This is a genomic window from Paenibacillus sp. FSL R5-0475 (genome assembly GCF_038004585.1).
Classification (GTDB): domain Bacteria; phylum Bacillota; class Bacilli; order Paenibacillales; family Paenibacillaceae; genus Paenibacillus_AQ.
In genome coordinates this window covers 5,246,243-5,361,585 of the sequence record NZ_JBBORK010000001.1, presented here as the reverse complement: position 1 = coordinate 5,361,585, position 115,343 = coordinate 5,246,243, and the positions used below count along the sequence as shown (strand labels likewise).

Here is a 115,343-nt window from a genome sequence, read left to right as displayed (position 1 = left end):
GTAGAGGCCGCTGGAACAGTAACGAAATTACCTAGCCCCCAATGGAGTCAGCTGAATGTTGTGGGAGCATTAGAAAGCATAGAAGGGGGTCCCGTGGAACTTCCATCATTAAATACAGTCTATCTCCACACTAAGGAAGAGCATGCTACCCAAACTAAGGTATGGTTGGTTGATACGCTGAAATCTTATGATACACAGACAGGGAAGCTAAAGTGGTCAGTTAATTTTGCAGACCCGGGCACAGCGATGTTTCGTGAATCGAAAGATTATTTAGTGGCGCCAGATGGAACGGTATACATAACCTTTACAGATAATCTTTCACCTGACGCAACTCAGATCTATGCGGTGGGACCAGACGGAAAACGGAAATGGAAAGTGAATTTGTCTCAGACAGAGGGATACTTATATAGACTTGATAACGGGAGTTTAGTCTTTGCATCCCAAGGTAATTTTGATAACAATGGGAATTATAACGGGTCACTAACTTTAATTAATAAAAGTGGTACCAAAGTAAAAAATATTTCTTATAAAGGAACGGTATTGGCGCAAGGAAATCGTGTCTTAATTCAAACGAATTACGGTGGTGGGAAAGGCTCACGTATCCAGGCACTCGATTCTTCCTTGAATTCAGTTTTTACATATCAAATGCCAGCCGATTCGTACACTGAAGTGTCTTACAATCAGGTGCTTCCCGATGGAACAGTATTAATCCGTACTAATATACCAAAGACAGGGAATCGGTTATTCGGATTCAACTCTAAAGGTAATCTACTGTGGGGAAGAGATATCGCAGGTGATGCTGTCGTATCCTCACTTGGTGAAGTTTATGGGGTTTATGCCAATGGCAAGCTGTCTCTATATAATGTCAAAGGATTAGTTAAGTCGGTAGCGCTTAAAGATGAGACAGAATTTTTTGTATCGTTGGGCCGATTACAGGATGGTAATATTGAGCTTGGCTTCCCGGGTTCCACCACATATGTTTTAAATCCTAAAACGCTCGCAGTAGATTATACTTTTAAGCTGAAGGATGATTTTAATTTCAACTATGTAGGCAATCGCGTGGGGTATGTAATGACAGACAATGGATTTTCACGAATTAAGTTTTAATTCCAGAAATCGATTAGGATTGATCAAGGGATGCTGCCCCTAAAGGGATGGTATCTTTTTTTCTATTCTGTAATTACACTCCTAGCATAAATGTCATCCCATCTCATGACCTTTTGTAACTAGTAAGGCCTCAGGGGGTTACACTATAATAAGGGTCTAGTCAGCAGAATTTATAGGGGGCAATATCTTGTTTAATCTGGTCAAACAGTGGTTCTGGTACGATTGGCTCGTCCTCCTGTTTCGGATTTGTTTTTCTACTTCTTTTATAGTTACGATGTGTTACCTCTCGGAGGACTTTACGATTCCTTTCTGGATCGTGTTTGTTTGGGGTGTGATCTCTTTTTCAGTGCCTTGGTTTTGTTTGCAGCTGCATTATAAGTATTATCTGATGGCGGAGATCCTTCTTTCAGGTGGTCTATGCTTATATTTGGCTGCTCTGTTTCCTGATTCGTATGTAACTTTTCTGCCAATTGCTTTTATGATTGCCAGCAATAGTGCACAGAAGTCCTATCGTTGGTCAGCTCCGATCACGGTGATCTTGATTCCAATAATGTTATCTGAATTGTCACAACAAATGGATGCTATATCGATGATTGTGAACTTTGGCTTGGTGTATACGATTGGCTTCGCTTTTCACTTGCTGGTGGTGAATCATAAGCAGAACGGGATTATTAAGAACCAGAATGCTGTCCTGGAGCAGTATATTTCACAAGTCGAGCGTATGACCCTTCTGGAGGAAAGAGATCGATTGTCCAAAGATTTGCATGACACTGTAGGGCATTCTTATACTTCAATTCTTATGGGGCTGGAGACTTTACGTACGGAGGTGAATACCTCTGAAGGAGAGCAAAAGATAGATTCCTTATTAAAGCTAACTCGCAATGGCTTGGATGATGTGCGTAAATATTTGCACCATGTGGGCTCTTCGCAGGATTCATTGACGCTTATGCAGTCCTTGCAGAAATTAGTGGATGATTTCCAGACCTTTTCGAAGGTTAAGGTTCGTCTAAGAACGTTCGGAGAGGCTTATACAATATCCAAGCAGGCTAAAATGACCTTATATAGATGTTTGCAAGAGTCGATAACCAACGCTGTTCGTCATGGTCAAGCCAGTGAAATTGTCATCACCCTGCATTACGAAGAGAAGTTAATTCGACTGGAAGTGCAGGATAATGGATTAGGCACTGAAGATTTAAAAGCAGGATTTGGTGTGAACGCGATGAAGGAACGTGCTTCCAACCTGCAAGGCCAAGTGTATCTCTACTCTAAGCCAGGGGAAGGAACCTTAGTGACCTGTAGTTTACCAAGGCTTGAAGAGATACAGGAGGAAATGATTCGCTTATTGCTGGTCGATGATCAACCTTATATTCGGGATAGTCTGCGAATTATTTTAGAGCAGCAGCCCGATTTTGAGATCATTGGGTTAGCTGAGAATGGTGAGCAAGCAGTAGGCTTCTGTGAGCAGGAACAGCCTCATGTGGTGCTGATGGACTTAAATATGCCTGACATGGACGGTGCGGAAGCAACGAAGCTTATTAAGCAAAAGTGGCCAGGGGTACGAGTGCTGATCCTGACTACTTTTCAAGAAACGGATTTGGCAGTCGAAGCACTGCAAAACGGGGCAGATGGCTACTTGTTAAAGTCTACTGAACCGCAGGAGCTATTCGAAGGGATACGTCTCGTACATCGGGGTGTGAAGATGATAACACCAGCTATTACGAATGTATTAATTGATCATTATGAGATGCATCCAACTTCTGAAGCGCAGACTGAGCAGAGTAATGAGTATGGGCTGACCCCGCGCGAGCTGGAAATTCTAGAATGCCTGTCAAAGGGCATGCGTTATAAATCCATTGCAGCTAAATTGTATTTGTCTGATGGAACGGTGAGAAATTACGCTTCTACCATCTATGCTAAGCTGGGTGTACGGAATCGCGAAGAGGCTGTTGAGAAAGCCTTTGGCACATTGGAATAACTAAAACCGAATGATCTGAAATTGTAGAGCGAGCACCTTGTTGTCTATTTTCCCTTGTGGGAGTAGGCGAAAGGTGCTTTTTTGTATGAAATAACTGTCATATGACATTATGGCACTGGTCGATTTTACATCAGGAGCTCTAACATAGGATTTACAAAGATGAACAAATTTTTAGTGCAGAGAGGAAGAGGAGAATATGAGTCAAATGATCCGGAAGCATGTGAGGAATTTCTGTTTCTTATTAATTACTTTTGCCACAGGGCTATTTTACTTTTGCTTTTATTTGGTAGGCATCACTTTTGGGGTCGCGATGTCCTTCACCATAGTAGGGATTCCGATCCTTTATTATGTTTTGCGTTCTACCGAAACCTTTTTACAACATGAGCGAATTCGAACGAAAGTCTATACGGATATCTCCGTTCGGACGCTTCCAACTCGATCTCAAGAACAAGGAAACATATGGGAAAAGGTTAAGGCGGAGTTGTCTGATGAGCATAACTGGAGAGCAATTATAGGGTTGATGCTGCAATTTGGAATTGGAATGCTCAGTCTCATATGTGCAACTCTTTTTTATTTGTCCCCTATTATTCTCTTGTTGTCCCCTATCTTGTATTTCATCGATATCTCTTCTATATCGTTATTCGGGATTGAAAATAAAACACTCAACACCTCACTTCTGTTCATGCTGTTAGGCGCGGTATCTCTTTGGATAGGTGCTTATCTTGGCAACAGTTTAGTAAAGATGATCGGCAGGTATACGCGGCGTTTAGTGAAAGATTTTGCTAGAAGATAAACTTTTACACGAAAGAAGGAAGATTAATGGTAGCCTCAGTTTCATTTATAAAAGTATTCTCGCAATCTCTTTGGATGATGTGGGAGAATCTATTTGCTATTGTCACCAAATTCCGCAGCCAGTCTGTGTGGAGATACGGGATATGTAAATTGGTCGTGTTAAAGTATCACGGTGAAAGTATAGTTTGCCAAGATGGACATCAGATTCTTCCCGGAGATTGGGTGGGTGAACTTCATCTGGATAATCGTCAGGTAGTGCAGCTTACGCGTACCCTGGGCGCTGATCGGGCCGGAATTCGAACTGCACGTATGCTTCGCGAGGCCATGAAGGAGATTAGTCGTGAATTAGATAGCAATCCAGAACTAAGCAAAGTGCAGGCGCTAACGGGGATTACGCTACTTCACCGGGGGATCATTCATGGAATAGGGTTTGAGCAGCATCCTATCAAGTCCAAATGGCAGCGGCGATGGTTCGGAATCTATCTTCGGTTCTTACTTCGGATGCTGCATCCGGAGGGGAAACATCGCGTTGAGGACAGCACGGAGAAGTTGTCTCCTAAGATGCTCGTGCTTAGTAAGCAGTCTTTGAAAGCGCGGTTTGCTCCTCGAAGGAAAGAGGCGGTTTCCTAGTGTGGACGCTCCTTATTTTAGCTATAGATGCGATTATTCTTTATATGATTGTTCCGTTTGTGATTACTCGAATATTGGGATGGGGTGTTGTATCCAGAGGAAATGCCGCGAAGGAAGTTGCCTTTACTTTCGATGACGGACCAGATCCATGCTATACCCCTGAATTATTGGACTTGCTGCATGAACATGACGTTAAAGCAACTTTTTTCGTATTAGGCAAAAGGGCTGAGCAATTCCCGGATTTAATCCAGCGAATGCACCGTGAAGGACATCAGATCGGCATTCATAATTATACACATACGCCTAACTGGATTTACTCTCCATGGACGAATAGACGGAAGCAAGTAGATCGAACAGCTGATATTGTCGAGCGGATTACAGGAGAGCGGCCTATCTTGTATCGACCACCATGGGGGCTCCTTAATTTAGGCGATCTTGTCTTTCTTAGACGTTCTTATCGGGTAGTGTTGTGGTCTGTAATGGTGGGAGACTGGAAGGCGTCTGTTAGCGCAGCCCAAATAAAGCATGACTTATTGAAAAAGATAAAACCCGGTTCTATCATCGTTCTGCACGACAATGGTGATACACCGGGGGCAGATCGAGAAGCACCGCTGAACATGATCACCGGACTGGAAGAGGTCTTAAAGGAGATTTCTAGAAGGGGGCTGAAGAGCCATCGAGTGGAGGAGCTACTGAACAAGGAAGCTAGTCGCATTGGAGAAGCTAGGTCCAGCGTCAAACATCACGGTCAGATTAATCTGTAGCTATGGATGACATGATGTCACTAGATTGGAAGGGAATTCAGACATTGAAGAAGAAAACCGTTCGAACCATCGTTATGACCGTTTCTGTAGTATACATGGTGTTGATTTTTGCAGGTCTATGTATGTACACATTTTCTAAGTTTAATGAAATTCTCAGTCATGAAGTTGAACAAAAGCTTAACTATAAGGTGGAGCTTACTTCTACTAAACTGAATAGTCGATTGTCGAATGATTTTCAGAAGAGCTTGGCTGAAATGAGTGAGGAGGATGCAGGTTATTATTTTGTCATAGATAAAGCTGGTCGATATGTAGCAAGCCAGAACCCTAAGCAAGATATAGGTAAAGCTATATTTGATGAACCGGACATACAGTTGCAAAAGGTTGGTCAGGTCATAGCACAATCTACGGGAACTAGTGGTACGGAAGACTCGAAGAATGTTTATGCTTTTACAAGGATCGGCGATACAGATTACAAGCTAGTGCTGGTGATGCCTGTAAAACAGATCTTGGAGCCAATGATGAACAACCAATATTTAATTATTGGCGGTTTTGTTATCGCTTTGATTATTTTTATTGTCTTACTCTTCATTATCTTAACCCGACTTATTGTACGACCGCTGCGAAGAATCAATGAGCATGTAATGGAGCTTGTTGAACACGGAGGCGATCTGACTAAGAAGCTGGACATGAAGCGTAATGATGAGATTGGGATGTTGGCGTATTCCATGAATCAGTTTCTGGATAACATTCGGGCCATCGTCGGGAATGTCACTTCACAGGCCAATCATCTGAATGAAAATGCAGAAATACTTCAAGTTTCAGCAGAGCAGACAAATGAGACATCCAAGCAAATTACCACGATTATTACGGATATGGCTGTGAGGTCGACGGAGCAAGCAGAACATGTGCGGCAAGTACTCACGATGATGGAACGGACAGGGGAAATCTCTGAGGAAATTATTCAGGAAACGGTAAAGACAGTTCACGATTCCAATCATTTAATAAAAGCGGTGCAAACTGGCCAGCGTGCAAACCGGGCATCTGTAGATCACTTGGAAACTATGGTTAGTTCCATTGAGCGTTCAACAGAAACCATTGCACAGCTGAACAGCCGATCCAGCCAAATCGGTGAGATCATTAACGTGATTTCCGAATTGGCTAGTCAGACGAATCTACTCGCGCTAAATGCAGCCATTGAAGCGGCCCGCGCTGGAGAGCAAGGGAAAGGTTTTGCAGTAGTTGCAGGAGAGATCCGTAAGCTTGCTGAAGGTTCCGAAAGAGCAGCCGAGCAGATTGCCGAGCTTGTTGGCGCAATTCAAGCGGATACGAATGCAGCGGTCAAAACGATGGAATCGAGTCAACAAGTGGTCAATCAACAGAATGATTTAGTATTACAAGGGCAACAATCTCTGGAGGAAATCGTTCAGAAGGTTGATCTAACAACCCAAAGCACGCTGCGAATTCAAGGCATATTTGGTGAGTTGTCTACAATGTCACATCAATCATTGAAGGCTCTAGTGCAATCTTCGCAACTCATTGATCAGTCGGCATCGTCCTCACAGGAAGTAGCGGCTTCCACGGAGGAGCAACTTGCGACTATCGATGAGATGACGACCAAACTTAGAGAACTCAGCGAGTTATCTGTATTTTTAAAGTTAGAAGTTGGGATATTTACGATATAGTCTTATGCTAAAAACCTTTCAAACATTTTTTATATAGGAAGGGCTATGGTACCATTTAGGATAAAGTGGTTCGCACCTATATTAAATCGTTGAGAAAAGGATGGGGTAGCATGTTGAATGCTTCTTACTGGTTAACCAATATAAGATTAGAGCAGGGTTATGTTATTGAGGATGGACAAGTGGTTGGTACAGATACGAAGGTTTGTCATATCCGAATTGACGGGGATAACATTTCGGAAGTGGTTGGAGCGGACGTAGAGCTTCAGAGTCATCTACCTAAATATGACTGCAAAGGGTTATTGATGCTTCCTTCCTTTGAGGAGGCACATATCCATTTAGATAAAACATATTTCGCTGGACCATGGAAAGCGGTAAAGCCTGCAGCCGGTGTCTTCGAACGCATTGAGGAAGAGAAGGTATTATTGCCTAAGCTGCTGCCTATGGCGAGACAACAAGCGGAGAGCATCTTGACGCTTATACAGCGTTTCGGTGCCACATATGTGCGTAGTCATTGTAATATTGAGCCTGTCAGCGGTCTGAAGCGTTTAGAGGCAACCCTGCAAGCATTGGATACCTTCTCCGGCAAAATTTCATCTGAAATTGTAGCCTTTCCGCAGCATGGTCTGCTTCGCTCTAATTCTGTTGAATTAGTAAAGCAATCCCTGGCAGAGGGGGCAACCTATGTAGGTGGTGTCGATCCATACTCAGTGGATGGAGATATCGAGAAGTCACTCCAGACCATGGTCGAGCTAGCGGTAATGAATAATGCTGGCATTGATCTTCACTTACATGATGGAAAAGAAGCAGGAAAGCAGACGCTATCGCGTTTGGCTGATCTCACAGAAGAAGCTGGCTTACAGGGCAAGGTGACCGTTAGTCACGCATTCTGGTTCGCAGGTGCATCGCAGCAGGAAGCAGAGGAAATGGCTGCACGGATGGCATCACTTAGTATGGGTATTGCATCCACAGTACCTATTGGAAGAATGATGATGCCACTACCGATGCTGCACAGCCAAGGTGTACAAGTGAAACTGGCAACAGACAGCCTTACGGATCACTGGTCTCCTTTTGGAAATGGAGATCAATTGGAGAAGGCGGGACGGTACGCAGAGTTATATGGGTGTAGTGATGAAGGGTCATTATCGCAATCCCTTAGATTCATAACAGGAGGGATAACGCCTCTTAATCTAAAAGGTGAACAGGTGTGGCCAAAGGTAGGAGACACTGCAAGCTTTGTGCTGCTGCATGCGAGCTGTTCGGCTGAAGCTGTAGCACGAAGAGCGGATCGTCAAGCCGTATGGTACGAAGGGCGTCTCGTGAGTGGATCATTATAGGGACATGAGAGGTGGATGACATGCTCATCTCTAACCATTTGCAACAATATAAAGCAGCGATGCTTTCACTTCCGAAGGGGACCGCGCTAACGAAAGAGGATCTGCAGGTAGATAAGCTTCTAATGAAGCGTAGCGGCAAGCTTGAAATGTACTATGCACCGCACAATGAGTACCTGAATCCTACTGCAAAGGTGATCATTATCGGACTAACACCCGGTTTTACACAAATGAGAATAGCCATACAAGAAGCAGTCATTGGGTTGAAAGCCGGGCTTTTAGATGAAGAGGTATGCAGAAAAGCAAAAGAAGCGGCGAGATTCGCAGGCTCCATGAGGAGTACGTTAATTCACATGCTAGATACACTTGGGCTGCATCAGTACTTGAACCTTAACTCTTGTGACCAATTGTTTCAGGAGCAGCAAACGAACCTACATACCACCTCTTTATTGCGTTTTCCTGTGTTCGTAGAGAAGAAAAATTATAATGGGGCACATCCTAAGCTACGTTCAGATCCGTTCCTTAGAGAATGTGCGCTATTGTCGTTAGAGCAGGAGCTGGGCATCCTGAGCCAAGCTTTAATTATTCCTTTAGGAAAAACGGTCGAGGAAATGCTCCAGCTTTTGGTATCTGAGGGTAAGCTCGATGATCACCGCTGTTTATGGGGATTTCCTCATCCTTCTGGAGCGAACGGACATAGATTTAAGCAGTTTTCCAGCCAGCAAGAGAACATGACTAAGACGCTCCAAGATCATTTATGGAACGGCTGAGTGATCAATCTTATCGCAACATTTTTCCTGGACCTCACGTTAAGAATGATAGAGTAGCACAATTTCATTCATCTCAGGAGGTATAATTCACTATGAAAACATTCAAAGTAATCGGAGCGGTCCTCGCTGGCACGCTCATAGCATCGAACGTCATCTCTGCTGCTCCAATCCAGCCAGCTCCAGTCAAACCAGCGACTAATTCCTCAGTACCGCAGGATTCTTATGGTGGTCTAAAATATGTGCTAGTCATTGATGGTAACGGCTACTCCCCAGTCGATGTTCCGCTATACGTAGGTTCAAGCAAGGAAGTTATGATCCCAATCCGTACAGCAGCTGAAGCGCTTGGATACAAGCTAACATGGACTCAAAGCCTTCAATCGCTAGGTCTTGAGAAAGATAGCCAGTCGATGTCCTTTCAAATTGCAAAAGATGCTTACCGTAATGGTACAACAATTCTTTCGCTGGGTGCTGTACCAGAGCTAAAGAATGGCAAAACCTACGTTCCATTATCATTCTTCGAAAAAGTATTGAAGCTTGAAGTAGTCGCAGGCCCAACTGGAACCATATCGATTAATTCCAAGGAACAAGGCAATGGAGAGACCGCTTCAGACACGATCAAACAAGGATCAATCACTAGTATTTATAAGGGCGAAAAAAATGCTGAAATCGGCCTCAACGGCTATGGTCATGGCATTCGCCTAGGCATTTCTGATGAAACGGAGATCGTATCTGTTGATAATAAGAAGCTAACCTTTGCTGATCTGCAGCTAGGCATGTCCATCGAGGTCGAGCACAGTATGGTCATGGCTATGAGCATGCCTCCATTGGCGGGCGCGATCAAGATTGTTGTGAAAGAACAAGCTCCCGATCAGCAGACCTTGGGAACGGTTGGCGTGATCGAAGAGGCTACTCCTTCAGATAATGGCACGACCCGCGTTGTAATCAAAGGCGATAAGCTCAGTGATTCTTCCTTCGAGACGATTGTTCTAAATACTTCAGATACTACGACTATTCTCGGCACGAAAGACAATCAGAAGATTGCCATAAGTGAGCTGAAAAAAGGTGACAAAGTGTATGCGTTCTACGGTCCAATGTTGACCAAAAGCTTGCCACCTATCGGCCAAGCGATCAAAATCGTTGTAGAAAACTAATTTACATGAAATCGAAGAAATAACGGATGACATGGAAAAAGACCGGCGAGGTGTAGGTCAAGCTATCCACACGGCTTAAATAGCTTTCTTTTAAAGCTACGAATTTATCGCCATCACCGATGAGCAAATCTCGCTTCAGCACGGAAACCGTTAAGCTACCCAAGAAGCCGCTCAAACTGATTAGCATGCCTGACAGGAAACCGAAGATCGGGTTGAGCGGCGTCAGGTAGGGATAGATCAAATAGGAGACCCCGGTTGTTACGACAAACGCACAGGCAAAACCTTCCCAGGTCAAATACGGGTTGGCGGTTGGGACCACTTTGCGCTTTCCCATATAAAGGGATGCGAGATAGTGGACCACATCATTCAGCTGTGTCAGCACTACTAGGAATAATACAAGCCCCGCTCCATACTCCGGTGTAGCAAATTGAAAATAAGCTAAGTGACTAAGTCCGAAGACCATCAGCATTAATCCCCACTGGGTTGAACTAACACTACGCAGGAAGCCAACTGTCCCTTTATTAATGAGCCTAGGTAGCGGTAGGAGTAAGAATACATAGACTGGAATAAACACAATGAACATCCCGTACCATTCGATATAAATCCAGTAGAACTGTAGAGGAATGGATAAGTACGCCCACAGAAATAGTCTGCGGTCGGATTTTCGTGACTTTATCATGGAAAAATATTCTTTGAGTGCGAAGAAGGTCAGCACCATGAGTGCCAATAGTGAGACGACTGGATTAAAGAGAGTAGCCAAACAAAAGATAAAAAGCATTCCCCACCAGGTTTTGATGCGGAAGCCGATCCCTGTATAATCTTTACTGGGCTGTAATTTGCCTATAACTACATACATCAAGTGAATGGCCGATAAGGCCGCAAAAATCAGGATTACCGTTAATAGAGAGCGGTCGATAGCTAATCACCAACTTGTCGTAGAGTAGATTCCATTAATGGGTTCATATGTTATTATGAAGGAAACGTTCAATCTTGATAAGGGGAAAATTGTAAATGGCAGATGATCCATCGGTCTTTATCTTGCTTACGAATACCGGAACGCTCTTTACGAAGCTTATTCAAGGCTACACGAGAGCTCCTTATAATCATGCCTCGATCTCCTTTAATCGGGAGCTTTCCGAGTTATATAGCTTTGGCAGAAAGCACCCGAGCAACCCTCTAAACGGAGGATTCGTGAAGGAAGATATTAAGACAGGCACGTTCAGCAAATATCCAAATACGACGTGTGTTCTATATGAACTTCAAGTTACAGCCCGTGAAGTGGAGAAGATGGAGCGGGTACTCAAAGTCTTTATCCGAAGCCGGCAAAAGTATCTCTATAATATTCTCGGCGTGATTGGTATCGCTTTGAAGGAACCTGTTGAATTCAGCAACTCTTATTTCTGCTCACAATTTGTAGCGGAAATTCTGGAGAGGTCCGGCATTAAGCTATGGAACAAGCTGCCTGCGCTCGTAACGCCGGATGACTTTCGGCAAAGCGATCGGCTGAAGCTGATCTATCAAGGCAAATTAAGTGAGTACGAACCTAAAAGCTAAGGGAGAGTATTGGGATGAATAACAAAGAACGGTTCTCAAATCGGGTAGATTCGTATGTGAAATACCGCCCGAGTTATCCTAAAGAAGCCATTGATTATTTATACAATACGATTGGGCTAAAATCGAATTGTGATATTGCGGATATTGGCGCAGGAACAGGAATATTCTCAGCACTGCTTCTGGAGCGCGGGTGTCGCGTGACTGCCGTTGAACCAAATCCGGAAATGCGTACAGCTGCGGAGGAGAAGTTCGCAAAGGATAACCATTTCCGCGCATTGCCTGGCTCTGCCGAGAAGACAGAATTGCCAGACCAGTCTGTAGACTTTATCGTGTGTGCCCAGGCGTTTCACTGGTTTGATAGGGATGCAGCGCAATTGGAATTCAAGCGGATTCTTAAACCGGGTGGAAAGGCAGTTCTGATATGGAATTCCCGGCGTACTTACGGTACCCCATTTCTGGAGGAATATGAGCAGCTCGTGCAAACCTTCGGCACCGACTACACTCAAGTTAATCATAAGAATATTACCCCTGAAATCCTTAGCTCCTTTTTTAAGGCAGGGCAGATGCAAGTAGCGCACTTTAGCAATCAGCAGGTGTTTGATTTCGAGGGATTAAGCGGACGGGCGAGATCATCTTCCTACATTCCGGCCCCCGGAGATCCACGTTACGAGAATATGATGACGGAGCTGAGGAACCTATTTGAACGAAATAAACAGGATGATAAAGTGTTTTTTGAATATGAGACCGAGGTCTATTGGGGCGAAGTATAGTCAATGAAATCAGCATATTAAAAAGACTCAAATCCTAGTGATAACAGGGATTGAGTCTTTTTTTACTTTTAGTTACGAAAGATGAACGTAAAAGGTGGTGGATTCGCCCACCGTGCTTTTGGCGTAAATTTTTCCTTTATGTTGTTCAACGATGGATTTGGCAATCGCCAGCCCCAGGCCATAACCCCCTTGTTTACGCGCTCGGGAAGCATTCGTACGGTAGAATCGGTCAAAGATTCTTGCTAAGTGCTCCGGTGCAATGCCCTCACCCGTATTGGTGACCGATAACACCATATCATTATGTTGTTTTTTAAGGGATAAAGTGACTGAGCCTTTAGAATTCGTATATTTTACAGCGTTGTCCAAAAGGATCATAATCACTTGTTTAATCTGTTCACTATTCCCCATCACAGTCAGGTTAGGCTCAATGTCATATTCAAGCGAGATACGTTTCTCGAAGATAATAGCTTCCATTGTTAAAATAATATTCTCAACCGCTTCGCTCAAATTGAACTTCGAATAGATCATGGTCGATCTGGAGTCGTCCATCTCGGTTAGGTATAGCAGATCATTGGTCAGACTGGTCATTCTCTCTGTTTCCGATTTGATATAGTGCAGCCACTTCGACTGATTGTGAATAGTATCATCACTGTTGGAGAGAAGAACATCCGCATTGGTGTTAATAATGGTCAACGGTGTCTTCAATTCATGGGAAGCATCGGCAATAAACTGCTTCTGTTTATCAAAAGCCTCCTTCACCGGTGCGATGGACCGATTAGCGAAAAAACGGCTTGTGAAGTATAAGATAATTAGCATCACCGAGCCAACTACAGAGAAGGTATAGATTAGATTGGTGAGGATTTTCTGCTGGGCAGTGATGTCCAGAAATACAAGCATTGCCCCATCATTCGTATGCTGGATGTTGAAGATCCATTTGCTGCTGTCCAAGGTGAACCTTCCGGTATCTTTATCAGCACTTAGAGCCTCTTGCAGAGCCGTATCATAAAATTCATCGTCCATCGTAAATTTGGAATCTTTCCCGATGAGGTTCGACGCTGTATCTATCTTCAGCATAAATGAGACGGACCGTTCCGGAGGTGGAGTTCCGTTATCCATACGTTTATTATCAGCATGGGGTAACTGGGAACCTCCCTTAGTTGAGCCCATTCGTCCTGTATCACCGCCGGGAGACTTGTAGTTCTCCATAATTCTGTGAAGATCCATCTGAATATTGTTTTGGACATCTTGGTACGTAATGACATAAATCGAGATGAAAGCCACCAGCATTATTACGGATATAGTTACTAGGTTAACAATAAGAAATCGATTTCTGAGCTTCGTGAACATTAGGCCGTCACCTCTAGTACATACCCTACATTTCTAATCGTACTAATGCGTACAGTAGAATTTAAGAAGGTCAATTTTTTTCTCAAAAAAGAAATGTACACCTCCACATTGTTGTGCTCTGCCTCCGAATCGAACCCCCATAACTTCTCAATAATTTGTTCCTTGGAGGTTACGGCTTGTTTCCTAAGAATCAGAAGCTCCAATAATTCACTTTCCTTAAGGTTCAGCTTGATCTCTTTGCCACCCACGGTAAGCTTCAGAGTCGATGTATTCAATTCAATATCCCCGAACTTTAAAGCATCATCTGGAATAACCTCGTTTTTACGTCTTAGTACAGCCCTTATTCGTGCCAGTAAGATCTCCGAGGAAAAAGGTTTGGCGATATAATCATCAGCCCCATAGTCTAGTCCAGTGACCATATCTGTTATCTCCCCCTTTGCGGTAAGCAGGATAACGGGAGTGGATTCCCCTTTCTTGCGCAGCGTCTTGAGGACGCTAACCCCATCCATCTCAGGTAGCATAATGTCGAGCAGCAGCAAATCATAAATTCCGCTCAGTGCGTAATCCAGACCCGATCTACCGTCATGGACTGCATCCACCGAATAATTATGTTTTTTTAATATTTGAGTTAAGGCTTCAGCGAGATGAAGCTCATCTTCTACGATTAATATTCTCATGGTTTTGCATCCCCTACATAAAACGAGTATTTGTTATTGAGGTCATTATATCAGTATTACCTTTACTGAACCTTAATGAAGAGAGACATTGATATGTTTTAAAAACGGACAAATAAGGTGGCAAGTAACGGAGGGGGATTTTGGAACTTTAGGAGCGATAGCGTCCACCTTTGTCTGCGGATTTCCACTGCGAACAGCAGTTTAAATCAAGAAATTTGCAGACAACAGCGGCCGGAAGTCCAACATTCACCGGAGTTACGATTTACACCTGTAGTGGGGTAGTTTGTAAAACCATTTAAGATTCATTAAAGGTTTAGGATCTAAGATACATTCATAAGCACACGAGACAACGATAAACAGAAAGGGATGATCCCATATGGCGATTGAGGTATTCAACCGTTATGAGAACAAATATTTACTGGATAACGAAGCTTACTATAAATTTTATAACCAATTACTCGAATACATGGAACTAGACGATTTCAACAAGCAGCATGAGTTTTATTCCATCACCAACTTATATTATGATACTGCGCACAATACCCTGATTCGTAATAGTCTTGCGAAGCCCAAGTACAAAGAGAAGCTGCGTTTGCGAGCTTACGGTGTTCCGAATCAAGATACAAAGGTGTATCTGGAAATTAAGAAGAAGGTGTTCGGGCTGGTGAATAAAAGAAGAACGTCGCTCAAATTAGACGAGGCTTATGCTTTTGTTGCCACTGGCAGGGAGCCAGAATTTAAGGATTATATGAACAAACAGGTGATTGAAGAGATTAAATACTTTTTAACGCGGTATGAATTGCAGCCAAAGGTGTATCTGTCTTATGACCGCAAAGCGTTGTTTTGTAAAAAAAATCGTGATTTAAGAATCACGTTCGATACGAATATCCGAAGTCGGCGGTACGATCTCAAGATGGAGCATGGCGTTTATGGCGAACCATTACTAGAGCCAGGTCAGTGGCTTATGGAAGTAAAGGCTGAAAATACGATTCCGGTTTGGTTAGCAAAAATGCTCTCAGAGCATCAAATGTACCGTACAAGCTTCTCCAAGTACGGTAATGAATATAAAAAAATGCTGAAGAACAGTAAAACAGAACGGGGGAGTGCTCTTTATGCTTGATTCATTATTTACCGCAGCAACGAGTACAGAGCTAACGTTTACCAACGCAATCCTAACTATTGTTATAGCTATCGCCCTTGGCGGGATCATTAGCTACACCTATATGAAGACAAATTCCGGCGGTTATTCGCAAAGCTTCACACTCACAATGGTACTGCTGCCCGTAATTGTAGCCATCATCATCCTGCTCATTGGCAGTAATGTTGCCAGAGCCTTCAGTCTTGCCGGAGCATTCTCCATCATTCGGTTCAGAAGTGCACCTGGTGATCCGAAGGATATCACATTTGTATTGTTTACCATGGCATCAGGACTGGCCTGCGGGGTAGGTTCATTCGGATACGCAGTCTTGTTCACTCTTATCTTGTGCGCACTTATGTTTATTCTTAATCGGACTAATTTCGGGGTAAAAACAACGTTGCAAAAGACACTCAAGGTAACTATTCCAGAGAGTCTGGGGTATGAGGAAGCCTTCGCTGAAGTTTTCAATAAATTTAATGTGGGGTATGATCTTAAGAAGATTAGAACGACTGAGCTTGGTAGTTTATATGAACTCGTCTACGCCGTTACGCTGGGTGAGACTGTGAACCAGAAGGAATTTCTAGATGCGATTCGCACTCGTAACGGGAATCTAGATCTCTCGTTAACTATGACTCCCTCTGCAAATGACTATTAAAATGATCGAAAGGATGGATGAGATATGAAGAATTATATAACAGTCAGTAAAATAGGCGTCTTGTTACTGTGTGCGGGACTCATGTCGGCTTGCAGCAATAATAATAAGACAGTACAGTCTGAAACCACGTCGAGTGAATTAACGTCGAGCCAGAGTGGAGCTGATAGTGGAGTGCAACTTGCAAGTGCTAAGCTATCGGACTTGGTAACGTTCGATGAAGACGATTCTAATACAAGTTGGACGGCGGACCAATCGACGGAAATTGCTTTGGCTGGAACAAGTGCGCTTGTTGACGGCACCGGGGCTGAGTCTAAGGATGGATCAGTGACAATTACTGCAGCGGGAACTTATGTGCTGTCTGGTAAGCTGAGTGATGGACAGATTGTAGTTAATAATCAGGATGAAGGTATTGTGCATTTGGTACTGAACGGTGTGAACATCACGAACAGCGATAGTGCTGCAATTGATATTAAAGAAGCAGGTAAAGTGATCATTACCTTGGAGGACGGAACAGAGAACTCCGTATCGGATGGAGCAACTTATGTCTATGCTGATGACACTACAGATGAGCCTAGTGCAGCTATCTTTAGTAAAGCAGACTTAACAATCAATGGCACAGGGAAGCTGTCCGTTTCTGCTAATTATAATGATGGGATTACAAGCAAGGACGATCTCAAAATAATGAATGGCACACTTGAAATTCAGGCTGCCGATGACGGGATTGTCGGTAAAGATCTAGTCACTGTGCAGGATGGAAGTATCAGCATTACAGCTGAAGGTGACGGAATGAAATCAACGAACGATACCGAAACGGACAAAGGCTTCCTTGCTATAGCAGCAGGAACATTTGATATTAAGGCTGGCAATGACGGAATTCAGGCGGAAACTGCACTTGTAATTGATGGCGGAACGTATACCGTGGTTACAGGCGGAGGCAGCGAGAATGGCGAAGTGAAGACAGGTGATCAAGGGGCAGGCATGGGCATGAGAGGTGACCGAGGTCAAGGAACAGGTGGCCAAGCACCGGGAACATCAGAAACATCGACACCAGCAACAAAACCAGAAGCAAAGCCAGAGATAACAACAACGGAAGCACCAACAACGACAACAACAACAGAATCGGAAATACCAAGTACTAAAGGCTTGAAGGCTGGAGGAGATATTAGCGTAAACAACGGAACATTTAACATTGATTCTGCTGATGATGCAGTGCACAGCAACAGTAACGTTGCGATAGCCGATGGAGAATTCAACATCAAAACTGGCGACGATGGAATCCATGCGGATGCCTTGGTGGCGATATCCGGTGGCAAAATTGATATTACGAAGAGCTACGAAGGGATTGAAGGAGCAAACATCGAGATTTCCGGTGGTGAAGCTCATGTGGTTGCTTCTGATGATGGAGTGAATGTTGCAGGAGGTAATGATGAAGCGACTGTAGGGGGTGGCCCTCAGGAGCAGGATCAATTCAGCGATGCTGCGGCTAATGTGCTCACGATTAGCGGGGGAACATTAACAGTCGATGCCACAGGTGACGGATTGGATTCGAACGGCTCTATCGTGATGTCAGGTGGTACAGTAATTGTTAATGGACCTACTAATGGTGGAAACGGTGCTCTCGATTACGATGGCAGCTTTGAACAGAGTGGCGGTACTCTAATAGCCGCGGGAAGCTCGGGTATGGCTCAGGCAACGTCTGACACCTCCAGCCAACATGCAGTCAGCATGACGTTTCCTCAGATCCAGAAGGCCGGAACATTGGTCCATCTGGAGGATAGCGAAGGAAACACGATCCTAACCTTTGCTCCATCGAAGGATTATCAGTCGTTGGTGATGAGCTCCCCTGATTTGAAAGACGGTGGATCATACACCCTCTACTCGGGAGGTACCTCGACTGGCAGTGAAGCAAATGGATTGTATACGGATGGCGAATATACTGGAGGAACGAAAGTAGTAGCGTTTGAAATCACAAGTAGTGTAACTTGGCTGAATGAATCTGGAGTAACCACCGCGAACACCAATCAAGGTCCAGGTGGCGGCGGTGGCGGTGGAAAAGGAAGACCATAATCTATAAATTGCATAATAAAAGCCACTCCAGCACATTGGAGTGGCTTTTTGGTGGTACAGATAATTAGTCGCTTTTAATAGAGATTAAATTCTGCTTAATGGGTTGATTTGAAGTCTTTATGATCACATTGTGTGAATTAAAAGACAGAATTTGAATCAGCTGCTCTGCCATATGGTTCGCAGTATATTTGAACCCTCCCTTTACCCATTCCATGATTAATCCAAATAGAGCATAGGCCGTATAGCTAGAAAATAATTCGATATTTATATTGTTATTAGTATTATTAACCTCGACTAAGTCCTGCTTGGTTAGCTCCTTTAAGATGTCACAAATCTTATTTTGAAACCCAGGCAGAACATTGGAATTTACAATGATGGTATAAAAATTAGAGTAGGAAACGACATGCTCGAAAATTTTGATGCTAGAGGTAGTAAGCTCACTCACCATGAATTTATCGGTATGGAGATAGGGATCTTTATAAGCCTTAATTAAATCCTCCAGCACATCATCAATTAGCTCATTCAGAAGTTCTTCTTTGGTTTGATAATGCTTATAGAAGGTTCCACGGTTTAAATCGGCTAGGGTCACAATATCGGTTATCGTAATGGTGCGGAAATTCTTTTTTTCCATGAGTAATATCAATGCATTTTTTAGTTCTTTCTTCGATTTACTCGTTCTTCGATTTTTAAGCAACAGAAGACCACCTAACTGTCTATTTTCTATTCCTATTTCAACACAATTCCAAGTTATATATATTTATGAACATTTGATGTCTCATCTGTATATTGATAGTTAAATTGCAGAAGATTAAACTTGAGTAGAATAAATTTTAAGTGATTTAGAGATTTTATAAAATATAAGGAAGTATAAGTTTCACGCTATACTTTATCCTTATATTTCTCGCATATACGCTTACCGTCCCATTAAGGACGCCGAAGGCGTTTTTGCTTGTATTGATACTTACATTATAGATAAACGTAAAGGAGACTTCCAACATGAAACTTCAAGACAGAGTTGCAGTTGTTACCGGAGCAGCCTCGGGTATGGGGAAATCTATCGCAGAGTTGTACGCTAAAGAAGGTGCTAAAGTAATAGTAGCCGATCTTAACCTCGAAGGTGCGGAACAAGTCGCAGCAGGAATCGTTAGTAATGGTGGAGTAGCTAAGGCGTTGAAAGTAAATGTTGCTCTAGTCGAAGATATCAATAACATGATTGATACCGCAGTAAATGAATATGGAACGCTAGATATACTAGTGAATAATGCGGGTATTATGGACGGCTTTGAGCCAGCTGGTGATATTAATGATGAGAGATGGGATCTTATCTTTGACATCAATACCAAAAGTGTAATGCGGTCCACACGTAAAGCGCTACCTATTTTCCTCGAAAAAGGAAAGGGCGTTATTGTGAATACCGCTTCTACCGGTGGCGTAAGTGGTGCTCATGCTGGAGCAACTTATACTGCCTCCAAACATGCAGTAGTAGGCTTGACGAAAAATACAGCTTTTATGTATGCCAACAAAGGCATTCGTTGTAATGCCATCGCACCAGGAGCTACTGCCACTAACATTAGTGCTTCTATGAAAAATATTAATGAGTTCGGCATGAGCCGCACTCAACTAACACAGGCTGTAATTCCTCGTGTAGGTTCACCTGAAGAAATCGCACAAGTTGCGTTATTCCTGGCTTCAGATGATTCCAGTTTTGTAAACGGAGCAGTCCTCGCTGCCGATGCGGGATGGACTTCAGCATTCTAAAATTAGATATCATAAAAACTCCGCTAGAGATTACTCTAGCGGAGTTTTTTATGCTCTTGATATTTCCAGGTTAACCCTTCAAAATAGAGAGAATGCTAACTATAGAGGGAGTTATATGAAATGAACGATGTTAGGGCGCGGAATCATGTGAAAGTGATTGGAGAAGGAGAAAGAACCATCCTTTTTGCACATGGATTTGGGTGTGACCAGAGCATGTGGCAGTTTATCACGCCTTCTTTTGAGAAAAAATATCGAATCGTTCTATTTGATTATGTAGGTTCAGGTAACTCAGATTTAAGTGCATATACAACAGATAAATATCATACGCTCCACGGCTATGTACAGGATGTATTGGATGTCATCGAAACGTTGGAACTCAAAGATATTATTTTTATAGGTCATTCGATTAGTTCCATGATCGGGATGCTTGCTTCGATTGAGCGGCCGGATTATTTTGATAAAATGATTATGATTGGTCCTTCTTCATGTTATTTAAATGAGGGGGATACTTATTTCGGAGGCTTCGAGAAGAGCGATATTACTGAGCTTCTGGAGATGATGGAGATGAATTTTGCTGGCTGGGCTAGCTTTATGGCACCTCTTGCTATGAACAACCCTGACCCGATGTTAACGAAAGAGCTGGAGCGCAGCTTTATCTCGGCAGATCCTGTTATTGCAAGGGAATTTGCAGAAGTTACGTTCTTTTCAGATCATAGGGAAGATCTACCTAAGGCTACAATCCCTACACTTATTCTACAATGCTCGGATGACAGTATCGTACCTATAGCGGCTGGAGAATATCTACATAAACACTTGAATAATAGCACCTTCCGGTTAATGGAGGCTAAAGGGCATTACCCGCATATAAGCCATCCTGAGGAGACCATCACTTTAATTAATGAATATCTTACGTAAGCTAGATGAGATTATGCTGTGTTGAAAGGATATTTAGATCATGGATGACCGATTAAGATATGCGCCTTGTGGCTATGTTTCTATTACCCATGAAGGAATAATCAAGGATGTAAATCAGACGTTCTTGGACCGTATGGGGTATAAGCAGGTTGATTTGGTGCATAAGCATTTTGAATCTATCATGTCTACGGCAAACAAGCTTATTTTTCATTCATACTTCTATCCTTTTATCAATCTGAATGGACAGGTGGAAGAGTTATTTATCAATTTGAAGGACAGCAAGGGACAATCCGTCCCTTACTTGTTAAATGGCAGACGCCTTGAGTGTGAAGGTGTAGAGGTCATTGATTGTATTCTGGTACAGATGGGCAAACGTATTGATTATGAGCTAGAGTTACGATCTGCGAAGAAGCAAATAGAAGAGGCTTATTGGGAAAAAGATCAGGCGCTGGCAAAGCTCAAACAAATTCACCTGGAAATCGAGCAAAAGCAAGCTGAATTGCTGGAGATGAATGCCGTTTTGGTAGAATTATCTAATACAGATAAGCTGACTGGGCTGAAGAATAGAAGGTTTCTTCAAGAGAAGCTGGAAGAGCAGATTGCAGGGTATGGCCAAGCTCAAGCAGCATTTTCGCTGTGTATTATAGATATTGATCATTTTAAAAAAGTGAACGACACCTATGGGCATCAGACAGGTGACTATGTACTGGAGAAAATGGCGAGTATCTTGAAACTGCAATCTCGTAAAGAGGATATGGCGGTTAGATATGGCGGTGAGGAATTCATACTTCTTTTACCTAATACAGACATCTCGGAGTCAAAGACTATAGCTGAGAATTTACGGCAATCTATCGCGTATTCAACTTGGGAAATGGGCCGGATTACGGTGAGTATTGGTATAGCTACATTTATTCCAGCTGATTCAGAAACCACCCTTCTGCAAAAAGCTGATCAAGCGCTCTATGCCTCTAAAGAACAGGGGAGAAACCGCGTCACGCATAGCATAGATTTGAATGAAAAGCTTCTTTAACAGGGGGCTTTTTTGTTATTTATATACGATACATCCTCTTTGCTCTAATTGCTCTAAAATATCTGTTCCCTTCAAGCTATGATTCCATCTTAGATCCAGTTTCTCTAATCGCTCAAGCTGTAAAAGGGAATTCGGGATTTCTTGCAGGTTATTATCTCTTAAATCAAGTTCAACAAGGCTGCTTAATTGACCTATTTCCTCAGGTAGCTTATTCAGTTTATTTTTTCGAAGGTTAAGTCTTCTTAACTTGCTTAGTTTACCGATGGATGAGGGCAGTTCAGTGATTCGATTATCACTCATATCGAGTATCCGCAGTTCTTCTAAAGCACCCAAATGCTCTGGCAATACGACCAGTTGATTACCATAAAGATGAATCTCTCTTAACCCTTTAATTTGTGTGATCGAATCAGGTAGACGTTCTAGCTGATTATAATAAAGCCGCAGTTCAATTAGACTGCTCATTTCGCCTATACGGGTAGGCAATTGCTTGAGATGATTATCTGTTACGTTCAGATACTTGAGTTTCTGGAGATTACAAAGCTGCTCCGGCAGCTGTTCGAACTGATTATTACTTAGGTATAGAAAAGAATCTAACCCCTGCAGTCTGCCAATTGTCTCCGGCAACGCCTTCAGTCGATTATGGCCTAAATCCAACATTCTTAGGTGAACTAAGCGACCGATGTTCTCGGATAACTGTTCGATTTCATTAACCGCATAATTAAGTACCTCTAATTCGTCATGAAGGAAGAGCTGGTCAGGGATTTCTTTAAGATGGTTGTTGTACATGCTCAGTTCTAGTAGAGGATTGCTCTCAAACACGATCTCTGGCGTTTCTGTAAGTCCTTTTCCGTCAAAATTATATCTCATGGAAGGTTCTCCTTTGTTATTGGTTTTGGCATCGTTACGATAGAATATAACAGGATGATGATTTATTATCAGTATGTTGGCATACAAAACTATGGAATGTTTTAGAAAGGAATAATGAGATGGAAGCTTCTTTTTGGACTGGCATTCGCTTTTTTCAGGGTTTACCCTCGGAGGAGATCAAGGCGGTCTCAAGATTTTTCACTTATAAGGCATATTCCAAGGGGACTCTAGTGTTTACAGAATCAGATCCGGGGGATCATGCCTACATTATCTATTCGGGGATTATAAGGGTGTACGCTACCACAAAAGGGAAAGAGCATACCGTAGATCTTTTTGGAAAAGGCGATTTATTTGGCGATCTGGAAGTGATCCATCCCTCCAATATAAGAGTGCTGTCTGCGGTGGCTATGAATGATACTGTATTATTTGTGATTAAACGTGAGCCTTTTGAGCAGATGCTTGCCGATTACCCGTTGATTAAGGAACAATTGATGCTGCTGCAAATGGACCGTTTATTTTTATCGAATCGGTTATTACACGAAATGAAATTTCATGATGCGAGAGCGCGTGCGATATTTACACTAAGAAGACTATACCAAAGATTCGGAGTAGAGGAGCAAGGCAAACAGAGGATTGATCTTCGATTGACCCATCAGCAGTTCGCGGATATGATCGGAACGCTAAGGGAGACAGCTACCCTTGTGCTTAAAGATCTGCAAGAGCAAAAGATTATTGATATTCAACATCAGCAGATCACCGTGTTAGACCCGACGTATTTACTAGAGTATACGGATTTCGATTGAGAAGAGCAGTTCCTGGATCTTTTTCAGAGAATTGATTATTAAAGGGGTTATGAATGTGGCATGTAATCATTGTGTAGTAAGAGAGCTGAATTTTGAAATCAAGGCTCATGGTGAGCTTAATCTAAGGATTTTACCTGAGGTTATTCATCACTTGAGTAGAAGTAATACGATACATAAGGTAGAAGAAAATGTGATTACGATTAAGGAGGCTGGGGTGCGGGATTTTCTAGATTTCTGTAATGACCATATGGAGTCGGAGCAGTTTGAATTCCGTATAGATGACCAAACATGGAGACCTCTATCCGAATTACCCACTGTACTTGATATGGAGTGGATTGATGAGGTTATAACTAAGGGCTTAGTTACTTGTCACTTCCAACCGATTGTGAACATACGGGAAGAGGTTTTTGCATACGAGCTCCTATCCAGATTTAAAAAAGAAGATGGGTCCCTTATCTATCCTAATGAGATTTTTGCGGCGGCACGGAATCGTGGGCGTTTATATGCTTTAGACCGGTTATGTAGAATGACTGCTGTAAAATATGCTGCACCCTTAAATAAAAAAACGTTTATTAATTTTATCCCAACGTCGATCTACGCGCCAGAGTTCTGCTTAAGATCAACCGTTGAACTGGCCAATCAATTAGGCGTCGATCCCTCTCTTTTTGTTTTTGAAGTTGTTGAGACGGAGAAAGTGGATGATCTCGCTCATTTGAAAGCTATTTTGACATATTACAAGGATCGGGGATTTGAATACGCTTTAGATGATGTTGGCGAGGGCTTCAGCACGATCGAGATGTTATTGGAGCTTAAACCCCATTACATGAAGCTGGATATGAAATATGTTCAGGGTGTGTCCAGCGATCTGAACAAACAGAAAATAGCTAAACAATTTTTAGAAAAAGCTTTAGAAATCCAATCCGTTCCTTTAGCAGAAGGTGTGGAGTTTAGAGAGGACTTTGAATGGCTTAAGCAGAGTGGTTATCAGTTGTTTCAGGGATATTTATTTGGAAAGCCTGATCCTATTCCCAAACAGTGATCCTAATGAGTATAACTCCGTCTAGAGGATGAGATGAATTTCAGGTCAGAGTCTGAGTACAGCCAACCCCCGGGGTTGTATAATTAAGGTAATTGAGAAGGGGGACGGGATGGATATGAAATGGCATAAGTACATCACACACTGGGCGGATTCTAGAGGGTTAGGTGGACGAGAAATTGATTATCAATGGCCGTCTCCATCATTTCCGGTGGTAAGTATTCGCAGCAATTTGGGTCGATACTCAGGTCAGGGGTATGGTCACGGAAGCAAGCCACAAGTGAAGACAGCTGTTGGATTAATTGCTATTGGAGATGTAGCTGTAGGCTTGATTTCCATAGGTGCGATAAGCGTAGGGGTTCTATCAGTGGGTGCAATATCACTAGGAATGTGGTTAGCCCTTGGAGCGATAGCCATTAGCTGGCTTGGCTTCGCAGCTGGGGCGATTGCCATTGCAGGAGTGGCTGTAGGCGCGATCGCGATAGCCGAAAAAGCGTTGGGGGCTGTCGCCATAGGTGATACGGCATTTGGGGCGGTAGCCATAGGACGGATTGCTGGGGGAGCAGTAGCTATTGGCCAATGGGCATATGGTCTAATCGCAGTTGGCGAGCATGGCTTCGGGTTAATTCCCATCACGGGCGATGTGTGGAATTGGTTCCGGCGTTTGTTTGGTGCGGGGAGTTAAGTAGACCTCCAGTCCTAAAGTGTCCTCACTCTCTTCCGGGATACTCGATAAAGAATATCTATCACGATAGAAAAAGTAATTGCAATTACCTATTCGGATTTCATACCAATTAATCATGCGATCAGATGTAGCGTTATGTTACTCTTTGTAATGTATTCGAAACTTCATAGGCAAACCTATGGAAATGTAGGGACGCAAAGCTATAGGGACTAAGGTTATCATAACTATTGTCAGCCAGCTGCCAAAGAGTGTATTACGCTTTTTGTTAAAGTTTAATAAAAATTAAGTCTTAGTTTTTATGCGACTTTATACGCAATCAAGCTACTCTTTTGGGGTAGTTTTTTTTGTGCCTATTTTTAGGCACGGAAGAGATTCATATTACATCTGGGGGGTAGAAAAAATGAAAAAAATGATTGCGATCGCTACATCAGCAGCCATGTTAGCTAGTTTTTCGAGTGAGGCAGGTTATGCTTTAGCAAGTGATGTAAGCAAGGTAAGTGTAGTGAACACTGTAGTACAAAGCAAGGCTGACCTATTCAGCAATGCGTCAGTTATTCCGTTTGATCTCTACGGCAAGGCTATCCTAAGCGCTTATAATGATGTTTTTAGAATGAATCCTGCGAATATTAAATCCATTACCAATAACGGTGGCAACTACTCAGGTTCACCTATAGCTAAGGCTATTGATGGCGATATGAGTACGCATTGGGAAACGGGCAAACCGAACAGTTCAACGTTCACGAATGAGGTTGTCTTTGTTTTCAATGAGTCCACTGAATTAAATAGCATCGTATACGCTGCAAGACAATCCAGTGCAAAGGGGAAGGGGTTTGCTCAGGAATTTGATATTTATGGCTCAACTACGGATGCAGGCGATTATACGCTAGTATCCTCTGGAGAATATAAAGGCGGAGCAGGTGACGTAGTAGAGATTCAGTTTGCACCCACAGCCTTCAAGAGACTTAAATTTGTCTTCAAAAAAGCTAACCAAGATTGGGCGAGTGCAGCTGAGTTTTCTTTTTACAAAGAAGATACCGTATCCGCTAAAATGAAAAATTTATTTACAGATGATACCTTGAGTCAAGCTAGCACAGCATTTAATACGGTGGAGAAATTAACGGCTTTAGAACAAGAAGTACAGACACATCCACTGTACGCGCAGTTTCAAGCAGATATAGAGAATGCAAAAGTACTTCTGGAGAATCATCAAATAGAGGCAACAGCGGCTAAGGTTTCGAAGCTAAAAGGCTATGGTACAGCATACGAAAATGCCTATAGCGAAGCTTATAGAATGCCCAACTCTAATGTATCAAAAGTAACGGTGAACGGTGGGAGCTATCCAGGTACGAAACCGGAATACATGCTCGATGACCAGCCGAATACACACTGGGAAACGAACAAAAACAATGATGACAGCTTCACGAATGAAGTCGTGTTTGAATTAGCGCAAGCGAAAGTACTAGATAGATTGGCTTTCCTGGCTAGAGATAACCGCAAAGGCTTCCCAGAGGCTTTTGAAATTTATGCATCAGAAACAAGTAAGGGAGAGACCTTCCAACTCGTATCTAGCGGAACCGCGACTAGTACGAATGATTTTCTGGAGTTTAAATTCGAACCTACGAAGTTTAAAAGATTGAAATTCAAGTTCACAAAAGCCAATATCAACAGACCTTTTGCGGCTGAATTTAGATTTTATACAGAAGATAAAGTAAGCGAAGCTGTAAATGGTATTTTCACAGATGGCACGATGAGTGCGGTTGTTCCTGCTTATAATAGCGTCGAAGCAATCAATGAATTAGAAGAAGCGGCAAAAGTACATCCGCTCTATCCAATCCTGAAAGATTCTTTGGATTTAGCTAAGAAGCTAGTGAATGGTGAAGTTCAAACTGAAGGCACCCTCATTGAGGCGGAACAACGTGGAGATATGAAAAAGCATGCGCAGGAAAACCTGAGAATTGGTTTCGGTACGAACAACCAGCCTACAGGTCTCGTTTCAATGCCTGGAGATACGATCAACGTTTATGTGGACGCAGCTTCGAGCGATAAACTACCTTCTTTAGTCTTTTCTCAACAAGAGGCGGCTTGGAATGTTTGGGCTAGAGGTGTGCAATTGCGTCCAGGTAAGAATATTATAACCGTTCCTGAATTTGCTACGAATAGTTATTATGCACATGAAGTGACTAAAGGCGGTACAGTGTATATCGTCAATCCATATACAGCAGAGGAACAAGGTAAAGCACCTATGATCCGGTTCGAGGGGCTTACCAAGATCCCTATGATGACCAGGACTACAGATCCTGAACAATTTAAAGCCTTCTTAACCACCTATAAACAAAAATTAGATGAAGATAAGGCAGCGCATCCAAATGTTCAAGATCGCGAGCTCATCGATGTGGTGGAAATGGTCAGCGATCATGTTATTTTCACAGGAACTGCGACAGAAGCTTATAACAAGTTTATTACGCAAGGAAATGACCCGCTGGGTACCGTCACCGGCTATGATACTTGGATGAAGACGATCTTTGACTTCTATGGCTTGGATGGCAGTAGTGTGATTCATGATGCGAAGCTAATTCGTGAGAACATCCGATTGATGCAGCCTTATGGTGCGATGTATGCAGCGGGAGATCATACAGGGATACAAATTGGGACCGTAGGGACGATGTTAGGTGATTTTAACAAAGTCTATCCAGGATGGGGATTGAATCATGAAATAGGGCATCGCTTGGCGATGGGTGAACGAGAATATGGTGAAGTAACCAATAATATGGTGTCTATGCTGATGTCAGTCTATGCGGACTCGATGGATACTCGTATTCCTTTTGAAAGTGATATTTATAAATATGTAATCGAAGAAAATAAAGTGGTTATGAATCAGCAGGGCTTATTTGCACAGCTCGGTGCCTATTGGCAGTTAGAATTAGCGCATCCGGGTTACTGGACAGAACTGACCAAGCTGTACCGCGAGCGGAAGGTCTCCCTTCCGAACGGCGACAATTCCAAGCAGCAGTATTTGGTGGAGTTCTCCTCTGAAGTGCTGGGGTTAGACCTAAGTAGCTATTTTGCCAGACATGGCTTCACTGTGAATCCTGAAACGAAAGAGAAGTTAGCTAAATACCCAGCACCGAAAAAGCTCTGGTATTTAAACAATTCAGTGGTTCATTATGAGGGAACAGGAATAGCAGATAAGAATGTTGCGATAAAGGTTAATATCACGCCTAACACTACTGCTAAATCGAACACATTAAGCTTCAGTATAGATAAGGATCTTAAGAAAGATTTCTTAGGTTATGAGGTGTATAGAGACGATAAGTTAGTAGGGTTTACTGGGACTGACCAGTTCGTGGACACGAATGTAGATAGCAGCATCAATTATACGTACAAGATCGTTGGTTATGATAAGAAGCTGAGCCCACTGAAGCCGGTACAGGTTAAAGCCTTCAAGCCAGCGCTGTCTGTTGAAGATCAAATTACGTTAAAGCTTAATCAAACTTTTGATCCGATGAACTATGTAAAAGCGACTAACTACCAAGGGAACGATATTACTGCTAATGTCACCCTGAAAGCAAATACCGTTGATGTAACGCAAAAAGGCGACTACGAAGTGGTATATGAAGTGAAGAACGAAGGGGTTACAGAAACCAAAACTACACTGGTTACGGTAACGAGTGACTATGCTTATCTTTCGGATCTTACTGCCAAGTCAGTCGTTGTTGGTTGGGGTGAATTAAAGAAAGACAAAGCCGTTTCTGGTGGAATCATCACCCTTGTTCGACAAGGGTTAGCTGCGACCTATACCAAGGGAATCGGTGTACATGCGAACTCTGAAGTTGTTTATGATATTGAGGGTAAAGGTTATGACTTCTTTGAAAACTACATCGGGATCGATCAAGCGATGAAAGGAAAGCCATCCTCTGCAACCTTTGAAGTGTATGTAGATGGAGAGAAGAAATTCACGAGCGATGTTTTCCGGGCAGGGACAGAGCATGAATTTGTGAAAATACCTGTGACAGGCGCGCGAGAAGTGAAGCTGGTTACCACAGATGCTACAGACGGCAATGCTTCAGATCATACGGTATGGGCGGATGCGAAGTTTACGAATACTTCAAGCAAGCCTACTATCACAGTGCCTGAAGAGACAACGTTTATTGAGCTGAACAGTGACTTTGATGTTTTGACCGGTGTTACAGCCGTTGATAAGGAAGATGGTAACTTGATTGGAGCCGTTGAGGTAAGTCCGAATGGTTTCACTTCAAGCAAAACAGGCACTTACAACGTCGAACTGTCAGTTACAGACCGGGATGGGAATACAGCTGTGCAGACCAGAACAATCGTTGTGTATAGCGCTAGTAAATACTTGAGTGATACAGCTTGGCAGTCGGCAAGAACGGATTATAATGTTGTTCGTAAGGATAAGGCAAGTTCTAACAATCCGATTAAACTACTTGTAAATGGCGTAACCAAAGAGTTCGCTAAGGGCTTAGGAACGCATGCTAACTCTGAGATTGTATATAATCTAGCGGGCGCAAACTATGAATATTTTGAAACGTTTGTAGGGGTTGATAGAAATATCCCGGAGCAAAACAACTCTAGTGTGATCTTCAAAATTTTCGTCGATGGGGTAGAAGTGTATAACAGCGGACTGATGAAATTTGGCACGGAAGCCAAACTAGCTCGAATCCCTGTGAAGGGTGTAAGTGAATTGAAATTGGTATTAGACAATGCAGGCAACGGAAATGCATCAGATCACGGTGATTTCGCGGATGCGAAGTTTATAATTCTGAACAGTACCCCGGAGCTTACCATAGCTAAATCAGTATCTACCAAAGTGGGCCAAGCGATAGCAGTAGGAGCAGACTATTCGGCAACAGATTCAGAAGATGGTGACTTGACGGCACAAGTAAGGGTTACGGGTGAAGATCAAGTTAAATTTAACAGAGCTGGAAAGTATCCGATCACGTACACTGTAACCGATAGTGATGGGAATATGACGACAAAGACTAGAACCATTGCCGTGGTCGATATGACAGACTTTACGTATCTAACGGATTACGACTGGAATTCTACTCAGAACAGCTATACCGCACCTTTGAAGGATAAATCTATTAGTACCAATACGCTGAGATTAACCGATAAGAGCAATCAAGTAGTGTCCTACGAGAGAGGGATTGGAGCACACTCTAACTCGACGATTGTATACGATCTAAGCGATAAGAACGCGGACTACTTCACTTCCTATGTGGGTGTAGATCGACAAATGTATGGTACGGTCGGTTCGGTGAGCTTTGAAGTGTTTGTCGATGGAGAGAAGAAATTCGATAGTGGGGTTATGGGCTCCAGAGATCCGCAGAAGTTCATCGAATTGGATATTAACGGAGCTAAAGAGCTGAAATTAGTCGTTACAGACGGCGGAAATGGCAACGGATCTGACCATGCTACATGGGGAGGAACCAAACTACATTTTGCGAATGGAGATCACCTATTCACTGGAGATCTGGAGCAAGCCATTGCAGCGGCAAAAGCAATTTCTCTAGAAGGCTTCACGGCTGAGAGTATTGCGGCATTTACGGCAAGCCTTTCGAGTGCAGAAGCGGCTTTGACTAATCCTTCTGTCACACAAAGTGAAATAGATGCAGTCTCAGCAGCGTTACAACAAGCAATAGAAGGTCTGACCGAAATAGACCTTACGCAAGTCATTACCATTGCGGACAAATATTTAAGTGCTTCGATCAAGACTACGTTAGGCGTAACTGGAGAACTAACGCTAGGGGATATGTATAACCTTACAACGTTAACGAGCGAGACCGGAAGAGCTAGATCCTTGGAAGGTCTACAGTATGCTAAGAACCTAGAGACACTTGATATTACTGGAAATGAAATCACTGATTTCTCCCCACTACAAGGGTTAACTAAACTAACGAGCTTATTGGCTGACCCTCAAGTGGTAGAGGTGGGAGGATTAAAGGGACCTGTGGTTGAATGGACCAATCCGGTGAAAGGGCTTGATGGCAATAAAGTGATCCCTAGTTCGGCAGGGGTCAGAAACACTGGAACATCTAAAGAAATCATGTTTGATATGAATGAATGGGCAGCTAATCCTGATGTGTTCACTATAGACCTATCGAACGAGGAGAAGGGAACTTACATGCTGGGGTTAACTTACCAAGTCGCAGGTAATCTCGTGCAATTAATTTCTTTTATTGATAACAATTAAATCCCATAGGCAGAAGAAAACAGGCGAATTGTGGTGTATTCAACCATGATTCGCCTGTTTTTATATTGGGCTTACGTAATATGAGACTCGTATTATGTAAAAAACATCCATTTTGTAATATGACAGAAGTGATGACAACGCTCACTATAACCAGACAAGTCTATTAATTATAATGAATCAGATGGTTCAACTCTTCCAGCCTACGAATGTTCAGCATGAGTAATCGTGTAGACGTATCTATAACGAAAATGTGACAAGCTATAATTCGATGATAAGTACTTTTCCTAATTTTTTATTTGCAGGGGCTATTGGATTTAAGTCGGAATTCCTGCTCAAGATGGAAGGGGCCAAACGGGCAGACGTTAATTGGACGATATCCTAAGTGGACTTGATATAGAGAATTAAGATTGCCATGAGATTTAGAGGGAGGCTTTTCTATGAAAATCGTTATTGTGGATGATCATCCTTTAGTTAGAAGAGGGCTGGCATCTGTCATTTCAATGCAGCCAGGTGTGCAATTCGCTGGTGAAGCTACGAATGGTCAAGAAGCATTTGATGTGATTGAAGCGACAAAGCCAGATATTGTTCTCATTGATCTTAAGCTTGTTAATGAATCGGGCTTGGATATCATTAAGACAGCACGTGCTCGCGGCATGGTTAGTAAGTTCATTCTGTTGACTTCCTCTGCGAGCAGAGAGGATTTTTTGAGGGCTGAAGAAGTACTAGTAGATGGATATGTCCTAAAAGAGGCACTGCCGGAGGAGTTACTCTTTGCTATCCAGTTGGTGCATAAAGGGAGAAAGTACTATGATCCTGGTCTAATGGAAGAAAAGATGCGTATTAGCGGCAGCAGTCCGACGGATGAATTAACACCGAAAGAGAAGGAAGTACTGATTGAACTTGGACAAGGTGCTTGCAACAGAACGATTGCTACACGTCTATATATCAGTGAATTTACGGTGAAGAAGCATGTCAGCCAGATTTTAGCGAAGCTGCAGGTTAATGATCGGACACAGGCAGCATTGTACGCAAACGCGATAGGGCTAACGAAATATGAAATGTGCTATGAGTAGAAATATAACATTAGCATTAAATACAAGGAGGTGTACCAGTAGCAGTTCATAGCTCTTGGGACACCTCCTGAATTTTTCTTTTTTTGTATGCAATGTATTTAGGAAGCGGCTATTTTTTGGCGGATTTGGGCAATCGCTTCTCTTGTTACCACTTCTCCGGCGGCTATGTAATTGTCCGCATCCTTAAAGCTGATTTGATTGAAGCCAAGATCGGGACGCAAGATTACATCCGCTAATTGCAGCTCTTCCTTTATCAGCTTTGCGCTCATGATGTCAATCGTATTCATTAAGGAATCTATTAGATGTCTGGCTGCTCCCTTCGTGAAGGATTCAGGGCAAACGTTAACTGCTATTACAATATCAGCTCCCATGCTCCTTACTAGCGCAGCTGGCACAGGATGAACAATGGCTCCATCGGCTAAGTGCTTTCCTTGATAGTTGACAGGTCGCATGGCTACGGGAACGGCTGTACTTGCGGCAATGGTATGTGCAAGCGAACCCGTCCTCATGATATGAGCCTCACCGGTGGAGACGTCTGAAGCTATCGCGCCAAAGGGTATAGGCAGCTCCTCAATTAGACGCTTACCGACATGCTTTTCGATAAAGCTGATAATGGGCGCGTTATGAACAAGGGACCGCATAGGGAAGGTTGGACGCACCAGTTGTCCCCAACTGATCGTAGAAAGAACCTTCATACATTCTTTTACAGACATTCCGGCTGCATAGGCTCCTCCGACCATAGATCCAACGCTTGTTCCTGCGATCATGTCTATGGGAATGCCCTCCTGCTCCAGAATGTTTAACACCCCAAGGTGAGCCATGCCTCTGGCTGCGCCGCTTCCTAACGCCAGACCAATAACTGGGCGGTCTCCTACTTTACGGACTCGGCCGAAGCGGAGATGGTGACTGTAGATCATACGTCCTTCGCTACGAATATAGGCTTCTCTCACGATATTTCGTAATTCCTCTACATTATTGTCTAGGTAAGGGAACAGGGACAGCATGCTCAGGGCATCTTGAGAGAGGATTTCTTGCGCATTGCCCGCTCCTTCTTTTTCTAGAAAGTATTGCGCAAGCAGCGGTATATCTTCAGTTCGCTCACGAAGAGGAGGCACAGGCAAGACCGCTAAGTGGGAAACAATCTTCAAGGGACAAGTGCTAGTCAGGATGATTCGAATCTGTGCAGCTGCCTCCAGCAGCTGTAGTAGCTTCTCAGAAGGACAGGATTCTGCTTCCTCGATGACAATGGTTCCTCCTTTTGCCGCAATAACCTTGGTCTCCCAATCAACAAGGCTCATGTCTGCTACATTTAACACCAGTAGCGGGTATTGACCGTTCGTTGCTCGGTAATGAAGTGCTCTTGCTACATTTACCTTCCCTGTACCGGATTCACCTATCACGACAACATGGACCCGCTCCGTCGACAGATGTTCAATCGATCTGATAAGTGTGCGCATTTCGGCACTTTCTCCGATCAGTTCACCATAGCGCTCTTGTTCCTCGGATTCATGAAGCTTCATGATGATCTGACTTTTCGAATGCTCTTCCAGTACACGTTCGTTGGAATTTTGGATTCTCTTGATCATGGATTCGATGATCTGGCTGCGGAACTCGCGATTTTTGTCCATCAACAGCAGCATGCCATTTCTGGATACGGATATTACATGAACATTATCGATCGCTTCTACATGTGCACTAATGGGATCTCCGGTAAGACAGGACATTTCCCCGAAGAACTGGCCTTTCGAGAGTATAGCCAATTCTACCTTTATTTCCGTACTAATAAATACTTGTACCTGACCGGATACCAAAATATAAACCCGCTGGCTGACCTCGCCCTTTTTCATGATAAGCTTGCCGGGTTCATAATGCTCTTCTTGCATTTCTGGAGCTAACTGCTGTAATTCTTCATCGGACAGGTGCTCAAGCATAGGGTAGTCTATGTAGGAAAGATGCAATTTGAATCCTCCTTATGTGGGGATGATTGTGTATTTTTTCCTATATTATCACAATGCAATTTTATAGATGTCATATGACAAAATAGATGACAAAGTTAATTACAACATAGGATTCTATGGCGAGATCAGATGATATAATGAGTATAATTGCTTTGCGAGATTGCTTATTCTGTCTACCTAATTGTAACTAGGGAGTGCTGTTCATGTTTGAGTTGCAAGGATACCAAACTTTAGATCTGATAGAGACTACCTCAGATATCAGGCTGTACAGACTCCTACGTCAAGAAGATGGCCTTAGGGTTATTGCCAAGACAACTACAGGCGAGTACCCGGGATCTACTATGGTTGATGCTTTTCGTCATGAGTATGACATGCTTAAGCGACTTAGCGGTCGTGGAGCAATCGAGGCATATAGCCTGGAAATCACACCGGATCGGCCAGTCCTTCTCCTAAAAGATATAGAGGGGAGTACGCTGGATCAGATACTGCGTACACCTGATTCACTGGAGCTTCCAGTGCTGCTTCGGATCGCCATCGCTGTTGCTGATTGTCTTATGCAAATTCATCGAGAAAAAATAACACTAAATGAACTGACCCCCGCTCATCTAATCGTCAATCCAATTACTTTTGAAGTGAAATTTATTGATATACGAATGTGCTCCGCTGAAAATGATACCAGTCCATTGTCACCTTTAAGCGGGCGGCCGGATGCCTTGCTTCCTTATATATCGCCAGAGCAAACGGGTCGAACTGGGTTGAACCCGGACTATCGTTCTGACTTTTATTCGCTTGGAGTCATTATGTATGAATGTCTTTCAGGCAGTCGCCCCTTTGAGCTTCATGATGTTGTTGATATTGTATATCGTCATCTTGCAGATACACCTGAGCCTTTACATCGCAGGTTTCCCACTATCCCTCTATCTGTCTCTGACATTGTTGCTAAATGCATGGAGAAGATGCCCGATGCGAGATATGCCAGCGCCTTTGGAATCAAGTCGGATCTTGAGGAATGTCTAACCCACCTACAACAATACGGGTACATCGAGCCCTTCCTATTAGGAAGCTGGGATATTCCGGAACGCTGGATGGTATCGGAACGATTCTACGGAAGACATTTTGAGAAACTAAGCTTACGAGAAGCACTGAAACGAGCATCACAAGGTGCTGTAAAGACGGTCTGGCTTAGTGGTGAGAGTGGTATCGGTAAAACAACCTTTCTAAAAGAAACGCTTAGAAATTCGATTTCTTTGGATGGTTTTTTCGCCAGAGGCAAATTCGAATCTCTACATACCTCACTCCCTTATGGCATCTGGCATCAAGTTATAGAAGAATTGGTCAGTCAACTGCTGATGGAAACGAAGCTGCAGGTGGAGGTTTGGAAGCTGCGTATTTTACAGGCAGTGGACAGTTACGGGCAATTATTGATCGAACTTGTCCCTAAGCTTGAGCTCTTGATTGGTCCCCAACCTTCCGTGCCTTCGTTGCCGCCGCTGGAAGCTCAGCATCGATTTCAATTAATTATGAGCCGATTTATTCAACTCTTTCCTCATGAAGATCATCCCTTGATCTTGATATTGGACAATCTGCAATGGGCGGATGAAACATCGCTGCAATATCTTACTTCGCTTATAGAGGACACGGCCACGAGTCATCTGCTAATCGTTCTTTCCTATCGTGATCGGGAAATCACGAGGCTGCACCCACTCAGTAAGCTGGAAAAGCATTTGATAGACCGCAACGTAGTGATGAGTAGAATATCTCTACAAGCGCTTGAACTCACCGATTTAAAACAACTGCTACTGGATGTTATGCGTTACGAGGCTGCTGACTTGGACGAGTTAGCGCGGGTACTTCTGCATAAGACAGATGGGAATCCACTATTTATTAAGCAATTCCTTCAGGATTTGATTGATGATCAGCGAGTGGAATTTGACGAGGATCTTCGAAGCTGGAAATGGGACCTCCAGCGCATTACTGAATTGAATGTTCCTGATAATGCAGCAGCCTATCTTTCAAGTAAATTACAGCAATTTCCTGATCAGACGGTGTATGCACTTAGTAGAGCTGCATTAATGGGCAGCATATTTGATGTGGGTACGCTTGCCGAAATTATGGAGATTCCGGTAGAGACATTGACCGAAGCGTTGGAAGTCGCTGTAAATGGACGTGTGCTACAACCTGTTAACGGGGAGGAATATACGCATTTTAAATTCCAGCATAACCGCATTCATCGGGCGGCTTATGCTCTTGTTCCCGAAGAGGTGCGCCCAGAGCTACATTGGAGGATTGGCATGCTATTGCTAGGCCGCAGCTCTCTTAGTGAAGGAACGATTCTATTTGAAGCGGTCCATCATTTCAATCAGGCGCTTACATGGATAGATCGCCCCGAACAGAGGCTTCAACTGGTAGAGCTGAACTTACAGGCAGGGATAAAAGCGAAGCAAACGACTGCACATGAGACAGCCTTACAATATATGCTTCAGGCAACAGCGATACTAGAGGAGCAGAGCTGGGAGGAGCATTATGGGCTAACCTTCCGGGTATTTCGTGAGAGGGCCGAGCTCGAATACTTATGTTCACATTTTGATAAGGCGAATGAATTATTTCATCTGTTAATCCATAAAGCTGCGACAAATACGGATAAGGCTTACATCTACGCGATGAAGGTTCAATTGGAAGCAAGTAATGATAACCATGAAGAGGTTATCTCCTTAGGTCGGCATACATTATCGCTATTGAAAGTGAGCCATCAATTTGATCCTAGCTATGTTCAATTGACGCTTCAATGGTTAAGATTGCGGCGCAGACTACAGAAGGTTTCACTCGAATCGCTTAATCTTTTACCGCCGATGACCGACGAGGCTCGTAGAGTCGCAATGACCACTTTAGATCATACGAGCAATGCCTGCTTCTATGTCAACCGAGATGGGTGGCTCGCTTCTTCCTTCACCATGATTGAATTGACGCTCGATTATGGGATGACTCCGGAGGCTTCCATTGGATTCATAGGCTATGCAATGTTTCAATACTATTACTTCCGTAATGATGAAGAAACATTTAAATGGGCCCTGCTGGCGTGCAGCTTATCGGAACCCTATCCGAAAGTGCATATGACAACCTTAGCTGCGTTCGCAATGTGCTACGATAGCTGGCGGCATTATGATCCAACTATGCTCCGTATGTTTACCGAGAAAGCAGGTAAAGTGGGACTGGAATCAGGTGACTTATGGAAAGGCAACCAGAGTGTGCTAATCAACTGTGCCTCCCTTTTGCAATTTGGCCATCCGTTAGGCGATATCTATGATCGGTTAATTGCTCATTCCGGTGATTTGCTGCGCCATAACAACAGTCTTCACTGTAAGCAGGCTATCATAGCTGCAGCTACTCTAGTTCGATTGACGGGTTATCGCTCACTAGATGATCCATTTAACATCGCAGAGATTAGCGAACCTGATTTTGCACAGTCGGTTCATGGAGATACCTTTAATTTTATACAAGAAATGGTCTGGATACACCGATATTTGACAGGTTATGTATTTGGGGAGTACCGCGAAGCCAGTGAGGCATTAGCGAAATCAGCTGCCATTATAAAATCACGTGAAGATGGCTTAGACAGTCCTATGCAGACCGTGTATGAATGTTTAGTCTGGGCTCAGTTGTATGAGGAATATAACGCTGAAGAGCAACGTGTATACCGGGTAAAAATGCACAGTCGGCTGAAGAAAATGAAAAAGCTTGCTAAGCGTTGCCCGGAAAATTATGAGCATAAATATTTGTTGATGAAGGCTGAGCTGACTCGCCTATCGCGAGATCCACGACAAGCTGAAGCCTTGTATGAGCAGTCTATTGAGGCTGCTCGTATCAATGGCCATATTCACGATTTAGCGATGGCGGCGGAATGCTACGGCAAATATGGACTTCGTCATGGCAAATTACATCTAGCAAGAATCTATATGACTGAGGCCTACGAGGCTTATCTGCAATGGGGCGCAAAGGCTAAAGCGGCTGACATTGAGCAGCAGCATAGTCATTTGCTGCATATTAAACGGGAGCCCGGGCTCGATCGAGTCGATTCCCTTTCTGTAGTTATGTCTGCTCAAGCTTTATCGGGCGAGATGGAGATGAGTCGATTATTGGCCACGCTGATGCGGATCATGCTCCACAATGCTGGGGCCGAATATGGGGCAGTTATTTTTGATCATGATGGCAAATGGATGGTTGAAGCTTATGGTACCTCAGAAGCTCAGCATATCGAATCTGTTCCTCTCGGGGAAGAGTCAGATCTTGTTCCGGCAGCGATTATAGCCTATGCAGCAAGAACACAGGAGCAGGTTGTATTACATGATGCGCTCAGTGAGGGGATATTTACGCGTAACGTTTACGTTAGGAAGAATAGACTGAAATCGGTACTTTGTCTTCCTATCATGAATCAGAATAAATTGGTTTGCTTGCTCTATTTGGAGAATAACCTATCCCCAGGTGTATTTACGCCAAGTAGGCTCGATGTGCTCAAGCTGCTTGGTTCACAATGCGCAATCTCAATCGCTAACGCCAAGCTGTATTCGGGAATCCAATATCTTAAAAAAAATCTAGAGGACCAAGTTGTAGAAAGAACTCGTAGTCTGGAGCGTTCGATGCGAGAAACATCTGCGGCTTTGGCCGAAGCTACCGTCTTTGAAGAACGCAATCGTATTGCCCAAGAGATTCATGATATTGTTGGGCATACACTTACATCGACGATTCTGCAGATTGAAGCTGGCAAGCGGCTGCTTCAGAAAAAAGATATAGATAGTGGTTTTCAGCGACTGGTTGAAGCACAGGATCTTGTTCGGCATAGCTTGAATGAAATCCGCGGCTCTGTCCATATGCTGAAGGAGGACAAGTATTCGGACCTCACGGTCATGTTGAAGCAACTGATACGCGATACTGAACGTAATGCGGGCGTTGTCGTCCATGCCATTATTTATGATCTGCCGGAGGCCATGTCAACAGCCTATAAAAAGGCCATCTATCATGCTTTGCAGGAGGGCCTAACGAACGGAATCAGACACGGTAAGAGTACGGAGTTTCATTTTAGTCTGGAGTCTGTCGGAGCAAATTTACAGTTTAGGCTCAAAGATCGTGGGTCAGGAGATAGTCATATAGTGATGGGTTTTGGACTCAGGACGATGAAAGAACGGGTGGAGCAACTGGGAGGTAGCTTATCGATCGATTCAGAAATGAATGAGGGCTGTCTACTGGAAATCGATCTGCCAATGCGAAGGGTTGGGAATAGAAAATGAGTAAGATAAAGATTGTAATTGCCGATGATCAATTGTTGACGCGTGAAGGACTTCGTACCATTCTGGATCTGGAGGATGATATGGAAGTGGTTGGCGCTGCCAAGAACGGGGAAGAGGCCTGCGAGATGGTGGAAGCATTCCAACCCGATCTGGTACTGCTTGATGTTCAAATGCCGATCATGAATGGGATCAGTGCACTAAAACGAATCAAGCAGATTCGTCCGGATATATTCATTCTGATTTTAACCACTTTTATAGAGACCGATTATATTGTTGAGGGTATGGCATTTGGAGCAAGCGGCTATATGCTGAAGGATATGGATGCTGATAAAATGATTTCTTCGATCCGTGATACGATATCCGGGCAATTTATTCTGCCAGCTCCGGTAGCAGCCAAATTGGCGACGAGGATGAATAGATTGACGGAGGAGTACGAACATTGGCAAAGATCCAATGTAGATCGTATGAGTCTGACAGAACGGGAAGAGGAGCTGGCGCAGCTCATTATCCGGGGACTTAACAATCGCGAAATTGCCGATACACTGCATATTGCGGAGGGGACAGCCCGTAACTATATTAGTAATCTTTATAGCAAATTAGAGGTGGTTGACCGGGCTCAAGCGATTGTGCGCCTTCAAGCTATTATGTAACCATAGTTGATGCTAACGAATTACTGTAGGGGCCAAGTAATCAAACATTGGAAAATTTCTCAGTACTCCAAATGTAACGGTAAGGATCAACATCACAGCCATAATTCCATGGCTAAGTGGTTGGATACGTTTCTTTTCAGTAATTAAGTACAACATATACAGAGGCGCTAGAATAAATAGCAACGGGTTAAATCTAAACGCCTGAACGAAGTCGAACTTTAACAAGGATAGAATAACTCTTGTGACTCCACATCCCGGACAATAAAATCCAGTCCATTCATGAAATAGACAAGGTACACCTAGATTGGTTAAAGGCATCCATACAGTGAAATACAGTAAGCCAAGGAGACTTAAGGACACACTCCAAAATAGTTTAGGGTGTGTCCTTCTATGAATCGTAAAATTATACCAATTTGTTAACATCAGATTGCACCAAAGCGTATGTGACAATACCAAAACTAAAGATTGTGAGGATCACGTACAGAGCTGAATTATCGGATACGAGATAGCCGCGTTGTCTTTGAGCTTCTGCAACATGTTTACCGATCTGGTAGGCCCAAACCAGGCTCCATATCCCGCAAGTAATCAATGTTAGAAGAAAATGCTTTCCTCCTGTGAATGTGTAGTCTCCACTTAGCTTTCCAACGTCATTCGTTAGAACAATAAACCAAAATATTCCGTATATTCCACATGTAATTAATGACAGTATAATGGAAAATGCGACACTCCTTTGACTAATCATTGTTCACTCTCCTATGTATTTATATGAAAATTTTACATTATTATCATAGACAATTGTGAAAATATATACAAGATAATATTTAGTGGTTTGTTTTTTAAGAAACGTGGAACAAGCTTACTATCTGGATATAGTGGATTCCTTCATGAATATGAAATATACTTTTAAAGATTAGCCGCAAGACAGCTAGAATTTGAACTACGATTGGAGAAAATGAAACAATGTCTAATTTACCGAACTGCCCGAAATGTAATTCTGAGTACACTTATGAAGATGGAAGTCTACTAGTCTGCCCGGAATGTGCACACGAGTGGACATTAGAATCAGAGTCTGAGAATAGTGAAGATCAAAAGGTTATCAAAGATGCCAATGGTAATGTATTAAACGACGGCGACTCAGTAACTGTAATCAAAGACCTTAAGGTAAAAGGAAGCTCATCTGTTCTGAAGATAGGTACCAAAGTCAAAAACATCCGTTTAGTGGACGGAGATCATGATATTGATTGCAAAATTGATGGGTTTGGGGCTATGAAATTAAAATCCGAATTTGTTAAAAAGATATAAAAGAAAGAATCAGCTTACCTTCGATAGAAGTAGGGCTGATTCTTTCTTTTTTTAGGTAATATTTAAAGGCATGTCATCTTATGATTTCAACAATTTGGTTTCGTCCTGCATTTTTGGCTTGATATAAAGCTTTGTCCACAGATTCGAATAAATCATTTAGTTGATTGGTCGGGCTTTCTGCATACTGCTCTGCAAAATTATTAATGGACAGTAGTCCCATGCTTACAGTGATGGATACAGAATGAGCAACCTCATCCACATGTACTTTATTGGCCTCTATCATGAATTTGATATGTTCTGCCCAGAGGTTTGCTTGTGTGTGATTCGTATTTGGTAAATAGACGATAAACTCTTCCCCGCCATAGCGTGCCAGAATATCCGTCTCCCTTAGCGATTGCTTAATGACCTCTACCGTGCTGCAAATTACAACATCGCCGACTAAGTGGCCGTAATTGTCATTCACCGTTTTGAAAAAGTCGATATCCAGTAGAATGATGGCAAAAGGCTGCTTCAATATCATATTTTCTATAATCTCTTGTTCTAAGTACTGCGTTAAGTAATGACGGTTATAACAACCTGTTAAGCTGTCGGTTATGGCCATCTGCTTGAGTTTTTGGTTGGTCTGAGAAAGCTCATTCTGGATTTCAATTAATGCCAGATTACGCTCTTGCAGGATCTCGTTCTGCTGATTAGTCTCAGCAATGAGGCGATGCAGCTCGCTTCTATCCTGAAAGGTGAGAATCCGTCCAACCATGATCTCGCCTACGACAATGGGTTCCGCGGTAATATTGATGTACGCTTGGAGCGAGGTGTAGAATACTTCAACTTCGCTTCTCTCCATGGGCTGTTTAAGATATGTATGTTGAAACAATCGGAAAGCGCTGGCAGTCTGCTCCAGGGGGGTTAGCGCCGATAAGTCGAAGCGATCACCGATCTGTAGGTTGATTTTTGGCAAAAGCGATCGATTGATCTCTACCACAGTCTCGTTATCATCCAGTACAAGAATACCTAGTGTGATTGTGTCAATGATATCCTGATGAGCGATGGTTACGAGATCAAATATTTTATCACGATGGATGGCAATGACGAAAAAGATGGCAGAGATTAGTATCCCCAGAGAGGTCATCCCCGGAATCACCGGCTGAGATTTAAACAGTACCACATTAAGAAAGACATCCAGTAATACAAATACAGTCAGCACCAGCACACCTTTGAGTACATGAGTAACCTGTTTTTTGATCCGCTGTGTGGCGTTCGATATAAGCGCTGAATAGATGATATACAGAGAAATAATAATAGTGCAGATCAAAAAGAGAATAAACAGCCAAAAAAGCGGACCATAGGATCTTTCAACATATCCACCATGCATTGGCAGTACAAAGCTTTGCTTTGGATTGACGATCACTCCAATTAAGATCAATGCTGCGACAATGTATAGGATCAGCGTTTTCTTTTTTCGGAGGAGATATGATTTTCCAGTGAGAAATATCGTAAAAAGAAGCCATCCAATCGTTAACAGTATCGAGTCAATAAAAGCTAGCTTCACATAAAACAATTGAACATCGGGATCCGCTGTAGTTTTGAGAGCAAATTGACAGAAGGGCCATAACATCATCGTGAAATGGAAAGTCAAGTAAACCTTATGTAAGTTAGTGATTGTTACAGTAACAAATATGTAGATGAATAGAACGAAAAGAACGAAGAATAATGATAAGTCAATCCATGTCATGACATTCAATTCGGTAACACCTTCTTATATAAAAAAATAGGTTCATCTTTATTCATTTAAGCTCGAAACCTTCTCCCACTCGGTTAGCAGCTCTTTTACGCTCTGTGCGGACTGTGGCTTACTGAACAAGTAACCTTGAATTTTATCGCAGCCTTGCTCCTGCAGGTAATCGAGTTGTACAGTTCGCTCCACACCTTCTGCAATAACACACATATTCATGCGTTTACCAATCATAATAATTTGTTCGACAAGAACGGCTTGATGTGTCCCTGTTCGAATGGAATCAATGAAGGACTTGTCTATTTTTAAAGTCGAGATCGGCATATGAGTAAGATAGCTTAAGGAGGAATAACCGGTACCAAAGTCATCCAAGGCAATTTTGATGTTGTGAGCTCTGAGTTCAGTCAGTTTACTACTCACATATTCGTAAGATTCAACCAGAACACTCTCTGTAATCTCTAGCTCTAAGTATTCAGGATCTAGTCCGGAGGCTTGCAAGGTGTCTAGAACTAACTCATTGAAGTCGCTTTGCAGTAGCTGCAGCATTGAAATATTAACAGACATCGTCAGATGTGATAATCCTTGCTCATGAAGACTTTTTAAAAAGGCACAGGCTGTTCTGAGCACCCACGCCCCGAGAGGAATAATGAGGTGGGAATCTTCTGCTATTTTGATAAACTTATCCGGAGGGACCATGCCTAGTATGGGGTTGTTCCAGCGCATAAGAGCCTCTAGTCCCGTCACTCTGTTCTGAGTCAGATCAATCTGGGGTTGATAGAATACCTCTAGCTCATTTTTCTCTAAAGCATTATACAACTGCTTCTCAATGTTCATTCGCTCAGTAAAGGTATCATTGAGCGGTTGATCAAAGACAATAATTTGACCCTTGCCAGCGTCTTTGGCTTTATACATAGCGATGTCTGCGCATTTAAGGAGTTCCATAATATTACTTCCATGTTCGGGGTGAGCACTGATTCCGATGCTTAGGCTAACATGTAGCAGACTGTCATCCATCTCAATCGCATCTTTAAAACCGGCAATAATGTGAGAGGCTACACTAGTTATACACTGACTGTTCTCAATAGAATATAAAAGAACGATGAACTCATCCCCGGCGAAACGATACACTTCCCCACTACTCCCAACCAGGGACACCAATCTCTCACTAACCTTAACAATTAGGCGGTCACCAAATTCATGGCCCATCGTATCATTTACATATTTGAAGTAATCAATGTCGATGAACATTAAGGCTGCAATGTTATTCAGTTCCAAAATGTGAGGCCCATTCTCATAAAAAGCTAATTTGTTGGGCAAGCCGGTTAATAGATCATGATACGCCAGGTAATGCATCCTTTCTTCATTCATGGCTAGCTTCTCTTGATTCTCAATGAGCTGATCATATTGCTGTCTGAGTTCTTCTTCCGTAGCTGTGATTTCCTCATAGGCGGCCTCTAGATTTTCGTGGGCGCTCACCCTATCCCTATAGGCAAGATCCAGTTTCTTCTCGATCCTTTTAATCCGTTTCAGAGTACCTAGAATTAATGCAAAGATAAGCAAAGCTGTTATGAGGATAAAGAACCAGCCTTTAATTATATTAATAAGTCTTATCCACTCCGGATCTCGCGTAAAAGTGGAAACGGCCTTATCTGTTAAAGGGATCCATAAGCACCCAACAATAAAATATATTACGGCGATTTTTAAGGAGCCCCGAACAGGATTGAAGGTTTGTTTGGATATGGAATTTTTGTGTTTATTTCTTTGAAGCATATGTCCCTCCTATATCAAGCATGAGATGCATGAGAGCTACTTGTTTTAGATCATTTCAACATATTTCATCAAAATCCTCTATTTGTCAGTGATGTTCTGCAAATTTTAAAAATGAGTTTTTGGACAAGCTGGAGCTAGGCATTAATGCCTAGCTATGCTTGAACTTAACTTGTGTTATAATCAAACAAACAACTCTAAGAGAAAATTATAGTTAAGGGGGAATCGTAAGTGGAAATAGGTATCAGTACGTTCGTAGAAACAACACCGGATGTTCAATCGGGGGAGTTAATAAGTCATGCACAGCGATTGCGCGAGGTAGTAGAGGAGATTGTTCTTGCAGATAAGGTGGGCTTAGATATATTCGGTGTGGGTGAGCATCATCGAAAGGATTATGCCGCATCTTCTCCAGCAGTTTTGCTGGCTGCGGCTGCCTCACAGACGACACGAATTCGGCTGACCAGTGCGGTAACCGTGCTGTCCTCTGCTGATCCAGTACGTGTATTTCAGGATTTTGCAACACTTGATGGAATCTCAAATGGACGGGCAGAAATCATGGCAGGCCGGGGTTCTTTTATCGAATCTTTCCCGCTCTTTGGATACGATTTAAATGACTACGATGAGTTATTCGATGAGAAGCTGGACCTGTTGTTAAAAATAACGGCATCCGAAAAAGTAACCTGGAGTGGAAATCACCGACCAGCCATTAATAATTTGGGGATTTATCCGCGCCCCGTTCAGAATCCTTTGCCCGTATGGATTGGCAGTGGAGGCAATACCGAATCTGTGATTCGTGCTGGCCTGCTCGGGCTACCACTTGTGCTCGCGATTATTGGCGGAAGTCCGTTGCAATTTGCTCCACTGGTGAAGCTCTATAAGAAAGCGGCGGCCCAAGCAGGACATGATGTGTCGAAGCTTCCGGTTGCCTCACACTCGCACGGCTTTATTGCAGAGGATAATCAGCTTGCGGCCGATATGTTCTTCCCCTCTACGCAGGCTAGTATGAATGTGATTGGTCGTGAGCGTGGCTGGGGTCATTATAGTCGTGCGAGCTTTGATGCGGCACGTAGATTTGAAGGTGCCTTGTATGTAGGAGATCCAGACACTGTTGCTGAGAAGATTATTCACCTACGTAAACACGTAGGAATTACACGCTTTATGCTGCATGTACCGCTAGGTACGATGCCTCATAAGGATGTAATGAGAGCCATTGAGCTATTGGGTACTGAAGTAGCGCCAATTGTTCGAGCTGAGATATCGAGATGGGAAGCAGAGGTCGAAGCAAAATAGGATTGACCCTTTCTGGATTAATCAGTATAATCTTACCAATTTATTGAGGTTGTACTGATTGGAGGAGGGAACTGAAGTGGCGGATCGAATCATAGCGGATAGACTTGACGAATTAGGTATTGTCCTACCTAGTGCTAGTGAACCGGCGGCAAAATATGCTAACTACGTTATTGTTAATGGATTATGTTTTGTATCGGGAAAAGGACCCGCCGGGCATCCCAAAGGCAAGCTGGGACAAGACTTCACCACCGAAGAAGGCTATCATTTTGCACGTCAGGCTGGTATAGAGATCCTTGCCGTCCTTGAGTCAGCTTTAGGTTCCTTGGATAAAGTGAAGAGAGTGGTCAAAATTCAAGGATTTGTGAATGCAGATCCCTTATTCGAAGAACATCATAAAGTGCTCAATGGCTGTTCGGATTTAATGCTGGAGGTATTCGGAGACAAGGGCAGTCATGCTCGTTCGGTATTGGGCGCTGTTTCTGTAAGGGATAATCTTCCGATCATTATCGATTCTATTTTTGAAGTGGATTAAAAAGAGGGCTGTGGCACCGAAAGGTGACCGCAGTCCTCTTTTTACATGGTTTGAGCAGTAGTTAGACAGCAACCCCAATAATTGTAACAAAACTAATTACCCTTTTTTTAGTAATAACAATTGAACATATTAATCAACGAGGTGACGACATCATGAGGATTCATAAGAAAGCCACACTACTTGTACTACTTACATCTATACTCTATACAGCTCCAGCCCATGCGGCGGTGATGCCTCAGAATCAGGTTACAGGCGTTTTTCTGGATGATCGGCAGCTTGAATTAGAGGTTCAGCCCTTGCTCATAAACGGTACAACGCTTATTCCCATGCGCAAGCTGTTTGAAGAACAGGGAGCAAAGATTTCATGGAACAACGATACCAAAACAGTGAAGGCCACTAAGGGAACGCTGGTGCTGACTTATCAAATAGGAGATTTAACCGCGAACAAAAATGGACAAGCCTTAAGCTTAACCGTTCCGGGTCAGGTTGTCGGTGGTAATACGATGATGCCGCTGCGTTTTGTCAGCGAGGCTCTAGGCAGCACCGTGAAGTGGGAGGCTAACACTCGGACCGTCCGCATCTATTCAGCGCTGAATTACGATACAACGATTCGTTATGGGGTTAACCTGCGCAGTTCGCCGAATTCATCGGATCAATCAGGTGTCCAGCAAATGTTGTCCGTAGGCGATAAAGTCCATATCGTTAGAGAAGTGGATGCTTTGTGGTTAGAAGTGCGAACGCAAGACAACAAGACGGGGTACATATCTGCTAAACCGAAATATAGCGATTATACTAGTGAGTCGCTCGCTGAGAAGCAGGGAAGCGCGTTGCTTGCTTACGGAGAAAAGTATCTGGGAACCCCTTATGAATTCGGTGCTGCAACGAACCAGACGTCTACCTTTGACTGTTCTTCTTTCGTAGCACATTTATTAGAGAACGTGTTGTCGGTGGATCTGCCACGCGCCTCTTATAATCAAGCCAAAGAAGGGAAGGAAGTTGGAATCAGCGAACTGCGTAAAGGAGATCTACTGTTCTTTAGTGCACGTGGTCTCGACATTGGTCATGTTGCTATGTATGCGGGAAATAATCAGATATTGCATACGTATTCTAAGGAGCAAGGCGTCCATTATGAAGCCCTGAGTGAGAAGTGGAAGAAGCGTTTTGTGACGGCCCGTAGAATGTTTTAGATTGGGTAGCGATTAGGCTATAATGATCACGATGAAGAAGCATCCGAATACATTTGGGGGATGAAGCATAGTGACTAAAACCATCGTAGAAAAGCTGAACTTACAAAAATACAACCAAGTAGCGATATTGAGTAAACCAGAAGGCTCCGATTATTTAGCGGAATTGACGGATTATGATACTTCGCTAAATGGGGCGTATGATCTTATATTTGCCTTTGTACTAGACATGGCGTCGTTACAGGAACTAGTGAACCGTGTGATTGAGCAACAGCATCTTCATAAGAATGGCTATCTCTTTGTGGCGTATCCTAAAAAGGGAAACAAAGTGTATCCGACCTATATTCATCGTGACGACTTACTAGAGGGTCTGGGCAGTGATGAGAAGGGCTACATCGGGACAAGCAATATTAAATTTGCACGCATGGTAGGTTTGGATGATGTCTTTACAGTTGTGGGGTTGAAAGAGGACGCTAAGGGGAAAGGTCAGCTTTCCAATACCCCAAGTCAATCTGTAGATGACTATATTTCTTTCATTCCAAATGTGGAAGAAGATCTGAAAGATACACCGGAGCTTCTAGCCATCTATCAATCGCTTACCCCGGGATACCGCAAAGACTGGGCTCGATATGTCTATAGTGCCAAACAAGAGGCAACAAGAGCTAAGCGTAAAGAGGAAATGAAGATGATTCTACAGGCTGGTCATAAGAGCCGTGAGCTGTATCGGCAAGCCAGTAGTACTGAACTCTAACTAGACCTTTCTTCATCAAAAAGATTATTTAAAGACATAAAGACGGTTTTTGAACTCCTTTTCCGTCTATGTTATGAGCTTGATTGATAAGGAGGCAGATAGTGACTCGTACGGATGCAGAACTGGTAGATAAGGTGTGTAAAGGGGATATGGATGCATTCAGTGGGCTTATCGGCAAATATTCCAATGCAGTATATGGAGTAGCTTACGGTAAATTGGGGGATTTCCACACCGCGCAAGACATTACACAAGAGGTTTTTGTTAAGACCTATCGTTATTTACCCAACTTAAAGGAGCCAGAGAAACTCGCCAGTTGGTTATATGCAGTTACTACACGGGAATGTATGGATTGGTTTAGGGCGAATAAGAAGAAAGCTGCATATGAATTCATGGAGAAAATCGAGGTTTCTCAGTTGGAGACCACTGAAGATCAGCTCCTCCGAAGAGAACTCCAGCAAGATGTGTGGAAGGCATTAAACACCTTATCCGAAGCTAACCGTATAGTCACCATTCTATTCTATATCGACAACTACAAGGTTAGGGAGATCGCTGATTTCCTTGATTTATCTATTGAAGCTGTCGAGAGTAGACTCCGCAGATCAAGAACGATCTTAAAAAGGGAGATGTTGAGTACAGTGAATAACAATCTAAGTGAAAACAAATTGCAGGACGAATTTAAAAAGAGAGTTTTTCAGGATGAAAGAATGCCTGAAACCAACTTTCGTCGTGTGGCCATGGGCCAAAGTGAATTCGATGATATTGATATGCCTAAGACGAACTTTTCTAATGTAAATATGGCGGGTACTAAGTTTGACAATATTAATATGAGTAGTACTACTTTTAACGATATCAATATGCATCTTGTTAAGTTTAATGAAGTCGGATTGTGGGAAATCAAGGTTAGCAATAGTGAATTAGGAGAAGCCTATTTCCATGATATTCACTTGTATGGTAAAGGCAATAAGTTTGAACGATGCCAGCTTAACGGCACATCTTTTGTAGAGTGTGATCTTTCAAATGTAGAGATAAAAGACTGCAATCTTTCAGGCGTCACAGTTAATGGCATTTCATTAGAGGCCCTGCTAGAGAGCCATAATAGAAAAAAATAATTTGGATATATTGCTGTAGTAGAGGAAGTTTGTTGGTTATTTTTAACCATAAAAAAGAGATGGTACAGGAAATTTCCAGTACCATCTCTTTTCGTGCTGTTTATTTTATATCATAAATCTTGTAAAGCTCATCAAGCATAAGATTAGCTGCGATGACGCCGCCAGATGTATTCCAGATTGCATCGCTCACTCTGATGGCTTTATTGTTCTTAACAACATTAAGGCTTTGCCAGAGCGGATCTTTCAGCATTTCTTGTTCCATCTCGGTGCCTTTTCCGTCACCAGTGTCGTAAGTGAAGTAGAACAACATGTCTGCATCTACTTCTGGAAGACGCTCTTTGGTAATCTCTTCAACGAATGTATCGGTATATTTCTGATTGTCGGGACGAGTGATCCCCAGCTTGGAGAAGGCAATACCTGTGAAAGTATCCTCTAGGTAGATACGTGTCTTTCCTGCCATGAAACGAACGACAGATACTTTCTGATTCAGCTTATCGCCTGCTTTTGCTTTGAAATCTGCAGCACGGCTATCGTAGTCTGCAATCAGCTTTTCGCCCTCGGTAGTTTTGCCCAAAGCATCAGCATAGAGTAGGAAGTTCGTTTGCCATGCGCCACGAAGCGTTTCAGAGAAGACGGTTGGTGCAATGGCTTTTAGCTGGTCGTACACTTTTTCCTGACGCAACTTATTACCGATGATTAGATCAGGTTTCAGACTGGCAATGAGTTCAAGGTTTGGCTGGCTTTCTTCACCAACGACAGTTACACCTTCCATATCCGCTGCGATGTGTTCATACCACGGATCACCTGTCCATGATTTAACAGCTCCTACTGGCTTCACGCCAAGAGCCAGCAAAGCTTCCGTTCCTTCATTCGTTAGTACAACTACACGCTTCGGTGTTCCTTTAATTGTAGTTTCTCCCATAGAGTGAGTTACTTTATGTTCGGCTCCTGAGTTTGCTGCATTAGATTCAACGGGACTTGCTGCATTACTGTTATTAGATCCTGCTTGACCACAACCTGACACAATGACAGTCAAGGCGAGTAAAGCTGCGGATATAGTTAAAGAAAATCTTTGTTTTTTTATAACGGAAAACATTCACTAACCCCCTATATATTATGAAAATGATTCTCAACGACGATGGAAAAAACTATAACAACTTACATTCTCAAAGTCAACGATTTTATGATAATGATTATCATCTTCGTTGACAGGTTCTACCTCATAACCTAAAATATCTTAGGAACCTGATTGGTTTATATGTAAATTAATCATAGGATAATAGGAAAGAGGAAACTATGAGCACTCTACTTAACACGCGAGCGCAGAAGGTTGTTGGATTACTGATGAGTCTGGTGTTATTGGTTGCCGGAATTGTATGCAGTATCGCCTTTGGCGTGACTAATATTAGTTGGCATACGATTGTCCAATCCTTCACGGATTACAATGGTTCACAAGAGCATTTGATTATACAGACAGCTAGAGTACCACGTGCTTTTATAGCTGCGATAGCTGGAGCGAGTCTGGCAGTTGCAGGCTCCTTGATGCAAGGCATCACACGCAACCCTCTAGCTTCACCGAGTCTCTTCGGTATTAACGCCGGAGCAGCATTCTTCATTGTTGCGGGCTCAGCTTTTTTCGGAGCAAGTGGTCTGACCACCTTTGCAACCCTAGCTTTCATCGGCGCAGCTGTCACAGCCACCATTGTATACATTCTCGGCTCCAGTGGAAGCGATGGACTGACTCCCCTTAAGGTTACACTCGCGGGTGCTGCAATGACTGCCTTTTTCTCCTCTTTATCCCTTGGTTGTTTATTAACCGGTGGGCAGACCTTTGATCAAGTCTTATATTGGTTCGTCGGTTCTGTTTCGGGGCGGGACATGGGAATATTTATTACAGCTGCACCTTATATGGGTATAGCACTATTAGGTGCCTTTGTGATTGCTAGACATATGAACCTGCTTACGCTGGGGGAAGATGTTGCTACAGGGCTCGGACAGAAGACAATATTCATTAAACTAGCTGCTGGGGTCATCATTGTCTTGCTTGCGGGTGGTTCTGTATCGATTGCAGGTCCAATTGCTTTTGTAGGCATTGTAATTCCACATATTACACGTTATTTGGTAGGTCTGGATTATCGCTGGGTTATTCCTTACTGCGCTATACTTGGGGGTATTCTACTGCTTGGCGCAGATATTGGATCACGGTACATTGCATTTCCGAAGGAAATACCTGTTGGCGTTATGACTGCTATTCTCGGGGTTCCTTTCTTCGTATATATTGCCAGAAGAGGGGATGCCTAATATGGATAAATGGATGACCCTTAGAGGTCGTAATCACTCTTTTCAAATTAGTCGTAGAACGTTAATCATGATTTTGTTGCTGTTAGCCGCTAATGTAATTACGATGATCATCTGTGTAGGACTTGGAAGTACTTTTATTAGTCCGATTGCCGTTATTCGAACGCTTTTCGGTATAGGCGATCCGTCCGATGCGATGATTATTTTCTCCTTAAGAATGCCTCGTGTCGTCGTTGCGGTTATGGTCGGTGCGGCACTAGCCATCTCTGGAGCATTGCTGCAGGGTATCGTTCGTAATCCACTCACATCACCTGATATTATAGGGATTTCTGGTGGGGCATCGCTTGGTACCGTGATTTTCATTCTTTATTTCTCTCACGTAAGTATCCGTTTCATGCCTATTAGTTCGATTGCCGGGGCTTTTGCGGCAGCACTCCTGATCTATCTATTCGCATATCGACGGGGGATTACTCCACTTCGACTGGTGCTGATTGGGATCGGAATGTCTACGGCGATTACAGCAGTTACATATATGTTGATTCTCTCATCATCGTTTACGCCGACAGCTGTAGCGGTCAAAGCATTCACTTTCATGACGGGAAGTATATATGGTGTATCTTGGGACCGAGATGTACTAACGATGCTGCCATGGATGGTTATTCTGATTCCTGCTGCATTGATTTATGCTAGGCACCTAAATGTGCAAGAGCTAGGGGATGAGGTAGCTACGAGTGTTGGCAGTTCGGTCCAAGTCAAAAGAACGATTCTGCTCGTGATCAGCGTTGCCCTTGCAGGGGTAGCGGTTGCTATTGGTGGTGCAATCAATTTTATTGGTCTGATGGCTCCGCATATTGCTCGAAAGCTAGTTGGGCCTGCCTATGGCGGCGTTATTCCAGTCTCAGCTCTTATCGGCTCACTTGTCTTACTGCTATCTGATCTTGTCGCCAGAATTGCGTTTATCCCTCTGGATATCCCGGCAGGCGTATTCACCGCTGCTATTGGAGCGCCTTTCTTCATCTACTTATTGTACCGTCATCGCAGTTCATAAAGGGAGTGACTCACATGTCCGTTATCCAAGCGAACAATCTTACGTTATCCTATGGAAAAAAGCCAGTGTTCTCTAATCTAGATGTGCTTATTCCTAAAGGGAAAATCACTGTATTCATCGGAAGCAACGGCTGTGGTAAGTCAACCTTACTACGTTCTCTTGCCCGTTTATTGAAGCCTCAAGAAGGCAGTATTATCCTAGATGGCAGTGATATTGCCAAGCTTCCAGCTAAGGAGGTTGCGCGACGCCTCGCTATCCTGCCGCAAGGACCCATTGCACCTGAAGGCTTGACTGTCCAACAGCTTGTTAAGCAAGGCCGTTATCCGTATCAAAGCTTCCTTCAGCAATGGTCTCGTGAAGATGAGATTATGGTGAAGAAAGCCCTTGAAGTGACTCATATGAATGAGCTATCAGGTCGTTCAATAGACTCCCTCTCGGGAGGACAAAGACAACGAGCTTGGATTGCAATGACACTCGCTCAGAATACCTCGACGATTCTACTGGATGAGCCTACGACTTATCTTGATATGACCCATCAGGTCGATATTCTGGATCTTTTATTTGATCTTAATGAGCAGGAGAATCGCACCATTGTAATGGTGCTTCATGATATTAATCTGGCTTGTAGATATGCACATCACATCGTTGCGGTTAAAGAAGGACGGATCTATGCGCAAGGTGAGCCTGAGAACATTGTTAACGAGCAATTGATTCACGATGTATTTGATATGGAATGCCAAGTAACCGCTGATCCGATCTTCGGAACACCGCTGTGCATTCCTTTTGGTAAAGGCCGAAAGCTAATTAAGACATCATCTTTTAAGTGATGGTATTTCCGTATATTATTAATCACAGATGTAAACGAGAAACCACCTTGTTCATAGGGTGGTTTTTAAGTTTGGGGTATAATGGATGTAGATCATATAGCACAAACCTACAGGGGTGAAATATAGATGAAGCGCATTACGATTTTAATTGCGGATGATGAGGCGGAGATTGCGGATCTGGTGGCTTTGCATTTGCAAAAAGAAGGGTATCATATCATTAAAGTATCCGATGGGCGGGCAGCCGTACAAGCTATTGAGTCACAAACGATAGATTTGGCGATTCTGGATATTATGATGCCAGGGCTGGATGGCTATGAGGTAACCCGTCACATTCGGGAGCAGCATCATCTGCCGATTATTTTTTTAAGCGCGAAGACTTCTGATCTGGATAAGATCACGGGACTTGTCATGGGCGCAGATGATTATATGACCAAACCGTTCAATCCAATGGAATTAGTCGCCCGCGTTAATTCTCAACTACGGCGCTCTATACAATTCAGTCAGCCCGCAGCCGTTCTTAAGTCGGTCCTCGAAGTTGGTGGGTTGACGATTTCACCAGATGAACATACCGTCACTCTTTACGGCGAGGTAATAGACCTAACTCCGAAAGAGTTTGATATTCTTCATTTATTGGCGAGCCATCCTAAGCAGGTGTTTAGCGCGGAGAGTATCTTCCAGCAGGTATGGGGAGAAGCTTATTATGAGAGTGGCAACACGGTCATGGTGCATATCCGTACCTTGCGCAAAAAGCTTGGTGAAGACATCAATAAGAACAAATTTATTAAGACAATCTGGGGTGTAGGATATACCTTTACTGGGTAAGGCCGCTGAGCCCTTATACATTTTAAGAAAAACTTTATAATTGTCCTGCTTTTCTTTAAAGTGTCTTCGTTATTCTATTCCTATCAAGCATAAACGTCTTAAGGAAATGGGAGGACATTACGGATGAAAAAGTGGGGCTTTTTGGTGATCGTTGTGTTATTTCTTGGTTACGCAGCCGCTCGTTATTTACCGGATACGGGTAATTTAGCTGATAAGAATGATAAGATCCAGAAAGGATCGATTAGAAATAGCGATAGTTTAAAGGTGATTACGCAAGATCAGGTATATCAAGGGGATTTATTGCTGGTGAACAAACAATATCCGGTACATGAGGACAGCGTGAAGTCTGATATTGTGACCTTATTTGATCAGAAGGATCTGGTTCAGGGCTATGGATTACTAGATACCTCGATTCGGTTGTCTGAAAGTGTAGCACATAAATTCAATAAAATGATCAAAGCTGCTGAGAAGGATGGCGTGAATCATTTTTTAATTAGCAGTGGGTACAGGGACTTTGAGGAGCAAGAGCAATTGTATGCGGAAAAAGGTTCAGACTATGCTCTTCCAGCGCAATATAGCGAACATAATTTAGGATTATCGCTGGACATCGGATCGTCTCAATCGGAAATGAGCAAAGCACCTGAAGGCAAATGGCTGGAAAAGAATGCGTGGAAATACGGCTTTATTCTACGCTATCCGAAAGACAAAACGGAGATTACGGGGATTAAATATGAACCTTGGCACTTCCGTTATGTAGGCTTGCCACACAGTGCGATCATTCAGGAGAAGGGGATCGTGCTGGAACAATATTTAGATCTTTTGAAGGAAAATAGTGAAATTTCAACGGTTGTAGACGGCAAAACATATACGGTGAACTATTATCCAGTATCAGGATATACAAGTATTAAGATTCCAAAGGAAGGGCAATATAAAACGTCGGGCGATAATATGGATGGCGTAATTGTCACTACATTTTGATGAGTACGAAGCCTAAGAGCGAGTCTACTATGACATTATTGCTGGCAGCCGTATTTATTGTCTATATGTATTTTTTGATCCGAATTATCGTATTTAAAGGCGCACCTTTTAGCTTGCAATCACTTTGGGAACAGGCAGGGCGTATGCTCGAGCATCCCGACAGAATTTTTAAGCGACAGGGCAACTATGTACCCTTTAAAGAGATCTCGCAAGAGATCAAGCATCTGTCACTTTCAGATCCTTTTTCATCACTTAATTTAGTGGGCAATCTTCTTGCGTTTATTCCGTTTGGAGTCTTTGTTCCAATGCTGTTGTCGCAAAAAGTAAGGTTATTTCAAAAGGTCTTCATGCTCTCTTTTGCGCTGAGTCTGAGCTTTGAAGTTACACAATTAGTATTGTATATCGGCACCTTTGACGTGGATGATCTGATCTTAAACACTTGCGGTGGGGTAGTCGGTTACGCCATATATAGAATGCTGGTTTCTTCTGGATTGTTTACAACTATATCGAAGCGGTGTTAGTATTTGTGGATGGTAGATATAGACAGAGGATAGAAGGGGCATGGTATGAAAAAGCGTATTTCGGATATTGTTTCCATCATTGTAGGAGCATTGCTGTTTTCCTTGGCCGTTAACTTGTTTGTGATTCCGAACGAGTTCGGTGAAGGCGGGGTAACGGGACTGACTATGATTACATACTATTTGTATCAGTGGTCACCAGGTATTGTTAGCTTAATTCTTAATGCTTTATTATTGATTGTGGGTTATAAATTTCTGGACAAAACGACGACAGTATACACGATTATTGCGGTGTTTTTTAACTCGTTATTCCTGATTCTTACGAAGAATTGGCATATCGCCAGCGATGAGTTGATCATCAATGCAATATTTGGAGGCATCTTGTCTGGTGTGGGTATCGGAATGATCATACGTGTGGGTGGAACGACCGCAGGGTCAACCATTATCGCCAGAATCCTGCATAAATTTTTGGATTGGAACGTTAGCTACGCTCTTCTTCTAGTCGATTTAGTTGTGGTATTTGCTTCGTATTTCATCATTGGTGTTCAAAGTCTGATGTTTACGATTGTGATGCTCTATGTAGCGACTAAGGTGATGGACTTCATTATTGAGGGAGTGAATCCTAAGAAGGCCGTTACGATTGTATCCAAGGAGCAGGACAAAATTGCTGAACAAGTTAATGGAATCATGGATAGAGGGGTCACAGTCATTTATGGCCGAGGGTATTATACTAAAGAACCCAAAGAGCTGCTCTATATTGTCATTAGCAAACAGGAAGTAACCATGCTTAAGAAAATTGTAAGATCGATTGATAAAGAGGCTTTTATCGCCATTCACGATGTAAGAGATGTGTTCGGAGAAGGCTTTGTGGAGCTGGCAAAATAAGAGTGAAAGTGCTGTCCGGTAGCTACCTGAGCTGCTTGGGCGGCTTTTTTTTGGATTGGGCATTCGAATGTGATGGATATCATTGCATTTTCTGTTTGTTCACATTTTATTAAATTTTAAAGTGATTCAGCGCACACTCGCTCATTTGCAGCTTCTATATGCTTTTTATAGAGGCATTATCTAATTGCAGGAGAGAGGGTATTCATATGTTAGATCAACAAACGATTGCTATTATAAAATCAACAGTTCCTGTATTACAGGTTCATGGAACAACCATTACTACGACGTTCTATGGCATGTTATTTGAAAACCATCCAGAGCTATTAAATATATTTAATCATGCCAATCAGCGGCAAGGCAGACAGCAGACAGCGCTTGCTAACGCAGTCCTAGCAGCGGCTATGAATATTGATCAACTAGGGAATATCTTACCGGTGGTAAAACAGATTGCAGAGAAGCATCGAGCACTGGGTGTATTACCTGAGCATTATCCGATCGTGGGTGAGACGTTGTTAGCTGCGATTGGACAAGTACTTGGCGATGCGGCAACACCGGAAATTATAGATGCATGGGCCAAAGCCTATGGTGTAATCGCAGATGCTTTCATTGGTGTGGAAGCAGAAAAGTATCGTGAAGCTGCGGAAGCTCCGGGGGGCTGGAGTGGATTCAGAAACTTTGTCGTCACTCGGAAGGTTAGTGAAAGTGAGCTTATTACTTCCTTTTACCTGTCTCCTGAGGATGGAGGGGCGATCTCTTCTTATTTCCCGGGTCAGTACATCACGGTTCGTATTCAGCCCGAGGGGGAAGAATATTCCCATATTCGCCACTACAGTTTGTCCAGTGCTCCGGGACAGGCGTATTACCGTATCACTGTTAAACGGGAAGGTGAAGGGATAGATAGACCTGCGGGCGTCGTATCCACTTATCTGCATGATTTCGTCCAAGTGGGCTCTATATTAGAAGTGGGCTCTCCAGCGGGCGATTTCGTACTGGATCAGCGTAGTGACACTCCGGTGGTTCTAATCAGTGGGGGTGTGGGCTTAACCCCAATGGTAAGTATGCTGGAGACAATAATTGCTGCACAGCCAGAACGCGAGGTAACTTATATTCATGCAGCCATCAATGGAAGTTTGCATGCTATGAAAGATAGGGTGGCAGATTTAGCACAATCTCATTCTTCTCTTCGGTCCTATGTATGTTATGAATCTCCAGGAGAAGGCGACAAGTGCAATAGATCTGGTTATATTGATCTTTCTTGGCTTCAAGAAATAGCAGATGTGAACTCTGAATTCTATTTCTGTGGGCCGACCCCATTTATGAAGGTCATATATAAGGCGCTCAAGGAATGGCGGGTACCTGATGACAGAATTCATTTTGAATTTTTTGGACCTGCCGGCAGTTTAGAAGAATAATGTAGATAACAAAAAGCGCCTTAGCCAATTGGCTGAAGCGCTTTTTGTTTTGCGTTAGTATTTATTTGAAAGAAGCAAATGGATCGGTGCCTTTAGGTAGTATTGAACTAAAATTAAAGGTGTAGGTAGGAATTCCAGCTGCATAAGGTGCGATTTCATATTGTTGATAGAAGATAGCTAAGCCACTTTCACTGACGTAGAAGGCTGGTTTATCTGTAAGTCCACCAGTTGACTCCGGAAAAGCAATATCCTTGGTGCTTTCCTTCAACATTTTATCTAGCTTTTGTTTGTAGTTTGGTTCTGCCTTTAGCAGGTCTTTAAGCTCTATCTTCATACCATCCTTCAGCGAGAAGGTATGTCCCTCGCGCATGGTACCGCCGTGTGCTCCACCGCTGTAACCATATTGATCAACTACAATACTAAGCACGCCTTCACGGTTAAAGGTGACAACATAAGTTTGAGAGTAATCATATTTATTCTCTATCGTGCCATCCCTACGGCTAGACTCTTTCTCAGCCTCTGACACGAATAGTTCAGCCTCTTTTTTGAAGGTGGTATTAATCGTGTTTTGTACTTCATCCGCCAGACCGCTGATCTGTGGATATTGTACTTTAATACTAGCATTCTTATTGCTCTTGTCTAAGGTAACAGAGGTGATCTTGATGTCATTCATCACCTTTTTGCTAAGTTCAAGCGATTTCTGGGCTGGATTATATACGCCTTGAACACCTAAATAATCATTTAACAGTTTGAAAGGAACATATAAGCGGTCGTTGATCATCTTCACTTCATGATTTCCGGTCATGCTATAAATGTAATATCCGTTCAAATCGGTACTGACGCCATAGTCAGAGACCTCCATGTTAAGCTTCACCGAGTCACTACTTACACTGTAAGTCTTTGTGGTTGAATTGTATTGAATAGCAAGGCCGAAGGCATCACGCAATACAGTTAAAGGGATCATCGTATTTCCGTCTACGATTTTTCCTTGCTGCGTTAAGACTTGGCCTTTATATTTAAGCACCACAGAAGGCTGCTGAACGGCTTGTGTGACTGTTTTTGTACCAGTGGTTGCAGCTAGAACAGAATTCCCTCCGATGAGTCCAGTACCTCCAAGAAATACTCCAGCTGCTAATACAGCAGACGTCCATTTCACAGTTTTGTTCATGATTTAATTTCTCCTCTCCAATGATGGGCTTATGTAGTTCATTATGATTTTTGATGTTATCTATCACTCCTACAATTATACCTAGGCCCCAAATAGATTTGATTACAAACACGGTTACAGTGTTGTTGCATAGACGTGCAAAAGGTATATACTTTTTAACCATTTATTAATTTTTGACACAATCATGAGGACTTTAAAGTAATTACGGTAAGCTCGGGACGACAATTAAAACGTATAGGCATACGAGTCACTCCAATTCCGCGTGTGGTGTAGACCTGGAGTCGACTATCTGGGAGCTGGTATAATCCGCTTGAATATTTACTGCCGTGAGGCGGGGTATACAAGGCACCTACAAATGGGAGACGCACCTGTCCTCCGTGGCTATGGCCGGACAATTGCAGATCTATGGGAAGATCACTGTATTCATCGGCAAAATCAGGCTCGTGTGCAAGGAGTAGAGTACATGCCTTATCAGGGATATGGCGTAGCGCCTGATGAATATCTGCTTTGCCGACCCACGGATCATCCACTCCAGCTAGATAAAGCGCCTCCGCATCTTTTTTTAAGACAATATGTTCATTATGAAGTACGTGGAAGCCAGATTGCGCTAACCCTTTCGTCACAGCTTTCCTAGTGCCAAAAGCATCGTGGTTACCTAACACAGCATATTGTCCAAACGGTGCCCGCAACTGTGAACAGATGTCCACAGCCTCAGAAATATAATCGACAGAATGATCTAGTAGATCTCCGGTGAAGCAGATCAGATCTGGACTTACATGTTGAATTTGCTGTACTAACTCTGTTAAGGCTTCGGACTTCGTATATACGCCTAAGTGTAAATCACTGAAATGAACGATACGAAATCTATCGAATGTTGGAGGGAGTAGAGGAAGCTTTATATCTATATGTTTAACTTCAAGCCAGTAGGGCTCAACCCAGTGTGAATAAATGCCGGATGCACTTGCGGTTCCAAGCAGCCCGAGCGACACTTGAGCACTTTTCTTCAGAAATTGGCGTCTGCTAATAGTATTCATAAACAAATCATACGTGGGGATTGTTACTCTACTATGACAATATTCATTTAATAACCCATTGTGACGATAAAACTACATATACATTTTTTATATGGGAGATGAAGAGATGAGTATTATCGATGCCTTAGTCCTCGCAGCACCTTATTTCAAAAAGATTCACTCGCAGGATATTATGATTGGAATCACGGACAGGGAGATCTTCCATTATTACGCACCAAGTAAAGTTATTGATCTCGGATTGGTTAAGGGTAACCCTATCCCTCCTGAAGATCTGTCGCTTTCAAATGGACTGAAAGGTATAGCAAGCTCTAACCGAATCCCAGCAGAAATTTATGGAGCTCCTGTAATCTCAACATGTGTACCTATCTACGGAACGGATGATGATGTAATCGGGGTTTTTGCCATTGCCTATACACTAGAGAACGAGAATAAGCTTGAAGGATTCACAGATGAGATTAATGAGATAAGCAGTCATCTAATGGAGATGGTGCAGAGCGTAGCTGCCCAATCTCAGGAATTATCAGCTACTTCGCAGCAAATATTAGATAATACGCGTAGAGCCGTAACGGAATCACAAGAAGTGAATAAGGTTGCCGGCTTCATTCGTGAGATTTCTGAGCAGACGAACCTGCTTGGGCTGAATGCGGCAATCGAAGCCGCGCGTGTAGGAGAGCAAGGGGCAGGTTTTGGGGTGGTTGCTACTGAAGTGCGCAAACTGTCCGTTAACACTAAAGAAGCAACCCATAATATTGAAAAATCACTGAGTGATGTTCAAAAGTCCATTAAGCAAATGGAGCAAGAAATTGAAGCGATCTCTGCTTCTTCACACGCACAAGCAGAATTGGTCACTGAATTCAGCGGGGTAATTGAGCGCTTGAATAAGGCCAGCAAAGAAATGACTACTTTCATGCAATCCATCATCCAGTAGGGTGTATGCATAAAGTTACTTATCCTAAACCATGCTAGAAGAGAACAGGCGCATTTCAGAAGGGAGCGAATTTCATTTATGAAACAACCCGATTCCAGTCTGCAAGCGAACGACAATGTAACTCAAGCCAAAAATGCTTTAGGCAAGCTTCATTTCTCTGTCTCTCAGGCGCTTAGTCATCCAACAGAACAGACTTTGGCACAGGCTGAGAACCGTTTGGCGCATACCGAACAGGCGGTAGAGCAAGCTCGTGCCTCGTTAGGTCCCCAAGGTGTGGAGTTGGCTGAAGAACTGCTGGCCGAGGATAAGAGCAGGCTTGCTGCATTGAAGACGCAAGGGAAACGTTCAGAACGCTAGATGTTCCTGCTACAACCCGTGAAGCGAATAAGCTTCACGGGTTGTTCTCATGTGCTATTCCCCTAAGGATGTAGCTTAGGAGTGTGGGTGGTATACTGGAACGAGAGTTCTAGCATGGCTTAGATGGAGGATAAAGGATATGAATGGCATGCACATCGAAGAGTTAACCCGGCAGGCGGAGGCTTTCATTCGACAATGTTACGCTGAACTTGATAAGACTGAAGCTGAGATGGATCAACGCATCCAAGCCGTACGAGAAGAAATTAATCAATCCGGGAGTTACACACATACAACGGAAGAGCTGGCTCATGGGGCGAGAATGGCTTGGCGAAATAATAGCCGCTGCATTGGCCGCCTCTTTTGGCAATCCATTGAGCTGATGGATGAACGTCTGGCAGAGACCGAGGAGGATATTGCTGAAGCTTTGCTGCGACATCTGGAAAAGGCGAATAATGGAGGACGTATTCGTCCACTTATCACGGTCTTCCGCAGCGGGGAAGCTCCTGATCGGAGAATCCGGTTATGGAACCATCAATTGATTCGTTACGCGGGATATCCTGGTGATGCTGAACATGAACGCGCTGGTGATCCGGCATCGGATGAATTTACGAAAGTGTGCCAACAACTAGGCTGGCAGGGAACAAGGGGCAATTATGATGTATTGCCGCTAGTGATCAGCATAGGTAATGGGCACCCCCATGTATTTCCTATTCCTCAACACCTCATTCAAGAGGTACCGTTAACTCATCCTGAAATTGAACGTTTTGCAGAGCTTCAGCTTCGCTGGTATTCTGTGCCGATCATTTCGGACATGCAGTTGGAGATTGGCGGGATTCTATACCCCGCGGCTCCTTTTAACGGCTGGTACATGGAGACCGAAATTGGCTCACGTAACTTAGGGGATACTGGACGATATAACACTTTGCCGGCTGTAGCTGATCTGATGGGACTTGACCGCTCCAGTAACACAACGCTTTGGAAGGATCGGGCGCTTCTTGAGTTGAATCGTGCAGTACTGCATTCCTTTAAGCAAGCTGGGGTCAGTATCGTTGATCACCATACAGCAGCTGATCAATTTGTGAGATTTCAAGAGCAGGAGCAGGGACATGGACGTCAGGTTTCAGGACGCTGGTCATGGCTGATCCCCCCTATGTCTCCGTCGTCTACACCGATTTGGCATGACAGTAAGCTGAAAGAATATGACTACAGCCCTCGTTTCCTTTATCAGCGATCACCTGTGGCCACCTGTCCTTTTCACTAGCAATCGAATTTATGATCAAAAAAGCGCCAAGTTCCCCTCATAAGGAAACTGGCGCTTTTTAGGCTTTTAAATGCTCTAGAAAGATTTGTTTAAGAAGCTCAAGCTGCTTGTCGGAGTCTAAATCCGATTCTAGCAGGAGGATGTTCTCTTTCATCGTTAGCTTTCTGGAAAAGAGAGCAAAGCTGTTCATCAGCGTGATTAAGGTCTCTTTCACAGGGAGATCGGCGCGAATAGAACCGTCTTCTACCCCATTTTGAATGATCCTGGAGTACTCATGCCAAATCTTGCGGTTTAATGCATTGAAATCCAGAACGTCCTCAACAGGCTCATTTAAGTGAGAGGCGTAGCTTTCAAAATTGACCATAAAAATAATGCTTAAATGATTTTGATCCTGAATAAAGAAGTCAAATAACATCTCGATCTTTTCGAGACAGGTAAGTGGCAAGTCAGCTACATGCTTAAAGTAATCGAGCATTGGCTCTAGCATCTGGGTGGCCACCGCCACGATGAGCTTTTCTTTTCTGGGAAAATATCGAAACAGCGTCGCAATCCCTATATTTGCTTCGCTTGCGACATCCTGCATCGTCGACTTTTCAATTCCTTTTTGCGAAAATATTCGTTCTGCGGATTCGAGAATCGTATATAATCGCTGCTGTTTACCGTCGGATCGTTCTTTTTCATAGCGTGCTTTAGGATTCATGAGGGATAGACCCTTCCATTTTTTAATTAGGTTCTTTAATTATTAGTATTATATCCACCGTTTATTGGATTAAGCAAGGAGAGGTTGTAGTTATTTCGTAAAAATGATATGATGAATATCACAGTGATAGTGTGACTATCATCACTCGAATTATTATATCACAATACGATTATAGAGGAGACTTAATTATGAATCGTCTAACTAATAAAGTAGCAATTATTACAGGTGCAGGCAGTGGCATGGGTCGTGAAGAAGCCCTTTTATTGTCCAAAGAAGGTGCTACAGTTGTAGCAACTGATATTAACGAAGCTGCTGTACAAGCAGTTGTAAAAGAAATCGAAGCCAATGGTGGACAGGCCGCAGCTTATGCACATAATGTAGCTTCCGAAGAAGACTGGATCAAAGTTGTAGAAGATGTGATTAGCAAATTTGGAAAAATCGACATCCTGGTAAACAACGCAGGAATCTCGTTCCCAGTTCAATTGCTTGAATCCACTGTTGATCAATGGAACAAAGTAATGAACATTAACGTAAGCAGCGTATTCCTTGGGATGAAACATGTTGTTCCTCAAATGAAGAACAATAAAGGTGGTTCCATCGTCAATATCTCCTCCATCGCAGGTTTGACTGGCAGCAGCGGTGCTGGCGCTTATACAGCTTCTAAAGGTGCCGTTCGTATGCTGAGTAAAGCAGCAGCTGTAGACTTTGGTAAAGATAACATTCGCGTGAACTCTGTTCACCCAGGATTTATCGAAACTCCAATGAGTGCTGAATTTGTAAATGATGAAAGAATGCATAGCTTCTTTATGTCCCAGACTGCATTGCCACGCGTTGGACGTGCTTCTGAAGTAGCTGAAGCTGTATTGTTCCTAGCTTCTGACGAAGCTTCTTATATTACGGGTGTTGAGCTGCCAGTTGATGGCGGAGTCGTGGCTAAATAATAAATTTCTAAATAGGCAACACTAAGAAAGCCGTCTCATGCGTAGATGTTATCTATGCGTGGGGCGGCTTTTTTTACGTAAATGTAAGGATTGATCAAGGGAATAAAACTGCAAAAATACATTTTTTAATGATAAGAGGATGGCAAAAAACATTAATTCCTGCAAAACTGCAGTTTTTCTTGCTCCAGATGAAGCCTTTGAGCCATAAGTATGGATAAAGCTGTATATTTGCAGCTTTCTCATATAGTGAAGCGGATATCCCTACAAAAAGCTGTATTATTGTAGGCTTTCTCTAGTTCAACGAAAGGTATGGATGAATATGAGTAAACAAGCGGCACTTGATATGTCTATCGCACCATTTATTAGTGACGAGGTGATGGATGGATTAGCAAAAGCGTCTCTTTCTATTTAAATCATAAATATTTAAGCGCCCATTTCTACCGAACATTAGCCTACACCCCTGCATAACATATAGCACTTGTAAGCAGGAGAAGGGTGTGGTTCAGAGATGGGCATCCAATTAACAGCGCTCCATTATGTATATTTGGCATTCATCGTGTTCATTATGGCACTTTTGATTAAGCGGCGGGATACAACGATGATCTGTATTGCAGGCATCTTTGTATTAGGCTGGCTCGCGACAGAAACGGTTAGTGGTTCTGTCACAGGCGTATTCAACTCTTTTGTATATGCAACTAAGGAGCTAATGGGTACGATTATGATTATTTCGATCATTGTAGCCATGAGCAGAGTATTAACACGTACCGGAATAAACGAGACGATGGTTGCCCCACTTACCCGTTTTTTACGTACGCCGTTTATGGCATTTTGGGGCATTGGCTTGATTATGATGGTGACATCATGGTTCTTCTGGCCTTCGCCAGCAGTGGCCCTGATAGGGGTTGTGTTGCTGCCCGTTGCTATTCGCGTAGGATTGCCTGCACTTGGAGCAGCGATTGCGATGAATCTATTCGGTCATGGGATTGCGCTGTCGAGTGATTATATTATTCAAGGTGCACCTAAATTGACGGCAGATGCGGCAGGACTTCCGGTAAGCAGTGTCATGGAAGCGAGTATTCCGCTTGTTATAGTGATGGGTGTAGTCACTACGGTAACAGCCTATTGGATGATGCGACGAGATCAGAAGAACGGTACTTGGCGAGACGGACTTATTTCCGGGAAAAATGCCGCGAATGCGCTAGCTGCAGACAGTGACGCGGTCGAGGGTCAAGCGGTGATTCCTCCCACACTGAAGAAATGGCTGGCGATCGTTATCCCACTCCTGTTTCTAGCTGATGTAGCAGGTATGTTTTTGCTGGATTTACAGGGTGGAGACGCAACGGCCTTAGTTGGCGGGACTGCTGTATTTATCTTGGTTGTAGTAACATTGCTCGCACATCGTAATAAGGGACTGGAGCAAGTCACCTCATATCTAATTGATGGACTCACATTTGGCTTTAAAGTATTCGGTCCAGTGATTCCAATTGCGGCATTCTTCTATTTGGGAGATTCGGCCTTTGCTGAATTGTTTGGCAAAGTCTTACCTGTTGCTTCTCAGGGAATTGTTAATGATCTAGGGGTTGCTCTGGCGCATAATGTACCTCTTAATGGTGCTGTAGGTGCTGTGACCGCTACCATAACAGGGGCCATTACGGGCCTTGATGGTTCAGGGTTCTCGGGAATCTCACTTGCGGGGTCCATCGGAAAATTGTTCGCTGTTGCCACACATTCCGACGCAGCTACTTTAACTGCACTCGGTCAGGTATCTGCCATTTGGGTTGGCGGGGGGACGCTAATCCCATGGGCATTGATTCCAGCCGCCGCTATCTGCGGCGTAAGTCCATTTGAGCTCGCTAGACGCAATGTGAAACCGGTGCTGATTGGGCTGATAGTTACAACGATTGTTGCTATGTTTCTGGTGTAGACTTAGCTTAGAATATTGATTCAAAAAAAGGCTGCCGGGAATATCCCGGCAGCCTTATATATTTATCGTATACCCTTCATAAAATTTTGAATCTTAGAAGAGAACAGGAAGAGAATTAACGCGAGCACAATGGCGACTCCGCCGATAACTCCGAAGTACAGCATCTCGGTATCTGGGGTATAGAACTTCACAATTTGAGCATTAATAGCTTGCGCAGCAGCATTGGACAAGAACCACATACTCATCATCTGAGCGGTAAAGGCAGCTGGTGCCAGTTTGGTTGTTGCTGATAAGCCAACAGGTGACAAGCATAGTTCCCCAATGACGACGATAAAGTAGCTGAGAACCAGCCATAATGGATTCACCAGTGAATTGGCTCCACCGAAGTAAGCCGGTACCAGAATTACTAGGAAGGACAGACCGGCAAACAATAAACCAAGCGAGAACTTTTGTGGAATCGTTGGTTGGCGGTTACCGAGCTTTAACCAAAGCCATGCAAATGCAGGTGCAAGGGCGATAATAAATAGCGGGTTAAGCGATTGGAACCAAGCTGGAGAAATGTGTATGCCTGCAAAGTCCAATTGGGTACGCTTATCAGCAAAGCTTGCTAGAACTGTTGAAGTTTGTTCCTGAATCGCCCAGAACATAATCGAAGCAATAAATAAAGGGATGTACGCGAGAATCCGTGATCGCTCTACAGCTGTTGTTTTGGGACTGCGGTACATCACAATGAAGTACATTGTAGGAATAAGTAGCCCTAACACCCCTACGATTTTAATGAATGTCTCAAAGGTGAGTACTCCAGTAAGAATGCCGACCGTAACTAATACAGCAAGCACAACTAGTCCAATGCCAATCCAAGTAAATAATTTTTTCTTTTGTTCGGCTGGAATCGGGTTGCGTACAATCGTACCTGCCAGACCTAGATTTTTGGTGCGAGTCACTACGTAAACAACTAATCCAAAAAACATGCCCACCGCGGCAATCGAGAAACCGAGATGGAAATTATTCATACCCACAGCGCCTACAATCAGTGGAGAGATGAATCCGCCGAGATTAATACCCATATAAAAAATGCTGAAAGCAGCGTCGCGGCGGTTATCTTGTTCGCTGTAGATTTCGCCTACAATACTTGATACATTGGGCTTAAGAAGTCCGGTTCCAAGCACGATCATAATCATCGAAGAAAAGAATAGCATGGCATTTCCCGGTATCGCCAGTAAAATATGCCCAAACATAATTAGAACGCCGCCGTAAAAGACTGCCTTCGAAGTCCCGAAAATCCGATCCGCAAGCCATCCACCTATAATTCCAGACATATATACGAGTGATCCATAGATAGACATAATCGAAAGGGCCATATCCTCTGGAAATCCGAGCCCGCCTTTGCTTACTTCATAATACATGTAGTAAACAAGGATCGCTCTCATGCCATAATAGGAAAAACGTTCCCAAAATTCAGTAAAGAAGAGTGTGAAAAGTCCCTTAGGATGTCCGAAAAATCCGGTTTGCGGGACACTATCTACAATTTTTTGCCTGTCTGTTGCTGACATGAATCAAATCCTCCTAGATGCTAATTGCTCTTTTCATGAAGTTAACACAACTCTACACTACCTTAATATTTATAATACCCTCATGAGGAAAATCACAACCCTTTGGCGAGAAGGTTCTGAATAACGTCATATTTTTTAGTAATATTTCCAGTGGAAATAGGGAAATAACTTTTACTGTATTTTCTGTACGGATGAAAGTTGTTAAAAATTATAGTTGATTTTAAGTTGCATTATTTAGGAGATGAGCATATACTCTAATCAAGAAAGTGATTGATCAATAACCTAATGGATTAGGTTGCGTAAGGAGATTATGATGACAACAGAATCTAGTTCCGGTCGCAAGAAAGCGGATGAATCGGTTTCCGTAAACCGCCGAGAACAAATCTTGGAGGCAGCGGTTGTTGTATTCGCCGAGAATGGCTACTACCGAGCTACTACAGCACAGGTTGCGGAAAAGGTAGGTATTTCTCAGCCCTATGTGTTTAAGGTGTTCAAGAATAAAGAAGAATTGTTTGTTGCTTCCTTAGAGCGGGCTTTTGAACGGATTATTCGTTCGTTTCAAGGAGTAGAGGCCACAGCAGATCAAGTGTTAAAGGAAAGCATTAAAGTATACGAGTTGTTGATGGAGACACATCCGAATGAGATTATTTTGCAAGTTCAGGGGTTAGGGATTCGCGATGAAGTCATCCGTGAAACGATGCAAAAAGGAATGCTTGAGATCACCAACCTTGTGCACGAGAAGTTTGTCGCCGCTGGGATCGAGCAGCCTGAAGTAGAGGTAAGTACCTTTATGGCCAATGGTATGCTCTGTAATATTTCTATGGCTCTTGGAATGCCAGAGTTGAAGCCGAAACACCGGAAAGAGTAGTAGAGATGAAATTCATTCTAACATCTAAGAGCTCAGGCTCTTAGATTTATGATCGTTAGTTAGTGATTAATCAATAACAATAATAGGAGGGATCATTTATGTTAACAAAAGCGCTTGTGCTTGGTGCAACCGGGGGAACAGGGACGGTAATTATCGCTGAATTATTAAAGAGAGGGATAGAAACGGTGGCCTTTGGGCGATCGATTCCAAAGTTGGAGAAGCTTGCAACGAAGCTGGGTAATCCCGCCGCTCTTAAGCTAATAGCAGGGGACGTATTTAATGCGAAGGACGTATTATCAGCTGCACAGGATGTGGATGTTATTTTTCATAGTGCATCTGTTCCGTATAATGAAATGAGCACACGACTGTTACCTATGGGAGAGGCGGTCATGGAGGCGGCTAATAAGCTGGGGATAAAGGTTGTCGCAGTGGATGGCATTTATCCTTATGGAAGAAGACAGAATGACAAGCCGATCAACGAGGAATATCCGAAGAATCCGCATACAAAAAAAGGTAAAGTGAAACTTGAGTTTGAACAAATGTTTTTTAGCCAGCGTTGGAGTAAAGCACAGCGGCTCATTGTCCGTTTACCGGATTATTATGGACCTACTGCCAATGAGGCTTCCTATTTAGGATCGACTCTGGAGTCCATCGCTGCAGGTAAACCTGCAGTGTTCATCGGAAATATGACCGTTGCCCGTGAGTATGTGTATTTGCCGGATGCCGCTATCATGATTATTGAGCTCGCTAGTAGAGATGAAGCTTATGGTCAGAATTGGAACATTCCCGGGGCAGGCACAATCTCAGGACGAGATATCGTTAGAATAGCGCAAGCAGCAAGCGGCTCCAAGAAGCCTGTTATCTCATTAGGAAAGACTGGACTATCGCTGCTCGGTATATTCGTTCCAGTCATGAAAGAGATTGTTGAGATGCTGTATTTAACCAAAGAGCCTGTGGTCCTAAGCGGTGGTAAATACGAGCGTGTTGTGGGTCCAATTCCCGCTACTCCTTTTGAGCAAGGGATAACAGAGACTGTTCAAGTTCTAATGAGTCGTCAGTCCAAGGCAGAATAAAGAGCCAGGCTCATTGTGAAAGATAGAATAAAAGGCTAACTTATGATACTATTTACTCCTATATAGAAAGAGGACGTGAGCTAAAATGATCAACATAACTATGCCCAATGTGGATGTTAGTATTACTAAACAAATCAACCCGCAGCTAAGCAATATCTACGGATTCACTGATTTCCACCTAATTCCTAGAGATTACGGCGGTATCTTTATGTTCTACAATGACCAAGATGAGTTGTTGTTTGTAGGTAAAGCGAGAAAGCTAAGACCCAGAATCAAAAAACATTTTGAAGATACCGTATCTGATATTAAGCTGCATCGGGACGAGGTCACCAGAATTGATGTAAGTTTAATCGAGAGCCCCGTTCATAGAGAGATCTACGAAACGTATATCATTAATGAATTGAAGTCTAAATACAATGTAGATAAAGTGATGTTCAGATAAGTTTAAGGGAGAGGCGCCGTCTAATGACGGTGCTTTTTTTTTTATGTACAAGAAGATAGGAATGAAATAAGAGTATCGGTACACACTATACAAGATTGTTAATAGATGCTTAAAAGGAGATAGGTCATATTGAAGCCTAAGTTTTTGATTGCGAAGTTAGTTTTTATGTGTATGTTCCTTGTTGTTAGTGTAATGCCTGTAACTGCCGATGCTGCAGCCAAAGAGAAAAAGAGTTCACACAAGCAATGCTTTACGCCCTCTGTAATAGAGCTTAAGGATAATCTTAGGAAACTATGGAGCGACCATGTGATATGGACGAAAAACTACATAGTTAGCGCCTTTGCGAATTCCGAGGACAAAGAGAAGGTACTGGCAAGGTTGCTACAGAATCAGCAGGAGATAGGGAATGTTTATAAGCCGTATTACGGTGAGGCAGTAGGTGATAAGCTAGCTCAATTATTGCGGGAGCATATCCTTATTGCCGGAAAGGTAGTTGCTGCTGCACTAGCAGGTAATCAGTCGGATTTGGAAAAATACAATAAAGAGTGGTATGACAACGCTGACGACATTGCTAAGTTCCTTAGCGCACAGAATCCCAAATATTCGTATGAACAATTGAAGGAGATGCTTCATGAACATTTGGAGCTAATAACGGATGATGTGACAGCTAGAGCTAAAAAGGATTGGGATGCCGAGATCGTCGCTTTCGATAAAGGGCTTGAGCATATGATTATGTTTGGAGATATACTAACCGAAGGTATTGTTAAACAATTCCCCGATAAATTTAATTAAAACCAGAGCACCCGCAAGGGTGCTTTTTTCTTGTTATTGGCAAGAATTTAGGTCTTTTGATCCAATTCAAAAAGTTAGATATAAAGGCTCACTTACAGACAAGACAAGTAAACTATAATAGACTCGTGGGCACTCGACATTTTTTGACATTTTTTTATAATTGAGGTGATAAGATCAATGATTTCTCCCTTTTTTAAAAAGAAAGATTCAGTGGATAAGCAGTCCAAACCGGGTATGGTTCAAAAGGTGCAATTATCAGAAGAGCAGGGCGAGGAAGTAGAGGAACAGATTGCTGGCGAGACTTTAGCAGGAGTGGTTACTACAGGGAAAGCGCCGCTTGATAAAAAATCACTCGATTTGATCTTCTCCGTGGAGCAGATCATTCAGGCCAGACAGCATGCTGAGACGAATATTAATGAGCTTCAGGATCGGTTGACTCATTCCAGTAGCCATGTTGAACGTTTGAACCGGGACATGAAGAATCTCAATAAAGTGATTGAGGAAAGAGAGAAGAACGTTCGAGAGCTTGAGCATAAATTGCTTGAGAAGAATCTGAAAGTCGATCAAGTGCTGGAAGATTATCGGGAGCTTCAGACTACCCTCACTGCAGAGATTGAAGAATTAAAGAGTACGATTGATCTGGAGCATCAAAAGTATGTAAATCTGATCCAAAAGCATAACGAAGCTCATGCAGAGAAGCTCAAGAAGATGAATGATCTGGAAGAGAAGCTTGGACGGATTGAAACTGAGAACGCGCATTTAAGACAGAAATACGATACGATCCGCCAAGAAAAAGCATATCTCTCCGGTATGATCAGCGATTTTACCAATCGTATGACCGTTCCTTTTGGGAATGGAAGCACACTGGCGGGACGAAATGACGAAAACGGAGATACATAAGATTCATGGCAATGAATGAACCGAGCACTGTTCTAATGATTGAGTTGCTGTCGCTTGAGCATGAACAGGCCGGTTACCAGATTGAAGTAGGTTTAACCCGTGATATTGGGTATGCCAGACGCATGCTAAACATAGACGAATTTACATATGAACAACTAAACGCGCTGGCTCCCTTTTTCGGGGAAAGAATGAGATTGTCATTGTATCCGAAGTGGGATCCATTTCGCAACAGTTATTACAGCACACTGATTATTATGAACCAAACCTTCAGCGAAACCATGTATTTTGCCTGCTCTGAATATTATGTGTCTCAGCTTCTTCAATTAAAGCAAGTGAACGATCCCCATGTACAGGAAGAGATTACTGTTGAAACTACGCCACCCTCTATACCTCCAGCACGCAGGCTAAGAAAGAAGAGCAAAAAACGGGTTGGAAGACTTAGACTGCAGAGTATCATGTTCGCTTGTTTAGTAGTTATATTGTTGTCTCTTCGAATGGGTGGTCAAGATATGGACCGTGCAGAAGGATTGGAAGGTCCCTCACTAGGCGCCAGCGCTGAGGGGATCGAGAAAATAGTCTCTCTACCGTTCATTCCTCCTATTGGTAAGATAGAAGCGAGCCCTAGCCAGCAAGAGGAGTCTGAGCCTACGCCAGAACCTTCTAAACCTACACCAGAACCTACAGAGCCTCCTCAAGAACAAACACAGCGGTATGAGGAGATTAAATTAACCGGGAATAAATACACCTATAGCCTGCCGAAGGGTTACGTGGCCTTGTCATTTGATGATGGTCCGTCGAAGTATACGAAAGAAATCGTAGATATTCTAGTAGAACATGAGGTGGCAGCCACCTTTTTATTTGTTGGGAATAAGGTCGCTCATAATGTGGAAGCGGTTAAGTATGCGAGTGAACATCAGATGTCGATTGGAAGTCATTCGTGGGATCATAGCAAGATGACCGACAATGGGGCTAACGAGAATCAGAATAATTTGGCGAAGGCTAACCAGGCATTGGAGCAAATCATTCAATCGCCGATTACTGTTTTTCGGCCGCCATATGGTGCGATTAATGATAAGTTAGCAGCCAAAGTGACAGAACAGCAGATGAAAGTATTGTTATGGAATCGTGATTCCGAGGATTGGAGACGCAAGACCCCAGAAGACGTCATTCAATTTGTTCATCATACTGATCCGTCCGGTGCTGTATATCTTTTTCACGAAAAGAAGATTACCGTAGAGGCATTGCCTGCTATCATTCAGTATCTAAAAGGGAAAAACATGAAATTCGTCATTTTTAAATAACATCAATGATCCATGATTGGGTCTTATCTTAGAATAAGAGTAGCTGTTACAGGGTTATGATCGCTGTGTTCAAAAGATAGGTCATGGCCCTGTACGCCACTTATTGTGATATTCGGTGAAACTAGGAAGCCATCAATTACAGCCCGGAAATTTACACCTTCTGAATAAGCTACATCAAGTGTCCGGACGGACGGCACTTTAGCATCGACAGCCCATTGAAAGCCCTCCGGTTTGAAATCTTCAGGGAACTGCTGCAGCCATTCTGGCCAAGCTTGTGTAGTCTCAAAGGCCTCAGGGGTTGTGCCCGGTAAAGAATGATTCCAGTCTCCGCCTAAGATGAGGTAATTGCCTTTATCATTCTCTCTCTGAATATAAGTAGAAAGATATTCTAATTGCTGCTTGCGAATCGTTCCCCCTTGGTCAAAGGCTGATAAATGAAGGTTGATCAGGATCAGTTCTTTCCCGTTATCGACGGGGAATCTGCTCTCCATAAAGGCGCGGTCAAGTTCAAACAGTTGACGAGGCCAGCTTTCTTTTCCCGGAAGATCATATCTAACGTTACTTGTGCTACCGAATTTAGATAAGGTTAATAAACCGCTATTTACTGAGCCCATCGGATCAAGAACGGGAATCGGTACCCAAGGCACCTTGTAGTTCGTTGCGAATACGTTGCTGTAATCAGAGAAGGTATTCGATAACAAGGAGACCTCATCTATATGGTTGCTACGAGAAGAATCGAGATCTACCTCCTGCAACATAAATAAATCTGAGCCTGAAGTAGTCATTAGAGAGGCTATTGCCTCAAGATTTGTCTTCGTTTGTTCCTCGCTGCTTGAACGTGATTTGGTCCCGCCATCCATAAAGAAATCCTGATCCTTATCCAGCCCAGCATAGCCAATATTAAAGGTTGTTATTGCAAAAGGTTCTCCCTGCTTCATCATTAGTTCCTGATTATGGTTTACCGTTAGTGGAGTAGTCTCCTTCGGCTTATAATCGGTAATGGTAATATACAGTAAAAAGCCACCAAAGATTAGAACGGCAACTAGAAGGGCAAAACCGATGATTTTTATTGTGGTTGAGCTCATTTGATTCGATCTCTCCTCAGATGTAATTTCATAGAACGGACTTCTAATGGTGTAAACTTCGACGCTTCGCTACAACTCCCCTTGTTTAAATAAAAAAAATTTGAGACAATGAGTAGTGATGGACTGAACTTTAATGTTTTGAAAAGAGGATAACGAATGAATATGGAATCCATTTATGGATTAACTTTTGATCAACTGGCGGCATGGCTGTTAGAACGTGGACATAAAAAATTTCGAGCTACGCAGGTCTGGGATTGGCTTTATCGGAAGCGGATTACAGAATTCTCAGAAATGCTCGATGTAAATAAAGATTGTGTAGAATTATTGGAGCAGCACTATGTGATCCATACGCTGGAAGAACATGTGAAGCAGGAGTCTGCGGATGGGACGATCAAGTTCCTGTTCCGTTTGAAGGATGGCAACCTGATCGAGACGGTGCTCATGAGACAGAAATACGGTTTGTCCGTATGTGTCACTACTCAGGTTGGATGTAATATCGGCTGCAGCTTTTGCGCTAGTGGACTGTTAGCGAAGAGTCGTGATCTTTCCAGCGGTGAAATTGTAGAGCAGATTATGAAGGTTCAGCAGCATTTGGATGCAGCAAACCTCGAACAAAAGGTTAGTCACGTTGTAGTCATGGGAATTGGCGAACCGTTCGACAACTTTAAGAACCTGCTCAATTTCTTATCGATTATTAAGGACCACAAGGGATTAGCCATCGCAGGAAGAGGTATTACTGTATCGACGAGTGGGCTTGCTAACAAAATCGTAGAATTTGCCGATGCGAATACACAGGTGAACTTGGCAGTATCGCTTCACGCGCCTAATAATGAGCTGCGGACGAAGATTATGAAGATTAACAAGGCCATTCCAATTGAGAAGCTAATGGAGTCCATAGATTATTATTTGGAAAAAACAAATCGCAGAATTACGTTAGAATACATTCTGATGAAGGATGTAAATGACGGCAAGGAGCATGCGCTTGAGCTGACCGAGCTAATCGGCGACCGGCGCCAGCTCGTCAATGTGAACTTGATTCCTTATAATCCAGTCGATGAGCACAGTCAATATCAAAGAAGCGAGCGGGAGACCGTACGAGCCTTTTTTGATACCTTGAAGAAGCAGGGCGTCAGCGTAAGCACTCGTCTGGAGCATGGTGTAGATATTGATGCAGCTTGCGGACAATTGCGAAGCAAGCAGATCAAGAAGTCGAAAGCTATGGCTTGAGGGACGGGCGACCCCTTCATGCAGCTTTTTGTGATACAATGACGTGGCAGGTATTAGGAAAAGAGGTTGATTGAGCAATGTTGACATTTACAAGCTACAACGTGGAGAATGTTAAAGATCCTTTTGGTATACTAACCGGTAAACGGTATGAATTCGTGGTTCAACTGGATGTTCCTGAAGATGATGAGCTCTATGTAGAGAACGGAGTATCCGCTAGAGCGATTATTAAAGTGGATGAAGATCAAGTTAGCATCGTGAGTTATGATCTACAGGAGACAACAACAGGTCAGTTGCTTGACTTTGATATGGAAGAGGACGAGGAAGCAGCATTACTCCTTTTCTGTAAAGAGCATTTGCCAGAATAATGATGCAGCATTGACATCCTTGCCCAATGTTCAATTGTGGCAGGGATTTTTATTTAAATATAAGAAAGTATAGGTTTTGCACCTATACTTTAATTTTTATATTTCTCGCTTAAACGCTTACCGTCCTTACAAGGACGCCGAAGACGTTTATGCTTGTCGCATGAATGTGAAATATAGGTTAAAATATTAAAAAGCATCCAAAATAGGAGTTGTATACATGTCTAATGAAGAAGTGTTCTTGACCAAAGAAGGATTGGCTCAATTAGAGGAAGAACTGAAGGAATTGAAGGGCCCAGGGCGCAAGGAATTGGCAGCACGGCTCAAATTGGCGATCAGCTATGGAGACTTGAAGGAAAATAGCGAGTACCATTCGGCCAAGGACGACCAATCGTTCATGGAGACTCGTATTATGATTTTGGAGAAAATGCTGACCAAAGCCAAGATCGTAGATGAGAGTCAGATGGATCTGTCAAAGGTTAGTATGGGTTGTATCGTTACCCTGAACGATATCGAATACTCCGAGAAGATTGAATATAGAATTGTAGGGGCTGCTGAAGCAGATGTCCTAAACAACAAGATTTCCTATGAAAGTCCGCTGGGCAAGGAATTGCTGGGTAAAAAAGTTGGGGATATCGTTAGTGTAAACGCACCAATGGGTATCATCAAATATGAATTGCTTGAAATCAAAATGATGTAACACATGATAAAAAGGTCTCAACCCCGTTATAGGGGTTGAGACCTTTTTTAATTATAGGTAATGGCTATTGTGTATATTGATTTCATATCTTAGACGTCTTGCTCTGTTGCGCTTATAGTTTAGAGTAACTTAGAGCAGAGGAGTACTGTTCATGATCCAGAGCGTGTTATCAACGTTGTATCAAGTCATCGTGCCATTATCCATTCCGGTGATCGTCGGTGCACTGCTTGGACGGTTTAAGAATTTGGATACCAAGCCGTTATTGACGCTCTATTTATACTTTTTAACGCCGGCTATTATTCTTAATACACTGGCTACGGCCGAGATTTCTATGGATGATATTTACAAGACGCTCGCTTTTTCGCTGCTAAATCTATGCTTTTTATGGGCGATTGCAAATATCATCGGAAAGTTATTGAAGCTCGGCCCCTCTGAAATATCGGGATTGACTCTGGTCTCTACATTTACGAATAGTGTGAATTATGGACTTCCCTTGGTGTTGCTGGCTTTCGGACAGCTTGGGCTCGATAAGGCTTCTGTTTATGTGATTGGGCAGATGATTATCGTGAATACTGTGGGCGTTTATTTTGCGGCTAGATCGCAGTTCTCGGTGAAAAATGCGGTAAAGTCCGTGTTCTCTCTCCCAGCCATCTATGCAGCTATGCTAGCACTTTTTCTTAGAATATTTGACCTGCATTTACCTTCTGAGCTTGCTACAGGGGTATCCATGGTTGCCGGAGGTTATTCACCAGTCGTACTGGCGATTCTGGGTGCACAGATGGTCAAAGTACGAACCATGTCATCTGAACGTAAGGGTCAGTCTACTTTTTGGACAGGGATGATCATTCGATTAATCTTAGCTCCACTAGTGGCATACCTCGGATTATCTATTCTGCATATTGATGGTATTTTATTCTCTGTGCTGCTGATTCTGGCCTCCATGCCAGTTGCCGTCAACGCGGTGGTATTAGCGGAACGATTTGACGCCTCTCCAGAGCTGTTATCCAAATGTATTTTATGGACGACACTTGCTTCCTTTCTTGTGTTGCCGATCCTTATTGTGCTAGTGCAAGGGGCGTAAAGACAAAAAGGACCCCTCTTTCATTTCTGAAAGATAGGGTCTTTTTTACTGTTACTTAACCTAGTGGTTAATCTCTTAGAAGTCGAAATTATCAGGGTCAGGACCTACCCGTTGATCTTGGTTCAGAGCGTTGATTAGATTCATATCCTCTTCTGTTAACAGAAAATCAAACACATCTACGTTTTCGATGATCCGGTGCTCTTTAGTAGACTTTGGAATGGTAATAATTCCACGCTGCAGGTCCCAACGGATAATCACTTGAGCTACGGATTTACTGTATTTAGCTGCAATTTGTTTCAGTACAGGCTGATCCAACAATTGCCCTTGCATTAATGGAGACCAAGCCTCCAGTTGAATTCCTTGTTCCTGGCAGAAGCTAAGCAGCGCTTGTTGACTCAAATAAGGATGGAGCTCCACTTGGTTTACCATCGGCTTAATTTCCGCATCCTTCATCACATCTTCAAGATGATGGATCTGGAAATTGCTGACCCCAATCGCTTTTACGCGTCCCTCTTTATACAAGGTTTCAAGTGCTCTCCAAGTCTCTTTATATTTTCCTTTTACAGGCCAGTGGATAAGATATAGATCAAGGTATTCAAGTCCAAGCTTAGCTAGGCTAGCTTCGTAGGCGGCAATGGTTTCTTCGTAGCCCATATCTGCAGTCCAGACCTTTGAAGTTACGAAGAGCTCTTCTCTGGACAGGTTGTTGTCCTGCAAAGCTTCTTTGATCGCTTGACCTACGCCAGTCTCATTCTGATAGATCGCTGCGGTATCGATGCTGCGGTAGCCGTGTGCAATAGCAGATTTGACCGCTTGGATCAGCTCAGAGCCTTCTTCGACTTGAAATACACCAAGTCCAAGCCAAGGCATGTTTACCCCGTTGTGTAATGCAGTTGTATCCTGTAGATGTTGAGCCATAATAAAATTACCTCCTGAGATATTTAAAAGTTTGATTGGTATGTTAAGGCAAGGCTGATTAAGCAGCCTCAGACTGGAGAAGAGTCTCATCTTTCTTCTCCAGCGCACGACTCCAAGCGGTTAGGAATACAGCGGACAGAACCATTATAGCACCCACCCAAGTGGTATGAATCAGTCCCATATGATCCGTGACGATACCACCAAGATAAGCCCCGATGGCAATACCAGCGTTAAAAGCAGCAATATTCAGCGCAGATGCCACATCTCGCGCACTCGGAGCATATCGATCTGCAAGTGTAACTACGTGTACTTGTAGACCAGGTACGTTCATGAAGGCTAACAATCCCATAAAGAAGATCGTAAGTAGTGCAGCCACTTTGAAGGGTGCGGTAAAGGTTAAGACGAACAGTACAACAGCTTGTATAGCAAACATGTAGAACAGGGCATTCATAGGGTTACGGTTGGCTAATTTGCCTCCAATGACGTTGCCGATGGCGATCGCTATGCCATAAACAAGAAGGATGATGGCAACGGTACTCTCTTTGAAACCGCTGATTTCATGGAGAAGTGGAGATAAATAAGTAAAGACTACAAAGGTACCTCCATACCCTAAAGCAGTGATTGCGAAGGCAAGCAGTAACCGTCCGTTCTTCACGAGTTTGACTTGTTCGCGAAGCGGTGTTCGGGTTCCTTTGCGCAGCCCTGTGGCAGGGACCAAGATCAGATTACCGATCAGCGCTATAAGCCCGATGGCAATAATGGCGATGAATGCAGCTCTCCAGCCTAACTGTTGCCCTAGAAAGGTACCCAGTGGCACACCGGTAACAGTAGCTACGGTTAGTCCTGTGAACATAATCGCAATAGCACTGGCTTTACGATTCTCAGGCACGAGGTCGGCGGCAATGGTCGAAGCAATCGACATGAACAGACCGTGTGAAAGGGCGGATATTATTCTTGCTATTAGCAGAATAGTAATACCGTCCGCAGCCGCGGCAAGGCTATTGCCGATAATAAATACAATCATAATGATAAGCAATAATGTTTTGCGCGATATCGCCGTGGTCAGCGACGTTAAGATTGGGGCGCCAAAGGTTACCCCTAAAGCGTACAAAGTAACAGTTAATCCAGCTGTGGTCAGCGGTATATTCAGGTCATCAGCGATTAAAGGCAGCAACCCTACACTGATAAACTCGGTGGTTCCGATCGCAAAGGCGCTAATGGCTAAAGCCAGGAGTGCCAGGGTACTTCTTTTTTGGTTTAACAACATGTCTCTCACTCCTACACTCTGATAATCACCGGCCGGTAAGTGCAATTATGAAGGCATGAGTCATTTAAGTATAGTACGTACTTTAAAGTGCTATAGGTACTAAAAAGTACCTATAAGAAATCACCTAAGGATATTGTCATCCATTCCTAGAAAATTATCCGCAAAAAAGCGTTGGGCTTCCTTCAGTTGAAGGGAATACCAACGCTTTGATGATTGATCTATTGTGTTCAGTATGTTATTCGAAGCTGTATTTGATTCCCCATTGTTCTCTAACATTACTCATAATGTCCATGACATCTAAGGAGAGCTTGAGGGTTTCCTGGTTGCCTTTTGCCGCGATATAGCGCTGCATATCCTCGATTTCGTATTGTAGCGCTTTGGAAGTATCACCGGCTTCGATCGTTTCTAGGGTGCCATCTAAATATTGAATTGTAGCTGTAGAGGCCCGTGGGAAATTGTCTACAGTAATAAAGCCAAGTTCTCCAGCAACGACGCCGCGTTTAGGCATTTTGGAGCGCATAGTAAGGGAGATGATCGCCATTTCATCCGCATCGTTGTTCAGAATGATTCCGGATTGTTCATCGACGCCTGTCTCAAAACGTTTCACTGTCGTTAGAATTTCCTGTGGCTGTTTGGACAGGAAGAATCTTGTGAAGGACAAGGCATACGTCCCAATATCCAGCAGCGCCCCTCCAGCCAAATCTTTGCTGAAGAAACGGTTGTTCACATCATATTCTTTATGGCTGCCAAAGGAGACTTGCACCATTTTGAGGCGTCCGATCTTACCTTCATCCACGATTTTCCGTAGCTTTTTGTACAGTGGCATATGGTAGATGGTCATAGCCTCTGCGACGACTAAGCTTTTTTGTTTAGCAAGCTCGGCGATTTCCTGCAGTTGTTTGCTATTTACGGTGATCGCCTTTTCACAGAGGACATGTTTGTTATTCTGCAAGCTTTCTATGATGTATTCGTAGTGGTTACTATGTGGTGTTGAGATGTAGACGACATCAATTTCTGGATCTTGCAGCATTTCGCTGTAATTGCCATAAGCCTTCTCCGCTCCATATTGGCTCGCGAACGCCTGGGCTTTCTCTAAGGTTCGTGATCCTACCGCATATAAAGTTCCGCCGATGTCATCTAGAGCAGCCGCAAATTCATTAGCGATACTTCCCGGGCCGATGATTGCCCACTTCAGATTGTTCATGGTTAGCACCTCGCCTGTTTTGATTGTTTGAGCTTACTTAGAGATTACCTTGATTCCATTTGAACCAGCCACAAGTGCTGAGGTAACTTCTTTCGTGAATAGGGAGGTCTCAATGACCCCGTTAATGGCTTTGAGTTCAGTTTGAAGAGCAGTGCTATCCTCTACCTTGTCAAAAAAGACATCCAGCAGCACATTGCCGTGATCACTGACCGTATACCCATCTTTACTTGCGCTTGTTCGAATCTCAGGCTTGCCGCCCAGCGATTTCACTGAATGTTGAACATAACTAAGAGCATCCATAAGAATTTCCAATGCTACGGGATGCTTGAAGGTTAGCTTGTTCACAAGTTTAGTTTCATCTACCAGCAATATATAATGATCCGCCATACTAGCAATCAGTTTTTCTTTCGTATGAATGCCGCCACCACTCTTAAGCGCATGCAGTTGCTCATCCACCTCATCACAGCCGTCAAAAGCAACAGCTATTCGGTCAACGGACCAAGTGGGTACAACCTGCAATCCATTTTGGACACAGAGTGAAGCTGTAGTGAAGGAGGGGGTCACTACCTTTAACCGAAGATCTGCTTCTTTAATATTCCCGATTAAATAGGAAATCGTACTACCCCCACCTAAACCAATGGTTGTGTCGTTCTCAATATACTTTAGAGCTTCTACGGCGCAACTTTTCTTTCTAAAGTCCATATTCAAAGCCGATCATCTCCATTAAAAATTGATAATTTGCACATTTGTGCAATATAATAAAAAATGTGCAAAATAATCGTCTACAGTATAACTAGGGGTTATGGATTCGTCAAATCCTTGAAAAAAGCGAGGAGTTCTATCATGGATCGAAAAGAAGACAAGAAGCTGCTCATTAAGATTGCACAAATGTACTATGAGCAGAATTTAACGCAAAGTGAAATTTCTAATGAACTTGGCATATATCGCACCACCATAAGTAGGATGCTGAAGAGAGTCCGTGAAGAGGGCATCGTTACAATCACCATCAATTACGATATTGGAGATCATTGTACACTGGAGCAGGAATTGAAAGAACGGTTCGGGCTGAAGGAAGCCATTGTTGTAGAGGTAGATCCAGCCCAGTCCGGGGTGATCAAGCGTAAAGCCATTGGACAGGCTTGTGCAAGATGGCTGGAGCAAGTGGTTCAGCCGAAAGATACGATTGGGTTCTCTTGGGGAAGCAGCTTAGCTGCCGTTGTAGACAATCTGACCCTCGGACAGAGGCCTTTTGTAACCTGTGTTCCTACGGTGGGTGGTCCATCTGGAAAGATGGAGAGCGGATACCATGTCAATAATATCTGCTACCAAGCTGCCTTAAAGTGGGGTGCGCGCTCATTAATGATTGACGTGCCAGCGATCACGGAGCAAAAGGAAACCAGAGATCAACTGATGCGTTCGCAGTATTACCAGACCATTGCCAAGGCATGGGATCGGCTGGATATCGCTATATTCGGCATTGGATCACCGGAAATTAAAGGTGAAGAGGCATGGCGTGGATTTTATGGCGATGCTGTGATTGATGAGCTGGAGGACGGGAAGGTAGCTGGTGATATATGCTCGCGTTTTTATGACGGCAATGGATTGCCTGTACGCACAGCAATATCGGACCGAACGTTGACCATTGAGCTGGAGCAGATCAGGCGAGCGAGGTACGCTATTGGTGTAGCGGAATCGCTGGAGAAGGTTTCGGGCATCTTGGGCGCGCTAAATGGCGGGTATATGAATGTGCTCGTAACGACCGAAGAAACGGCGCAGAAGATCTTGGAGTAACCACTACTAAATGTAAACAATTGAATTTCGTGAAAATAACCTGAAAATGGTATGCAAAACACTAAAAATTTTGCTTGTAAGCACCAGACAGAGCGTGTAAGATATACAAGGTATTCATATCGAACATTAATAAAACTCATATAATCTTGGGGATATGGCCCATAAGTTTCTACCGGATAACCATCGTAATTATCCGACTATGAGTGAAATAGCGCATCTAGGGTTCCGCTTTCTTCTTTGGAGGAAAGGTCTGGACCGAGCGATGCGGACACTATGTAGTGTTACACCACTAAGGGACAAAAGCCCAGAAGGACAGATTCACTTGAGAGAAACGACTCAAGGGATTTGTCCTTTTTTTGTTTTTTTAATGAAGAGGAGAGATTAGTTCACGATGAAAGTACTTCAAGAGCGCATTAGACAAGAGGGTCTTATTTTATCAGATACGGTACTGAAGGTAGATTCATTTCTGAATCATCAGGTCGATACGGAGCTAGCGCTGCAAATCGGTCAAGAGTTCAAAAAGTTGTTCGGTCATCAACCGATCACTAAGGTGATTACGATTGAAGCTAGTGGGATTCAGTTCGCCATGGCTACTGCGATTGCATTAGGTGTACCGTTTGTTTATGCGAAGAAAAAGAAAGCAGTAACGCTCTCAGAGGCTGTCTACTCAGCGCCTGTACATTCCTTTACTCGCCAAGAGGATTATCTGGTCAGCGTCTCCCAGAAATATCTTGGACCGAATGACAAAGTGCTTATTGTGGATGATTTCCTCGCTACTGGTGCTGCACTTGTGGGACTGGTTGATATCGTAAAAGAGGCAGGAGCAGAGCTCCTTGGCGTCGGTTGTGTCATTGAAAAGAGCTTCCAGGAAGGCCGGAGCCTTCTGGAGAACAGAGGCATAGAAGTCCATGCCTTGGCCCGTATTGCATCTATGTCACCAGGTGAAATTCACTTCATTGATAATGAAAGCTCATTAGAGAAAATCAAGGAGAGTGCGGGATGTTAAGCAAGCAAAAGGTATTTACGTTAGGTCTTCAGCATGTCCTAGCCATGTATGCAGGAGCAGTAATTGTACCGCTGATTGTTGGGGGTGCCTTGAAGCTAAATGGGACTCAAATGGCTTACCTCATCGCAGCCGATTTGTTCACTTGCGGATTGGCCACACTGCTGCAAATAATGGGCACTAAGTATTTTGGTAGCAGGCTCCCAGTTATTCTTGGATGTACCTTTACAGCCGTTGGCCCGATTATTGCGATTGCCTCGACACATAATCTGGCGACTGCGTACGGTGCGATCATTATTTCCGGTTTGTTCGTTGTTCTTGCGGCCCCGCTTTATGGGAAGCTGCTGAAGTTCTTCCCGACCATTGTAACGGGTTCTGTCGTGACCATTATCGGGTTATCTCTTATTCCAGTAGCTATGAATAACGTTGCTGGCGGAGAAGGCAGCGCTGATTTTGGACAACCCCGTAATTTGCTGCTTGCACTGATTACACTACTTGTCATTTTAGCAGTTAATCGTTTCGCCACTGGATTCCTGCGCTCGATCTCAGTTCTGGTAGGTCTTGTGGTGGGTACAGCGATTGCTTATGGAATGGGTATCGTTAATTTTTCTACGGTAGGTGACGCTTCTTGGGTAAGCATCGCACAACCGTTTTACTTCGGATGGCCTGAATTCAGTCTTACTGCAATCTTCACTATGATCATCGTTAACATTGTTAGTATGGTGGAGTCTACTGGGGTTTATTTTGCAGTAGGTAAAGTAATTGATCAGAAAGTTGAACAGAAGCAGATCGTAAACGGACTGCGTTCCGAGGGAGTAGCAATTATGCTGGGCGGAATTTTTAATGCTTTCCCATACACTGCTTTTTCTCAAAATGTGGGTTTGATTTCGTTGTCTCGCATTAAGACCCGTAATGTTATTTTTGCCGCTGGCGGGATCATGATTGTACTAGGACTCCTGCCTAAGCTGGCTGCCTTGACGACGATTGTACCGAATGCCGTACTTGGTGGAGCCATGATTGTCATGTTCGGATCGGTTGCCGTTTCCGGGATATCCATTCTATCCGATGTGGATCTCCGCAAGGATGGTAATCTACTGATCGCTGCTTGCAGTATTGCTGTTGGCTTAGGTTCAGCGACACTTCCTGCAATGTTCGCAGAGCTGCCTGAATTTGCGCGGATGCTGCTACAGAACGGTATCGTATCCGGTTCGCTTACAGCGATTGTACTGAACATTGTCCTCTCCAAGACAAAGGATGATGTGCAGGTAGCGGATAACACCGTACCTGTTCTTGCTAAGGAATCTCAAGTCTCCTAAACTTATTTGATTCATGATAAAAGACCAAGCCTGGGTGAAGTATAAACCTAAGCTTGGTCTTCTTTTGTGTTCGGGGATTGTGCATTTGCACAAAAAAATAGGTTGTCCCGTCAATATAATTGGGTTTGTTAGCGCAGTATACTCAGTTTAGAAAGCGTTATCAAAACACACACTTTAAAGTGTCATACTTTTATATTAAGGGGGCAACTAGAGATGGAAGGCACAGTAATTAACTGGATGGGCGCTGTTGCAGGATTGATATTAGCCGTCGTATTGATTTTTAAAAAGGTTAATCCGGTCTACGCACTCTTTTTAGGCGCAATTGCCGGAGGGATATTGGGCGGCGCTTCTATTGCGGAAACGGTACAGTATATTATCGATGGAACGAATAGTGTAATGGGGGCAGTTGTACGTGTACTCGCTGCAGGTGTGCTGGCGGGGGTACTGATTGAATCAGGTGCAGCCGAACGGATGGCTGAGACCATCGTAGACAAGCTTGGTGAAAAGAAAGCCTTATTGTCTATAGCACTAGCTACTATGATTATTACAGCAGTTGGTGTATTCATCACGGTAGCCATCATTATCGTCGCTCCGATTGCTTTGTCTGTGGGTAAAAAAATCGGCATTTCCAAAACAGCCCTACTGCTCGCTCTGGTTGGTGGCGGTAAAGCAGGTAATATTATTTCTCCAAACCCAAATACCATTGCCGTAGCGAAGGGCTTTGATGTAGATTTGGCTCAGGTGATGATCCATGGGTTCATCCCAGCCGTTGCGGGTCTGATTGTTACTGTTATTATTGCTAATCTCCTAGTCAACAAAGGTGTGAAAATCGCAGACGGTGATGTTGTAACGAAAGAGGAAGATACTTCTAAGGTTAAACCAAGCTTCGGCCGTGCTATCGTCGCTCCAGTTGTCGCTATTTTGCTTCTGGCCATTAATCCGGTCGGAAATATTCTGAATATCGAATTGTTGAAATCCTTTAAAGTTGACTCTATGATCATCTTGCCTCTTGCCGGTATTATTGGACTGATTGCAATGAAACAGACAAAGAACATCATTTCTTTTACGACATCTGGATTGAACAAAATGACGGGTACAGCCATTATCCTGATTGGTGCCGGCGCCATCGCTGGCATTATCTCAAAGTCTGACTTAAGTGCTACGGTTGTTGATGCAATTACAGCTATGGGGATCTCAGGAACCTTCCTTGCTCCGATTGCAGGTATCTTGATGGCGGCCGCTACAGCGTCCACATCTACGGCTTCTATTGTGGCAGCTGGATCGTTCGGGCCCGCTATTCTATCTATGGGGACAGCGCCACTTAATGCGGCGATTATGGTGCATACCGGGGCTACAGTGATTGATCATCTGCCACATGGTAACTTCTTCCACGTAACTGCAGATTCCGTTAAGATGAATATCAAGGACCGGATGTCACTGATTCCTTACGAAAGTCTCGTGGGTCTGACAATGGCTATCGTTGCTACTATACTTTACGGCTTCATCCTATAATAATTATCTCTAACTAGAAGGGACCGATATTCTATGAAAAAAGACCTGGTTATCGTTCTGGCACCGGATTCTTTCAAAGAAAGTATGACAGCTAAAGAAGCTTGTGAAGCCATGGAAAGAGGCATTCATAAAGTGAATTCTAATATAAATTGTATTCATGTACCTATGGCGGACGGTGGCGAAGGAACGATGCAGTCCTTGGTCGATGCAACCGAGGGCACCGTATATACTACTAAAGTTAAAGGCCCTCTTGGCAATGAAGTTAGCGCATCCTACGGAATTACAGGTGATGGATTGACAGGCGTACTGGAAATGGCCAGCGCGAGCGGCATTCAGTTGGTATCCCCTGAGGAACGTAACCCTTTGATTACAACAACTTACGGAACAGGACAATTAATCAAAGCCTGTCTGGACCGTGGTGTCAGCAAACTGCTAATAGGTATCGGAGGTAGTGCCACCAATGATGGAGGTGCCGGGTTGGTTCAAGCGCTAGGCGGCAGACTTCTGGACGAAGAAGGGGATGAACTGATATTTGGCGGCGGTGAGCTTGGCAGATTAGCAAGGATCGATTTGAGTGAATTTGACCCTCGCCTGAAGGATGTGCAGGTTGAAGTGGCCTGTGATGTTACGAATCCATTATGTGGTCCGACCGGAGCTTCCAATGTATTTGGTCCGCAAAAGGGTGCTACTTCAGAGATGATCAAACAGCTCGACAGTAATCTTCAGCATTATGCGAGTGTCATCAAGGAACAGCTTGGAATCGATATTATGGATATGCCTGGAGCTGGTGCAGCCGGTGGACTTGGTGGAGGGCTGGTAGTGTTTTTAAACGGAGTGTTAAAAAAGGGCATTGAGCTTGTCATTGACTACACCGGACTTGAAGAAAAGGTGCAACAGGCTGATATGGTGTGGACCGGGGAAGGGAGCATCGACTTCCAGACTCAATATGGCAAGACACCGTTAGGCGTTGCCCAGGTCGCTAAGAAATATAATAAACCCGTGCTAGCCTTCGCGGGACGGATCGGAGACCAGACAGAAGTGTTGTATGATAAAGGAATCGATGCTATTTTTGGCATTATGCCAGGTGCGGCTTCATTGGAGGATGCCCTGAAGAAAGGGCAGGAGAATCTGGAAAGATCCGCTGAGAACGTGGCCCGGTTAGTCGCACTGAACCAAGGTTGATCATTATAAAAAGCGACGGAGAGATTACATCATCCTTATTATTCCTACGAGAAACGGTTATCGTCTTTTAAGGACGACAACCGTTTCTTCTTGTTTATTTTTAAGGTAGAAGCTTTCTGAGTAGAATATACAGGAACAGGAGGGGCAGACATGAAGATATCGAAATCACTCGCAGGACAAATCGCACAGGAAATGATGAGTGTAGTTCCTTATAACATTAATGTTATGGATGAGAACGGCTTTATTGTAGGGAGTGGAGATCTAAAACGGGTCGGAACCTTACATGAGGGAGCGAGAATAGCCATTCAAAGTGGGCATGTCTTTGAGGTATACGAGGACGGCATTGGAATGAAGCCAGGGGTGAATGAACCCATTATTATAGACCATAAAGTTTTGGGTGTGGTAGGCATTACGGGACATCCTGATGAGGTTAGACCGTTTAGCAAGCTGGTCAGAGTTACTACCATATTACTTATAGAGCAGGAAGCAAGGAATAAGCAGGAGCAGGATGACAGAGTAAAGCGTGTGAAATTTTATCATGAATTGTCTTATCGTAAAGAGGCGTATGATCTTGAATTTCTAGAACGGGCGAGTAGCTATGGGCTTGATCTGAAGAAGAAATGCTGGGCCATCCTGGTAGATGGAGACGTGAATGGGAAGGAGTTCAGAAGCGTTTTTAGATCCTATCCGCATTACTGGAATTTGGAGAACGACAAGGCTGTTTTTTTCATCACAGACGGATTTCTCTATAAAGAGCTGATAGGAAAGCTTAGTGCTTGCGGTGATGTGAGACGGATCGGCTCTGGCGAGGCAGAGGAGTTAGCCGCTTATTCGTTGGAACAGGCACAGGCGGCCATTCATATTGGCAGTAGAGTCGATCCACTCAAAAAACTATATACCTATGCAGAATTGAGGTTTCTAATACACTTATCCTATGACGGGGATGAGCGGCCAGGGACGATTTATGCTCTTCTGGATCAGTCGGGAGACAAGACGGGTCTGATTGAAACACTGCAAGTATTTATTGCGGAGAATGGAGATCATAATCGAACGGTACAGAAGTTGAATATTCACCGAAATACACTGAATTACCGACTTAACCGCATTCATACATTGACGGGTAAAAATCCACGCAACTATATAGAGCTGTTCGAACTGGTATGTGGATTGATGTGGCGCAAGTAATCCTCCTCTTCTAATTGCCAACCTCTTTTTATAGGCATAAAATTAGTTGAGCATGTATAGATAAATTAGGACAGGGATGGAGTAGGAATGAATGAGAAAGTAGGAATGAATGATAAAATTGTCATGCCATTATGGACGATGTGCCTCTTTATTGTAGTGATGAACACAACGATGTTTAATGTATCGCTTCCAACCATTATTCAGGATCTCCAAATTTCTGCTGACCTAGGCTCGTGGGTCATTTCCAGCTATTCGATTGGATATGCGTTGTCGACGGTTATTTATAGCCGGTTATCCGACTTGGTGCCGATTCGCAAGCTCTTGACCATTGGCTTAATTACGCTTGGGACAGCATCAGTGTTTGGATTGTTCGCACATGACTTTAATATGCTATTGATTACAAGAATCCTACAATCTGCGGGCGCCGGATCTATGGCTGGATTGGGGCTTGTGCTCGCCAGTCGCTATGTTCCGATTGAAAGACGCGGTGCTGCTATTGCGATGATCTCGGCGGGTAGTGCAATGGCCTTTGGTTTGGGTCCTATTGTGGGAGGTGTCATCAGCCAGTACTTTGGCTGGAACGGATTGTTCGGCATAACTTGCCTTGTGCTTATCGTGCTGCCGGTACTGCTGCGGTTATTGCCTAAGGAACAGCCACAGCCTGCAAGCTTTGACATCCTGGGGGCGGCGCTGACCGTGGTAAATGCAGCAAGTCTGCTGGTAGCCGTAACTACCCAGTCGCTTGTATGGCTAGCCGTGGGGGTAGTGTCTATTATCGTGCATGCCGTACATCTGAAGAAGGCCAAGGAATCATTCATTAATCCACAGTTGCTTACCATGCCGGGTTACTTGAAACTGGTTGCCATAGGCTTTTGTATTCTGGTGCTGAACCTAGGGAACTTGTTCCTGATGCCGCTTGCGCTCGCTAATCTGTTTGATAAATCAGCGCTGATGATTGGTTTGTATATCGCACCGGGAGCGCTATTATCTGCATTTCTGACCCGTTATGTGGGACGTTTTATTGATCGGTACGGTAATATTCGCTTCTTAGTGATTGGACATTGTATACTTGCAGCCGTTATGGCTGTGTTTGCCCTGAATCTTTCTGTATCACCTGTAGTACTGCTGCTAGGTTATCTATGCTTCTCTCCCGCTTTCTCAGCTACGATGGCATCCTTAAACAATGAAACTTCTATAGTTCTTCCAAGGACTTGGATTGGTTCTGGTATGGGGCTTTTACAACTGGTTCAATTCTTCGGAGGCTCTGTATCTGTTGCAGTCTGCGGGCTTTTACTGCATGCTCAGCGTGATATCTCCCCTGCAAAAGCATATCAGCATGTATACGGCGTGTTGCTCCTCGTTTGCTTGTGCTCGTTAGGAATTCTTCTTTTATATAGACGTTCTAACGCCAAGAGTAAGGTTGGGCAGTCTATGCACACCTAGAACTGAAACGAAAAGGTAATAAAGACGTATCAGATGCTATAGCAGAACTAAGGAAGGAATGGTAATAATGGACAATGGGATGAATGTAATCTTATTTGAAAAAATGCCGGAAGGCGGGCTGCGAGTCATTGAGGAACGCACGTGGAGCATGAATATGATCGCAGCGTTAGAGCATGTCAATTATATTGTGGTTGGCAGTGTTGAATATGAAACGGTTGAAGGACGGCTGAATGTAGATGAAGGCAAGCTGGAGCTTTTACTTGTTCCGATGCACAACGAATGATTGAGATAAGGGAAGGAGAACCTTACGATGTCTAAAGATGAAAAGGATAAGGAATTAGCGGTATCCAAATTATTCACTTCTGATGGTAAGCCCATTCGAGTATTATCTACTTCGCTAGGCATAGCTTTGTTAGCGAATGCTATGTTTATTCCTGGCGGCGCAGGGGCTAGTGCAAATACTTCTGGAGATGAACCCCAGCTAGTGTCCTGGTCTACCGAAGAGGTTAAAGCCTATTTTGACAAAAATGTGGATTGGAATATTCCATATCCGGAAGGTACACAAGAGGTAGAACAGGAAGGCCAAGGTGTTGTAACCAATAATGGAACGACGGTAGTGAATAACTATGGTGGATATCATTCAGGTTTTGGTTGGGATGACTTGCTGCTATATCACATGCTGTTTAACAGTGGTGGCAATTACTCTTCCAGAGGATGGTCTAAGGACCGTCCAACTTATTATGGAGGCACGAGAACAACTTATAAGCCGCCTACCTATAGCAGTGAGAAATTCCAGAATAAGAAGGTTCCCGGTTCTGTTGTAAAGCCCAAAACATCGACTTCCTCCACAGGCTCTATTACGAGAAGAGGTTCTTCCTCAAAAAATGGAATCGGTGGCACTTCCAGCGGATTAAATTCTTCGAAGAACTCTAAATCTAGCTCAGGCTCGAAGTCCTCTTCGAGATCAGGCTCAAGTAAGAGTGGTTTTGGCGGATGAGTGAGCAGCAGAGTGTATTTGAAATTCTAGATCAGTCTGAGCTTGAAAGAGGTCCACGGGTCAAAGCGTTATATGAACTCGGGTTCACTTGGGCTGATCTTGAGGATGAAGAGTACTGGTTGGATGCAATTGCTCTAATGCACAGGGACACTTATAAGGAGCTTGAAGAAGCCTCATCAAAACTCTGGGCCATTCTCGATAAAGCGGTTCGCTATGTTCATCTAAAGCGCGATTTGTATGAACTGCTTGGGATTCCCCCTGTACTTTGGGAGATGCTTGACGGGTGTCCTATGCCAGAAGAAGGATTCATTAGTCGGTATGCCAGATTTGACTTTGCCATAGCCCATGATGGGACGATTAAGCTGCTCGAACTGAATGCGGATACCCCAACAGGTTATGTGGAAGCCTCGATAGCTACACCATGGATCTGTGAGCAAGCTGGAATGCAGAGTCCAAATCAAGGGATGAAGGCACAAGTTGCGGCAGCTTGGCAGGTAGAACGTCCGGATACCGCAGCTTGTGTGGCTTATGGATCTCATCTTGAAGATTCAGGTACGATAGAAGCATTAGTGAAGCACAGTGGTCTCGATATCCAGTGTGTGGATTGTCTTGATCTGTGGGTCGACAACGGAATTCTCAAGGATGGGGAGGACCGTGTGATCGAGCGGATGTTCGCTCTATATCCTAAAGAGTGGATGGCTGTGGATGAAGGCGGTGATGCCCTCGCCTATACGGTAGAGCAAGGGAATCTTCAGCTCTTTAATGGTCCTCACAGTATATTGCTCCAATCCAAGGGGCTGGTTGCAGCGGTGTGGGGAATGTATGAGCTGGGCCTGCTATTCGACAAGGAAGAGCGAGAGACGATCTCGCGCTATATTTTGCCTACTTATAATAAGCCTGTATTCTCAGGGAACTTTGTGTCCAAATCTGTTTTTGGTCGTGAAGGGGGTTCGGTGCGCATGTTTGATGATAGCGGTGCGCTAGAGCTTGAAGATGAAGACGGTTATGACAGTAGTCAGCTCTTCCCCACTGTGTATCAAAAAAGAGCCGATTTAGCACGGATAACGACATCAGAGGGTGAATTTCATCTGCTGACAGGCATGTTCGTGATTAACGGGAAGCCTTGTGGTATGCTCGGCCGAGCGGGCGGATTGATTACAGGCAATGCCAGTCATTTTATTGCGTTGGGAGTGAGATAATTGGATAAGAGCAAGAAAGCCCGAATCGGAGTCTTATGTATGATGCTTTTGACGGTACTGTTGCTAAGCGCATGTTCCAGTAATCAGGGCAGTGTATTTGATTCAGGAACAGCTCAAACTTCAGATAGTGTAGCACGGGTACCGTGGGACTACCGGGTGGTAGAGAGTACCGTAGGGGATTTAATTGGGAGTGACATGACGGTTTTACCGGATAATGAACTGCTCCCGAATGATGGGAATTATGCTACTGGCGATAAAATTTGGACACTTCAGTTCATGGACGCCGAGTTAATCACGGATGCTGATCAGAAGAATGAAGTTCGCCTGTCTTCATGGAGCACGATTAAGTCTTATGCAGATGAAAAAACGGCAGCAGAGGATCTTACCAATCTTAAAGTATCGGTAACCACTGATGTTGATCTTGTAGGAGTATACAAGACTAAGTATAAGGATAAGACAAGAAACTTTGCGGTGCTTGAGCTCCCTTCAGGTAATCGGATTAAGCAGCCGATTGATGATGAACGCTATACCGCATTAGAGAAAAAGAAAACCGCTTCCGTAGTCCTTGAGGAAGTACATGATTTTGCCGACTATGATTCGGCTTATGCGAAATTTCGGGGGTGGGCGAAGTGACGATGGTGGTTAATTTGGTAGTGAGTGTGTTTGTGATTATTCTTTTGCAAGTGTTAGGCATGGTGATCTTTGGTTTGATGACTCCGTTTAAAGATATGGAGGAGCTGAAGAAAGGCAATGTGGCTGTAGCCTTGGCTTTAGGCGGCAAGTTTCTGGCAACGGCTATTATTATTGGCGTAGCGGCATATACGAATACCTCCATTCTGCACATGATCATTTGGTTTGCGGTAGGTTATGTGTGCTTGATTGCGGCTTATTGGATCTTTGAATTAGCAACCCCAACCTTTAAGATTTCAGAGCATCTGGAGAAGGGAAATGTGGCTGTAGGCACTATGCTTTGCTTGGTGTTTATTGGGACAGCATTTGCGATTAGCAGTTTGATTGTTTAGTTCGAGTATGAAATAGGGTTGAGACAAAGGTTGCCCCGATCCATCCATCGAGCGGCAGCCTTATTGAAAATCTAAGAAAGTATAAGTTTTACTTTTAGCTTGATGTGAAGAAGGGGTGGGCAGATGCATCTGTTTCTGAGAATTTCCACCAAGATGATGCGGTTGCGTAAACGGACTATAGGGTTAATTATTCTGATCTTTATAGTTCTTAGTGCGTCGATTGCTTACCTGATTGAGCCGGGTACGTTTCACAGTTGGTTTAATGCATTCTATTGGGTTATGACAACGATGGCGACAGTGGGGTATGGGGATTATTTTGCAGAGACCGTAGTTGGAAAGCTGTTTACCATGTTTCTATATATCTTTGGTATCGGCCTTCTCAGCTTGGTTATTGGTAAGGTCATTGACTCCATTGCGGAGGTGCAGAGAAGGAGAGGAGCGGGAACGTTGAGCTTTCGGGGAAAGGACCATGTAATTCTAATTAATTGGAGTAAGAAAGCACAAGCTGCCGTAGACGAGGTTCTATGCTATTCGCCAAAATGCCACATTGTCATCATTGATGAGACAGGAAGTCATCCTCTGGAGCATATGGATCAAGTTCACTTTATAAGTGGTGATGCCTCCAGTGATGAGATTCTTCTTAAGGCTAACATCCATGAAGCAAGAGCAGCCATTGTGTTCGGGGACACAAGGATTGATGAAGCATCGCTGATCGACGGCAAATCTTTGTTAATTGCCTCTAGCATTGAGCGCATTGCGCCACAAGTACATACGACTGTAGAAATAATGCAAGAGAAGAATATACAGAATTTCAGGCATGTCCAAGTAAACGAGTTCGTTCTTTCGCATGATGCCATCTCCAGACTGGCTGTTCGTTCTGCACTGCAAGAGGGAAACTCTGAGGTGATAACGCAGCTGCTGAGCCGTAAATATGGTGATGATATTTATGAGATTCCAGTGAATACTACGTGGAAGACTTATGGGGATGCATTTCAGAGCCTGCTTCTGCAAGGTGCAACCTTATTGGCGGATCGTAGCGATCTAAGTATCAATCGAAAGCTGGATCAGGCTATTCCTAAGGATGCTAGATTGTATGTTGTTTCCGATGAAGAGACGTATCGTAAGATTAAAGATTAGATCAGAATTAGCTGGATCAGGCGGGTTTTCGGGAGCTGAGGCTTCGCGGGAATCCGCCTTTTTTTGTTTGCCAAACTTTCCTAAAGGGTAAGAGATACATGATAATATTTACTTTACCTTTGGAAGGAGCAATTGTTAATGAGTGAACATCAAAAAGTGAACGGAAACAGCAAGAATGAGCAACTGGAACAGTTTCGCAGTAAGGATGAAGGTCACACCTTAACAACGAACCAGGGTTTAAAAGTATCAGAGGATGAGTTCTCTCTGAAAGCAGGTGATCGGGGCCCAACCTTAATGGAAGACTTTCATTTCCGGGAAAAAATGACGCATTTCGATCATGAGCGAATCCCTGAGCGAATCGTGCATGCACGTGGATTTGCTGCTCATGGTGAGTTTGAAGTATATAAATCACTGAAAGAATATACAAGGGCGAAATTCCTTCAAGATCCCTCCGTGAAGACACCGGTGTTTGTCCGATTCTCGACGGTAGCCGGATCACGGGGATCAGCCGAGACGGTGCGGGATGCCCGCGGATTCTCTACCAAATTCTATACAGAGGAAGGGAATTACGATTTAGTCGGAAATAATATGCCCGTCTTTTTTATTCAGGATGCGATCAAGTTCCCAGATTTAGTACATGCGCTTAAGCCTGAGCCGCACAATGAAATGCCTCAAGCCGCATCGGCTCACGATACCTTTTGGGATTTCATAGCCAATAACCAAGAATCGGCCCATGTGGCAATGTGGCTGATGTCGGACCGCGCTATTCCACGTAGCTTCAGAATGATGGAAGGGTTTGGGGTGCATACTTTCAGGTTGATTAATGAGCAAGGAAAAGCCCATTTTGTTAAATTCCACTGGAAACCAGTGCTCGGTGTACACTCTTTAGTGTGGGACGAAGCTCAGAAAATATCAGGAGCGGACCCTGACTTTCATCGTCGTGATTTATGGGAATCGATTGAAGCCGGCAACTTTCCGGAATACGAATTGGGCATTCAGCTTCTAAGTGAAGAAGATGAATTTAAGTTTGATTTTGACGTGCTGGATCCTACAAAGCTCTGGCCAGAGGAAGATGTACCTGTACAGATTGTTGGGAAAATGACCTTGAACCGCAACGTGGATAATGTCTTCGCCGAAACGGAGCAGGTAGCTTTCCACCCTGGACATGTGGTTCCAGGCATCGATTTCACCAATGATCCACTGCTTCAGGGCAGATTGTTCTCTTATACGGATACTCAGCTAATTCGGCTTGGCGGTCCTAACTTCCATGAGTTGCCGATCAATAGACCGGTATGTCCTTTCCACAACAATCAGCGTGACGGGCATGGACGGCAGACGATTAATCAGGGTTCAGTGAGCTATCACAATAATTCGCTTGCTAAAAATACGCCTGCACCTGCAACAGAGGCTGAAGGTGGTTATGTACATTATCAGGAGAAGGTTGAGGGCCGTAAGGTGCGTAGCCGGAGCAAAAGCTTTGAAGACCATTTTTCACAAGCCAAGCTGTTCTGGAACAGCATGAGTGCTCCAGAAAAAACGCATATTATTGAAGCCTATTCATTCGAGCTCGGGAAGGTAAAGAGTAAGTCTGTCCGGCAGCAGGTTGTAGATATGCTCGCGAACGTTACGTTAGAGCTTGCTGTGCCTGTAGCAGAAGCTATTGGGGCGACGCCACCGAAAACGGGCGGTTCCGAGGTGGCTCAAATCTCCCCGGCACTAAGTCAGGCAAATACGAAGAAGCACCCAAACACACGTAAAATAGGTGTGATTATAGGCGACAGATTTGATGAAGACTTGGTGATGCCTGTTCTGGATACGCTTATGAGAGCCGGGATCCAGCCGGAAATAATCAGTGATAAGCTTGGATTTATTAAAGGCTCGAAGGGGACAGAGCTTGAAGTCATTCATACCTTATCCACGACAGATTCGGTGCTCTTTGATGCAACTTATGCAGCTGGTGGAAATTCGGAACATAAGAAATTCCATAAAGATACAGCGCAATTCCTGAACCAAGCCTATTCTCACTTTAAGCCCATCGCGGTGACTACTGAAAATGCTAAACTACTTGAAACGGCCGAGCATAGAAGCAGTCCGGGTGTAATCATTGGAGATGGCGGAGAGGTGTTCGCTGCCAGCCTTGTCGCGGCAATTACTGCCCATCGTTTTTGGGAACGTATGAATGAATAAATAACTGATACAGAGGGGATATCCCGCTCGCCAAAGGCGTAAGGATATCTCTTTTTTGTCTAAGGATAGATACATAACGCTCACAGTTTGATTTAACATTTTGTTGTATATTACCGTTATAGATAATACTAGGCAGTAAGCAGAATAGGAGAATATTAAAAGGAGGTGATCACTTGAGGAAAATAATTATTGCTGCACTAGCGATATTTGCAGGCATTATAGGGTTAACGGCATGCGAAAAAACGGCAGTACCGAATCCGTCCAATAGTGTTCATACTAATTCTCCAGCTCCAGTAGATTCGGAAAATGATACTAAGGTAATCCAGACGCAGGAAGTAACTAACTTAGAGCAGTTTATTACCTCGAAACTCACAGGCGAGTACGGTGTATATACTAATTTTATTGAAACAGATCAGTCGGCGGAAGCGGCGAGTGGACACGAAGTTCTGAGTGAATCGGCATCTCTCCGGATGCTGGCAGCTGTGCGTAGCGGCCAACAAGAGAGATTTACAGAGCAATGGCAACTAGCTAAGCAAACCTTTGATATCAACAGCGGTTTCAGCTACCGTTACAGTCCTAAACAGCAGAAGCTATACCCCTTGAATGCTGCCGTTGATGATTTGCGTATGATTCAAGCTCTTTATGAGGCAGGGGAGAAGTTCGGCGATAAACGTTATACAGCTGAAGCGGATAAATATGGCGAAAGATTTTATGATTATAATGTAAAAGACGGAAAACTTTATGATTTCTACGATATGGAATATTCTTCAACAAACACATTCGTCACTTTGTGTTATATTAATTTGGGCACTTTGCGAAAAATGTCGTTTCCTAGCCAATTTAGTAAGAAACTGACGAATGATTTGAACGTAATATTGGAAAACGGATATTTATCGGATGAATTCCCCTTTTATGAGACACGGTTTAATTATGAGACCGGAAAATATAGTTCGGAAAACATCAATACAGTAGAGTCGCTTTTATCCATTCTAGCCTTAGCTGAAGTGGGCCAGCAGAAAGCCACCAGCATTGATTTTATCAAGCAACAGGTCGAAGCTGGAACGTTATATGGGCAATATTCGAGAGAAGGTAAGCCGCTGAACGATATCCGCTCCACAGCCATTTATGCCATTACGGCTATGATCGGCGCAGAAATCGGCGATGAATCTCTCCACCATAAAAGCATTGAAAAAATGAACGAGTTCAGAGTAACAGATGTGGATAGCCCACTGTACGGAGGATTCGGTGATGTCGCTAGCGGCCAAGCTTATTCTTTTGACAACCTGATGGCATTACTGGCCTATGTCTATTAACTTAAACTTATTGTATTGAAGGTGAACCTGCATGATGGACAACACGGTGAAAACGCCTCTAAGGCAGGGGATATCACTTGCTAATTTATCGGTTTCTCCTGCATTTCTTGCTGCATTTGGAGTGCTGCTTATTACCATCATCGCGCTGTTCACAGCTCCGTATGTCGGAGTGGCGGATAACGGTGACTTTTTCCGTAGCATTTATAGTAATGGACTCTATTTCAATCTGCCGGATTATGATAGTCAGTACTTTGGTTATTTTGTGAAGCAATATGGGATCTTTCAATATTTTAATGAGAATGGTGCAATGTTATTTTCCTCTCAGTCCTTATTTATCAAGCTGGCTATAGGACTTAACAAGTTGTTCTTCAGTAGTGAGGTATTCGACATCCGCTTTCAAGCGGCGATTTATACGATTCTATATGTAATCGCAATTTACTTATTAATAGAGGCTATTACATGGAAGATGTCCCGAAAACAGGGATTCATCATTGCAGGTATTGCTATTTTTATATTCGGAGATACCGGTTATACGGCTTATTTTAACTCCTTTTACGGCGAAAGCGTTGTGATGATCACGATGATCTTCATGTTCGCTTCATGGCTGATGTTACATCGAAAAAGATTCAATGACTACGCGATGCTGGCCTTATTCGTAATTAGCACGCTGATCCTGACTACTTCTAAGCAGCAGAATGCGCCAGTGGGTATGATCATTGCTGTTCTGGCATGTTCACTGCTTTGGATTCGTAGAGACAAGATATTTCGGATACTGACAATGGCGTCTCTTGCTCTGATGCTGTTCGCAGGTGTGTTCACGTATTTGAATATCTCAAATGAGTTCGTAAACATTAACCAGTTCCATGCCATGACCCGAGGGGTGCTGAAGGAATCACCTGATCCAGAAGCCGCTTTAAAAGCGTTAGGGATGGACGAGCAATTCGCCATTCTGAAGAACAGCATTCACTATGAGAAGTACGTGACCATAGACGTGAATTCACCACTTCTCGAGGAGAATTTCTACAGTCGTTATGGATTTGTATCCATCCTTAAATATTATTTAACGAACCCTGACCAGCTTAATTCGATTCTTAATGTAGCTGCTCAAAGTGCATTCTCGATTAAGCCTGCGGCTATGGGGAATTTCGAGCATTCCGTTGGTAAGGAGTTTCGAGCACAGAGTCACTTTTTCACCGGATACAGCCAACTGAAACAAACGCTGGCCCCGCGAACATTCGGGTTCATCTTCCTCTGGATGGTGCTTGTCATCGGTCTCTATATGCCTTCCTTTGTAAAAGCGATCAAGTCCCGTGATTTCAGAGGTATGCAGCGAATGGTATTGATTGTCGCTTCGATTGGCATTGGGCTTTCAGGTATTTTTGTATCAATTATCGGGGCAGGCGATGCCGATATTTCCAAGCATGAGTTCTTATTTACATTATCCTTTGATTTAGTCACTTTTCTGACCCTATCCAGTGTGATCGGGCGTAGAGTTTCTAAAAACAGCAATCGGGTTAAGCAGGTTAACAAGAGCATCCCTTCTAGCCCGTATACAAAGCCTCAAAAGGATGTGAGTGTGTGAGCATCAGAGGAGTTTTAAACGGTATATTGCTACTGACGTTGACCCTAACAGCCCTTCTGATTCCCGTCATACCTGTCCAATCTGCTGCTTCGCCACAGCAGGTCCTACTACTCTACGACAGCCTCGCTAAGGGGACGACGAAGGAAGGCAACGTGACTGAACTCCAGCGACTGCTGGCGGCCTATTCCATGAAGGTCACACTTAGAAGTCTGGATCAATATGAACAAGGGATGCTGAATCATTACTCTAAAGTGATTATGGTCCGTAATGCAGCGGATATTTTGATTACTAATAAATTTTATGTAGAGGATTGGGAGCATTATCAGGGACAGTATTTGCACATCGGGTACAGTCCTCCAGCCTCGCTGAAAAAGAAACTACAGTTAACCACAGATGTCATGTATGACGCGAATCCAGATCTCCAGATCGGACAGTTCTCGGGAATTTCACTTCAGGTACAGGATATGCTCTATATAGCCGGAAGTCAGGGAACCCAGCCCCTTGGAAAGCTGATCTTCCAGGATGATAGCCTGCAAGCACCTTATGCTGTGAGTAAAGAGGATGCTGCTTATGTTCCGTATTTTGAACAAGGGAATGTCAGTGCACTGGCGATGGGGTATGTTCTGAAGGATTGGCTTCATATCAACGCAACGCCTAAAGTGTATCTTGCGATCAAAGAGATCTATCCCTTCTCTGATCTGGGATTGCTGACAGAGACTGCGGAGCGGCTGTATCAAGTGGGGATTCCTTTTCTTGCAAGTGTGCGGCCAGTGTTCAGCAATACCGATTATCCGGCAATGCAGCGTTATTTGGTAGCCATCAAAAGAGTGCAATCGAATAATGGCAGCATTCTGGTCAATGCCCCTATTGCGATGCATTCAACGAGTACTAGTAATATGGATCATTCACTTCAGGTGAAGATGAACGCGTTCATTAATCTGCTGGTGCACAACAAGATTGGGCCGCTTGGAATCGGAGCACAAATGCACTGGGCGTATGACAAGGAATATTCGGAGGCGGGGATGGGGTTTTTCGATTCTGTGATACTGTATCCGGATGAAAACGTTGATTATATGGAGCAGAGCGACACCTCCAAGTCCTTTCCATCCTCTTTATATAGTGTGCCGATTGATTTTTTGCAGGATCTGCAAACATCCAATAATGTGATGCCAGAACTGCCGATGGACACGGTAATCACTGTGGATATGCCTAAGGATAAGGAAGAACTTGAGGAAATGCTGAAGATGCTGGAACAATACTGGGTTTCTTTTGCAGATTATAAACAAGAAAGGCATGAGGTTGTTACAGACGTCAATACGATCACTTCATCAGAAGGAGTGATTTCTATTAATGGACAACCCCTGAGTCTGAATTATACGCCAGAAACAGTGAATAGCGATTATCGGTATACAGAAGAGCAGAAGAAGAGCTTTACGACGCTTTTTAATATACAGAATCAGTTCTTTATAGTTGCGATAATGATTTCTCTGTTGCTATTTGGCGGATTAATGATCATCGGATACCGATTGTATAGGAAAAAGTATTTGAAATGAGACAACTAATCGTGATTTGGAGGATCCTATGACGATTTCAGACATACTGATGGTAATTGCAGTGATCTGTATCTGGTCTCTATTGCTGGTGAATGTGACCCTCATTATCGCAGGCTATTTATATTACATTAAATCTGAAAATGAGGACATACCAGAGATAGAGGGCGAATATCCCTTGGTTTCAATTATGGTTCCTGCTCACAATGAGGGGGTAGTAATCTCTAAGACGGTGGAGTCTCTGCTAGCGCTTGATTATCCGGAAGATCGATATGAGATTATTGTGATTAATGATAATTCCTCTGATAACAGTGCTGAACTGCTGGCCGGTATCCAAAACCGAAATCCGGGGCGGCAGCTGATCGTCATTAATACGGATGCGATTACTGGTGGCAAAGGGAAATCGAATGCGCTGAATATAGGCTTCACCCATTGCAAAGGGCAGTTAATTGCGATTTATGATGCAGACAACACTCCTGAAAAAACGGCTTTACGTTATCTGGTCGCTGAGATCATGAATGATTCTAGCCTAGGCGCAGTAATCGGTAAGTTTAGAACCCGTAACCGTAACGCAAGCCTACTTACCCGGTTTATTAATATTGAGACGTTGTCCTTTCAATGGATGGCGCAAGCGGGACGCTGGAAGCTGTTCAAGTTATGTACCATTCCCGGCACTAATTTTATTATGCGCAGGTCTATCGTAGAAAGTATCGGTGGCTGGGATGTTAAAGCGATAGCCGAAGATACAGAAATCAGCTTCAGAATATATATGATGGGTTATCGGATCAAATTCCAGCCGAAATCGGTCACATGGGAGCAAGAGCCACAGACTTTAAAAGTTTGGTTCAAGCAGCGAACGCGGTGGGCTAAGGGCAACATTTATGTCATTGTCAAAAATATCCCCCTGCTGTTCGATAAATCCGCCGCAAAAGTCCGATTCGATATTCTTTATTTTTTAGCGATTTACTTCTTATTGTTGATTTCGTTAATTACCTCCGATGTGCTGCTCATTCTGCATGCTTTGGGCTATGTACATACTACTATTGCTGGGCTTAGCAATTTTCTCTGGCTGCTTGCCATCATACTGTTCGTTGTAGGTACTTTCATAACGTTGACGACAGAGAAGGGCGAGATGAGCTTGTCCAATTTATGGATCGTAATGTTGATGTACGTCTCTTATTGTCAGCTGTGGATGGTTGTCGCGGCTTACGGATTATATCTTTACGCCAAAGATCTCATCTTCAAAAGAGAAGCAAAGTGGTATAAGACTGAACGCTATTAATAATGAACAAAGAAGTAATATGAGAAATATGTGATCACAGGAGAAACAGAATATGATGATGAAAAAACAAATGGTTATACTGTTAACCTGCCTCTCTCTTTTTCTAATTCAATTGAATGTTGCAGCCGCCGAGGCTCCGCCTCAGGATACTAGATTAACCTACACAACCTCTTTTACAGGAACAGATACTGCGTTAAAAGGTTCGAGTGCCCAGCAGCAATATTTTGAGGTCATGGATTATTGGAATGTGGATGAGATCAGAATTAACCTGCACTTTCAAATTTCGCAAATTACCAAGGAGCAGATTTCTAGCGTTACCTTAACGCTAAATGGCAGCCCATTCTATACATTTAGACCCTCTCTAAAAGATAATGGCGAACAACAGCTGGTCCTTCAGGCACCTAAAGGGTTTCTAAAAAAAGGAACCAATACGCTTGGAATTCAGGGCTATTTGCAGTCGAACTATACAGATGAACAATCTTGTTCTGTCGATTATGATTTTGATAATTGGCTGCATCTGTTTAATACATCCAGTATTAGCATGATGTATACGCCGAAGCCCTTGACTGGAGGGATTAGTGACTTTAGCGAGCGCTTCTCTGGCGTTGATACCTTAACGAAGAATCATAGTGTGCTGACCGTACCGGATAAAAGCACAGGGGCAGAATTGGAGTCGGCTACTTATGCGCTCTCTGGGCTTGTGAAGGGGAATACATTGGACAATAGAACGATTCCAATGCTTCCCTACCGGTCAGATGCGGTGAAGAATAAAGCTGCGGTTGTACTGGTAGCTATGTATGACCGAGTACCAAGTGGGCTAAAGGCTCAGCTAAGCACCTCTGAAGATTTAAGTACACATGCACTGCTGCAGTTAGTGAATAAGGATACTCAGCCGACACTTGTCGTAACCTCGAAGGATGAGAACTTACTGATTAAAGCAGGCCGTTTTGTTGCGAATGAAGAGTTATTGGGTCAAATCAGCAGTGATTTAAAGGTGGTCGATGATGCTACAGAAGTATCTGCACCACCACTTTCGATTAGCTCCAATATTACGCTTACAGAAACGGGTGATAAACTCACTGGGGCACGTCATCAGGAGCAGACATACTTTGTTGCACTGCCCTCTAACCGCTCGATTGCAGATTCAGGCAGAATCAGATTGGATTTCCGTTATGCACAGAATTTAGATTTCGACCGTTCATTAGTGACTGTCAGCATCAACAACACACCCATTGGCAGCAAGAAGCTGACCAAAGAGCTGGCGAATGGCGATAAGCTGGATCTTCCAGTTCCCCAAAGCCTTAATATCTCTGGTAATTTCACGGTAACTGTAGCCTTTGATTTGGAGCTGAAGGGAGCCGAATGTACTTTAGATAAGGAACAAATGCCGTGGGCGTATATCAGTAAAGATTCTGTAATGCGTCTTAATACTAAGGATCGTACGGATCTTTTGTTTAATAACTATCCGTATCCGTTTATACGTGACGGGCTTTACAATCAGGTAGCAGTTGTTTTGCCGCAAGAAATGGATGATTACTCATATTTGAGTTTAGCTAATGTGTTTAATCTACTGGGAAAATACGCTAGCGGAAATATAGGCAACATTCAGTTCTACACGGATAACATTAGCGCTGATCATTTAAAGAATAATAATGTCATCGCCATAGGCACGTATAAGAATAATAAGATCATCCGTGATCATAATGATAAGCTCTATTTTCAATATAACGGGAACGGAACAGCGATTCGCTCCAATGAGAAGATGAGTATTGAAGATCATTACGGATCTCAAATTGGAACACTGCAGCTGATTGAATCACCATTTGAGGCGGGACGGGGATTGCTTGCTGTTACGGGAGCCCACTCTGAAGAGTACTATTTGGCGTCGAAGTTGATCGCAACAGAGCGGGACAAATGGAAGGTGTTTGGCGATGGGGTAATCGTTGATAAGGATGGTAATGTCAATGCGCACCGTTTCAAGATCATTACTGGAGCAGCAGAGGATTCCGTGGTTAAAAAAATAGCGGAACGAACGGACGTGCTGAGTTTCATTATCGTAATTGTGCTGGTGCTGACACTGGTGATTCTATCGCTGATCCTGCTGCTTCGTAAACATATGAAGAAACGTGGTGATAAGCGTGAGACGTAATCGCAGCGGTTTAGTTTCAGATATCGCTCTCTTATCGTTCCTGGTGCTTCTTTTTATTTGTATTGTCTTCATTTCAGGGGCACCTGACGATTATATCCAGAATATTATCATTTTAAATGTGGCTTTTATTCTGGCGATTGTTACGTATTTTACAACGGTGACTGCAGGGTTGGTCTTGAACCTGGTGTTTATATTTGCTTATGGCTTCTACACGATGTATCAGACGATATCTTTGGGAGAGACAATTGGACTGAATACTTACTTCTGGCTAATTATGACCCCATTGTTAACAGTGGTACTGTGGATATTTACACTAAGCAATCGTGAGCTGCAGGCTGAGAATCAGCGTTTGGAGAATAAGACTGCCAATATGGCCATCATCGACGAGAACACAGATCTGCGTAACAGTATTTCTTTTCAGAAGGATGCCGCTTTATTTACAGGCATTTCTACTCGATATCAGATTCCACTCACACTGCTTGTAGTGAAAGTGAAATACTGGAATGAGATTAGACGTATTATTCCCGAAGATAAGCTGGCTGAGGCCATTCATGACGTGTCTCAGCTCAGTCAGGCCAGCATTCGTACCAATGATGCACTGTATCTGCTGGACAAAGATGACGCAACATGGGGCCTTCTGCTGTTCACCGACAACGATGGAGCAAAAATCGTGATCGAGCGGATTAAATTGAAGCTTCAAGAGCTTAATGACACTGAATTTGTCAAAAAGTATAAAGTTAGCCTCGGTCTCAAAATAGGTGCTGTAGAATATCAATCCAGCACTATTGAGAACCCGTTAGATTTTATTGTTCAGGCTAAAAAACAACTGGAGTATGATGTATAAGTCAGTTGAACGTAAGGGAATATAAGGAATATCGGATAGTAGTTGACTTTACATGTCGATTTCACGTATGATGGAGTGGTGGTCTAAATCGTAAGATTTACGAATTTTCCTACGTTTATTAGGTTATACTTATAGATAAACCTACAGATCATTTGGTTAATTTACCATAAAGGCTCCACTAATTTGTTCAGAAGGAGGACGATCAGAATGAGAGAAGGCATACATCCAAAGTACAACAAGGTTATTTTCATGGATGCAAGCGTAGGCTTCAAATTCTTGAGTGCATCTACAAAATCATCCAATGAAACTATGGAATGGGAAGATGGTAACACTTATCCTGTTATCCGCGTGGACGCAAGTTCCGCATCCCACCCATTTTACACTGGTAAACAAAGAGATACAGAACAAGGCGGCCGTGTTGACAAGTTCAAACAACGTCTTGCACAAAAGAAATAAGAATCCTTACGGATTAAAAAGGGACAACCCATTTAGAAGCGATCGCTTCAGGGATGTCCCTTTTTTGTGTTCAGACATGTTAGAATGAAATGGAATTGACAAATTTCGATAGTGGCAGGGGAGCGATTAGTAGTGGAAAATGAAATAAAAGTAGATACCGTCCTTAAGAGTGAGGACGTTCAGGAGTTTAACCTATGGTTCAGCTTGAATAGCCGTATTATACTTAGCTCTTTCAGTGTGGTTGCTTATTTTGTGATTTTGCTGTTAATTACTAAGGATTACAGTATTAAAAATATTTCAATCCTTGCTGTGACTGCTGTGATTCTTGCCGCTGTTTTATGGTATATGACCAAATCAAGTTTGACCAAAAAATCTAAAAAAGCCTTCGCAACAGACAGTTTAGCCCAGCAGCCTCAGAGCTATTCCGTATCAGATGAGGGTATAAAGTACGTATCTGAGGCAGGTTCCGGGCAAGTAAAATGGGAAGAGATACATAAAATAGGTGAAACGATGAACCTGTTCGTGTTTTTTGTGTCTTCTAATCGAGCGCTGATTATCCCTAAACGGTACTTTCAGTCGATACAAGATAAAGATGCATTTAAGGACTTGGCCAGAAAGTATATGTTCTCCCATCGAGTAAAGTTCAAATCGTAAGATGTACAGATGTGCTGGTATTTGTTGATTCATTTGTAGGATTGATTAGGATATAATGATAGGAGCGACTTGAAAAATAGGAGAAATATGGCATGCCGTGGATTCAAGGATATCCGTATTACTTATTAATGGGCAGTGTTCTAAGCTTTTACATGGGCATCAGCTCCTATCGACATCGAAAGTCGGCAGGAAGACGCTATTTATGGATCTTAATGCTGCTGGTCAGCCTCATATTTATTGCGACGGCGGGAGAGATCATGTCATCCTCTTTTCAGGTTAAGCTGTGGTGGAAGAATATGCAGCAGGCTCCGCTTTTTTTAAGTGCGTTATTTACTTATGCTGTCGTTAAAGAATATGTGTCTCCTTCCGCGGAACGCCTACCTGTAAAACTTGCTATTTTCTCGATTCCAATTGCTTTGGACGTACTGCTTATTTTTACGGATACCTATCATCATCTAATGCGTAGTGAAGTGGGCATGGCCACTGTTGCGGGTGTTAGTGGAATTACTGTAAAGCCTACGCTTCTTAGCATGGCTTTTATTGCTTATGATCAGCTATTTGGTCTATATGCGGTCTGCTTGCTAGCTGTTTCCTTAATGAATAGACCGAGAGCTTTTTTGCGACGTGCGTTCTTACTATTTGTCGGGTTACTGGTTCCGGTCGTTTCTGTTTTTTTACTTCCCTTGTTGAAGATCACGCTTACAGGCTTTACGGCCTTCACTTATCTACCCGCAATTATAGCGGCTTATTTGTGTTTATTCATTGACTCCAAATCTACGATCTATCCTTTAACTAAAATTAAAATCCTGGAGCATATGAAAGACGGCGTAGTTTTGACAGACCGGAATGATAATATTATTGGTTGAGATTACCGGGATATCGAATGAGACCTGGATGGGGAAAAATATTGATCTTTTTATGAGGCATCACAAGGACATTGGCGCTCATTATAGTCAAAGGACCGAAGGACAGTTTGAGATTGTATGTACTGGAATAAGAGAGGTTTGTTATGGGGTTTCCTTGATAGCGACTGAACATCAGGCAACAGAGAACAAGGGGATGCTAATTGTTTTTAGTGACCATAGTGAAAAGAAGCGGTATGAACGTGAATTGGTCTATCAAGCAACGATAGATGATTTGACGGGACTTTATAATCGCAGGCACTTTATGCAAATGGTGCAAAATCAAACGATTCCGGACGGGCTAGGACTGGCGCTGTTGTTATTTGATATCGATGATTTTAAGTTAATTAATGATACCTATGGTCATTTAGCAGGAGATCAGGCATTAGTTGATTTCTCGAATAAAATACTTCAGGTGTACCAAAACAAAGGCATTGCCGGAAGAGTCGGGGGCGAGGAGTTTGCTGTATGCTTTTTTGCTGAGGATAAACGTGCAGCCTTGATGGAAGCGGAGGATTTTCGCACTACGATGAGTGATTATAAAATAATTTTGAACGAACACGATAGCATTCAGCTTACCGCTAGCATCGGAATTTCTTTTACAGAGCGCAGAGAGGTGACTTTCGAAGATTTGTATCGGGAAGCGGATGAAGCGTTATATCGTTCCAAGAATTCGGGCAAGAATAGAGTAACGCTGGGTCGTGAGCCCATTTTAAGAGAAGCGATGAAGGGATAAGAGGTGTTCTAATGAATCTGACAATTAATGAAGTGATGAGTAAGCTTGAGGAAATGGGTACAGAGCAGACGAAGCGTACCTTCATACGACATGGTGCTAAGGAGCCTTTATTTGGAGTAAGGATAGGGGACATGAAGAAGCTGGTAAAGGATATCAAGAAAGACCAAGGTCTAGCTCGCGCTTTGTATCAGACGGGGAATTATGATGCGATGTATTTGGCAGGGCTTACAGTTGACCCCAAGACGCTTACGAAGGAAGTGCTTCAAAGCTGGGTAGTGACAGCTTACTGCTCTGGAATAGCGGAATATACGGTAGCGTCTGTCGCTGCAGAGAGCCCTTACGCACTAGAACTTGCAAGAGAATGGATTTCTTCATCGGATGAAATGGTGGCCACCTGTGGCTGGAGTACTTATGGGAATTACATTTCAGTTACGCCGGATGATCTGCTAGACATCGCTGAGATCAGAAAGCTGCTACAGCAAATACAATCTACCATTCATCAGGAACGGAATCGAGTTCGTTACACGATGAATATGTTTGTAATTATCGCCGCCAGCAGCGTAACCGAACTGCATGATGAGGCAACGCAGATTGCTGCAAGCATTGGAAAGGTTCAGGTACAAATGGGACAAACCGCATGTAAAGTACCGCTGGCAGTAGATTATATTGCCAAGGTTGAGCAGGCAGGAAAGCTTGGTGTGAAGAAGAAGACCTGTATTTGTTAATGGAGACAGTATAACATCGCCTTCAAGTTAGTCACTCTATTTCCCCCTCATATTCTATTGAGGAGTGAGTAAACTTGGAGTTTTTTTATGGTCAAATACACAGGTGTTTCAACGGTGCTCAAAAATGTTTAAGTTACCAGCAGTAAAAATTCACATAGAAAACTTAGTGGAGCAATGAAGAAGGAGCAAAGAGCCATTATTATAAGGAATTAGGTAAGGAGTTAGGCTTAGAAGACAGGACGGAGGCACTTTGTGAAAAAACATCGATTTACTTTGCAGTATAAAATACTATCTATAACAATTTTTATCGTGATCTGTCTATTAGGATTCGTGATGGTTATGCATGATAGAATCAATGCGCTGCAGCGGGAAAGTAGCTTTATTTCCCATCAGGACCGAGAGATAACTAGTTTGGCTAATCAGATCGAGAAGAACATTCTAGATATGGAAACGGGACAACGAGGTTATATTATCACCGGCGATGATAAGTATCTGGAGCCCTATAATTTGGGGAAAACTCAATGGAAGGCGAATTATGATGAGCTCTCCGTGCTTACTGCTAATGATTCCATGCAACTTCAGCGTCTGATGGGCATTGAAAATAATATCCAGCAGTGGATCAAGCAGTCCGGGGATTATGTGATAGAGTTGAAAAAAGAGGGACAGGAAGCTGAAATCTTACGATATTTCCATTCGGATGATGGCAAAGATCAAATGGACCGAATTCGTAGCCAGATCAGTACTTACCGCGAGACGATGAATGAGAATACTAATGATTTGATAGCTGGACAGGCAGATCAGAATAAATTGCTGCTGGAGCTCCTTTATATTGTTTGGGCGATTATTGCTGTTACCTCAGTGATCGCCTCGTGGATCATTTCACATGCCATCGTTAGTACGATTCGTAAGGTTACTCATACGATTACTGGATTAGATTCCGCTGATGATACGAAGAGAAGAGTGGAGATTACCACGAATGATGAAATCAGGGATCTCAGTGTCGCTACGAATCATCTGATAGACACGCAACAAGAGCGAATATGGATTCAGGATCATGCTAATGATTTGCTGTCAAGGTATCAGGGCATCACACGAGTCTCACAACTGGGGGATATCTTTTTAGGTAAAACTGCAGAAGTTATTGATTATCCATATGGTGCCTTATATATACGGACGCAAGATCATGATCGAGACATGTTAAATAGAACTTCTACTTTTGCTGGAAACAGCGACATAACAGATCATGGGACATTCCAAATTGGAGAAGGTTTGGTTGGTCAATGTGCTAAAGAGGCACGTTTGATTCACATACAGGATCTTCCAGATGAGTATATCAACATTCAGTCCGGGCTGGGCGTTTCCGCACCGAAATTCCTTATATTACTTCCAGTTTGTTTTTCGGGTGAGGTAGTTGCTGTGGTGGAAATTGCCTCCTTTTCTCCACTTACTGAGCCGCAGATTAAATTCTTGGAGTCTATTTCAAATGCATTTGGTGTTGCAATTAACAGTACCATCAGCAGTATGAGAATTGATCAACTTTTGGAGCAATCCCAACGCTTAAACGAAGAACTTCAAGTGTATACTGAAGAACTACAAACCCAGTCTGAGGAGCTGCAAATCCAGACAGAGTCGCTACATGCGACGAATAGAAAGCTGGAAGATAAGAATCTCTTAGCTGAACAAAAGTCATTTGAGGCTGAAAAAGCTCGAATAGAGCTTGCTCAATCTGCAGAATTATTGCGGCAAAGCTCGCAGTATAAATCGGAGTTCTTGGCGAATATGTCTCATGAACTCCGAACTCCGCTTAACGGCATATTGTTACTCTCCGAATTTCTCATGGAGAATCAGTCAGGGTCCTTAAGTGAGGAGAATATTGAATTCTCCCAAGCCATTCATTCTTCTGGGCAAGATCTGCTGGCGCTGATTAACGATATTTTAGATTTGTCCAAGGTTGAGGCAGGGAAGCTGAATATTGAAGTTGAAGCGATAAATCTAACGGAGATCCCGGAGGCAATGCTTCAGAGCTTCAGTCACCTGTCTCGCAAAAAAGAGATTCCTTTGCATATACAACTGGGGGAGGACTTACCTCCGCTATTTTATTCGGATGCTCAAAGGGTACGGCAAATTATTATAAATCTGCTGTCCAATGCGTTTAAGTTTACAGCTAATGGTTCAGTAACTCTTGAAATACGTTTGGCGACTACAGACGAACTACGGAGTTTGGCACATTTGGAACCAGGGTTATTTATTGCTTTCGCCATCAAAGATACTGGAATTGGGATTCCTTTTGAGAAGCAGGCTATTATTTTCGAAGCTTTTCAACAGGCGAATGGAAATACAGAACGTCAATACGGTGGAACTGGGCTTGGGTTATCCATATCCAGAGAACTGGCAACACTGCTCGGCGGTAGGATTACAGTGGAGAGTCAAGAAGGAATAGGTAGTGTCTTTACGGTGTATTTGCCAATGAAGCTTCAGGACCCTAGCCTTGAAGAAACCGCTGGGATAGCAGATCTTAATCATGAGGAAGAAAGTTCGGTTGCTCTTCCCGCAGCAACCAGTGAGAACATAAGCAGCGACTTCACCTCTTTAAATCATAAGCATGTTCTAATTGTGGATGATGATGAGCGGAATCTGTTCGCGTTATCTAACACGCTAAGGAAGCGTGGACTGCAAGTAACTACAGCTGCGGATGGAGAGAGAGGCATACATGCGCTGGAGCAATCTGCATCCATAGACATCGTTCTTATGGATATTATGATGCCGGTAATGAACGGATTTGAAGCTATCGCTCGAATCAGAGAAATGCCGGCAAGGAATAAAATTCCAATTATAGCGCTGACCGCGAAGGCGATGAAGGAAGATAAGGCGAAAATCTTACAAGCGGGTGCAACAGATTATCTTAGTAAGCCAATTAACTTAGAACGTTTATTAGCATTGATGCAATTAATCCTAAATAGTGATTCATAAGGTGATAGATTCTAGAAAAATCAAACAGCGCGCGCCAATGGAGTACTGGCGCGCGCTGTTTAGTTTGTACGAGCTGTCGATTGGACAGCTCTAGGGTTGTTGATAATGTTATTGTTGAACGGAATCTACTACGACTTTAGCAGCTGTGCCGATTGGTGGCAGGCTTTTAGTCAGCATAGGGCTGTAGAATCCTATAACTTTTGCGCCTTTTACAAGCTCGCTGCTGTTTACAGCTTTGCCATCGGTATTAATTAGCGCGGTATCTTTACTAATACGAAGTACTACTTCTTGTTGTGACTGTTCGTTCAGGCCACTGCCTTTAACGGTGATGCTGATGTTTCCTTCATCGTCTTTTTTAACTTCTTCAATGGTACCTGCAGTACCCAAAAGATCATTTTGTTTCTGCTCATCTAGAACAGTGATCTTGTAAGTTGGAGTTTGCGGTGGCAGGCTCATGGTCATGATCATGGAATGCTCTGCTTTTACGGTCATACCGATATGAAGATCTTTTAGAGCAAGCTTAGTACCGTCTGCCATTTCGATAGTCGTATCTTCACCTACATTCAGTACGATGCCATCTGTGCCTACACCCTGGATCTGAACGGATTGGTATTTGCCCTCATTATTGACAGCTGTAATCACGCCAGTCTTGGTCATATGCTCTTCCTGATTAGCAGCAGTGATCACGATGGAATCTCCCTTCACTGTCATGTTGTGGTGGATGATTTCACTTACAAAGGAAGCTGGAACATACAAAATGGAGTCAACCAATTGTGGTGCAGTTCCAAGCGTAGTATTCATTTTGTTAATGCTATAGCGATCTTCTCCGGCTTTCACTGTAGTGAACACAGCACCATTGATAAGATCAACGGATTTAGTTTGTCCATTCCAAGTTAATTCAAAGCCAAGTGCTTCAGTAACCGAACGAAGTGGCACCATAGGCTCTTTGCCATTTGCAGTTTGAAAGCCTGTTTCTTTCAGAGCGGAACCGTTGATTTCAATCGCAAGTGTTTTTTGGTTAGCGCTAACGGTAGTTTGAGCAGCATCATTTTTTGCAGAAGTTGTTGTTGGTGCGGCATAGGCTGCTCCTGTTGAAAGTGCTAGGGACAAAGTTAAAAGAACTGTACTTGTTTTTAAAATGTTGTTCATAGTTGTGAGCTCCTTTTTAAGTTCATTTGTTAGTGTTGTTATTATCTAGACGGGACATCCCTCAAATATGTTGCAGTTTTTTGCATAAAAAAAGAGTAAGAGATCCTTCCGTTTGTAGTAAAATGGAAATATTAACAATCGCTCACATTAGGAGGCGCTATGGAGTCATTCAAAGATCGACTTAGATTCATGAAGGTCCAGCAGGACGGGCTTATTAAGGAATATGAAGCTCTGATTGCGGAATATGAAAGTCACGATCTAGTCAACGAGAATGAACACTTAAAGAAGCAATATGAGAAACATAAGCTTGCTTTAGTGGAGTTAAAGACTCAGGTGGGGAAGCTTCAAGAAGAGAATACAGAGCTAAAAGTTACGCTAACGGAACAAATTTTAGATGAGAAGCTTGGCATTCTTAGTCTGTCCAGACAGAAGCTACAGACTTATTTTGCCTCTAAAAGCCTTGCCCATACGGACCGGCTGACGGATTTTGAGATGGACACAAAGCGTCATATTCAGCGGTTGTACCAAACAGCCGCGAGGCAGCTTGGTGAGGATAAAGCGGAGTTATCCAGTCGACTTGGAGCGTTGTCGGCGGAGTTAAATGAGCGTGTACTAGCGCAGCGACAAAGACTGAGGGAATCCGAAATTGCTCTGAACTCCAGAATGGATAACGGATTACATGATTTTGCCTCAGAAGAGATCAGTGAAGAAGTATTGGAACGTCGAAGAAAACAAAATCAGATCGAAATGAAAATTGGACTAGGCTGGATTAACAAGCTTGGGATCTTGTTGCTGATCTTGGCCGTGGGAGCAGCATTCAGATACTCCTATTCCAATT

General features: G+C 43.4%; 102 protein-coding genes and 2 riboswitches (2 of these 104 running past the window's edge). Of the genes, 81 read left to right on the top strand and 21 right to left on the bottom strand.

The annotated features are described in order from the left end of the window. From MKX41_RS23975 to MKX41_RS23935, 9 genes are all read left to right on the top strand, one after another. A protein-coding gene (locus tag MKX41_RS23975) for a hypothetical protein (RefSeq protein WP_340973472.1) crosses the window boundary here: on the top strand, positions 1-1,107 show its 3' portion. Its footprint begins 72 nt before the window's first position; 1,107 of the gene's 1,179 nt are visible here — the last part of the coding sequence; the start codon falls outside the window, past its left edge; its stop codon occupies positions 1,105-1,107. Between the two features lie 187 nt (positions 1,108-1,294). After that, positions 1,295-3,082: a hybrid sensor histidine kinase/response regulator transcription factor gene (locus MKX41_RS23970; RefSeq protein ID WP_340973471.1), complete on the top strand. Its 1,788-nt coding sequence runs from the start codon at positions 1,295-1,297 to the stop codon at positions 3,080-3,082. 196 nt (positions 3,083-3,278) lie between these two features. Then, the gene (locus MKX41_RS23965) at positions 3,279-3,875 is read left to right on the top strand and encodes a sensor domain-containing protein (protein WP_076284978.1); all 597 of its coding nucleotides are present in this window, start codon (positions 3,279-3,281) and stop codon (positions 3,873-3,875) included. Positions 3,876-3,901: 26 nt separating this feature from the next. Continuing rightward, positions 3,902-4,504, top strand: coding sequence for a YkoP family protein (locus tag MKX41_RS23960; RefSeq protein WP_339244034.1), 603 nt, complete (start codon positions 3,902-3,904; stop codon positions 4,502-4,504). After that, positions 4,504-5,268 carry a polysaccharide deacetylase family protein gene (locus tag MKX41_RS23955; RefSeq protein ID WP_340973470.1) on the top strand — a complete coding sequence of 255 codons (765 nt, stop codon included), beginning with the start codon at positions 4,504-4,506 and terminating at the stop codon, positions 5,266-5,268. The genes MKX41_RS23960 and MKX41_RS23955 overlap by 1 nt, the downstream gene beginning before the upstream one ends. 44 nt (positions 5,269-5,312) lie before the next feature. Further along, positions 5,313-6,950, top strand: a complete 1,638-nt coding sequence (locus tag MKX41_RS23950) for a methyl-accepting chemotaxis protein (protein WP_340973468.1) — start codon at positions 5,313-5,315, stop codon at positions 6,948-6,950. A 110-nt stretch (positions 6,951-7,060) separates the two neighbouring features. Further along, positions 7,061-8,284, top strand: a complete 1,224-nt coding sequence (locus tag MKX41_RS23945) for an amidohydrolase (protein WP_340973467.1) — start codon at positions 7,061-7,063, stop codon at positions 8,282-8,284. Between the two features lie 20 nt (positions 8,285-8,304). Next, positions 8,305-9,051, top strand: coding sequence for a uracil-DNA glycosylase family protein (locus MKX41_RS23940; protein ID WP_340973464.1), 747 nt, complete (start codon positions 8,305-8,307; stop codon positions 9,049-9,051). Positions 9,052-9,143: 92 nt separating this feature from the next. Further along, positions 9,144-10,202: a copper amine oxidase N-terminal domain-containing protein gene (locus tag MKX41_RS23935; protein WP_340973463.1), complete on the top strand. Its 1,059-nt coding sequence runs from the start codon at positions 9,144-9,146 to the stop codon at positions 10,200-10,202. A 1-nt stretch (position 10,203) separates the two neighbouring features. On the opposite strand, the gene MKX41_RS23930 is transcribed toward MKX41_RS23935, so the two are convergent. Beyond that, positions 10,204-11,118 (bottom strand): phosphatidate cytidylyltransferase, encoded by a 915-nt coding sequence (locus MKX41_RS23930; RefSeq protein WP_042192888.1) that lies wholly within the window; start codon positions 11,116-11,118, stop codon positions 10,204-10,206. Between the two features lie 95 nt (positions 11,119-11,213). On the opposite strand from MKX41_RS23930, the gene MKX41_RS23925 reads away from it, so the two are divergent. Next, positions 11,214-11,756, top strand: a complete 543-nt coding sequence (locus MKX41_RS23925) for a hypothetical protein (RefSeq protein ID WP_042192886.1) — start codon at positions 11,214-11,216, stop codon at positions 11,754-11,756. Between the two features lie 14 nt (positions 11,757-11,770). Continuing rightward, positions 11,771-12,526 (top strand): class I SAM-dependent methyltransferase, encoded by a 756-nt coding sequence (locus MKX41_RS23920; protein WP_076298036.1) that lies wholly within the window; start codon positions 11,771-11,773, stop codon positions 12,524-12,526. A gap of 72 nt (positions 12,527-12,598) precedes the next feature. Here the strand turns inward: MKX41_RS23920 and MKX41_RS23915 are convergent, their stop codons facing one another. After that, the gene (locus MKX41_RS23915) at positions 12,599-13,873 is read right to left on the bottom strand and encodes a sensor histidine kinase (RefSeq protein ID WP_340973460.1); all 1,275 of its coding nucleotides are present in this window, start codon (positions 13,871-13,873) and stop codon (positions 12,599-12,601) included. After that, complete coding sequence (locus MKX41_RS23910) at positions 13,873-14,550, bottom strand: response regulator transcription factor (RefSeq protein ID WP_339244023.1); 678 nt, start codon at positions 14,548-14,550, stop codon at positions 13,873-13,875. The genes MKX41_RS23915 and MKX41_RS23910 overlap by 1 nt, the downstream gene beginning before the upstream one ends. 376 nt (positions 14,551-14,926) lie before the next feature. On the opposite strand from MKX41_RS23910, the gene MKX41_RS23905 reads away from it, so the two are divergent. Genes MKX41_RS23905 through MKX41_RS23895 form a run of 3 tightly spaced genes read left to right on the top strand, consistent with a single transcriptional unit; the run spans position 14,927 to position 18,410 of the window. Beyond that, entirely contained in the window at positions 14,927-15,670 is a 744-nt protein-coding gene (locus tag MKX41_RS23905) for a polyphosphate polymerase domain-containing protein (protein WP_339244020.1), read from the top strand. Beyond that, on the top strand, positions 15,663-16,343 hold the full coding sequence (locus MKX41_RS23900; protein ID WP_340973458.1) for a DUF4956 domain-containing protein: 681 nt from the start codon (positions 15,663-15,665) through the stop codon (positions 16,341-16,343). The genes MKX41_RS23905 and MKX41_RS23900 overlap by 8 nt, the downstream gene beginning before the upstream one ends. 24 nt (positions 16,344-16,367) lie before the next feature. Further along, complete coding sequence (locus MKX41_RS23895; protein WP_340973456.1) at positions 16,368-18,410, top strand: carbohydrate-binding domain-containing protein; 2,043 nt, start codon at positions 16,368-16,370, stop codon at positions 18,408-18,410. 64 nt (positions 18,411-18,474) lie between these two features. Here MKX41_RS23895 and MKX41_RS23890 read toward each other — a convergent pair whose 3' ends face one another. Next, positions 18,475-19,104 carry a TetR/AcrR family transcriptional regulator gene (locus MKX41_RS23890; RefSeq protein ID WP_340973454.1) on the bottom strand — a complete coding sequence of 210 codons (630 nt, stop codon included), beginning with the start codon at positions 19,102-19,104 and terminating at the stop codon, positions 18,475-18,477. A 302-nt stretch (positions 19,105-19,406) separates the two neighbouring features. On the opposite strand from MKX41_RS23890, the gene MKX41_RS23885 reads away from it, so the two are divergent. The 3 genes from MKX41_RS23885 (at position 19,407) to MKX41_RS23875 (ending at position 22,113) form a co-directional block, all read left to right on the top strand. Continuing rightward, positions 19,407-20,168 carry an SDR family oxidoreductase gene (locus MKX41_RS23885; RefSeq protein ID WP_340973452.1) on the top strand — a complete coding sequence of 254 codons (762 nt, stop codon included), beginning with the start codon at positions 19,407-19,409 and terminating at the stop codon, positions 20,166-20,168. A 120-nt stretch (positions 20,169-20,288) separates the two neighbouring features. Beyond that, complete coding sequence (locus tag MKX41_RS23880; protein ID WP_042192872.1) at positions 20,289-21,083, top strand: alpha/beta fold hydrolase; 795 nt, start codon at positions 20,289-20,291, stop codon at positions 21,081-21,083. A gap of 40 nt (positions 21,084-21,123) precedes the next feature. After that, a complete protein-coding gene (locus tag MKX41_RS23875; protein ID WP_340973451.1) occupies positions 21,124-22,113 on the top strand; it encodes a sensor domain-containing diguanylate cyclase in 990 nt (329 codons plus the stop codon). Between the two features lie 15 nt (positions 22,114-22,128). Here MKX41_RS23875 and MKX41_RS23870 read toward each other — a convergent pair whose 3' ends face one another. Next, positions 22,129-22,980, bottom strand: coding sequence for a leucine-rich repeat domain-containing protein (locus MKX41_RS23870; RefSeq protein WP_340973449.1), 852 nt, complete (start codon positions 22,978-22,980; stop codon positions 22,129-22,131). A 119-nt stretch (positions 22,981-23,099) separates the two neighbouring features. On the opposite strand from MKX41_RS23870, the gene MKX41_RS23865 reads away from it, so the two are divergent. The 6 genes from MKX41_RS23865 to MKX41_RS23845 all read left to right on the top strand — a co-directional run bounded on the left by MKX41_RS23865 (position 23,100) and on the right by MKX41_RS23845 (position 32,791). Next, complete coding sequence (locus MKX41_RS23865) at positions 23,100-23,783, top strand: Crp/Fnr family transcriptional regulator (RefSeq protein WP_340973447.1); 684 nt, start codon at positions 23,100-23,102, stop codon at positions 23,781-23,783. A gap of 49 nt (positions 23,784-23,832) precedes the next feature. Next, positions 23,833-24,822, top strand: coding sequence for an EAL domain-containing protein (locus MKX41_RS23860; RefSeq protein ID WP_340973444.1), 990 nt, complete (start codon positions 23,833-23,835; stop codon positions 24,820-24,822). Between the two features lie 109 nt (positions 24,823-24,931). Beyond that, complete coding sequence (locus MKX41_RS23855) at positions 24,932-25,504, top strand: hypothetical protein (RefSeq protein ID WP_231573362.1); 573 nt, start codon at positions 24,932-24,934, stop codon at positions 25,502-25,504. A 159-nt stretch (positions 25,505-25,663) separates the two neighbouring features. Next, positions 25,664-25,750: riboswitch (cyclic di-GMP riboswitch) on the top strand. Positions 25,751-25,904: 154 nt separating this feature from the next. Beyond that, the gene (locus tag MKX41_RS23850; protein WP_340973441.1) at positions 25,905-31,718 is read left to right on the top strand and encodes an NPCBM/NEW2 domain-containing protein; all 5,814 of its coding nucleotides are present in this window, start codon (positions 25,905-25,907) and stop codon (positions 31,716-31,718) included. A gap of 235 nt (positions 31,719-31,953) precedes the next feature. Beyond that, positions 31,954-32,100, top strand: coding sequence for a LemA family protein (locus MKX41_RS32345; protein WP_445164950.1), 147 nt, complete (start codon positions 31,954-31,956; stop codon positions 32,098-32,100). A 55-nt stretch (positions 32,101-32,155) separates the two neighbouring features. Next, on the top strand, positions 32,156-32,791 hold the full coding sequence (locus MKX41_RS23845) for a response regulator (protein WP_042192860.1): 636 nt from the start codon (positions 32,156-32,158) through the stop codon (positions 32,789-32,791). A 98-nt stretch (positions 32,792-32,889) separates the two neighbouring features. Here the strand turns inward: MKX41_RS23845 and MKX41_RS23840 are convergent, their stop codons facing one another. Continuing rightward, positions 32,890-34,749, bottom strand: coding sequence for a patatin-like phospholipase family protein (locus tag MKX41_RS23840; RefSeq protein ID WP_340973440.1), 1,860 nt, complete (start codon positions 34,747-34,749; stop codon positions 32,890-32,892). A gap of 203 nt (positions 34,750-34,952) precedes the next feature. Between MKX41_RS23840 and MKX41_RS23835 the strand changes: the two genes are divergently transcribed. Together MKX41_RS23835 and MKX41_RS23830 are read left to right on the top strand one after the other, a co-directional pair. Beyond that, positions 34,953-40,031 (top strand): AAA family ATPase, encoded by a 5,079-nt coding sequence (locus tag MKX41_RS23835; protein WP_340973439.1) that lies wholly within the window; start codon positions 34,953-34,955, stop codon positions 40,029-40,031. Continuing rightward, positions 40,028-40,681 carry a response regulator gene (locus tag MKX41_RS23830; protein ID WP_042192856.1) on the top strand — a complete coding sequence of 218 codons (654 nt, stop codon included), beginning with the start codon at positions 40,028-40,030 and terminating at the stop codon, positions 40,679-40,681. The genes MKX41_RS23835 and MKX41_RS23830 overlap by 4 nt, the downstream gene beginning before the upstream one ends. Before the next feature lie 12 nt (positions 40,682-40,693). On the opposite strand, the gene MKX41_RS23825 is transcribed toward MKX41_RS23830, so the two are convergent. Together MKX41_RS23825 and MKX41_RS23820 are read right to left on the bottom strand one after the other, a co-directional pair. Beyond that, the gene (locus MKX41_RS23825; protein ID WP_340975045.1) at positions 40,694-40,999 is read right to left on the bottom strand and encodes a DUF2752 domain-containing protein; all 306 of its coding nucleotides are present in this window, start codon (positions 40,997-40,999) and stop codon (positions 40,694-40,696) included. Positions 41,000-41,084: 85 nt separating this feature from the next. Further along, complete coding sequence (locus MKX41_RS23820; protein ID WP_052404459.1) at positions 41,085-41,423, bottom strand: DUF4234 domain-containing protein; 339 nt, start codon at positions 41,421-41,423, stop codon at positions 41,085-41,087. Between the two features lie 218 nt (positions 41,424-41,641). Here MKX41_RS23820 and MKX41_RS23815 point away from each other — a divergent pair, with 218 nt between their 5' ends. Then, on the top strand, positions 41,642-41,983 hold the full coding sequence (locus MKX41_RS23815) for a zinc ribbon domain-containing protein YjdM (protein WP_042131582.1): 342 nt from the start codon (positions 41,642-41,644) through the stop codon (positions 41,981-41,983). Positions 41,984-42,056: 73 nt separating this feature from the next. Here the strand turns inward: MKX41_RS23815 and MKX41_RS23810 are convergent, their stop codons facing one another. After that, positions 42,057-43,712, bottom strand: a complete 1,656-nt coding sequence (locus MKX41_RS23810) for a histidine kinase N-terminal 7TM domain-containing diguanylate cyclase (protein WP_340975044.1) — start codon at positions 43,710-43,712, stop codon at positions 42,057-42,059. Positions 43,713-43,760: 48 nt separating this feature from the next. Beyond that, positions 43,761-45,482, bottom strand: a complete 1,722-nt coding sequence (locus MKX41_RS23805; protein ID WP_052404458.1) for a putative bifunctional diguanylate cyclase/phosphodiesterase — start codon at positions 45,480-45,482, stop codon at positions 43,761-43,763. Positions 45,483-45,710: 228 nt separating this feature from the next. On the opposite strand from MKX41_RS23805, the gene MKX41_RS23800 reads away from it, so the two are divergent. The 5 genes from MKX41_RS23800 (at position 45,711) to MKX41_RS23780 (ending at position 50,345) form a co-directional block, all read left to right on the top strand. Then, entirely contained in the window at positions 45,711-46,769 is a 1,059-nt protein-coding gene (locus MKX41_RS23800; protein WP_042192850.1) for an LLM class flavin-dependent oxidoreductase, read from the top strand. A gap of 76 nt (positions 46,770-46,845) precedes the next feature. Further along, complete coding sequence (locus MKX41_RS23795) at positions 46,846-47,301, top strand: RidA family protein (protein ID WP_340973437.1); 456 nt, start codon at positions 46,846-46,848, stop codon at positions 47,299-47,301. A gap of 152 nt (positions 47,302-47,453) precedes the next feature. Continuing rightward, positions 47,454-48,488, top strand: a complete 1,035-nt coding sequence (locus tag MKX41_RS23790) for a C40 family peptidase (RefSeq protein WP_340973435.1) — start codon at positions 47,454-47,456, stop codon at positions 48,486-48,488. Between the two features lie 67 nt (positions 48,489-48,555). After that, positions 48,556-49,236, top strand: coding sequence for a YdeI/OmpD-associated family protein (locus MKX41_RS23785; protein WP_340975042.1), 681 nt, complete (start codon positions 48,556-48,558; stop codon positions 49,234-49,236). A gap of 101 nt (positions 49,237-49,337) precedes the next feature. Next, the gene (locus tag MKX41_RS23780; protein WP_340973434.1) at positions 49,338-50,345 is read left to right on the top strand and encodes a sigma-70 family RNA polymerase sigma factor; all 1,008 of its coding nucleotides are present in this window, start codon (positions 49,338-49,340) and stop codon (positions 50,343-50,345) included. 100 nt (positions 50,346-50,445) lie between these two features. Here the strand turns inward: MKX41_RS23780 and MKX41_RS23775 are convergent, their stop codons facing one another. Beyond that, complete coding sequence (locus MKX41_RS23775) at positions 50,446-51,441, bottom strand: ABC transporter substrate-binding protein (protein ID WP_340973433.1); 996 nt, start codon at positions 51,439-51,441, stop codon at positions 50,446-50,448. Positions 51,442-51,641: 200 nt separating this feature from the next. Between MKX41_RS23775 and MKX41_RS23770 the strand changes: the two genes are divergently transcribed. The 8 genes from MKX41_RS23770 to hmpA all read left to right on the top strand — a co-directional run bounded on the left by MKX41_RS23770 (position 51,642) and on the right by hmpA (position 59,133). Then, positions 51,642-52,646, top strand: a complete 1,005-nt coding sequence (locus MKX41_RS23770; RefSeq protein WP_340973432.1) for a FecCD family ABC transporter permease — start codon at positions 51,642-51,644, stop codon at positions 52,644-52,646. 1 nt (position 52,647) lies between these two features. Then, entirely contained in the window at positions 52,648-53,691 is a 1,044-nt protein-coding gene (locus MKX41_RS23765) for a FecCD family ABC transporter permease (RefSeq protein WP_340973431.1), read from the top strand. Between the two features lie 14 nt (positions 53,692-53,705). Beyond that, a complete protein-coding gene (locus tag MKX41_RS23760) occupies positions 53,706-54,518 on the top strand; it encodes an ABC transporter ATP-binding protein (RefSeq protein ID WP_340973430.1) in 813 nt (270 codons plus the stop codon). 126 nt (positions 54,519-54,644) lie between these two features. Beyond that, entirely contained in the window at positions 54,645-55,340 is a 696-nt protein-coding gene (locus MKX41_RS23755; RefSeq protein ID WP_042192843.1) for a response regulator transcription factor, read from the top strand. 123 nt (positions 55,341-55,463) lie between these two features. Beyond that, on the top strand, positions 55,464-56,318 hold the full coding sequence (locus MKX41_RS23750) for a M15 family metallopeptidase (RefSeq protein WP_076284957.1): 855 nt from the start codon (positions 55,464-55,466) through the stop codon (positions 56,316-56,318). Between the two features lie 29 nt (positions 56,319-56,347). Continuing rightward, the gene (locus MKX41_RS23745) at positions 56,348-56,839 is read left to right on the top strand and encodes a VanZ family protein (RefSeq protein ID WP_340973428.1); all 492 of its coding nucleotides are present in this window, start codon (positions 56,348-56,350) and stop codon (positions 56,837-56,839) included. A gap of 45 nt (positions 56,840-56,884) precedes the next feature. Beyond that, positions 56,885-57,721: a YitT family protein gene (locus tag MKX41_RS23740; RefSeq protein ID WP_042192837.1), complete on the top strand. Its 837-nt coding sequence runs from the start codon at positions 56,885-56,887 to the stop codon at positions 57,719-57,721. Positions 57,722-57,927: 206 nt separating this feature from the next. Next, entirely contained in the window at positions 57,928-59,133 is a 1,206-nt protein-coding gene (gene hmpA / locus MKX41_RS23735; protein ID WP_340973427.1) for an NO-inducible flavohemoprotein, read from the top strand. 61 nt (positions 59,134-59,194) lie between these two features. On the opposite strand, the gene MKX41_RS23730 is transcribed toward hmpA, so the two are convergent. Both MKX41_RS23730 and MKX41_RS23725 read right to left on the bottom strand, forming a co-directional pair. Then, complete coding sequence (locus MKX41_RS23730; protein ID WP_340973425.1) at positions 59,195-60,301, bottom strand: PdaC/SigV domain-containing protein; 1,107 nt, start codon at positions 60,299-60,301, stop codon at positions 59,195-59,197. A gap of 182 nt (positions 60,302-60,483) precedes the next feature. Continuing rightward, on the bottom strand, positions 60,484-61,335 hold the full coding sequence (locus MKX41_RS23725; protein WP_340973424.1) for a metallophosphoesterase: 852 nt from the start codon (positions 61,333-61,335) through the stop codon (positions 60,484-60,486). Between the two features lie 91 nt (positions 61,336-61,426). Between MKX41_RS23725 and MKX41_RS23720 the strand changes: the two genes are divergently transcribed. From MKX41_RS23720 to MKX41_RS23710, 3 genes are all read left to right on the top strand, one after another. Further along, a complete protein-coding gene (locus MKX41_RS23720; RefSeq protein ID WP_443189833.1) occupies positions 61,427-62,263 on the top strand; it encodes a methyl-accepting chemotaxis protein in 837 nt (278 codons plus the stop codon). A gap of 78 nt (positions 62,264-62,341) precedes the next feature. Further along, complete coding sequence (locus tag MKX41_RS23715) at positions 62,342-62,620, top strand: hypothetical protein (RefSeq protein WP_076284951.1); 279 nt, start codon at positions 62,342-62,344, stop codon at positions 62,618-62,620. Between the two features lie 148 nt (positions 62,621-62,768). After that, entirely contained in the window at positions 62,769-63,881 is a 1,113-nt protein-coding gene (locus MKX41_RS23710; protein ID WP_340975041.1) for a nitric oxide synthase oxygenase, read from the top strand. A 58-nt stretch (positions 63,882-63,939) separates the two neighbouring features. Here MKX41_RS23710 and MKX41_RS23705 read toward each other — a convergent pair whose 3' ends face one another. Further along, complete coding sequence (locus MKX41_RS23705) at positions 63,940-64,581, bottom strand: TetR/AcrR family transcriptional regulator (RefSeq protein WP_340973421.1); 642 nt, start codon at positions 64,579-64,581, stop codon at positions 63,940-63,942. Positions 64,582-64,769: 188 nt separating this feature from the next. On the opposite strand from MKX41_RS23705, the gene MKX41_RS23700 reads away from it, so the two are divergent. Both MKX41_RS23700 and MKX41_RS23695 read left to right on the top strand, forming a co-directional pair. Next, positions 64,770-65,522: an SDR family NAD(P)-dependent oxidoreductase gene (locus MKX41_RS23700; RefSeq protein ID WP_076284950.1), complete on the top strand. Its 753-nt coding sequence runs from the start codon at positions 64,770-64,772 to the stop codon at positions 65,520-65,522. A gap of 508 nt (positions 65,523-66,030) precedes the next feature. Next, positions 66,031-67,446, top strand: coding sequence for a hypothetical protein (locus MKX41_RS23695; RefSeq protein WP_340973419.1), 1,416 nt, complete (start codon positions 66,031-66,033; stop codon positions 67,444-67,446). 62 nt (positions 67,447-67,508) lie between these two features. Here MKX41_RS23695 and MKX41_RS23690 read toward each other — a convergent pair whose 3' ends face one another. After that, positions 67,509-68,999, bottom strand: a complete 1,491-nt coding sequence (locus MKX41_RS23690; protein ID WP_340973418.1) for a peptide MFS transporter — start codon at positions 68,997-68,999, stop codon at positions 67,509-67,511. 313 nt (positions 69,000-69,312) lie between these two features. Here MKX41_RS23690 and MKX41_RS23685 point away from each other — a divergent pair, with 313 nt between their 5' ends. The 6 genes from MKX41_RS23685 (at position 69,313) to MKX41_RS23660 (ending at position 74,375) form a co-directional block, all read left to right on the top strand. Continuing rightward, positions 69,313-69,867 carry a TetR/AcrR family transcriptional regulator gene (locus MKX41_RS23685; RefSeq protein WP_445253238.1) on the top strand — a complete coding sequence of 185 codons (555 nt, stop codon included), beginning with the start codon at positions 69,313-69,315 and terminating at the stop codon, positions 69,865-69,867. A gap of 98 nt (positions 69,868-69,965) precedes the next feature. After that, positions 69,966-70,940, top strand: coding sequence for an NAD-dependent epimerase/dehydratase family protein (locus MKX41_RS23680; RefSeq protein ID WP_339267832.1), 975 nt, complete (start codon positions 69,966-69,968; stop codon positions 70,938-70,940). 85 nt (positions 70,941-71,025) lie between these two features. Continuing rightward, positions 71,026-71,382, top strand: a complete 357-nt coding sequence (locus MKX41_RS23675) for a nucleotide excision repair endonuclease (RefSeq protein ID WP_042192814.1) — start codon at positions 71,026-71,028, stop codon at positions 71,380-71,382. Between the two features lie 129 nt (positions 71,383-71,511). Then, positions 71,512-72,174 carry a glycosyltransferase gene (locus tag MKX41_RS23670; protein WP_340973416.1) on the top strand — a complete coding sequence of 221 codons (663 nt, stop codon included), beginning with the start codon at positions 71,512-71,514 and terminating at the stop codon, positions 72,172-72,174. A gap of 177 nt (positions 72,175-72,351) precedes the next feature. Next, on the top strand, positions 72,352-73,074 hold the full coding sequence (locus tag MKX41_RS23665; RefSeq protein ID WP_340973415.1) for a hypothetical protein: 723 nt from the start codon (positions 72,352-72,354) through the stop codon (positions 73,072-73,074). Between the two features lie 5 nt (positions 73,075-73,079). Next, complete coding sequence (locus tag MKX41_RS23660) at positions 73,080-74,375, top strand: polysaccharide deacetylase family protein (protein ID WP_340973413.1); 1,296 nt, start codon at positions 73,080-73,082, stop codon at positions 74,373-74,375. A 23-nt stretch (positions 74,376-74,398) separates the two neighbouring features. Here MKX41_RS23660 and MKX41_RS23655 read toward each other — a convergent pair whose 3' ends face one another. Next, positions 74,399-75,460 (bottom strand): endonuclease/exonuclease/phosphatase family protein, encoded by a 1,062-nt coding sequence (locus MKX41_RS23655; RefSeq protein ID WP_340973411.1) that lies wholly within the window; start codon positions 75,458-75,460, stop codon positions 74,399-74,401. Positions 75,461-75,616: 156 nt separating this feature from the next. Between MKX41_RS23655 and rlmN the strand changes: the two genes are divergently transcribed. From rlmN to MKX41_RS23635, 4 genes are all read left to right on the top strand, one after another. Beyond that, positions 75,617-76,687, top strand: a complete 1,071-nt coding sequence (gene rlmN, locus MKX41_RS23650; protein ID WP_042192804.1) for a 23S rRNA (adenine(2503)-C(2))-methyltransferase RlmN — start codon at positions 75,617-75,619, stop codon at positions 76,685-76,687. Between the two features lie 77 nt (positions 76,688-76,764). After that, the gene (locus MKX41_RS23645; protein ID WP_042192802.1) at positions 76,765-77,052 is read left to right on the top strand and encodes a DUF6509 family protein; all 288 of its coding nucleotides are present in this window, start codon (positions 76,765-76,767) and stop codon (positions 77,050-77,052) included. A 217-nt stretch (positions 77,053-77,269) separates the two neighbouring features. After that, positions 77,270-77,749 carry a transcription elongation factor GreA gene (gene greA / locus MKX41_RS23640; protein WP_042131553.1) on the top strand — a complete coding sequence of 160 codons (480 nt, stop codon included), beginning with the start codon at positions 77,270-77,272 and terminating at the stop codon, positions 77,747-77,749. Between the two features lie 151 nt (positions 77,750-77,900). Then, the gene (locus tag MKX41_RS23635; RefSeq protein WP_340973409.1) at positions 77,901-78,830 is read left to right on the top strand and encodes an AEC family transporter; all 930 of its coding nucleotides are present in this window, start codon (positions 77,901-77,903) and stop codon (positions 78,828-78,830) included. Positions 78,831-78,905: 75 nt separating this feature from the next. On the opposite strand, the gene MKX41_RS23630 is transcribed toward MKX41_RS23635, so the two are convergent. The 4 genes from MKX41_RS23630 to rpiA all read right to left on the bottom strand — a co-directional run bounded on the left by MKX41_RS23630 (position 78,906) and on the right by rpiA (position 82,921). After that, on the bottom strand, positions 78,906-79,748 hold the full coding sequence (locus MKX41_RS23630) for an aldo/keto reductase (RefSeq protein WP_076298011.1): 843 nt from the start codon (positions 79,746-79,748) through the stop codon (positions 78,906-78,908). A gap of 58 nt (positions 79,749-79,806) precedes the next feature. After that, positions 79,807-81,015 carry an MFS transporter gene (locus MKX41_RS23625; protein ID WP_340973406.1) on the bottom strand — a complete coding sequence of 403 codons (1,209 nt, stop codon included), beginning with the start codon at positions 81,013-81,015 and terminating at the stop codon, positions 79,807-79,809. 235 nt (positions 81,016-81,250) lie between these two features. Then, positions 81,251-82,219 carry a Gfo/Idh/MocA family protein gene (locus MKX41_RS23620; protein ID WP_340973404.1) on the bottom strand — a complete coding sequence of 323 codons (969 nt, stop codon included), beginning with the start codon at positions 82,217-82,219 and terminating at the stop codon, positions 81,251-81,253. A 33-nt stretch (positions 82,220-82,252) separates the two neighbouring features. Continuing rightward, the gene (rpiA, locus tag MKX41_RS23615) at positions 82,253-82,921 is read right to left on the bottom strand and encodes a ribose 5-phosphate isomerase A (RefSeq protein ID WP_340975040.1); all 669 of its coding nucleotides are present in this window, start codon (positions 82,919-82,921) and stop codon (positions 82,253-82,255) included. A gap of 141 nt (positions 82,922-83,062) precedes the next feature. Between rpiA and MKX41_RS23610 the strand changes: the two genes are divergently transcribed. The 26 genes from MKX41_RS23610 (at position 83,063) to MKX41_RS23485 (ending at position 113,356) form a co-directional block, all read left to right on the top strand. Continuing rightward, on the top strand, positions 83,063-84,010 hold the full coding sequence (locus MKX41_RS23610) for a sugar-binding transcriptional regulator (protein ID WP_339799368.1): 948 nt from the start codon (positions 83,063-83,065) through the stop codon (positions 84,008-84,010). 116 nt (positions 84,011-84,126) lie between these two features. Next, positions 84,127-84,230: riboswitch (purine riboswitch) on the top strand. A gap of 171 nt (positions 84,231-84,401) precedes the next feature. Next, a complete protein-coding gene (locus MKX41_RS23605) occupies positions 84,402-85,016 on the top strand; it encodes a xanthine phosphoribosyltransferase (protein ID WP_340973403.1) in 615 nt (204 codons plus the stop codon). Beyond that, complete coding sequence (locus MKX41_RS23600) at positions 85,010-86,329, top strand: nucleobase:cation symporter-2 family protein (RefSeq protein ID WP_076121591.1); 1,320 nt, start codon at positions 85,010-85,012, stop codon at positions 86,327-86,329. Before MKX41_RS23605 ends, MKX41_RS23600 begins: the two co-directional genes overlap by 7 nt. Before the next feature lie 213 nt (positions 86,330-86,542). Beyond that, complete coding sequence (locus MKX41_RS23595) at positions 86,543-87,841, top strand: GntP family permease (RefSeq protein ID WP_042192785.1); 1,299 nt, start codon at positions 86,543-86,545, stop codon at positions 87,839-87,841. A gap of 33 nt (positions 87,842-87,874) precedes the next feature. Further along, on the top strand, positions 87,875-89,023 hold the full coding sequence (locus MKX41_RS23590) for a glycerate kinase family protein (protein ID WP_340973398.1): 1,149 nt from the start codon (positions 87,875-87,877) through the stop codon (positions 89,021-89,023). Between the two features lie 150 nt (positions 89,024-89,173). Further along, positions 89,174-90,208 carry a CdaR family transcriptional regulator gene (locus tag MKX41_RS23585; RefSeq protein ID WP_340973397.1) on the top strand — a complete coding sequence of 345 codons (1,035 nt, stop codon included), beginning with the start codon at positions 89,174-89,176 and terminating at the stop codon, positions 90,206-90,208. An 87-nt stretch (positions 90,209-90,295) separates the two neighbouring features. Beyond that, positions 90,296-91,651, top strand: a complete 1,356-nt coding sequence (locus MKX41_RS23580; protein WP_340973395.1) for an MFS transporter — start codon at positions 90,296-90,298, stop codon at positions 91,649-91,651. Positions 91,652-91,718: 67 nt separating this feature from the next. Continuing rightward, entirely contained in the window at positions 91,719-91,934 is a 216-nt protein-coding gene (locus tag MKX41_RS23575) for a hypothetical protein (RefSeq protein ID WP_042192779.1), read from the top strand. Between the two features lie 27 nt (positions 91,935-91,961). Further along, on the top strand, positions 91,962-92,648 hold the full coding sequence (locus tag MKX41_RS23570; protein ID WP_042192777.1) for a hypothetical protein: 687 nt from the start codon (positions 91,962-91,964) through the stop codon (positions 92,646-92,648). Beyond that, a complete protein-coding gene (locus MKX41_RS23565) occupies positions 92,645-93,847 on the top strand; it encodes a glutathionylspermidine synthase family protein (RefSeq protein ID WP_340973394.1) in 1,203 nt (400 codons plus the stop codon). Before MKX41_RS23570 ends, MKX41_RS23565 begins: the two co-directional genes overlap by 4 nt. A 39-nt stretch (positions 93,848-93,886) precedes the next feature. Next, positions 93,887-94,480, top strand: a complete 594-nt coding sequence (locus MKX41_RS23560; protein ID WP_179085796.1) for a hypothetical protein — start codon at positions 93,887-93,889, stop codon at positions 94,478-94,480. Next, positions 94,477-94,869 carry a DUF350 domain-containing protein gene (locus MKX41_RS23555; protein ID WP_042192771.1) on the top strand — a complete coding sequence of 131 codons (393 nt, stop codon included), beginning with the start codon at positions 94,477-94,479 and terminating at the stop codon, positions 94,867-94,869. The genes MKX41_RS23560 and MKX41_RS23555 overlap by 4 nt, the downstream gene beginning before the upstream one ends. Positions 94,870-94,992: 123 nt before the next feature. Further along, complete coding sequence (locus MKX41_RS23550; RefSeq protein WP_339267802.1) at positions 94,993-96,006, top strand: ion channel; 1,014 nt, start codon at positions 94,993-94,995, stop codon at positions 96,004-96,006. Positions 96,007-96,144: 138 nt separating this feature from the next. Next, complete coding sequence (locus MKX41_RS23545; RefSeq protein ID WP_340973392.1) at positions 96,145-98,193, top strand: catalase; 2,049 nt, start codon at positions 96,145-96,147, stop codon at positions 98,191-98,193. A 173-nt stretch (positions 98,194-98,366) separates the two neighbouring features. After that, positions 98,367-99,506: a glycosyl hydrolase family 8 gene (locus MKX41_RS23540; protein ID WP_340973390.1), complete on the top strand. Its 1,140-nt coding sequence runs from the start codon at positions 98,367-98,369 to the stop codon at positions 99,504-99,506. Between the two features lie 31 nt (positions 99,507-99,537). Beyond that, on the top strand, positions 99,538-101,088 hold the full coding sequence (wsfD, locus tag MKX41_RS23535; RefSeq protein WP_340973388.1) for a glycan biosynthesis hexose transferase WsfD: 1,551 nt from the start codon (positions 99,538-99,540) through the stop codon (positions 101,086-101,088). After that, positions 101,085-102,641, top strand: a complete 1,557-nt coding sequence (locus tag MKX41_RS23530; RefSeq protein WP_340973386.1) for a hypothetical protein — start codon at positions 101,085-101,087, stop codon at positions 102,639-102,641. The genes wsfD and MKX41_RS23530 overlap by 4 nt, the downstream gene beginning before the upstream one ends. Before the next feature lie 28 nt (positions 102,642-102,669). Further along, the gene (locus MKX41_RS23525) at positions 102,670-103,920 is read left to right on the top strand and encodes a glycosyltransferase family 2 protein (RefSeq protein WP_340973385.1); all 1,251 of its coding nucleotides are present in this window, start codon (positions 102,670-102,672) and stop codon (positions 103,918-103,920) included. A 52-nt stretch (positions 103,921-103,972) separates the two neighbouring features. Then, on the top strand, positions 103,973-106,069 hold the full coding sequence (locus MKX41_RS23520; protein WP_340973384.1) for a cellulose biosynthesis cyclic di-GMP-binding regulatory protein BcsB: 2,097 nt from the start codon (positions 103,973-103,975) through the stop codon (positions 106,067-106,069). Then, a complete protein-coding gene (locus MKX41_RS23515) occupies positions 106,059-106,913 on the top strand; it encodes a diguanylate cyclase domain-containing protein (RefSeq protein WP_042192759.1) in 855 nt (284 codons plus the stop codon). The genes MKX41_RS23520 and MKX41_RS23515 overlap by 11 nt, the downstream gene beginning before the upstream one ends. Positions 106,914-107,120: 207 nt before the next feature. Then, positions 107,121-107,369 carry a type B 50S ribosomal protein L31 gene (locus tag MKX41_RS23510; RefSeq protein ID WP_042131530.1) on the top strand — a complete coding sequence of 83 codons (249 nt, stop codon included), beginning with the start codon at positions 107,121-107,123 and terminating at the stop codon, positions 107,367-107,369. Between the two features lie 132 nt (positions 107,370-107,501). After that, positions 107,502-108,023, top strand: a complete 522-nt coding sequence (locus MKX41_RS23505) for a YcxB family protein (protein WP_340973380.1) — start codon at positions 107,502-107,504, stop codon at positions 108,021-108,023. Between the two features lie 92 nt (positions 108,024-108,115). Beyond that, positions 108,116-108,889, top strand: coding sequence for a histidine kinase N-terminal 7TM domain-containing protein (locus tag MKX41_RS23500; protein ID WP_340973378.1), 774 nt, complete (start codon positions 108,116-108,118; stop codon positions 108,887-108,889). Between the two features lie 28 nt (positions 108,890-108,917). Further along, positions 108,918-109,661 (top strand): GGDEF domain-containing protein, encoded by a 744-nt coding sequence (locus tag MKX41_RS23495; protein ID WP_340973377.1) that lies wholly within the window; start codon positions 108,918-108,920, stop codon positions 109,659-109,661. A gap of 17 nt (positions 109,662-109,678) precedes the next feature. Beyond that, the gene (locus tag MKX41_RS23490; protein WP_081951315.1) at positions 109,679-110,386 is read left to right on the top strand and encodes a DNA alkylation repair protein; all 708 of its coding nucleotides are present in this window, start codon (positions 109,679-109,681) and stop codon (positions 110,384-110,386) included. Between the two features lie 252 nt (positions 110,387-110,638). Beyond that, a complete protein-coding gene (locus MKX41_RS23485; protein ID WP_340973376.1) occupies positions 110,639-113,356 on the top strand; it encodes a CHASE3 domain-containing protein in 2,718 nt (905 codons plus the stop codon). 108 nt (positions 113,357-113,464) lie between these two features. On the opposite strand, the gene MKX41_RS23480 is transcribed toward MKX41_RS23485, so the two are convergent. Beyond that, complete coding sequence (locus MKX41_RS23480; RefSeq protein ID WP_340973374.1) at positions 113,465-114,505, bottom strand: stalk domain-containing protein; 1,041 nt, start codon at positions 114,503-114,505, stop codon at positions 113,465-113,467. A 159-nt stretch (positions 114,506-114,664) separates the two neighbouring features. On the opposite strand from MKX41_RS23480, the gene MKX41_RS23475 reads away from it, so the two are divergent. Then, a protein-coding gene (locus MKX41_RS23475; protein WP_340973372.1) for a DUF2339 domain-containing protein crosses the window boundary here: on the top strand, positions 114,665-115,343 show its beginning. 1,889 nt of this gene lie beyond the right edge of the window; the window shows 679 of its 2,568 coding nt (coding positions 1-679); it begins with the start codon at positions 114,665-114,667; its stop codon lies beyond the right edge, outside the window.

Bases quoted from the DNA above. Each gene is read 5' to 3' on its own strand.
- MKX41_RS23965 (WP_076284978.1), top strand. From the start codon at position 3,279: ATGAGTCAAATGATCCGGAAGCATGTGAGGAATTTCTGTTTCTTATTA.
- MKX41_RS23960 (WP_339244034.1), top strand. From the start codon at position 3,902: ATGGTAGCCTCAGTTTCATTTATAAAAGTATTCTCGCAATCTCTTTGG.
- MKX41_RS23945 (WP_340973467.1), top strand. From the start codon at position 7,061: ATGTTGAATGCTTCTTACTGGTTAACCAATATAAGATTAGAGCAGGGT.
- MKX41_RS23940 (WP_340973464.1), top strand. From the start codon at position 8,305: ATGCTCATCTCTAACCATTTGCAACAATATAAAGCAGCGATGCTTTCA.
- MKX41_RS23935 (WP_340973463.1), top strand. From the start codon at position 9,144: ATGAAAACATTCAAAGTAATCGGAGCGGTCCTCGCTGGCACGCTCATA.
- MKX41_RS23925 (WP_042192886.1), top strand. From the start codon at position 11,214: ATGGCAGATGATCCATCGGTCTTTATCTTGCTTACGAATACCGGAACG.
- MKX41_RS23920 (WP_076298036.1), top strand. From the start codon at position 11,771: ATGAATAACAAAGAACGGTTCTCAAATCGGGTAGATTCGTATGTGAAA.
- MKX41_RS23915 (WP_340973460.1), bottom strand. From the start codon at position 13,873: ATGTTCACGAAGCTCAGAAATCGATTTCTTATTGTTAACCTAGTAACT.
- MKX41_RS23910 (WP_339244023.1), bottom strand. From the start codon at position 14,550: ATGAGAATATTAATCGTAGAAGATGAGCTTCATCTCGCTGAAGCCTTA.
- MKX41_RS23905 (WP_339244020.1), top strand. From the start codon at position 14,927: ATGGCGATTGAGGTATTCAACCGTTATGAGAACAAATATTTACTGGAT.
- MKX41_RS23900 (WP_340973458.1), top strand. From the start codon at position 15,663: ATGCTTGATTCATTATTTACCGCAGCAACGAGTACAGAGCTAACGTTT.
- MKX41_RS23895 (WP_340973456.1), top strand. From the start codon at position 16,368: ATGAAGAATTATATAACAGTCAGTAAAATAGGCGTCTTGTTACTGTGT.
- MKX41_RS23885 (WP_340973452.1), top strand. From the start codon at position 19,407: ATGAAACTTCAAGACAGAGTTGCAGTTGTTACCGGAGCAGCCTCGGGT.
- MKX41_RS23880 (WP_042192872.1), top strand. From the start codon at position 20,289: ATGAACGATGTTAGGGCGCGGAATCATGTGAAAGTGATTGGAGAAGGA.
- MKX41_RS23875 (WP_340973451.1), top strand. From the start codon at position 21,124: ATGGATGACCGATTAAGATATGCGCCTTGTGGCTATGTTTCTATTACC.
- MKX41_RS23870 (WP_340973449.1), bottom strand. From the start codon at position 22,980: ATGAGATATAATTTTGACGGAAAAGGACTTACAGAAACGCCAGAGATC.
- MKX41_RS23865 (WP_340973447.1), top strand. From the start codon at position 23,100: ATGGAAGCTTCTTTTTGGACTGGCATTCGCTTTTTTCAGGGTTTACCC.
- MKX41_RS23860 (WP_340973444.1), top strand. From the start codon at position 23,833: ATGAATGTGGCATGTAATCATTGTGTAGTAAGAGAGCTGAATTTTGAA.
- MKX41_RS23855 (WP_231573362.1), top strand. From the start codon at position 24,932: ATGGATATGAAATGGCATAAGTACATCACACACTGGGCGGATTCTAGA.
- MKX41_RS23850 (WP_340973441.1), top strand. From the start codon at position 25,905: ATGAAAAAAATGATTGCGATCGCTACATCAGCAGCCATGTTAGCTAGT.
- MKX41_RS23845 (WP_042192860.1), top strand. From the start codon at position 32,156: ATGAAAATCGTTATTGTGGATGATCATCCTTTAGTTAGAAGAGGGCTG.
- MKX41_RS23835 (WP_340973439.1), top strand. From the start codon at position 34,953: ATGTTTGAGTTGCAAGGATACCAAACTTTAGATCTGATAGAGACTACC.
- MKX41_RS23830 (WP_042192856.1), top strand. From the start codon at position 40,028: ATGAGTAAGATAAAGATTGTAATTGCCGATGATCAATTGTTGACGCGT.
- MKX41_RS23825 (WP_340975045.1), bottom strand. From the start codon at position 40,999: ATGCCTTTAACCAATCTAGGTGTACCTTGTCTATTTCATGAATGGACT.
- MKX41_RS23820 (WP_052404459.1), bottom strand. From the start codon at position 41,423: ATGATTAGTCAAAGGAGTGTCGCATTTTCCATTATACTGTCATTAATT.
- MKX41_RS23815 (WP_042131582.1), top strand. From the start codon at position 41,642: ATGTCTAATTTACCGAACTGCCCGAAATGTAATTCTGAGTACACTTAT.
- MKX41_RS23810 (WP_340975044.1), bottom strand. From the start codon at position 43,712: ATGACATGGATTGACTTATCATTATTCTTCGTTCTTTTCGTTCTATTC.
- MKX41_RS23805 (WP_052404458.1), bottom strand. From the start codon at position 45,482: ATGCTTCAAAGAAATAAACACAAAAATTCCATATCCAAACAAACCTTC.
- MKX41_RS23790 (WP_340973435.1), top strand. From the start codon at position 47,454: ATGAGGATTCATAAGAAAGCCACACTACTTGTACTACTTACATCTATA.
- MKX41_RS23775 (WP_340973433.1), bottom strand. From the start codon at position 51,441: ATGTTTTCCGTTATAAAAAAACAAAGATTTTCTTTAACTATATCCGCA.
- MKX41_RS23770 (WP_340973432.1), top strand. From the start codon at position 51,642: ATGAGCACTCTACTTAACACGCGAGCGCAGAAGGTTGTTGGATTACTG.
- MKX41_RS23765 (WP_340973431.1), top strand. From the start codon at position 52,648: ATGGATAAATGGATGACCCTTAGAGGTCGTAATCACTCTTTTCAAATT.
- MKX41_RS23760 (WP_340973430.1), top strand. From the start codon at position 53,706: ATGTCCGTTATCCAAGCGAACAATCTTACGTTATCCTATGGAAAAAAG.
- MKX41_RS23755 (WP_042192843.1), top strand. From the start codon at position 54,645: ATGAAGCGCATTACGATTTTAATTGCGGATGATGAGGCGGAGATTGCG.
- MKX41_RS23750 (WP_076284957.1), top strand. From the start codon at position 55,464: ATGAAAAAGTGGGGCTTTTTGGTGATCGTTGTGTTATTTCTTGGTTAC.
- MKX41_RS23745 (WP_340973428.1), top strand. From the start codon at position 56,348: ATGACATTATTGCTGGCAGCCGTATTTATTGTCTATATGTATTTTTTG.
- MKX41_RS23740 (WP_042192837.1), top strand. From the start codon at position 56,885: ATGAAAAAGCGTATTTCGGATATTGTTTCCATCATTGTAGGAGCATTG.
- hmpA (WP_340973427.1), top strand. From the start codon at position 57,928: ATGTTAGATCAACAAACGATTGCTATTATAAAATCAACAGTTCCTGTA.
- MKX41_RS23730 (WP_340973425.1), bottom strand. From the start codon at position 60,301: ATGAACAAAACTGTGAAATGGACGTCTGCTGTATTAGCAGCTGGAGTA.
- MKX41_RS23725 (WP_340973424.1), bottom strand. From the start codon at position 61,335: ATGAATACTATTAGCAGACGCCAATTTCTGAAGAAAAGTGCTCAAGTG.
- MKX41_RS23720 (WP_443189833.1), top strand. From the start codon at position 61,427: ATGGGAGATGAAGAGATGAGTATTATCGATGCCTTAGTCCTCGCAGCA.
- MKX41_RS23715 (WP_076284951.1), top strand. From the start codon at position 62,342: ATGAAACAACCCGATTCCAGTCTGCAAGCGAACGACAATGTAACTCAA.
- MKX41_RS23710 (WP_340975041.1), top strand. From the start codon at position 62,769: ATGCACATCGAAGAGTTAACCCGGCAGGCGGAGGCTTTCATTCGACAA.
- MKX41_RS23705 (WP_340973421.1), bottom strand. From the start codon at position 64,581: ATGAATCCTAAAGCACGCTATGAAAAAGAACGATCCGACGGTAAACAG.
- MKX41_RS23700 (WP_076284950.1), top strand. From the start codon at position 64,770: ATGAATCGTCTAACTAATAAAGTAGCAATTATTACAGGTGCAGGCAGT.
- MKX41_RS23695 (WP_340973419.1), top strand. From the start codon at position 66,031: ATGGGCATCCAATTAACAGCGCTCCATTATGTATATTTGGCATTCATC.
- MKX41_RS23690 (WP_340973418.1), bottom strand. From the start codon at position 68,999: ATGTCAGCAACAGACAGGCAAAAAATTGTAGATAGTGTCCCGCAAACC.
- MKX41_RS23685 (WP_445253238.1), top strand. From the start codon at position 69,313: ATGACAACAGAATCTAGTTCCGGTCGCAAGAAAGCGGATGAATCGGTT.
- MKX41_RS23680 (WP_339267832.1), top strand. From the start codon at position 69,966: ATGTTAACAAAAGCGCTTGTGCTTGGTGCAACCGGGGGAACAGGGACG.
- MKX41_RS23675 (WP_042192814.1), top strand. From the start codon at position 71,026: ATGATCAACATAACTATGCCCAATGTGGATGTTAGTATTACTAAACAA.
- MKX41_RS23665 (WP_340973415.1), top strand. From the start codon at position 72,352: ATGATTTCTCCCTTTTTTAAAAAGAAAGATTCAGTGGATAAGCAGTCC.
- MKX41_RS23660 (WP_340973413.1), top strand. From the start codon at position 73,080: ATGGCAATGAATGAACCGAGCACTGTTCTAATGATTGAGTTGCTGTCG.
- MKX41_RS23655 (WP_340973411.1), bottom strand. From the start codon at position 75,460: ATGAGCTCAACCACAATAAAAATCATCGGTTTTGCCCTTCTAGTTGCC.
- rlmN (WP_042192804.1), top strand. From the start codon at position 75,617: ATGAATATGGAATCCATTTATGGATTAACTTTTGATCAACTGGCGGCA.
- MKX41_RS23645 (WP_042192802.1), top strand. From the start codon at position 76,765: ATGTTGACATTTACAAGCTACAACGTGGAGAATGTTAAAGATCCTTTT.
- greA (WP_042131553.1), top strand. From the start codon at position 77,270: ATGTCTAATGAAGAAGTGTTCTTGACCAAAGAAGGATTGGCTCAATTA.
- MKX41_RS23635 (WP_340973409.1), top strand. From the start codon at position 77,901: ATGATCCAGAGCGTGTTATCAACGTTGTATCAAGTCATCGTGCCATTA.
- MKX41_RS23630 (WP_076298011.1), bottom strand. From the start codon at position 79,748: ATGGCTCAACATCTACAGGATACAACTGCATTACACAACGGGGTAAAC.
- MKX41_RS23625 (WP_340973406.1), bottom strand. From the start codon at position 81,015: ATGTTGTTAAACCAAAAAAGAAGTACCCTGGCACTCCTGGCTTTAGCC.
- MKX41_RS23620 (WP_340973404.1), bottom strand. From the start codon at position 82,219: ATGAACAATCTGAAGTGGGCAATCATCGGCCCGGGAAGTATCGCTAAT.
- rpiA (WP_340975040.1), bottom strand. From the start codon at position 82,921: ATGGACTTTAGAAAGAAAAGTTGCGCCGTAGAAGCTCTAAAGTATATT.
- MKX41_RS23610 (WP_339799368.1), top strand. From the start codon at position 83,063: ATGGATCGAAAAGAAGACAAGAAGCTGCTCATTAAGATTGCACAAATG.
- MKX41_RS23605 (WP_340973403.1), top strand. From the start codon at position 84,402: ATGAAAGTACTTCAAGAGCGCATTAGACAAGAGGGTCTTATTTTATCA.
- MKX41_RS23600 (WP_076121591.1), top strand. From the start codon at position 85,010: ATGTTAAGCAAGCAAAAGGTATTTACGTTAGGTCTTCAGCATGTCCTA.
- MKX41_RS23595 (WP_042192785.1), top strand. From the start codon at position 86,543: ATGGAAGGCACAGTAATTAACTGGATGGGCGCTGTTGCAGGATTGATA.
- MKX41_RS23590 (WP_340973398.1), top strand. From the start codon at position 87,875: ATGAAAAAAGACCTGGTTATCGTTCTGGCACCGGATTCTTTCAAAGAA.
- MKX41_RS23585 (WP_340973397.1), top strand. From the start codon at position 89,174: ATGAAGATATCGAAATCACTCGCAGGACAAATCGCACAGGAAATGATG.
- MKX41_RS23580 (WP_340973395.1), top strand. From the start codon at position 90,296: ATGAATGAGAAAGTAGGAATGAATGATAAAATTGTCATGCCATTATGG.
- MKX41_RS23575 (WP_042192779.1), top strand. From the start codon at position 91,719: ATGGACAATGGGATGAATGTAATCTTATTTGAAAAAATGCCGGAAGGC.
- MKX41_RS23570 (WP_042192777.1), top strand. From the start codon at position 91,962: ATGTCTAAAGATGAAAAGGATAAGGAATTAGCGGTATCCAAATTATTC.
- MKX41_RS23565 (WP_340973394.1), top strand. From the start codon at position 92,645: ATGAGTGAGCAGCAGAGTGTATTTGAAATTCTAGATCAGTCTGAGCTT.
- MKX41_RS23560 (WP_179085796.1), top strand. From the start codon at position 93,887: ATGATGCTTTTGACGGTACTGTTGCTAAGCGCATGTTCCAGTAATCAG.
- MKX41_RS23550 (WP_339267802.1), top strand. From the start codon at position 94,993: ATGCATCTGTTTCTGAGAATTTCCACCAAGATGATGCGGTTGCGTAAA.
- MKX41_RS23545 (WP_340973392.1), top strand. From the start codon at position 96,145: ATGAGTGAACATCAAAAAGTGAACGGAAACAGCAAGAATGAGCAACTG.
- wsfD (WP_340973388.1), top strand. From the start codon at position 99,538: ATGATGGACAACACGGTGAAAACGCCTCTAAGGCAGGGGATATCACTT.
- MKX41_RS23525 (WP_340973385.1), top strand. From the start codon at position 102,670: ATGACGATTTCAGACATACTGATGGTAATTGCAGTGATCTGTATCTGG.
- MKX41_RS23520 (WP_340973384.1), top strand. From the start codon at position 103,973: ATGATGATGAAAAAACAAATGGTTATACTGTTAACCTGCCTCTCTCTT.
- MKX41_RS23510 (WP_042131530.1), top strand. From the start codon at position 107,121: ATGAGAGAAGGCATACATCCAAAGTACAACAAGGTTATTTTCATGGAT.
- MKX41_RS23500 (WP_340973378.1), top strand. From the start codon at position 108,116: ATGCCGTGGATTCAAGGATATCCGTATTACTTATTAATGGGCAGTGTT.
- MKX41_RS23495 (WP_340973377.1), top strand. From the start codon at position 108,918: ATGGGGAAAAATATTGATCTTTTTATGAGGCATCACAAGGACATTGGC.
- MKX41_RS23480 (WP_340973374.1), bottom strand. From the start codon at position 114,505: ATGAACAACATTTTAAAAACAAGTACAGTTCTTTTAACTTTGTCCCTA.